Genomic DNA, 113620 nt, shown 5'->3' on the forward strand with positions numbered 1-113620 from the left:
GCGCGCCGCTGCGCTCGGCGAAATCATCGGCGTGCTCCTGCAGAAGCCGTGCCACCTGGGATCCGACGGAACCAGCGCCCAAGAGGGCGACTCGGAGGGTGCGTTGCTCGGTCATGCTTCTCCTTCTCCGGCGCGAGTGCCGGGTGCCGGGGCGATGCCCAGGTCGCGTGCGAGGACGTCTTCGAGCGTCTCGCCGCGGACGATGACGCGGGCCTCGCCGTCGCGCACGGCGACGACGGCGGGACGCGGCGCCTGGTTGTAGTTGCTTGAGAGCGAGTAGCAGTAGGCGCCAGTCGCCGGCACCGCAAGCAGGTCGCCCGGGGTGACATCACCGGGCAGGTACTCGTGGTCGACGACGATGTCACCGGATTCGCAGTGCGAGCCGACGACGCGCACCAGGGCGGGCACCTCGTCGCTCGTGCGCGAGGCGATGCGTGCGGAGTACTGGGCGCCGTAGAGCGCGGGGCGAGCGTTGTCGCTCATGCCGCCGTCGACGCTGACGTACAGACGATCGCCGCGCTCGCCGAGCGAGACGTTCTTGGTCGTGCCGACCTCGTAGAGTGTCACGCCCGCCTGGCCGATGACGGAGCGTCCGGGTTCGAAGGCGAGCTCCGGGAGCGGAAGTCCGCGGACCTCGCACTCGCGTGCGACCGCGTCGACGACTGCGGAGGCGAGCTCAGGGAACGGCGTCAGCTGGTCGACCCGGGTATAGGCGATGCCGAAACCGCCACCGAGATTCAGGGTGGACACGGGACCACCGGCGAGAAGGGTCGCGTAGAGCTCGACGACGCGCGAGGCTGATTCGACGAAGCCCGCGGCCCCGAAGATCTGAGAGCCGATGTGGCAGTGGATGCCACCGAACTCAAGGCTCGGGATCTCGCGGATCCGGGCGACCGACACCGGCGCCGCGTCCAGCGGGACGCCGAACTTCTGATCTTCGTGCGCGGTCGCGAGGAAGTCGTGCGTCTCGGCGTGCACGCCAGTGTTGACTCGGACGAACACGCGCTGCACCACGCCGCGTCGCGCAGCGATGGCCGCGATGCGCTCGATCTCGATCGCACTGTCGACGACGATCGCGCCGATGCCGACCTCGATCGCGCGCTCCAGCTCGGAGACGCGCTTGTTGTTGCCGTGATAGCCCATGCGGGCAGGGTCTGCTCCCCCGGCGAGAGCCGTCTCGAGCTCACCGCGGCTGCAGACGTCGACACAGAGTCCTTCTTCGGTGACCCAGCGGACGACCTCGGCACTCATGAAGGCCTTGCCTGCGTAGTAGACCCGGGCATCGGTGCCGTGGGCCTGAGCGGCACCACGCAGGGCATCGTGCATACCCCGGGCGTGCGCGCGCACCTCGGTCTCGTCGAGAACGTACAGCGGGGTGCCGTACTTCGTCCGCAGCTCGGCGACCCCGACGCCGCCGATCGCGAGCGCACCGTCGGCGTCGCGCTGAGCGGATGCCGGCCAGACCGTTGCCGGCAGATCGTTGGCGTCGTCAGGAACCTGGAGCCAGTGGGGGGCAAGAGCGTCGTCGGGCAAAGCGGAGAGCACAGAGCACCAATCGTGGGGGAAGTTCTCGGCGAGACGTTCGTGCCGAGTTCCCTGAATTCTAGAGCACCCCTCGCGCCCGCCCGACGCACATGAGCTTGTGTTGCAGGAGACAGCGTCGGCGAGTGCGGCTACGCTCGAATGGATGGCTGAATCGCGCGCGTGGTGGCTTCGCATCTCCGATGCGGCGGTGAAGACCGCCCTGCGGTTACGTCTGGTTCGTGCGGTGCTGCTGTACTTCGAACGCGGGGGCCCGCAGCTCGCAGACAGCATCACCTACCGCGCCTTGTTCAGCGTGTTCGCGGCCGTTCTGTTGGGTTTCTCCGTCGCGGGGCTCTGGCTTGCCGGTTCTCCCGAAGCACTGAACGCCCTGGTCGCGGCGGTGGATGCCTCGGTTCCGGGCCTCCTGGGAACCGGCGACGATGCGCTGATCGATCCGCGCAGCATCCGCCTTCCCGTGGAGAGCCTGTCGGTCGCCGGTGTCCTGTCGCTCGCGGCACTCGTCGGCGCAGCGCTCGGTGCGATCGGTGCGCTCCGCTCGGCCCTGCGCACCCTCTCCGGGCGGCTCGCGGATGACACCTTCTGGCTGTGGGCGCTTCTGCGCAACCTCGCTCTCGCCGTGGGAATCGCGATCGCGTTCGTCCTCGCCGCGGCATTGACGCTGGTCAGCACCCGGGCAGCATCGGTTGTGGCGGGCTGGTGGGGCGCATCCCCCGACGATCCTGCCGTCGCGATCGTGACGCGCCTCACCGGAATCGTGATCGTCTATGCGCTCGACACGGCGCTGATCGCCGGCATCTTCGTTCTCCTCGCTGGCGTACGGTCGCCCGCACGCTCGCTCTGGGCCGGGTCCCTGATGGGCGCGGCCGGTCTGCTCGTGCTCCAAGAGCTGTCGAACCTGTTCGTCGGCGGTGCCGCGAGCAATCCGCTGCTCGCATCCTTCGCGACCCTGATCGCGCTCCTGCTGTGGCTGAATCTGTCCGCGCAGGTCATCTTGATCGCCAACACGTACATCATCGTCGCCGCTGAGGATCATGAGCATCCTGGCGCCGCACCTGCGACCTCGATGGAAGAGAGGCGCCTGCGTCGTGCACACCGGATGGTGCAAGCAGCGACAGAAGAGCGGGACGCGGCGCGCGCTGCTCTTGCGAAGAAATAGGCGTGCTCAGCGGGCCGGGCAGGTGCCGTTCGCACGGAGCGCAGGATCGCTCGCGATCTCGCCGTCGGCGCTGAGGTAGGCGACGATGTCATCACCCTGCACATCCAGATCGGTGATCCGGATGCCCGCAGGCAACTGATCCGCGATGCAGATGCGGCGCGTCTCCGTGAGACCGTCAGCGATCGAGCCGAACTGATCACGAAGCTGGCGCATGTCGAACTCTGCCCCGGCCACGGTCGCGGAGACGGGTTCGACCGTGAGGTCCCCGTCGATGACGCCCGGAACGAGGGTAAGCGACAGTGGGATCTGCGCCCCGAAGAGCGAGAAGCTCCCGAGCGCTGTGACGTTCGGAGCATCCACATCGATCTTTTCGACCATCGGCAGATCCGCCTTCGCCACCAGGGTCGTGAACTGCGACTCATCAAGGCGCACACTTCCCGTGGCGCTCTGCAGAGGGCCACCACGCAGGGGCACACCCTTCACCTCGATGTCGACGGCGCCCGTCAGCCCGGCGAAGGAGACGCTGTCTGATGAGAGGCGCACATCGTCGAGGCTGCCCCCGATGAGCTGCGGCAGCATGATGCCGCGGGCATCGACCTCGAGCTGCTGATCGTCGGGCAGCGACATGGCTTTGAGGACTTCGGCGCGAATCGTGTCTGTGACGAGCCCGCGGGCGAGGAACTCCGCCCCGACGACGGCTCCGGCGAGGAGGACGATCGCCACGCCCAGCACCCATGGCCAACGCCGGCGCGTGCGTGTGGACGGTGCCGGCGTCGCATCCGAAGATTGCTCCGCGACCGGAGGCAGCGGCACCGTCGGGTGGTCCTGGCCGCTCAACTCCGGATAGCGCTCCGTATCGCCGACACCCACCGGTTACATCCGCTCCGGTGCGGACACGCCCAGCAGATCGAGGCCGTTGCGGAGCACCTGGCCGGTGGCGTCGTTGAGCCACAGTCGCGTGCGGTGCACGGTCTCGATGGGGTCGTCACCCTTGGGGATCACCCGGCAGTTGTCGTACCAGCGGTGGTACAGGCCTGCGAGCTCCTCGAGGTAGCGGGCGACGCGGTGCGGCTCGCGCACCTCGGCGGCGAAGGCCACGATGCGCGGGAACTCCTGCAGGGCGCCCAGCAGTGCCGCCTCGGTCTCGTGCGTGAGCAACTCCGGCGCGAACTCGGAGCGGTCGACGCCGGAATCGCTCGCGTTGCGGCCGACGTTGTGCGTACGCGCGTGGGCGTACTGCACGTAGAAGACGGGGTTGTCGTTCGTGCGCTTCTGCAGCAGCTCAGGGTCGAGCGACAGGGGCGAGTCGGCGGGCGAACGCTCGAGCGAATAGCGCAGCGCATCCGTTCCCAGCCAGTTGCGCAGGTCATCCATCTCGATGATGTTGCCGGCGCGCTTGCTGAGGCGCGCACCGCCGACCGAGACGAGCTGGCCGATGAGCACCTCGATGTCCTTCTCAGGGTCATCACCCGCGGCACCGGCGAGTGCCTTGAGGCGGTGCACATACCCGTGGTGGTCGGCGCCGAGCAGGTAGATCTTGTGCTCGAAGCCGCGATCGCCCTTGTTCAGGTAGTAGGCGGCGTCAGCGGCGAAGTAGGTGTACTCGCCGTTGGAACGACGGATGACACGGTCTTTGTCGTCTCCGAAATCGGTCGTGCGGACCCAGACGGCGCCCTCGTGGTCGAAGACATGCCCCTGGGCGCGCAGGCGGTCGACGGCCTCGTCGACCAGACTCGGCCCACCGTCGGCCTTCTTCGCGTGGAGGATGCGCTCGGAGAACCAGACGTCGAAGTCGACGTTGAACTTCGACAGCGACTGCTTCTGCTCGGCGAGCTGGTAGGCGTAGGCGAGCTCCAGCGCGACGCTGTGCTGTTCCTCATCCGGAAGACTCAGCAGGTCGGGGCGTTCAGCGACCACGTGCGCGGCGATGTCGGCGATGTAGCTGCCCGCATAGCCGCCTTCCGGGGTCGGCTCCCCCTTGGCTGCGGCGACGACGGATGCGGCGAAGCGATCCATCTGCGCACCCGCGTCGTTGATGTAGAACTCACGGGCGACCATGGCTCCGGATGCGGCGAGCAGGCGTGCGATGGCATCGCCGAGAGCCGCCCAGCGGGTGTGACCGATGTGCAGGGGTCCGGTCGGGTTGGCGCTGACGAACTCGATGTTGATCGAGCGCCCCTCCTGCGAGGAGTTCTGGCCATAGGCCTCTCCCGCGTCGACGATGACCTTGGCGAGCGCGCCGGCGGCGGCGGCATCCAGTCGCACGTTGATGAATCCTGGCCCTGCGACCTCGACGCTCGCGATGCCTTCGACCGCCGTGAGACCGTCGGCGATCTGCTGCGCCAGCTCACGCGGGTTCGTGCCGAGAGGCTTAGCGACACGCATGGCGATGTTCGTCGCCCAGTCACCGTGGTCGCGGTTGCGCGGGCGCTCGAGGACGATGTCGGCCGCGGTGATCTCGAGAGGCTCGCCCGGTCGTCGCTCGTCTGCGATCGGCGTCAGAACGGCGAGGATGGCTGTGGCGAGAGCTTCAGGATTCATAGGGCTCCAGTCTACGGCGCGGGCAGCGTGAGAATCGTTTACCCTCTATCCATGACTGCGCGCCCTGGCCTTCGCCGCGCGAGGACCATCGGGCTCGGACTCGGCGTTCTCGCGCTGCTCTGCGTCGGGGTCGTCGGTGTGTGGCGCCCCTGGGCGGTCTCCCCGCAGACGGTCCCCGTGGCGGCAGCGGCCGCTCCCCTCGCCCTCGCACCGCTGGCGCTGCCGGAACGTCCCCGCGTGCTGGTGTTCGGTGACTCGTGGACCTACGGCTCGGCCGCATCCGATCCCTCTCTGGGATATGCCTACGTGCTGGCGGATGCGCTCGGCGCCGAGACGATCGTCAACGGCGTTCGCGGGAGCGGATATCTCAAACCCGGCATCGACGGCCCGACCTTCGGCGAACGCGTGGCGTTGCTCGACCCGACGCTCCGCCCCGATCTCGTGATCGTGCAGGGATCGATCAACGATCGGCACATGGGCGCGAAAGGCTACGACGCCGCGGTGGGCGCGGCGTGGGACGCGCTCGCGGCGACATATCCGGACGCGACGATCGTCGTGCTCGGCCCCGCCCCACACAAGCTGCCCATTGGCAAGGCGACGGCCCGCATCGATCGCGACCTCGCACGCCTCGCGGCGAGCCGCGGATGGCATTACATCTCACCGATCGCAGAGACCTGGATCACGCCGGACAACTACGCGACGGTCATCGACGCGGGTCTCGGGCGCTTCCACCCCAGCACGGACGGTCACCGCTACCTGGCGGAGCGCCTCACCGAGGATCTGCGGAGACTGGCCAGCGAATCGCCCGTGCTCGCCGGCGAATCGGAGGAAGCGGTCCAGCGGTGATATCGTCGTTCGGTACGCCTCTGTAGCTCAGTGGATAGAGCGCCGGTTTCCGGTACCGTAGGTCGCAGGTTCGACTCCTGTCAGGGGCACACATATCCCCGTCCAGAAATGGGCGGGGATTTTCGCGTTTTCTGGATCATCTGCGCCCCCTCCCGGCGCGTCCTTTCGCTCCTCGCGAAATATCGCATGATCGCCTTCTGCGGCCGTGACCCATCCGGCTACTCTCCGTGCGGAGGATCCACACGATGACCACAGATGCTACGACCGCAGACCACCCGCGCACGGAAGAAGAGCAAGAACTCTCTTTCCGCCGCATCAGCGCCCTGAACGTCTGCGATATCTGTGAGCTGAGCGAGACGCTCGCGGACGCACAACGCGACTTCGTCGCTGACAACGGCACCTCGATCGCCGAGGCGACGCGCGCCGCGGGCTACGCCGAGCTGTTCACCAGCTTCGGTGAGGGCGAGGACGGGCCGGAGCGCTTCTATACCAAGCTCGGCTTCGTGCGCACGGGAGACTTCTTCGACGAGGAACCCGAGGCGGTTCTCGATCTCGATGCCTTCCTCGCCGCATCCCGCACCGCTGGCGCCTAGGCGAGAGAAGCCGCGGGCCCCGACACAACGGAGAGCCGCGCCTGAATGTCGGAGGCCAGGCGCACAATGCCTGCATGGACATCACACTGTTGCAACCATCAGGGCTCGTGATGAGTCCCGCATTCAGCCACGTCGCCATCGTTCCTCCCGGAGCGACGACGATCTATGTCGGCGGCCAGAACGGCGTCGACAGCTCGGGAGCGGTCGTCTCCGCGGATGTCGGGGAGCAGTCGGCCCGCGCGATCGACAATGCGGCGATCGCACTGTCGGCCGCAGGCGCCGGGCTCGAAGATGTGATCAGCTGGACCGTCCTGCTGCACGCCGAGGCCGATCTTCGTGCTGCGTACGGTGCCGTCGCCGCGAAGCTGTCGCGCGAGGGCGCCCCACCGCTTGTCACTGCGGCGCTGGTCGCTGGGCTGGGTGTGCCGGGGGCGCTCGTCGAAGTGAGCGCCGTGGCTGCCGTGGTGCGCGCCGACTGATCTGCGCACCTTCCCGCGACACACACCGCGGTTGCTGATATATCAAAAGCCGCCTCCGGTATATTTTCTCCGCAAGGGGGAGATCAAAGGAGAAAAGCGTGCCCGTGGATGAGGTCATCCAGGACTTTCGGCATCGTCGGTTCATGGAAGAGGGCGTGCGCACCGTCGGCGGCGACACAGGCATGCACGCCCGCGTCCGCCCCATCGGCACGACGCTCCTGATTCACGCGACGGGCTCGCGCTCGGAATTCACGCGCAAGCCACTCGACCCCGGCATCGACCAGATCGACATCACGATGGTCGATCGCGGCGAGTACTCGTACCTCGATGACGGCCGCTGGCACCACGTGACGTCAGCCCTCATGATCGCGCCCAGTGGACTGCCCCACCGCGTGCAGTTCGACCGCGAGTGGGAGATGACTCTCCTCCGCGTACCCCGGGCGATGCTCCTCCCCTATGCGCCGATCATCCGCGACGAGATCCAGCTGTATCCGGAGCTCACCCTTTTCGAAGGCTCGGTCGGAACCTTCGCCCGGCAGCTCATCGTCGATGACCGCGCCGCGTCCGGCAGCGAAGCCACGGCCGTGGAACGGGTGATTCGCGAGATGGTCGGAACACTCGTCCAGCAGCGTTACGGGCATGACAGCGGCGCCGGCGCGACCGTCTGGGATCGCGCGCTGTCCGCCATTCGCGCACGGGCCACCGATCCGAACCTCAGCCCCGAGCAGGTCGCGCGCGATGTCGGCTGCTCGCTGCGGCAGCTGCAGTCGATCCTCAGCCGCAACGATACCTCCGTCGCCGGAGAGATTCGCCGCGAGCGCACACGGTACGCACGGCAACTGCTCCGCGACAGCAACGCGGACAACCTCGGAATCGACGAGATCGCTCGTCGCTCGGGGTTCGGATCGAGTTCCACGCTGCGGCGTGCACTTGGCACGCTGTATGAGCGCACCCCGCGGGAGATTCGGCAGCAGCCCGCAGGCGCCGACTGAATACTCACAGCCGCCTCATACCCGTACCCCGTACCGGTTAGGTACGGTCGGGGTATGAGATCTGCAGCCCGTCGCTCGGCCCTTCCCGCCCTCATCGCCACCGCCGCACTTCTGCTCGCCGGCTGCGCGGCTCCGAGCATCCAGCCGAAGACGCCGGATGCCACCGCACCGTCAACCGCGGCCGTGGAGCAGGTCGATGCCGCCGAGCTTCTGGCGCCTCTCGGCCTCGACGGACAAGATGCGCGCAGCGTGATCGACGCGCTGGAAGCGCTGCCGGTGGATGAGCGCCCCAGCGATCTGATCGCCTCCATCCGCACGGAGGAACTGCTGCTGAAGAGCGCCGACGGTCGCGAAGCATCCCTTCCGATGCCCGCCGACGTGTTCTACACCTCCGTCGCCCCTTACGTCACGCAGACGCACGACTGCTTCTACCACAGCCTGACGACCTGTCGCGGAGAGCTCTCGAGCACTCCCCTCGCCGTGACGATCATCGCCGCTGACGGCACGGTCATCGTCGATGAGACCGTCACGACCAACGACAACGGCTTCGCCGGGTTCTGGCTGCCGCGTGACCTCGATGCGACCATCACGATCACTCAAGACGGACGCACGGTCACCGCGCCACTGTCGACGACCGACGAGGATGCGACCTGCGTGACGACCCTGCAGCTCACATGATCAGCGCGAGCACGAGCGCGCACACCGCGAGCAGCGGCAGCGTGCCCTGCACGGCGGCCGCACGCAGCATCCGCCCATCGGAGAGCACCAGCACGAGCGCTGCGGCGAGCATCATGCCCGTGCCCGCGAAGACCAGAGTGAGTCCCACCGTCGTCACGTTCGCGATCACGCAGACGATTCCCACGGCGACCGACACCGCGAGGAACAGGTTGTAGAAGCCCTGATTGAAGGCGAGCGCGCGCATCGTCTGCGCATCGGCCTCGCTGCGCACTCCGAAGGTTCTTCGCGTCGAGGGGGCCGTCCAGCGCAACGACTCCAGCACGAAGATGTACACGTGCACGAGCGCGGCGGCGCCCGCAAAGATCATTCCTGCCCATAGCATTCGACGATTCTCCTCCCCCACGCGCCCGGCGGGGAAGAGCTCAGACGAGGAAGAACGGCAGCAGGCCGGGATTGTGTGCGTGCACCAGCACCGCGAAGACGACCGCGTCGAACAGCAGATGCACCGTCACGACGTAGGCCAGGGAGCGCGTGCGCAGGAAGATGTAGCCCTGCAGGAGGGCGAACGGGATGGTCAGCACAGGTCCCCATGCCCGGTAGCCGAGCTCCCAGAGGAAGGAGACGAAGACGATCGCCTGCAGGATGTTCGCGGAGGCATGCGGCAGATGGCGTCGCAGCAGCGCGAACGCCGTGCAGATGAAGAACAGCTCGTCCCAGATGCCGACGGCCCCCACACCGACGAACAGCCGCGCGATGAGCTCGGGCGAATCGACGACCGGCCAGTTCAGGTACACGCCGCTCGTGATGAAGTAGAACGGCAGGATCAGCCATCCGAGCACGAGCACCGCGATGAGCCAGGTCCAGTGCAGACGCCCCCATCGTCCACCGCCGCGCCAGGGAAAGCTGATCGCGCGGTCACGGTAGACGAACCGCGACACGAGGTACGGCACCGCCACCGCGCCGCCGAGCGCAAGCGTGAAGCGCAGCATCGCGAGGTTGTCGAGTTCGGCCGCCAAGGGCACCGAGCTCACGATCAGGAGCCCCAGAGCGATGAGCGAGAGATCGCGGGTGAGGCTCGGCTCCCCCGGGTTCGCAGAGAAGGCGGATGCGGCGCCGCGGCGCTCACTCCACGCGGCAGTGCCGACGCCGATCGCCAGCAGCAGCCAGCCGAGCCACGGGGTCAGCAGCACGAAGAACGCAGGCGCTGCGAGGCATACGGCGAGCGCCGAGAGCAGCGCGGGCAGGCGCAGGGTCGTCACCTGCGGTGCGGCGATCATGCGCGCGGTGTACGCCGGTAGACGAGATCGCGGATCTCGCGCCCCTTGTTGATGCCTTTGCGCTCGAAGGCCGTCATGACGCGGCCGTCGAAGCGCTCTGCCCATTCGCCGTCGAAGGCGCGCTCGAACTCAGGAGCCCGGTCGAGGACATCCCGCATCTGCAGCGCATAGTCCTCCCAGTCGGTCGCGAGGCGCAGCAGTCCGCCGTCTTCGATCGCTGCGCCTGCGGTGGCGCCGAAACCGTCACGCACCATGCGGCGCTTGTTGTGACGCACCTTGTGCCAGGGGTCGGGGAAGAAGACCCAGACCTCGCGAGCAGACGCCTCCGGCAGGTAGGTGCCGAGCACCTCGGGTGCGTTGGCTTCGATGAGCCGCAGATTCTCGGCGCCGCCGCGCTCAGCGTCGAGCATCGTGCGAGCAAGCCCGGCACGGAAGACCTCCACCGCGAGGAAGTTCTCGGCGGGTCGCGCCGTGGCGGCCGCCACGATCGCGTGCCCCTGGCCTGTGCCCACCTCCACGATGAGCGGCGCCTCTCGCTGCCAGGCCGCCGCCACGTCGAGGCGCGCATCCGGGTGCACCGAGGTCGACGCGATCGAGCGTGGAACGTCGATCATCATCCGCGGGGCGATCTCTGCGAAGGCGCGCTCCTGCGCGTCTGACATGCGTCCGCTGCGGCGAACGAAGGAGACGGGCTCGTCACGGAAGATGGGTGCTTCTGGCATCCTTCCAGGCTACCGGCGTCGCGTCCCCTTCGCGTGCCGCGAAAGACGTGCCGCTAAGGAGCGGTGACGAAGTCGATGAGCTCTTCTACGCGGCCGAGCAGAGACGGTTCGAGGTCGCGGAAGGTGGTCACCCGGGAGAGAATGCGCTGCCACGCGTGGGCGATGTCGGCCTGCGTCTCGTGCGGCCAGCCGAATGCCTGGCAGATGCCGACCTTCCACTCCACGCTCCGCGGGATCTGCGGCCACTGCCGGATCCCCATCGCTGCGGGCGTCACGCACTGCCAGACGTCCACGTAAGGGTGTCCGACGATGCGCAGATGTGCGCCATGCGGGCCGCGCATGATGGCATCGACGATCCGCGACTCCTTCGACCCCGGAACCAGGTGGTCGACGAGCACGCCATAGCGGCGCGTCGCGCTCGGAGGCTCATCACGCAGCAGATCCTCCAGCAGGTCGATGCCCTGCAGATACTCCACGACCACACCCTCGACCCGCAGGTCATGTCCCCAGACCTTCTCGACCAGTTCGGCGTCGTGTCGACCTTCGACGAGGATTCGACTCGGCAGGGCGGTGCGGGCGCGCTGGTCGGTGACGGCGAACGATCCGGATGCTGTGCGGGTGCGGCCCTGTGGGGCCGCCTTCGGCGTCACGAGCTTCACGGGCTCACCGTCGATCATGAAACCGCCGCCGAGTGGAAACAGACGTCGCTTGCCGACGCGGTCTTCCAGTTCGACGTAGCCGCCCTCGGTCTTCGTCACCGCACCGCAGAATCCGTCGATCGCGACCTCGACGACCAGATCGCGGGCCGCTGCGACCTCTCTGGCCAGCTTCGCACCACGCTGGCGCCATCCTTCGGCCAGCACATCGGATCCGTACCTGTCGTCCATTCGATCCACCCTACGAGGGGGCGTTCCGCGCTCGGCGCAGCGACGCGGACGCACCCCTCGTTCGCTGTCAGCGACACGCAACAGCCTCCCCACGGCACGGGCGTATGAATAGACTCGTGCCAGGGGGCGCACGGCACCCATGAAGGGAGCAGGAATGCGAGCGCGCTGGGGTGCTGGGGTCACCGGGTTCTTGCTTCTTGCCGCGGCAGTGGTGTGGGGTGCGGCGCCGGCCGTCGCGACTCCCCCGGTCTCCCTCTCCGCGGGTTTCGTGACCGACGCGGCCGATGTGCTCACCCCCGCCGATGAGTCGACGATCAACACGCGCCTCGAGGCGCTCAGCACCGACGATCGCATCGATCTCTTCGTCGTGTTTGTCGACGAGTTCACCTCCCCCTCGGATCGCCAGCAGTGGGCGGATCAGGTCGCCGCCGACAACGGTCTCGGTGCGGCACAGTATCTCCTCGCCGTCGCCACCGAAGGCCGCCAGTACTACATCTCCGCCGATTCAAGCGGACCCGTGAGCGAGAGCCGACTGCTCGCGATCGAAGAGAGCATCAAGCCCGACCTGCGTGCCGAGAACTGGGCCGGTGCCGCCATGACCGCCGCCGAAGCGTTCTCCGCCGACGACGCCGGCTCCTCCGGCTGGGGCTTCATCCTCGTGATCGTCGTCATCGCCCTCGCCGTGATCCTCATCGTCTGGCTCGTATCGAGGTCGAAGAAAAAGCGGACGGCGGATGCGTCCGCGGCGGACGACCCTTATGCGGGGGTCACCGACGAGCAGCTGACCACGCAGGCCGGTGCCGCGCTCGTGCAGGCAGATGACGCCATCACTTCCAGTCGAGAAGAGCTCGGCTTCGCCACCGCCCAGTTCGGAGAGAAGGTCACCGCGACCTTCGCGCAGGTCATCACGGACGCGAAGGCGAAGGTCGATGAAGCGTTCTCTCTCAAGCAGCAGCTCGACGATGAGATTCCCGACACCGACGAGCAGCGGCGCGCCTGGCACATCCAGATCATCACGCTCTGCGAGGAGGCCGACACGCTGCTCGACAGCAACGTCGAAGCCTTCGACGAGCTGCGTCAGCTGGAGCAGAACGCCGAGCAGGCTCTGCAGCGGGCGACGCAGACGCGCGCGGAGACCGCAGCCGCCGTCGCCGCGGCACCAGACGCCCTCGCCCGACTCGCCCAGTCGTACGACGCCTCCGCGCTGAGCACGATCGCAGAGAACCCCGCACAGGCCGCCAGCAGGCTCGAACTCGCGGACGCGCATCTCGTCGAGGCATCCGCTCTTCTCACCGCAGGGAAGCGTGGCGAGGCCGCCTTCGCCATCCGCACGGCGGAAGAAGGTCTCGTACAGGCCCGACAACTGTGCGACGCAATCACGACGCTCGGCGCCGATCTCAGCGCAGCCGAGGAGCAGGCGCGGGTCCTCATGGCGGATCTCGAAGGAGACATCGCTGCGGCGGGCACCCTCCCAGACCCCTCCGGCCAGCTCGCGCAGACCGCCGCGGCCACCCGCGCGCAACTGGATGAGGCGCGGGCGAACCTCACCGGCTCGGCACGTCGCCCCGCCGTGATCCTCGAGGCGCTCACCGCCGCCAATACGCGCATCGACGCGCTCACCGCACAGGTCCGGGACGCGCAGCAGCGCGCCGCACGCGCCAGCCAGATGCTCGCCCAGACCCTGCTGCAGGCGCAGGCGCAGGTCTCCGCAGCCAACGAGTTCATCATGACCCGCCGTGGCGCTGTGGGAGCCACCGCCCGCACACGTCTCGCCGAGGCGTCCGCGCAGCTCTCGCAGGCGCACAACCTGCAGCCCACCGACCCCGAGACCGCACTCCAGCACGCCGCGCGCGCCGACTCCCTCGCACAGAACGCCATCGCGCTCGCCCAGCAGGACGTCAACGGCTACGGCGGCATGGGCGGCGGGTTCACCGGCGGTGGCGGCAGCGGCATCGGCGGTGACATCCTCGGCGGAATCATCGGCGGCATCCTCGCCAGCGGCGGTGGCCGCAGCTCGGGCTCCGGCTGGGGCGGTTCCTCGGGCGGCGGATGGCGCTCCAGCGGGGGCTCTCGTGGCTTCCGCCCGTCCAGCTTCGGCGGCTCCCGCGGCCGATCAGGCGGTGGTCGCTTCTAGCCGCCGCATCCGCCCTCCGCTTCAGACCACGAATCCTGTCCCAGTGAAAGGTAATGCAATGACCAAGCAGTCCATCTTCGGGCGCATCTCCACCCTCGTCCGCGCGAACATCAACTCGCTTCTCGACTCTGCAGAAGACCCGCAGAAGATGATCGACCAGCTCGTTCGCGACTACACCAACAACATCGCGGATGCCGAGTCGGCCATCGCCGAGACCATCGGCAACCTGCGTCTGCTCGAGCGCGACCACGAGGAAGACGTCCAGTCGGCGAATGAGTGGGGCAACAAGGCCCTGGCCGCGAGCCGCAAGGCCGACGAGCTCCGCAGCGGCGGCCACACGGCCGACGCCGACAAGTTCGACAGCCTCGCCAAGGTCGCTCTGCAGCGTCAGATCAGCTCCGAGCGCGAAGCCCGTGCCGCAGAGCCGCAGATCGCCGCTCAGACGGAGATCGTCGAGAAGCTCAAGTCCGGCCTGAACGGCATGAAGGACAAGCTCGGCGAGCTCAAGAACAAGCGCAGCGAGCTCCTCGCCCGCGCAAAGGTCGCAGAGGCGCAGACGAAGGTCCAGGACGCCGTCTCGTCGATCAACGTTCTCGACCCCACGAGCGAGCTGGGTCGTTTCGAGGACAAGATCCGTCGCCAGGAGGCCATCGCCCAGGGCAAGGCAGAGATCGCCGCGTCCTCGCTCGACGCACAGTTCGAGAGCCTCGAAGACCTCGGCGAGCTCACCGAGGTCGAGGCGCGTCTTGCCGAGCTCAAGTCGGGCGGCGCATCACGCCCGGCGCTCGAATCGCAGTAAGCCGAGCGGGCGGATGCCACGGCCCACATGCCGTGGCATCCGCCATCGACACGACTCCCCCCGCAGTACCCTCCCTACATCCTCAGGAGGTTCGGATGACCCGATTCCTCGTCGTCCCGCAGTGGCAGGGCTCTCCTTCCGCGCGGGCAATGCTGCTGGTCGATGGCGCTGACGCCATCGCAGAAGACCTTCCCAAGGCGCGGACGCGCGTGCTGGATGTTCCCCTCGAAGCCGGAGACGCCCAGGGAACCACAGTGCAGCGGCTCAGCAGCCTGCGCCGCACACACGACCTCATCGTCGAGGCTCTCGCCGACACCGACGAAATGACGATCCTCGTCGGCGGAGACTGCAGCGTGAGCGTCGGGGCGATCACGAGCATCCCCGGCGAACTCGACGACGTCGCCCTCGTCTGGTTCGACGCGCATCCTGACCTGCACACGCCGTCCACGTCGCCCTCTGGCGCCTATGCGGGCATGGCGCTGCGCGCAGCGCTCGGTGACCCGCACTCGCCACTCCCCGCTCGGCCGGGCCTCGCCCCGGATCGCGTCGTCCTCGTCGGCGCCCGTGCTGTCGATCCGGCCGAAGACACGCATCTGAGTGAGTCCGGCATCACGCGTCTCTCACCGGACGAACTGGCCACGGAGGGCGCTCTCACCCGCGCGGTCGCCGCGACCGGCGCATCCCGGGTCTACGTCCACGTCGACGTGGATGTGCTCGATCCGGCGCACCTCGCGGGTGTCTCGATGCCCGCGCCCTTCGGCGCCGAGGTCGCGCATCTGGTCACGGCGCTGCGTGATCTGCGATCCCAGACGACGCTCGTCGGCGCGACCGTCGCGGGCTTCGCGCCGCGCACGCGTGACGATGCTGTCGACGACCTGGGAGCGATTCTGCGGGTGATCGGCGCGCTCGCGTGACGGCCGCCCGCCACGACATCGCGCAGATCCATGCCGATGCGGCCGAGATCCTGGCGCAGGGACAACGAGCTGACCGGCGTCTCCCGGCCTTTCTCCTGCGCTCCCCGATCGCGCGTCTCGGCTATCTGTACGGCACCCTCGTCGGCTGGGTGTGGGGGTCTTTGTGGAGCACAGGACCGGTCGAGCGTCACCACGGCCTGTGGGTGTTCCGCGGCATGCCATCGTGGACCTTCGCGCGGGGCGGCGTCTGCGTCGGCGGATGCTTCCTCACCGGCGACGAAGAGCTCGATGATCGCGTGCTGAAGCACGAGGCGGTCCACAAGCAGCAATGGCTGCGCTACGGCATCCTGCTCCCGGTGCTGTACCTGTTCGCGGGCCGCAATCCGCTACGCAACCGCTTCGAGATCGAAGCAGGCCTCGAAGACGGGCGCTACCTCCCGCGACCGGCTCAGCGCGTGCGCAGCAGCCCGAAGCGCTCGGGCGCATAGATCGACGCCGGGTCGACGCCCAGCGTTTCCGTGAGGTGGTCGACGATGTCGGCTGTGCCGAGGAACCCGCCCAGTAGGGTGACGTGCGTCTCGACGCCGTCCTGCGAATCGGATGCTTCATCGTCGCGGCAGAGCATCTCACTTGCCCAGGCGTTCGCAGCACGCGCGACAGCCTGCCCCTGAGCGCAGGCGCGGCCTGTTCCGGGCGCGCCCGTGCGCATCGCGCGCGGCAGCCAGGTGACGGTCATGCGGGAAGGCACATCGATCGGCGCGATCGCGGTCGCATCCGGCACCTCGATGAAGATGCGACCCGAGGCGCACAGCGGAAGAGTAGCCAGCGTGGCCTGCAGCTCTGCGAGCGAACTCTCGTCAGCGGTGATCAGGTACTGAACCTTGGCGCGACGCGTGGCCCGGCGCTGAGCGCGGGCCGAGAGGCGGGAGGTTTCCGACGTGATCATGATGCGTTAACCATAACACCAAGCGAAGGCTTGCCTTACCTCATAGATCAGCCGATGAGAGTCTCCCCCAATGCCTCAAGCTCCGCGTCGCTCAGCCCCTGGGCACGCAGGTAGCCGATCGCAGACCCGAACTCGGTGTCGATGGCCGCGAGCAGCGCCCGCATGACAGGTGCGGGCGAGGCCGTCGCGAGCTCGATCGCATTCGGTGTGTCGAGATTGCGCGAGCGCATATAGGCGAGAACCTGCCGGTTCCGCTCTTCCGGAAGCAGCGACGCGGTGAGCGCATAGTCGTCGATGACCGCATCCCGATCCGCCCCCACGGCCGACAGTGCCAGCGCCACGGTCACACCCGTGCGGTCTTTCCCCACGGTGCAGTGCACGAGCGTGGACGGACTCGATCCGATGATGCGCATCGCGTCCACGAGCTTGGGCCCTGCCTGCTCGACCAGGTGACGATACATCTCCGTGAGACCCGCGTTCTCTGTGAAGAAGGAGGCCACCGACCCCACGAACAGCGGCAGGCGCGTCGTGGGAATGTCACGGATCGCACTGGGCTCACTGGACACCTCCATGTCGTCGCGGAGGTCGACGATGTGATGCACGCTGCCGTGCAGGAACTCACTGCCCGCGTCGGTCAGGCCCGCGAGCTGCCCGGAGCGGAACAGCACACCGTCACGAACGCGGGAGTTGCCGACCGCGATGCCACCGACGTCACGGAAGTTCGCGACCCCGGGAACGTCGAGGACGGTCATTTCGCCGCGCGCGGAGGCACCGGGTAGCGCCCTGCGATGACGATGCGGTTGAAGGAGTTGATCGAGACGCATGCCCAGCTGAGCGCCGCATACTCCTTCTCAGTGAAGACGCTGCCGACACGGTTGTACACGTCGTCGGGGATTCCGTCTTCACTGATGAAGGTGAAGGCCTCGGCGAGCTCGAGCGCCGCGCACTCGCGCTCGGAGAAGACGCCGGATTCGCGCCAGGCCGGCAGCTGCGTCAGCGTGTCCAGGTCGACGCCCGCCGCGACAGCACGGTCGACGTGGATCCGCACGCAGAAGGCGCAGCCGTTGAGCTGCGAGCAGTGGATCAGCACCAGCTCCTTGAGCCGGTCATCGATGCCGTTGGCCTTGCAGATGTCGTTGACGGTCTTGGAAAACGCATCCAGCGCCGCGTAGGCGGCGGGTTCGGTTCGAGACAGGTGCACGCGCTTCTCAGTCATATGCCCAGCCTACGACTCCGGATGCTGCGGAGCGGCGGTTGGGCGCGAACGCGCAACACCGCAACGCGCGCTCCCGGAAGACAGAAATGACCAGATGAACGGGCCAGGATTGAACAGAAAGCCAGGACGTTGCCGGGATTGCATTGGCATATTGCTCTCGCGTTTCACCGGCGCTGCGTTCTCGGAGCACAATGGTGACGTGTCCACTCTGACAGAGTTCTCCTTCCTCGACGCACAAGCGCAGGCCTTGGGCGTACCCGTCCCCCCGGTCGAGCGCCTCATGCTCACACTCGACGACGGCCGCACGCTCAGCGCGCTGCGATTCGGCGAGGGCACACCGCAGGTGACGCTTCTCCACGGCGCCGGCCTGAACGCACACACCTGGGACGCCACAGCGCTCGCGCTCGGCCTGCCGGCCCTTGCGATCGACCTGCCCGGACACGGCGACTCCTCGTGGCGTGACGATCTCGACTACTCCGCACCGGCGATCGCGCCCGACATCGCCGCGGCGCTGCGCACCTGGACCACCGTGCCGCAGGTGCTCGTGGGTCAGTCCTTGGGCGGTCTCACCGCCGCACGCGTCGCCGCGCAGCATCCCGACCTCGTTCGCGAGGTCATCGTCGTCGACATCACTCCCGGCATCGACACCAGCCACGGGCCGGCGATCCTGCGCGAGTTCTACGCCGGCCCCACCGACTTCGCTTCCCGCGACGACCTTGTCGAACGCGCACTCGCCTTCGGCATGGGCGGCTCGCGCGCCAACACCGAGCGCGGAGTCTTCCTCAACACGCGCGTCCGCGCCGACGGACGCGTGGAGTGGAAGCACCACCTCGCCCACCTCGCCGCGACGACGTTCGCTGCCGAGCCTGCGGCGAACGCCAACGCTCCCGTGCTCCGCGCCGAGGGCTGGGACGACCTCGCCGCCGTGCGCGCGCCGCTCACCCTCGTGCGGGCCGCGCAGGGATTCGTGACAGAGACCGACGCCGAGGAATACCAGCGCCGCCTTCCCGGTTCCCAGGTGGTGGTGTTCGACGCACCGCACAACGTCCAGGAGACAGCTCCCCGAGCACTCGCCGACCTGGCGCGGACGCGCCTCAGCGCCGCAGTCGACACGTCTCTATGACGCCGCATTCCGACGGCCCCACCGGCCGTCGGCCACGCCCCTAAGCTCGTCCCACACAGTCACACGCAGCACCGCACGACCCCCGCATCGAGAGGACGCACGTCATGCTCCGCCGCTCCACAGGCCTCACTCTGCTCGCCGGCATCGCCGCAGCCGCGGTCATCCTGACCGCCTGCACCAGCGCGCCCGCGCCATCCCCGACCGCGACGTCGACCGGAACACCCGACCCGGACGCGACGATCACGGTCGGTCTGGTCCTTGAGCCCACCAACCTCGACATCCGCCGCACCAGCGGCGCCGCCCTCGAGCAGATCCTCATCGACAACATCTACGAGGGCCTGGTCACACGTACGCAGGACAACGAGATCGAGCCGAGACTCGCCTCCGACTACACGGTCTCCCCCGACGGGCTCACCTACTCGTTCACGTTGAACGAGGGTGTGACGTTCCACAGTGGCACGGCACTCACCTCCGCCGACGTCGTGGCCTCGTTCCAGGCCGTGAAGGACGATCCCACGCTCCAGGGCAATGCCGACTTCGCACAGGTCGCGACGATCGCCGCGCCGGATGCGGCCACCGTCGAGATCACCCTGACCGAGCCGAACCAGAACTTCCTGTTCGCTCTGACCGGGCCCGGCGGCCTCGTCTTCCAGACGGGAGACACCACGGACCTGAAGACGGCAGAGAACGGCACCGGCCCCTTCACGCTCTCTCGCTGGAACAAGGGCAGCACGATCACGTTCGCAAGAAACGACACCTACTGGGGTGAGGCCGCCGGCGTCGCCGAGGTCGTCTTCGAGTACATTCCGGACTTCACCGCCGGCGTGAACGCAGCGATCGACGGCAGCCTCGACGTGCTCACCGCCGTCGACCCCAACCTCGCCCCGCAGCTGGAGCAGACGGGCGAGTTCGTTCTCACGACGGGCCGCACGACAGACAAGGGCACGCTCGCCTTCAACAACAAGAAGGCACCACTCGACGACATCCGCGTTCGCGAGGCACTGCGTCTGGCGATCGACCACGAGGCCCTGGTCGCCGCCGTCGGCGCCGGGCAGACGATGTTCGGCCCGATTCCCGAGTTGGACCCCGGCTACGAAGACCTCTCCGACGTGATCTCCTATGACGTCGAGAAGGCGAAGTCGCTGCTCAAGGAGGCCGGTCACGAAGATCTCGACCTCACCCTGACGATCCCGAGCTTCTACGGCACGACCGTGCCGAAGGTGCTCGTGTCGGACTTCGCGAAGGTCGGCGTGAATCTCGAGGTCAAGTCCGTCGAGTTCGCGACCTGGCTCGAAGACGTCTACACGAACCGCGACTACGACCTCAGCTTCGTGCTGCACGTCGAACCGCGCGACTTCGGCAACTTCGCGAACCCCGACTACTACTTCGGCTACGACAACCCGAAGGTGCAGTCGCTGTACGCCCAGGCGCTGGCCGAGACGGATGCGGATGCGTCCGCCGCCCTTCTCGCCGAGGCTGCCCGTCTCGTCTCCGAGGACCACGCCGCCGATTGGCTGTACAACGGTGCGACGATCACGGCTCTCGTGCCGGGAGTCGCCGGCTTCCCGCAGGACTCCATCAACTCCCGCATCAACCTGCAGGATGTGACGGTCGCCGCGAAGTGATCCGCTACGCGCTCACACGAGGAGCCCTGCTGATCGCAGGGCTCCTCGTGGCGAGCGTGGTCATCTTCCTCTCTCTGCGCGTCTTCCCCGGAGACGTCGCACAGCTGATCGCCGGAAGCGAGGCCACGCCCACGCAGGTTCAGGCGATCCGTGAGGCTCTCGGACTCGAGCGCCCGCTGTTCGCCCAGTACGGCGACTGGATCGGCGGACTCTTCCGCGGCGACCTCGGCGTCTCCATGCTCACCGGCGCCTCGGTGGGCGAAGAACTGCTGCAGAAGGCGCAGGTCACGGTTCCGCTGGGTCTCATGGCGATGATCATCGCCTTCGTGATCGCGGTGCCGCTGGGCATCCTCGCAGCGCTCCTGCGCGGGCGCGCGGGAGGAACGGCGATGAACGTCGGCGCGCAGGCCGTTGCTGCCGTGCCCGTGATCTGGGCAGGAATGATGCTCGTCGTCGTCTTCGCCGTGTGGCTGGGCTGGCTCCCCGCGCAGGGCTTTCCGCGCGCTGGCTGGGCGGAACCCTGGCAGGCCGTCCGCGCGCTCCTCCTGCCGGCTCTCACGATCGGGATCGTCGAGGGCGCGATGCTCATGCGCTTCGTCCGCAGCGCGACGCTGCAGGCAGCGAGCCAGGACTTCGTCCGCACCGCGGCCGCGAAGGGCCTCACCCGCACAGCGGCGCTCGTGCGCCACGGAATCCCCGCTGTCGGCCTCTCGATCATCACGGTCCTGGGGCTCCAGGTCGCCGGCATCGTCGTCGGCTCGGTCGTGATCGAACAGCTCTTCACTCTGCCGGGGATCGGGCGGATGCTGGTGACCGACGTCGGCACGCGCGATCTCGTGAAGGTGCAGAGCGAGCTTCTCGTGCTGACCGGATTCGTTCTCGTGATCGGTTTCCTCGTCGATCTCGTGCACCATGTGATCGACCCCCGACAGCGGGAGGCCGCATGAGCACGCGCCGTCGCCACGCCTGGTGGCACCGTCTGTGGGCCACGAGCACCGGACGCTTCGGGGTCATCGTCGTCGCGGTCATCGCCCTCACGGCGCTGGTGTCGCTGTTCTGGACGCCCTTCGATCCGAAGGAGGCGGATGTCGCGAACCGCTGGCAGACGCCGAACTGGCCGCATCTGCTCGGCACCGACGGCACGGGTCACGACATCCTGAGCCTCGTCATGGCCGGCGCCCAGACGACGGTCTTCGTCGCGATCGGCTCCGGCATCGTGGCGACACTCGTCGGCATCGCCCTCGGCGCCCTCGGCGCACTGACCGCCCGGTGGATGCGCGAGACCGTCGCAGTGCTCGTCGACATCCTCATCGCCTTCCCCGTTCTGATCATCGCGATGATGATCTCCTCCGTATGGGGAGGTTCGCTCTGGGTCGTGATCTGGTCGGTCGGGATCGGGTTCGGGGTGAACATCGCCCGCGTCACGCGTCCCGAGCTGCGCCGCGTGCAGCAGAGCGACTTCGTCGTCGCCGGACGCGCCTCCGGGCTCACGCCCGCGCAGAACCTCGCGCAGCACCTGCTCCCCAACGTCGCGCCAGTCTTCATCGTTCAGCTCTCCTGGTCGATGGCGGTGGCGGTCCTCGCCGAAGCGGGACTGTCGTATCTCGGCTTCGGGGCGTCCATCGTCGAGCCGTCCTGGGGAATCCTGTTGGCTGATCTGCAGCGCTACATCACGCTGCATCCGCTCTCCGTCGTCTGGCCCGGTCTTGCGATCACGCTCACGGTCCTCGCCCTCAACCTGCTGGGCGACGGGCTGCGCGAGGCCACGGATCCGACGCTGCGTCAGAGTTCCCGCGCACGCGCCGCGCGCGCCCACGTGCCGGAGGTCATCGCATGAGCCTCGAAGTGCGCGACCTGGTCATCGAGATCGAGGGTCGCCGTGTCGTCGACGGCGTCTCGTTCTCCGTTCCCGACGGCGCCCGGCTCGGCCTCATCGGAGAATCCGGCTCGGGCAAGTCGCTCACGGCACTCGCGATCCTGGGTCTCCTCCCGGAGGGTGCATCCGCATCCGGCAGCATCCGTTGGAACGACCGTGAACTCATTGGCGTCCCCGACCGCGAGCTCGCGACAATCCGGGGTGACGAGATCGGCATCGTGTTCCAGGAGCCGCGCACCGCTCTCAACCCGATCCGCACCGTGGGGCGGCAGGTCGCGGAGTCGATCCGCATCCACAACCGCATCCCGCGCGCCGAAGCGAAGGCGCGCGCGATCCAGGAGGCCGCACGCGTGCGCCTGCCTGATCCACCGTCGATCATCGACCGCTACCCGCACCAGCTCTCCGGCGGGCAGCGTCAGCGCGTCGCCCTCGCCATCGCACTGGCCGCGCGGCCTCGGCTGCTGATCGCGGACGAACCGACGACGGCACTCGACGTCACGATTCAGGCGGAGATCCTGGAGCTGCTGCTCTCACTCGTCTCCTCCGAGGGACTGTCGCTCGTGTTCATCACGCATGACCTCGCGGTGCTCGCGCAGGTCGCGACCCACGCCGTGGTGCTTGAGCACGGAAGAGTCGTCGAAGAAGGGCCGGTCGAGGTGCTGCTGACCGCCCCCTCCTCCCCCATCACCCAGGGCCTGCTGCGCGATGCGACCGCGACTCTCTGGCGTCCCACCGGCTCCGGGGAGGGCGAATGACGACCGAGCCCCTCATCCAGACACACGGACTGACCCGCACCTTCCGCGTGCCACGACGGTCGATCGGCGAACCGCGTCGCACGATGACCGCGCTCGCGCCCACCGACCTCGCCATCCGCTCGGGAGAGTCACTCGGCATTATCGGAGAATCCGGATCCGGGAAGTCCACACTGGTCCGCCTCCTGCTCGGCCTCGATGCGCCGACCGCCGGAAGCGTCACGGTCGACGGCACGGTCGTCGATACGACGAAGTCCGCGCGTGCGCTGCGCTGGCTGCGCCGCGAGACGGGGCTGGTGTTCCAGGATCCCTACGCATCGCTGGATCCCCGGATGACGGCGGGCCGTAGCATCTCCGAACCGTTGCGTGCGCTGGAGATCCCCGGCGATCACCGTGCCCGCGTCGCAGAGGTGCTCACCCAGGTGGGGCTCGACCCCGACATGGCCGATCGATTCCCGCACGAGTTCTCGGGCGGTCAGCGCCAGCGTGTCGCCCTGGCGCGGGCGATCGCGCATCGCCCGCGCATCCTCGTCGGCGATGAGCCGCTCTCGGCACTCGACGTGACGGTGCGCGCCCAGATCATCGATCTGCTGCGGGAGCTGCGCCGCACGGAGGACCTGACCCTCGTGCTCGTCTCGCACGATATCGGCGTCGTGCAGAACCTCTGCGACAGCGTCGCCGTGATGAAGGACGGCGCGATCGTCGAACACGGCGCGACCGCGGACGTGCTGCGCGCCCCGCAGCATCCGTACACCCGCGCTCTGCTCGCCGCGATCCCGGTCATCCCACAGCGCGCGGAGTAACCGGCCTCAGCGGGAGCGTCGGGGCAGGGACTTCTGGAGGTACACCGTGCCGAGACTGCGGCCGAACTTGTAGCCGACCCCGCCCATGCGCCCGACCTCGACGAAGCCGAACTTGCGATGCAGCGCGAGGGAGCCTTCTGCCCCCGAGTCGCTGACGACCGCGACGATCTCTCGAAGGCCCGCTTCGATGGACGCGTCGATCAGCGCCTGCAGCAGGGCTGTGCCGAGACCCTTGCCCCCTGCGCTCGGGCCCAGATAGATCGAGTTCTCGACCGTGTAGCGGTAGGCCGACTTGGAGGCCCACGGCTGAACGAGCGCGTAGCCGAGCACCTGCCCGGACGGCGAGACCGCCACGAGGAACGGGAGCTTCGCACGCGAGAGGGCGGCGAACTTGTCACGCCAGAACCGGAGGGTCGAGGGCTTCTCATCGAACGTGATCACGGTGTTGGTCACGTAGTGGTCGTAGATCGCCCGCACATGCGGAAGGTCAGCGGCGACGGCGGGGCGAATCGTGTACGCGAACGTGTCGGGAATGCGGGGCGGCACACGACGGCGGCGCGGGAAGAGCCACCCCAGGGGCGCGAGATCGGAGGGCACGGCGTCAGTCCTCCGCACGCAGAAGCGACAGCAGGTCTGTCGCCTCATCGGCGGTCTCGACCCGCCAGTCGATGGGTTCTGCGCCCTGCTCTCGCAGGAGCGCATTCACGCGCGAGAACGGGCGCGAGCCGAAGAAGCCGCGCCGGGCCGACAACGGCGACGGATGCGCTGAGGCGACGATCGCCGTGTCTCCGAGAAGGGGGCGCAAGGACTCGGCGTCCTTTCCCCACAGCACCGCGACGAGCGGCTCGTCCCGCGCGACAAGAGCACGGATCGCGCACGCGGTGACCTCCTCCCACCCCCAGCCGCGATGCGACCCCGCCGCCCCCGGGCGCACGGTGAGAACGCGATTCAGCAACAGCACCCCCTGGTCGCTCCAGGCGGAGAGATCACCGTGCGGGGCGGGCGCGATTCCGAGGTCGTCCTGGAGCTCGCGATAGATGTTGCCGAGACTGCGCGGCAGCGGACGCACGGCGCGGTCGACGGCGAACGAGAGCCCGACCGGATGGCCGGGCGTCGGGTAGGGGTCCTGACCGACGATCAGCACCCGTACCCGGTGAAACGGCTGTTCGAAGGCGCGGAGAACCCGCTGCGCGTCGGGAAGGTAGCCAGCGGGATCCTCCCGGAGGCGCGCACTGATCGTCGTGATCTCCCCCGCAACCGGAGCGAGTGCTTCCGCCCAGTCCGGGTGGATCAGGCTCTCCGCACCTGTGAGCGCGAACCCCTGTGGCATCCGCTCAGGCCTCGGGCTGCACCCGCAGCGGCCCACGGGCCAGCAGGTGCTGTGCAGACTGCGCGACCGGACGCATCGTGATCAGGTCGAGGTTCACATGCCCGGGGCTGCCGAGCGCATAGGCGATGACGTCCGCGACATCATCGGCGACGAGCGGCGCCTCGACGCCGGCATAGACGGATTCAGCGGCCTGCACATCGCCGCCGAGACGCTTGAGCGTGAACTCCTCGGTGTGCACCATGCCGGGCGCGATCTCGACGACGCGAATCGGCTCGCCGTTGAGCTCTTGGCGCAGCACCTTCACGAGCATGGACTCCGCGGCCTTGGCTGCGTTGTAGCCGGAGCCGCCGGGATAGGCCACCTGTGCGGCAGTCGACGTCACGAAGAGCGTGTCGGCGTGGCCATCGGAGGACGCGGCGCGACGCAGCAACGGCAGGAGGGAGGCGACCAGCATCTGCGCGGAGAGCACATTGGCCTCGTACATCCAGCGCCAGTCGTCGAGTCGCCCGTTCTCCACGCGATCGGTGCCGCGGGCCCCTCCGGCGACATGCACGAGCGCGTGCACCGCGCCCGTCGCCTCGAGTTCTTCGGCCAGCGCAGCCACGGCGTCGGGATCGGTGAGGTCGGCGGCGATCGTCGTCGCGCCGGTCTCGTCTGCGAGCGCCTGCAACCGGTCGGCACGGCGTGCGACGCCCACGACGTCCCACCCCTGTGCGCGGAGAGCGCGTACCGTCGCGGCGCCGATTCCTGAGCTTGCGCCCGTCACCACGGCGCGTCGAGTCACTGCCTGCGTGTTCACCATGGGATCCACCGTACGACGAACGACCGACGACGACGCGCAGCGCCGTCGGATCCGGCGTGATCGCGCCGGATCCGACGGCGTCGTCTCACGCGTCGATCAACGGCGGAAGGCCGTAGCGATCGATCACCGGCGTGAGGAGTTCGATCGCTCGCGCGCCGTCGATCACGTCGGCCTCATCCACGCGTTCGACAGTGCGCGACAGGCTGTCCTCGTAGACATGCTCGCCGATCATGCGTCCAGCCGCGTCGTACGGCCAGTTGAAGCAGAGCGTGCGGCGGACAAGGTACCAGGCATCCGCGTCGAAGACCTCGCTCTCTGTCAGGTCGCCACCGGCTGCCACGTTGCTGAAGACCTTGCCGCTCATCATCCGACCCGGGATGAACTGACTGAACAGCACCTCGCCCGCGAATCCCCAGTCGCCGACGGCAATCTTCGCATCCTTGATCCACATGACGAGCATGTCGATCTCCGCGAGGGACTGATAGAAGCCACGGACCTGGTCCATGCCGTCCAGCAGGATCGCCTCGCCATCTTCGAAAAGGCGGTAGACGGGGTGCTCGACCGTCATCTCTGGGGCGAGAAGCTCGTCGTAGCGTCCGGAGACTTCCAGGAGACCGTGGCGGCGGAAGTTGATGAGGATGCGTCGGTGCAACGGATCCTCGGTACGTTCGATCAAGCGGTCGACGTCGTCCATCTGAGCCACGAACTCGTCATCGAATCTTCCCATATCTGAATACCTTTCCTCGGTGTTGGGGTCATCGCCATGCTCGGCCAGCACCGCCGCGAAGGGAATGTGCGAATATCAAATGGAATTAACGCTCACGTGAACGGAGGTGCGGATGCGAACCCCGGATGCCACGCTGACGCAGCTGCGGGCCTTCCTCGCCGTCGTGCGTACCGGAAGGTTCGTGCGAGCGGCAGACGAGATGCACATCAGTCCGCCCGCGCTGACCCAGCAGATCGGACGACTCGAACGTGCCGTCGGTGCTTCACTCCTGGACCGCGGCTCTCATCCCATTCAGCCCACGGAAGCGGGCCGACGGCTGCTTCCCGCCGCTCAGGATGCTCTCCGCCTCATCGATGATGCCTTCGCGCAACTCTCCGGCGCGCCGGCGATCACTGTCCGCATCGGCGTCCTCAACACGCCGACATCACCTCGGGCGAACGCAATCCTCACCACACTGCGCGAGAGCGATCGCCCCGTCACGTTCACGATGCAGCAGCTTCCCTGGAACGCGCAGACCACCGCCGTGCAATCGGGTGCGGTGGACGCCAGCTTTGTCCGGCCCCCCGTGCACGCACATCGTGATCTGCGCTTCGACGTCATCGAAGAGGAAGAGCGGGTGGTCGTCGTCAGCGCCCGACACCGGCTAGCATCTCGACGCGTCGTCGATCTCGCGGAGCTCGACGAGGACATCGTCGTGCACGGCGGCGACGACCTCCTTGAGTGGAGTCACTGGTGGGCTGTCGACCCTCGCCCCTCTGGCGCGCCGGTTCGCTACGGCGACGTGGTGCACACCATGGAGGAGGCCTTGGAGACGGTACGTCGCAGCGACCATGTACTGATCACAGCACGCAGCGTGCCTCAGCTCTTCCGGGCGAATGGGCTCAAGGTGCTGCGCATCCGTGACGCCGCACGCTGTGCGCTCGTGCTGTGCACGCGCGCCTCGGATCGCTCCGAGGCCGTCCGTATGCTGCGCACACTCACCCGAGAGTGAGATCACCTCGTCGGCGCCCGGATCCGGGCCCAAGATCCGCATCTGATCTTGTTACGTCACATTTCCCCGGCGTTGTTGACAAACGCAGCCACTCTCTAGCCTGGTCACATCGACCCCGGTCGACCACGATCCTCGGAACCGTTCCGCGGAACGGATCCACCCACCCGTCTCCCCCTGCGGATCATCCGCACCTACCCAAGGAGAACATGATGTCCGCAGAGAACTGGCGCTTCGAAACCAAGCAGATCCACTCGGGCGCTGCGCCCGACCCGGTCACCAAGGCCCGCGCGACGCCGATCTACCAGACCACGTCCTACGTCTTCGACAACGCCGACCACGCCGCCAACCTCTTCGCGCTGGCGGAGTTCGGCAACATCTACACGCGCATCCAGAACCCGACCCAGGATGTGCTGGAGCAGCGCCTCGCCGCCCTCGAAGGCGGCACCGGCGCCCTCGTCCTCGCCAGCGGCCAGGCCGCAGCCACCTTCGCGGTGCTCAACATCGCGCAGGCCGGCGACCACATCGTCTCTTCGTCGTCGATCTACGGTGGCACCTACAACCTCTTCAAGTACACGCTCGCGAAGCTCGGCATCGAGGTCACGTTCGTCGAGAACCAGGACGACGCAGAAGAGTGGCGCGCCGCGGTGCGCCCGAACACCAAGCTGTTCTTCGCTGAGACGATCGGCAACCCGAAGATCAACGTGCTCGACATCCGCACGGTCGCCGACATCGCCCACGAGGGTGGCGTGCCGCTCATCGTCGACAACACGATCGCGACGCCGTTCCTGATCCGTCCGTTCGAGCACGGCGCAGACATCGTCGTGCACTCGGTCACCAAGTTCCTCGGCGGCCACGGCACCACGATCGGTGGCGCGATCATCGACGGCGGATCCTTCGCCTGGTCGCAGAACGTCGAGAAGTTCCCGGGCCTGACCGAGCCCGACCCCTCGTACCACGGCGCCTCGTACACGACGGCAGTGGGCGACGGCCTGGCCTACATCATCAAGGCGCGCGTGCAGCTGCTGCGTGACCTCGGCTCGGCGATCTCGCCGCAGAGCGCCTGGAACCTCATCCAGGGCATCGAGACGCTGTCGCTGCGCATCGAGCGTCACGTGCAGAACGCGCAGGAGATCGCGGAGTGGCTCGACAACCACGATGACATCGCCTCGGTGAACTACTCGGGTCTGCCGTCCTCCCCCTGGTACGCGGCCGCGAACACCTACTCCCCGAAGGGCGTCGGCGCGGTCCTGTCGTTCGAGCTCAAGGGCGGTGTCGAGGCGGGTCGCGAGTTCGTGAACAGCCTGTCGCTGTTCAGCCACCTCGCCAACATCGGCGACGTGCGCTCGCTCGTCATCCACCCGGCGTCCACGACGCACTCGCAGCTGACGCCGGAGCAGCAGCTGACCACGGGCGTCACCCCGGGCCTGGTGCGCCTGTCGGTCGGACTCGAGAACATCGAAGACCTCAAGGCCGACCTCGAGCAGGCACTCGCCGCAGCACGTCGCGTGTCGGAGGCGGCTCGCGCCTGAGTCCACAGTGAAGGGCGGATGCCTCGGAGACACGTTCTCCGAGGCATCCGCCGTCTGCGCTCCCCGACATCGTTCGTTGTAGAGCGCATTCGTCCGTAACGGTCCAAAGGGCTCTGCGGATCCGGGAGAGAATGGGCATATGGATTGGCAGTCGACCTCTGAAGACACGGTGCCCTCGGCGCCGGTGACCGAGGCGGATGCTCGGCTCCTCCGTGCGCGCCCGCCGGCAACCGGCGCGTGGCGTGACGGCGATCCCGACGGCGAACGTCAGTTCGCCTCCCTCGGCGCCTTCCGCACGGAGGGAGGCGAGCAGCTGCCCGCTATCCGCCTGGCCTACGAGACCTGGGGGACGCTCAACGAGGCCCGCGACAACGCGGTGCTAATCCTGCACGCGCTCACGGGAGACAGCCATGTTGTCGGTGAAGCCGGACCCGGGCACCCGACGAGCGGATGGTGGGGCGACATCGTCGCGCCCGATGGTGCGATCGACACGGATCGCTGGTTCGTGATCGCGCCGAACATCCTCGGCGGATGCCAGGGGTCGACGGGTCCTGCAAGCATCGCCCCCGACGGCTACGAGTGGGCGTCGCGCTTCCCCTATCTGACCGTGCGCGACCAGGTCTCCGCGCAGATCATGCTCGCCGACCAGCTCGGCATCGACCGGTGGGCCGCGGTGATCGGCGGTTCCATGGGCGGCATGCACGCCCTGGAGTGGGCGGTGACGGTCCCCGAGCGGGTCGAGCGCCTCGCGATCCTGTCGTCTCCCCCGGTCACGACCGCCGACCAGCTCGCCCTGAACTTCGTGCAGCTGGAGACCGTGCGGATGGACCCGCGCTTCGCCGGCGGCGAGTACTACGATGCGCCGATCGGCGAGGGCCCGCACCGCGGTCTCGCACTGGCGCGGCGCATGGCTCTGCTGAACTACCGCAGCCCGATCGAACTCAACCAGCGGTTCCAGCGCTCGTGGCAGTCGGAGGTGTCGCCGCTCGGACATGGCGGACGCTTCGCCGTCGAGTCCTACCTCGACTTCCACGGCAACAAGTTCACGCGCCGTTTCGATGCGAACAGCTACCTCACGCTCGTCGAGGCCATGAACTCCCACGATGTCGGCCGCGACCGCGGCGGCGTCGAGGACGCTCTGCGGCGGGTCACCGCGAAGACGCTCGTTCTCGGCATCGACAGCGACCGGCTGTTCCCCGTCGACGGGCAGCACCGTATCGCCCGAGGCATCCCGCACACCCTCGACGGCAACCAGGCTGTCGTTCTCAACAGCGACTTCGGCCACGACGGTTTCCTCATCGAGACCGACGAGGTCAGCACCCACCTGCGCCGCCTGCTCGACAGCTGATCCGGATCAGGCGTTCGCCGGCAGAGTCGTTCCCGCTCCGCGCTGGCGCGCCACCGCACGTCCGCGGGCACCTTCTGTCGTGTCTGCCTGGTCGGCGATGACGAATCCGTTGTCGCGAATGAGCTCGAGATCGGATGCCGCCGCCTGACCCTCTGCGGTCAGATAGTCGCCCAGGAAGATCGAGTTCGCCAGGTGAAGCGCGAGCCCCTGGAGCGTCCGCAGATGCAGCTCTCGCCCTCCCGCGAGTCGCACCGCGGCTGTCGGGCAGGCGAAGCGCGCGAGCGCCACGATGCGCAGGCAATGCGCGGGCGTGAGGTCCCACCTGCCCTCCATGGGCGTGCCGTCGAAAGGGACGAGGAAGTTGATCGGGATCGAGTCGGCGTCAAGCGTGCGCAGCGCGAAGATCGCCTCGATGATCTGCTCGTTCGACTCCCCCATGCCCACGATGAGACCGCTGCAGGGTGAGAGCCCTGCAGCGGCGGCACGGGTGATCGTGTCGACACGGTCGCCGTAGGTGTGGGTCTGCACGATCTCGTCGTGGAACGACTCCGCCGTGTTGATGTTGTGGTTGTAGGCGTCGACGCCGGCATCCGCGAGCTTCTCCGCCTGTCCTTCTTTCAGCAGCCCCAGGCAGGCGCAGACCTCGACCGACGGCTGCGCGGCTTTGATCGCGGTCGCCGTGGCGACGACCCGATCGACGTCGCGGTTCATCGGTCCGCGCCCGCTGGCGACGAGACACACACGTGATGCCCCTCCGCGAATACCTGCTTCGGCCTGCGCCACGGCTTCTGCGGGATCCAACCAGGAGTACTTCAGGATCTGCGCCTGCGAGCCGAGCGCCTGCGAGCAGTAGTGACAGTTCTCCGGGCACAGCCCCGACTTCAGGTTGACAAGGTAGTTGAGCGTGACGCGATCCCCGAAGTGCGCGCGGCGGATTCTGCTGCCCGCGGCGACGAGCGCGAGAAGCTCGTCATCCGGACAGTCCAGGATCATCCGCGCATCGGCGGCGCTGAGTTCACCGCCCTTGAGAACATCCGCGGCGAGCGCATCGAAGCGGCTCACCGGCGCCGGCCTTCGACGCGTGCCACGAGACGCCAGGCGGCAGGGAGCATCCCGCTGAGCGCGAGCACCTTGAGCGCGTCACCGATGAGGAACGGGACAACGCCGAGCAGGACGGCCTGACCGAGGTCGATCTGCAGCGAGAACGCAAGCCACGGCACCCCGCACAGGTAGAGCGAGAGCGTTCCGATCGCGCCGAGAGCGAGAGTCGTCAGCACACGGCGGTCTGCCCGGCGACGTGCGAGCTGGCCGACGATGAACGCCGCCACCACGTACCCGACGATGTATCCGAACGTGGGCAGCAGGACGCCGCTGGCACCGCCCGCGAACACAGGGGCCCCCAGCGCCCCGATCGCGAGGTAGAGGAGCGCGCTGGCTGCGCCCCGTGCGGGACCGAGCGCAGCACCCGTCGCCATGACTCCGAGGGTGGCGAGAGTGATGGGCACCGGTGTGAATGGCAGGGGCACGATCGCGAACGCCGACAGCGTGATGAGCGCCGTGCCCGCGAGGACGAGCGCGACATCCCGCGCCCAGGCACCGCCCCAGGCATCCGCGAGATAGTGCCGAGGGGATTCGAGAGAGACAGCGGTCATGACACACCTTCCTGAACACCGTTCACGTGAACGATGTTCAGGAGCCTACCGGATCAGGGCTCCGTGCGCGTGAACCGCCAGGGCAGCATCCCCGTCTCCAGACGATGCCTTCCCCCCGGCAGACCATCCGACGCATGCTCCTCGTCACCCTCCCAGAGGAAGGTCTGCCCCTCGGGTGCGTCGAGCAGCTGCGTCGTGAACAGGGTCGCGTGCTCCTCGCGCAACCGGGCCTGTGCGAGCACGTCAGCGACACTCCCCCTCCCCACCAGGGACTCGAGCGTCACCCACGTCGGCGGGAAGAGCACGATATCGCCTGCAGCATGCCGAGCCAGCGCCTCCTCCGGCGTCATCCACTGTGCCTCGACAACCTCGTCAGCCGCAGGCATCAGCTCGCCACCCGGATCCGGCGCGACGAAGAACCAGGTGCGGATCCGCACGGGCACGTGGACAGGCGGATGCCACCGCGACAGCGCGACGCACTCACTCAGGTCAAGTCCGACTTCCTCCTGCGTCTCCCGCACGGCCGCCCTGCGCGCCGACTCCCGCTCTCCGTGAAGGGCGCCTCCGGCCTCCACCCGGTCACCCGGCTCGACCTTCCCGCCGGGGAACACCCATCCGCTCGCGAACGAGCCGCGGTCCGGACGGCGCAGCATGAGCACCTCCGGGCCGCGCGCGGAGTCCCGCAGGATGACCGCCGTGCCGGCGATCGGCAGCTCGACTTCTGCATCCACGACGAGACGCTCCGCGCTCAGTCGCCCACGGCCTCGTCGATCGCGCGCTCCAGGCGTTCGATCTTGCCGTCGAGCTCTCCTGTATAGCCCGGACGGATATCCGCCTTCAGGACCAGCGAGACGCGCGAGCCGAAACGCCCGACCTCCTCGGTAGCGCGCTTGACGACATCCATGACCGCATCCCACTCCCCCTCGATCTCGGTGAACATGCTGGTCGTCCGGTGGGGCAGACCCGAGTCGCGGACGACCCGGACAGCAGCGGCAACCGCGTCATGCACGGAGCCGTCTTCACGGCCCGTGCCGGAGGGAGCGACAGAGAATGCGACGAGCATGATGTGGCCTTTCAGACGGCGGAGGCGGATGCTACGACTCTAACCACCGCTCTCCGCGATCCAGGCTCAACGGAAGACCCTGCTGATCGAGGAAGCCACCTGCGCGGCCTGCATCCAGAGCGCGAAGCGCATTGCCGGGCGCATGATCCATCCGGTCACCATGCGAAGAGGGCGACGCGGGCGCTGTCCGGTCAGCTCCCACGCAAAGGAGATCTTCAGCTGGGTGCCACCTGCGGCGGGTTCGAGTGCGAGCGCCACCAGACGGGTGTTGAGATCGGGGCGCTCCGGGTAGCGAAACCGCCACTCCACCCGGGAGCTGTCCTTCTGCGCCAGCAGTTCGACGCGCTGGTACTCAAGCCCCTGGCCGAGGCGGACCTCTTTTCCGTCGGGCGTTCGTGTCCTCGTGCGTGCAACCCAGGGTCCGCCCTCGGCGGGTTCGACCTCGGCGACATTGAGGTCCCATTCCGGAAGGCGCGCGGGATCAGCGACGAGGGTCCACACCTCCGCCACAGGGGCGGGGATGAATGCCTGCGATGTGCGCGTGATCGCACGATCCGTGCGAGTGAACCGCGCCTGATCCGGAACCACGCCCGCGGCATCCGCGAGACGATCCCCCACCTGCTCCGGGGTCACACCGAGTCGCGCGAGGACCTGTTCCACGCGACCGCTGGGCTCTTCCAGGAGCGCGAGGAGCACCGCCGAGGGTCCGCCATCGCCCACACTGACCTTGTCAAGGACACGCATCGCGCGATCGCTCCACTCATAGCCACCGGTCTCGTGGAACACGATGCGCTGCTGCGCCGCATTCATGATCTCGACGCCCAGCAGGCCGAGCTCAGCGTCGCGCTGGTGCGCCACGGCCTCGCGCAACGCTGTCAGCGAGACCCCGAGCCCGCGCAGCACCTGCCCCGCAGGCTGCTCGCTGAGACTCAGCGCCATCAGCAGATGTTCCAGGTCGGCGGTGCGCTCGCCGGTGCGAGATGCCTCTTCCATCGCGGCGAGGGAGAGCTGATGGCTGGTCGCGACCATACGGGCAGGCTTGCTCATGCGTTCCTCCGGGGAATGTCGATGTTCTGGTCGATGCGCTTCGCGTACTTCTTGTGCACCGCTTGTCGCGTCACGCCGAGCGCATCCGCGATGTGTTGCCAGCTCATCCCTGCGCGCAGCGCCGCTTCGACCTGGCGCAGTTCGAGGACATCGGCGAGTGTGCGCAGGGAGGCGACGGCGCGAAGCCCTGCGCGAGGGTCGCTCGTGTCGGCGGCGACGGCGGTGATCTGCGGCGAATCCATGCTGTCAACCTACGTTGCTTAAACGAGTTGTGTCAACCTTGGTTGCTAAGGAGGGGAGATCGCTCCTGCACCATCCGCCGCACGCTCACGACGAGCAATACGACCAACAGCACGTTGCGCGCCGAGAGCACCAGAATCGGCCCCCATTCCGCGCGCAGCAGGCTGTCGTAAGTGAGCGGATAGACCACGCACGTCAGCGCGCAGAGCACCAGAACAAGAATCGCGGGAGCGAGCGCCCGGCGCCGGTCCCACACGATCCAGAGCACCACAGGAGCGAGCAGCCACGTCTGAAACTGCGGAGAACCCACCTTGTTGCACACGATCAGCGCCGTCGCCAACGCCAGAACCAGCGGTGGCAGCAGCCGCAGCGCGGATGCTCCGCCTCGAACCCGCCACACGGCGAGCGCGAGCAGGCCGACAACCCCGAGCACGAGAAGGGGCGTCAGAAGGGACGCGACCTGGTCGACACCGCGTGCGGACACCTGGAAGGTGAGGATGTCGAAGTCATAGGCGATGACCGCCGACCCCGCCGCAGCCATCCAGAGGAACGGCGTCGCCGCAACGGCCTCGACCTGCAGTCCGCGGTCGCCCTGCTCTGTGAGGAACCCGAGCAGGTGCGCACCGCCGCCGGCGAACACGACGGCGAGCGCGACCAGCACGCTGACACCAGCACCCGCGATCAGGAGGGTGAGTCGCTGTCGCAGCAGCACCACTCCCGCAGCGATCAGCACGCCGGGCCAGATCTTGATCCAGGCGCCGACCGTGAGCAGCACTGCCGCCACGCGCGGACGCCCGACCAGCCAGAGCGCACCGAGCACCCCCAGCGGAACGGTCACCGCGTCGATGCGATACAGCGCGATCGGGCCGAGTGCGAGCAGCGCGACGACCCAGAAAGCAGCCGCCCACAGGCGGGATCGCGCACGCCCGCGCCCGAGCAGAAGGGCGAAGGCGATGAGATCGAGGATTGTGACCTGCACGATCCAGGCGACCAGGTACGAGGAGGCGGCCCCCGTGAGCGGTGCAATGACGGAGGCGATCCCCTGCGCGGCGAGCATCGGCAGCAGAGCAAGCTGCGGATAGACCCACGAGACATCAACACCTACGATCGCGCCCCCGGCGAGCGCATCGCGCGACCAGGGGTCGTAGACGAGCACCACATCGCCCATGGGCTGGCTCGGATACACCCAACCCATCCACGCCACGAGCACGTGGACCAGCAGGAAGGCGGCGAGGAAGATCGGGACGACCGGCGACACCGACCGCGTGCGACTCATGCGCGCAGCATCCGCGCGATGATCGACGGCAGCGCCTCGGCGACATCGAGCGCGACGATCGGATGCCCGGGAGCGGCGTCCTCCACCCCCGCAGCGAAGGCCGCGGCATGACCGTGCAGCCAAGCAGCCGCCGCTGCGGCATCCGCAAGCGGAGCCTCCGGGTTCGCCGCGATCAGGGTGCCGATCATGCCCGCGAGCACGTCCCCCGTACCGGCGACCGCCAGCCACGAGGTCGGGCTCTGCACGACACGGACACCCCCGGCAGGATCCGCGATCACGGTCTCTGCCCCTTTGAGCAGCACGGTGGCATCGAGCTCACGTGCGGCCGCTGCCGCGCGACGCCAGGAATCCTCTTCATCGGAGAGCCCCAGGAGCGTACCCAGTCTCGCGAACTCCCCCGCGTGCGGCGTGACCACCACCGGAGACGCGGCACCGATCGCGAGGTCCAGGGCGCCGGCGTCCACGACCACCGGGCTCGACTCCTGCAGCAGCGCACGCAGCTCCTGCTCCTCGTGCGGTGTTCGTGCGGCCGCATCCGTCCCCGACCCGATCACCCAGGCACCCACGCGCCCCTCGACGAGCACGGTCTCGGGCCGGCGTGCCAGAACCAGCGCCGACGGCAGGGAATCCCCGACGTATCGCACGAGTCCCGCTCCGGCGCGCCACGCGCCCTCCACGCCGAGAATCGCCGCTCCCGGATAGCGCGCAGAACCCGTGCGCAGCCCTACGACACCGCGCGAGTACTTGTCGTCCTCGGCGAGCGGAGCCCGCACGAATCGTGCCGTATCGGCTGCAGACCAGACGTGCGCAGTAACCATTCCCCCACGGTAGTCGTGACAGCCCGTGACGCACGATGCCCACCTGCTCACCACCCACCATTACGGTCGAAGCATGAGCGCGCTCTTCACCCCCTTGACCCTTCGTGCCGTGACCTTTCCCAATCGCGCCTGGGTCTCACCGATGTGCATGTACAGCGCCGTCGACGGGGTGCCGCAGATCTGGCACCTCACGCACCTCACGCAGTTCGCATCCGGCGGCGCGGGACTCATCGTCGCCGAGGCGACCGCGGTGACTCCGGAGGGCCGCATCTCGCCTCGTGACACCGGGCTGTGGAACGACACCCAACGCGACGCCTGGGCACCCATCGTGGCCGAGGTCCACGCCCGCGGCGCGAAGATCGGCGTGCAGCTCGCGCACGCCGGGCGCAAGGCGTCAACGTGGTGGCCGTTCGCGTCCCAGCACGGGTCCGTCCCGGTGTCGGAGGGAGGATGGACGACCGTCGCGCCGTCCGCCGTGGCGTTCGAGGGCTTTGCAGAACCTGCCGCGCTGGATACGGCAGGGATCGCAGGCGTGGTCGCAGCATTCCGCGCCGCAGCCCGCCGCGCGCTCGACGCCGGATTCGATGTTCTGGAGCTGCACGGTGCGCACGGGTACCTGCTGCATCAGTTCCTCTCGCCGCTCAGCAACCGGCGCACCGACGAATACGGCGGATCGCTCGAGAATCGCGCACGGCTGCTGCTGGAGGTTCTCGATGCGGTCCGCGCCGAGGCCGGTGAAGACGTGCCGATCCTCGTCCGCATCTCGGCAACCGATCACGCCGAGGGCGGCTTCACTCCCGACGAGGCCACGCTCGTCGCGGCATGGACACTCGCTCACGGCGCCGACTTCATCGACGTCTCCAGCGGCGGACTCGTCGCCCACCAGCAGATCACCCTCGGGCCGGGCTACCAGGTCCCCCTCGCCCGTCAGGTGCGCCGTCAAGGACGCACGCCCGTCTCCGCCGTGGGTCTCATCACGAGCGCCGCGCACGCCGAGCAGGTTCTCGTCAACGGAGATGCGGATGCTGTCTTCCTCGGCCGCGAGTGGCTCCGCGATCCGCATTTCGCGCTGCGCGCCGCGCATGAGCTCGGCGCAGAGGTCACCTGGCCCGATCAGTACCTGCGCGCACGCTGGCGCTGACCGCCGACACGAAGGCGCCCACCCGGATGATCCGGGCGGGCGCCTTCTCCGTTGCTCTCGGATCAGCGTCCGTGGCCGCGACGCGTCGCGTCCTGCACCTCTCCGACGAGCTCCTCGATGATGTCCTCAAGGAACAGCACGGCGGTCGTGCGACCTTCGCTGTTGCGCACGCGCGCAAGGTGGCGTCCCTTGCGGCGCATGAGCGCGAGGGCGTCCTCGAGATCCGTGTCCTCCTGCACCGGCACCATGTGGTGGATGCGCTTGGCCGGAATGGGCTGCGTCGAGGTGGTCGCGTCGTTCGACGGATCCATCGCGCGCAGCACATCCTTGAGGTGGACATAGCCGGTCGGCTCGCCGTCTTCGACGAGCACATAGCGCGAGAAGCCGTGCTTTGCGACCGCACGCTCGATGTCACCCGGCGTCGCGCCTTCCGGCAGCGTGACGAGGTCAGCGAGCGGCACCGCGATGTCGCGCGCCTTCTTGACCGTGAACTCCACGACGGCACTCACGGTCCCTGCGGAGTCGTCCAACACGCCTTCACGCTGGGACTGCGTCACGATCGTCGCGACCTCCCCAAGAGTGAAAGCCGAGGCGACCTCGTTCTTCGGCTCGACGCGGAACAGGCGCAGCACGCCGTTCGCGATCGAGTTGAGCGCCCAGATGATCGGGTGGAAGACCCGCGAGACCCAGACCAGTGGCGGCGCGAGCAGCAGCACAGCGCGGTCGGGCAGCGAGAACGCGAGGTTCTTCGGCACCATCTCGCCGAACACGACGTGCAGGAACGAGACGATGATGAGTGCGATCGCGAAGGCGATCACATCTACGGCTCCGGAGGGAAGCCCCGTCGCGTACAGCGGCACGGCCAGGAGGTGGTGGATCGCCGGCTCCGACACGTTCAGAATCAGCAGCGAGCACACCGTGATGCCCAGCTGCGAGGTCGCCAGCATGAGCGTGGCGTGTTCCATCGCGAACAGCGCGGTCTTCGCCGCACGCGATCCGCGCTCGGCGCGCGGCTCGATCTGCGAGCGCCGCGCTGAGATCACCGCGAACTCCGCGGCGACGAAGAAGGCGTTCGCCGCGAGCAGCACGAAGAGCCAGAGAAGGCCTGCCCAATCGTTCATCGGGACACCTCCTCTTCGCCGTCCGCGACCGGCGAGGGCGTGAACCTCAGGCGCTGGATGCGACGGCCGTCCATATGCACGACCGTGAGGGTTCCGCCGGGCGTCTCCACCACGTCACCGGTCACGGGCACACGTTCGAGGACGCTCATGACATAGCCACCCACGGTGTCGTAGACATCTCCTTCAGGGACCACGACGCCCGTGCGGCTAAGTAGCTCATCCGGACGCAGCTCCGCGGGGAAGCTCAGCGAATCCTGCGAGCGCACAATGCCCGCACGACTGCGGTCATGCTCGTCGAGAACCTCGCCGACGATCTCTTCCACGAGGTCTTCCAGAGTCACCACACCCGCAGTGCCCCCGTACTCGTCGATGACGATCGCCATCTGGTAGCCGCGGCTGCGAATCTCGGCGAGAAGCGCGTCGAGGTGCACCGTCTCCGGAACGCGCAGCGGCTCGGTTGCCAGCGCGGCGGCCGGAACATCTGCCCGGCGTTCCCGTGGCACGGAGACAGCGGCCTTCAGGTGCACCACGCCCGTGATGTCGTCGAGCGAATCGTCATAGACCGGAAAGCGACTGTGACCAGTGCGCATCGCGAGCTGAATCACATCGTCGGCGGAATCGCCCGCGGACACAGCGTGCATGCTCGGCCGAGCGGTCATCACGTCGCCTGCGGTCAGGCGAGAGAACGTGAGGCTGCGGTCAAGCAGGGTCGCGGTATCGGCTTCGAGCATTCCGGCGATCGCAGAGCGACGCACGAGAGAGGAGAGCTCCTCCGCCGTGCGCGCACCCGAGAGCTCTTCCTTGGGCTCGATGCCCATCGAGCGGATCACGGCGTTCGCGCTGCCGTTCAATCCCAGGATCGCCGGCTTGAAGACAGTCGTGAAGAGCGTCTGGAACGGGATCACAAGCTTGGCTGTCGCCAGCGGCAGGGCGAGCGCGAAGTTCTTCGGCACGAGTTCACCGAGAATCATCGACAGCACAGTCGCGGTCGTCATCGACACCACGACCGCGATCGGAGACACCGCGGCTTCCGCGATCCCCCAGTCCGTCAGCACCGGGCGCAGGAGATTCGAGAGCGCCGGCTCCATCGTGTAACCGGTGAGCAGCGTCGTCAGCGTGATTCCGAGTTGCGCAGAGGACAGGTGCGTGGAGGTGATCTTCAATGCGGCGATCGTCATCGCAAGCCGCGTCTCACCCCGAGCCTGTCGCGCTTCTAGGTCGGCCCGGTCCAGGTTCACCAGCGCGAATTCGCTGGCGACGAAGAGGCCGGTACCGACCGTGAGCAGAAGCCCCACGCCCAACATGATGTAGTCCATCAGTGCATCCCCTCCGAAGAGGAGGCCGGGCAGTGGGGCGATGTATTACAAGAGGGAGGGTCGTCCATAGTGACGACGATTCTACCCAGATCCCATGAGCATCTTCTGGTCTCGCGCGAGACCAATAATTACACAGGCCCTTCCCACCCGATTCGTGCGTTCTCCCGGCCTCAGACGCCACGGATACCCAGTAGGCTTGAAGGCCGAGCGTGACAGATCTCGGGAACCGCCCGAGACAGATCCGCAGACATCTTCAACGATGAAGCCAAGATGAAAGAGGGCGATCGAGCGTGTCGAGCCAGGCGTCAGGCGTCGGAACTTCTGGTGACGGAGAATTCGGAGCCAATTCTTGGCTCGTAGAGGAGCTCTACGAGCAGTTCAAGGTGGACCGGAACGCCGTCGACAAAGAGTGGTGGCCGATCCTCGAGAGCTACGCGTCGCAGACCAGCGGCTCCCCTGCGGCTCCCATCACCCACCCGGTGACCGCCCCCATCCCCGTGATCGGCACCCAGCCTGTCGCGCGCACCACCGCGAAGCCCGCAGCGCCCGCCCCCGTGCCGGCGCAGGCACCCAAGCCGCCGAAGGCCGAACAGGCCGACGCGCAGACCGACGATGACACGGTCACGCCGCTGCGCGGAATGAACAAGACCCTCGCCGCGAACATGGACCAGTCGCTCACGGTCCCCACCGCGACCAGCGTGCGCACGATCCCGGCGAAGCTGATGATCGACAACCGCATCGTCATCAACAACCACATGGCGCGCACGCGCGGCGGCAAGATCAGCTTCACGCACTTGATCGGCTGGGCGATCATCCAGTCACTCAAGGAGTTCCCGAGCCAGAACGTGTTCTACGCCGAGGTCGACGGCAAGCCCTCCGTCGTCGCCCCCGCGCACGTCAACCTCGGCATCGCGATCGACATCCCGAAGCCCGACGGCACCCGTGCCCTCATGGTTCCGAGCATCAAGCGCGCCGAGTCGATGACCTTCACCGACTACCTCGCCGCCTACGAAGACCTGGTCACGCGCGCCCGCAACAACAAGCTGGCCGCCGGCGACTTCCAGGGCACGACGATCTCGCTCACGAACCCGGGCGGCATCGGCACCGTGCACTCCGTGCCCCGCCTCATGAACGGCCAGGGCTGCATCGTCGGCGCCGGCGCGCTCGAGTACCCGGCCGAGTTCCAGGGATCCAGCGACAAGACGCTGAACGACCTCGGCATCGGCAAGACCATCACGCTCACCAGCACCTACGATCACCGCGTGATCCAGGGCGCCGGCTCCGGGGAGTTCCTCAAGAAGGTGCACGAGCGTCTGATCGGCCAGCGCGACTTCTACGAAGACATCTTCGCGGCGCTGCGCATCCCCTACGCTCCGATCCGCTGGGCCAACGACATCGCCGTCGACGTCGCCGAGCGCGTCGACAAGACCACGCGCGTGCAGGAGCTCATCAACTCCTTCCGCGTGCGCGGTCACCTCATGGCCGACATCGACCCGCTGGAGTACGTGCAGCGCTCGCACCCCGATCTCGAGATCGAGTCGCACGGCCTGACCTTCTGGGACCTCGACCGCGAGTTCGTCACGAACGGCTTCGGCGGCAAGCGCGTCATGAAGCTCCGCGACATCCTCGGTGTGCTGCGCGACTCCTACTGCCGCACGGTCGGCATCGAGTACATGCACATCCAGGACCCGGAGCAGCGTCGCTGGTTCCAGGAGAAGGTCGAGGTCAAGTACCAGAAGCCGGGCCACGACGACCAGCTCCGTGTGCTGCGCAAGCTCAACGAGGCCGAGGCGTTCGAGACCTTCCTGCAGACGAAGTTCGTCGGACAGAAGCGCTTCTCGCTCGAGGGCGGCGAGTCCCTCATCCCGCTGCTGGACGAGATCCTGCAGGGTGCCGCATCCGCCGGTCTCGACGGTGCCACGATCGGCATGGCGCACCGCGGCCGACTCAACGTGCTGACCAACATCGCAGGCAAGACCTACGGTCAGGTGTTCCGCGAGTTCGAGGGCACGACCGCACCGGGCAACCAGCGCGGTTCGGGCGACGTGAAGTACCACCTCGGCACCGAGGGCACCTTCGTGTCCGACGACAAGACCGAGCTTCCCGTGTACCTCGCCGCCAACCCCTCGCACCTGGAGACCGTCGATGGCGTGCTCGAGGGCATCACCCGCGCGAAGCAGGATCGCAAGCCGATCGGATCGTTCACGTGGCTGCCGATCCTCGTCCACGGCGACGCCGCGTTCGCCGGACAGGGTGTCGTCGTCGAGACTCTCCAGATGTCGCAGCTGCGCGCTTTCCGCACCGGCGGCACCGTGCACGTCGTCGTCAACAACCAGGTCGGCTTCACCACGACGCCCACCGATGCGCGCACCTCGGTGTACGCGACCGACGTCGCGAAGACCATCCAGGCGCCGATCTTCCACGTGAACGGCGACGACCCCGAAGCCGTCATCCACGTCGCGCAGCTCGCTTTCGAGTACCGCGAGCGCTTCCACGCAGACGTCGTGATCGACCTCGTCTGCTACCGCCGCCGCGGTCACAACGAGGGCGACGACCCGTCGATGACGCAGCCGCTCATGACCGACCTCATTCAGGCGAAGCGCTCCGTGCGCCGCCTGTACACCGAGGCGCTCGTCGGCCGTGGCGACATCACGGAAGAAGAGTACGAAGAGGCGAAGGCCGACTTCCAGAACCGCCTGGAGATCGCGTTCGCGGAGACGCACGCCGCCGAGACCGGCACTACCCCGGTCGTCAACGGCGCGGCCGCTGTCGAGCAGGTGGGCGTTCCCGAGACCACGGGCGTCTCGCTCGAGGTCGTGCACCTCATCGGTGACGCGCACGCGAACAAGCCCGAGGGCTTCACCGTGCACAGCAAGCTGCAGCAGCAGCTCGACAAGCGCTACGACATGAGCCGCAACGGCAACATCGACTGGGGCTTCGGCGAGCTTCTCGCCTTCGGTTCGCTCCTCGTCGAGGGCACGCCCGTGCGCATGTCGGGTCAGGACGCTCGTCGCGGCACGTTCGTGCAGCGCCACGCCGTCCTCCATGACCGCGCGAACGGCCAGGAGTGGCTGCCTCTCGCGAACCTCTCCGAGAAGCAGGGCCGGTTCTGGATCTACGACGCACTGCTCAGCGAGTACGCGACCATGGGCTTCGAGTACGGTTACTCGGTCGAGGCTCCTGAGGCGCTTGTGCTCTGGGAGGCGCAGTTCGGCGACTTCGTCAATGGCGCTCAGTCGGTCGTCGACGAGTACATCTCCTCTGCCGAGCAGAAGTGGGGCCAGCAGTCCAGCGTCGTGCTTCTGCTGCCGCACGGCTACGAGGGCCAGGGACCGGACCACTCCTCCGCACGGATCGAGCGTTTCCTGCAGCTGTGCGCACAGGACAACATGACGGTCGCGCGCCCGTCCACGCCGGCGTCGTACTTCCACCTGCTGCGCCGTCAGGCGTATGCCCGTCCGCGCAAGCCGCTCATCGTGTTCACACCGAAGGCGATGCTGCGCCTGCGCGGTGCGACGAGCGCGGTGGAGGAGTTCACGCAGGGCCGCTTCGAGCTGGTGATCGACGACGACCGCAACCTTGACCGCTCGGCGGTGAAGCGGGTCCTCTTCCACTCGGGCAAGGTCCACTGGGATCTGCGCGCTGAACTCGAGAAGAACCCCAACCCCGAGATCGCCCTCGTGCGCGTCGAGCAGCTGTACCCGACGCCGCTGGCTGAGCTCAAGGCGATCGCCGACACCTACCCGAACGCAGAGATCTTCTGGGTTCAGGAAGAGCCGGAGAACCAGGGCGCGTGGCCGTTCCTGGCGCTGGAGTTCCAGACGGTCGAAGGACCGCGCACGGTGCGTCCGATCGCCCGGGCCGCCTCGGCGTCGCCGTCGACGGGTTCGTCGAAGGTGCACGCGGTCGAGCAGGCCGACCTGCTCCGCCGTGCGCTGACGCTGGGCTAATCAGACAGATACGACGAAGGAGGGGACCGGATGCATCCGGTCCCCTCCTTCTCTGTCTCCGGCGGATTCGGTTCGCTGCGCGGGCTCAGAACCAGATTGCGAGATGAGGCATCCGCTCCGCACGCAATGCGCCGCTGAGTGCGTCGATATGCGATGCGTCCCCGTGCACGCGTCCGGCGTCGGCGAGCCGCGTCAGCGCCACACCTCCGAGAATGGCGGCAGAGAGCTCGGCGATGCCGAGGGTGATGTCGGCGGCCGCCTCCGGCGCAGCCTCCACGCTGGCGCGCTCGCCCGCGACGGCCTTCAGCCGCCATGTTCCCGCAGCCAGATCCAGCGGATCCGTGACCGTCACGACGACATCCACGTCGGTGGCGAAGGTGCGCGCCGAGAGCACGGCAGGCACATCGAGAATGCGCAGCCATCCGTGGTCGTGCACGGTCTGCTCCACACCGCGCTGGTCGGCGACCAGCAAGGGCAGCGGGTCGTCGACGGGCCGCAGTTCAGCGGTCACGATCGTCACAAGGTCGTGCTGCACCGCGAAGCGCCAGAGCGCACGAAGTGCATCTGGTGTCTCTGCGGTGAGATGCCGCACCGACAGCTCGATGCCCTCGCTCTGCCCTGCCTCGGCCAGAGTGTAGGCCAGGACGCCGCGCGTCGTGCCGTCTTCGTCGATGTAGCGGACGCCACGCACCGACGATGCTTTGGTGTCGTTCGGCGCGAGCCCCGCCATACGCTCCCAGCGCGCTGGCCAGCCCGCGATCTGCCCGCCGCGCTGCAGACGCGCACGCTCGTGTATCGCCCCCAGATCGGAGGCCAAGCGCGGGCGCTCGAGGTACTCGATGCGCCCCGCCGTCGCCGAGCCGCCCCATCCGGCGCGACGGGTCTTCACACGCACGCGCATGACCGGGACAGCAACCGCGAACCCGTAGCGCTCGTAGAGGGTCGCCTCTGAGGCAGTGAGCCCGGCGACCGGCACGCCCGCGGCGGCCGCCGCGCGCAACTCGCCCTCGAGCATGGCGCGGGCGATCCCCATGCGCCGGTGCGTACCCGAGACCGTCACGGCACTGATCGCCCACATGTCGATCTCTCCACCCGGGACCGTGAGCGGTGTCACCCAGGAGTTCACGGTCGCGACGGGGAGGTCCGTGCGTCCGGCACCCGCGGGGAACACCCCGGTGTTGCGACGTGCCGAGATCGTCGCGCGCTCGAACTCGAGCAGTTCGTCGTTCGGCTCCGGATCGAGGAATCCCCTCGTCTCGGCACGAAGAAATGCGTCCGCGGCCGTCGAGTCCTCGGTGTCGATCAGGCGGTACGCCAGCCCGATGGCCTCCAGGCGCTGCGCAGAAACAGGGTCAACGGGGATCTCACGTGCGTCGAGCGAGCTCATGCATTCAGACTACGACGCCGCGATCCGGCGCGGGGGCGTGTGACCTAGTGTGCGCCCTGCTGCGCGGCTCGCAGGCGTGCGAGAACCTGGTCGCGCAGTTCCTCCGGAGCCGTCTCTTTACAGGCACGCGACACGACCTCGGTCAGCGTGCGGGCGACGAGTGCCTCGCCCTGACAGGTGGCGCAGTTCTCCAGGTGCTCGCGGATCTCCGTGTGCTCGGTCTTGCAGACCTCATTCCGCAAGTACTCTTCGAGATCACGGCGCGCTTTCTCGCATCCGCAGTCGGTCATTTCTTGCTCCCTGTTCCGGCCGCGGCGATTCCTCGCTCTGCGGCATAATCTGCCAGCATCTCCCGCAGCATCCGCCTGCCCCGATGCAGTCGGCTCATCACGGTTCCGATGGGCGTCTTCATGATGTCGGCGATCTCCTGATAGGCGAAGCCCTCGACGTCGGCGAGGTACACCGCCAGTCGGAAATCCTCCGGCACAGCCTGCAGTGCGTCTTTCACGACGGATGCCGGCATGTGATCGATCGCTTCCGCCTCGGCCGAACGACTGTGCGACGCCGTGGTGGACTCCGCACCGCCCAGCTGCCAGTCCTCGAGCTCGTCGATCGTGCCCTGGTACGGCTCGCGCTGCTTCTTGCGATAGATGTTGATGTAGGTGTTGGTGAGGATGCGGTACAGCCACGCCTTGAGGTTCGTGCCCTGCGTGAAGCTCGCCCACGAGGCGAACGCCTTCACGAAGGTCTCCTGCACCAGATCGGCCGCATCGGCGGGATTGCGCGTCATGCGCATCGCCGCCGCGTACAGCTGATCCATGTACGGGATCGCCTGCTCTTCGAACTCTCGCTGCGGGTCGCCAGCGCCGTCGATCTCGGCGGGCGCGTCGGTGAAATCTGCCTGCTCGTCCATTGCGGCCCAGTCTAGGCCGTCGATCGTCTCGGCGACGGGGTCCAGCATGGCGATCATGTCGACTCTTTCGGCTCTGGCAATGGTCTTCAGTAGGGTAGGAACCGATGAGCGCTCAGAACTATTCCCCGACGTCCTCCCCGACCAGCACGGGGCGCTACCTCGCGCCGGTCGCCGAGGGTGCGATGTCGAGTCTGCTGAGCGTGCCGGGGTCGAAATCGCTCACTAATCGCGAGCTCGTCCTCGCGGCGATCGCCGACGGACCGGGACGCCTTCTCGCGCCGCTGCACTCCGATGATTCTGCACGCATGGTCGACGCGCTGCGCGCACTGGGCGTGGGGATCGAAGAGACGGATGCCACGGGCCCGTTCGGTCCTGATCTGCTCGTGACTCCCGCCCGACTGAAGGGCGGCGCGACGATCGACTGCGGGCAGGCGGGCACCGTCATGCGCTTCATCGCTCCTCTCGCCGGTCTGGCACAGGGCGACGTCGTGCTCACCGCTCATGAGACTGCTCTGCATCGCCCCATGGGCGCGATGATCCACGCTCTGCGTGATCTGGGTGTCGACGTCGACGATGAAGGCAGCTGGTCGCTGCCGTTCACGATTCGCGGCCGCGGCCACATCCGCGGCGGACGCGTCGAGATCGACGCCTCGCTGTCGAGCCAGTTCGTCTCGGGCCTGCTCCTCGCCGCTCCGCGCTTCGATGTCGGCCTGCACCTGGTCCACAAGGGCGAGCACCTTCCGAGCCTCCCCCACATCGACATGACGATCGAGTCGCTGAGCCGTCGCGGCATCCACATCGAACGCCCCGCCGCGGGCGAGTGGCTCGTCGAAGGCGGCACTCCGCGGTCCAAGGACCTGCCGATCGAACCCGACCTCTCGAATGCCGCCCCCTTCCTGGCTGCGGCCCTCGTCGCGGGAGGCGAGGTCTCGGTCTCGGGTTGGCCGGCGCACTCAACGCAGCCCGGTGCGCTGCTTCCGGATCTGCTGACGCTGCTCGGCGCTCGCGTCAGTCGGCGCAGCGGCGTGCTCACCGTCCGCGGTGGCGCCGCCATCCACGGTGTCGACCTCGATCTGTCCGCTGCCGGCGAGCTGGCGCCGACCTTCGTGGGGCTTGCCGCGTTCGCGGACGGCCCGACCACGATCCGCGGCATCGGCCACATCCGCCTGCACGAGACCGACCGCATCGCGGCCCTCATCGGCAACCTGCGCGCGCTGGGTGGCATCGTCGAAGAGCTGCCCGACGGTCTGCGGATCACCCCCGCTCCGCTGCACGGCGGTCCCTGGCCCGCACACCACGACCACCGGATGGCGACGACCGGCGCTCTCGTCGGACTGCGCGTTCCGGGTGTCGAGATCGACGACATCGGCACGACGGCCAAGACGCTGCCGGAGTTCGTGCAGCTGTGGGAGCGGATGCTCGCGGGTGGCCACGGAGGCGCCGACGCGTGAGCTGGCTCGACGGCGACGAAGACGACGACTTCGACGAGTTCGATGACGAAGCCCGCTTCAAGGTGCGCCCGAACCCCAAAGCCAATCGTCCACGTACGAAGCGGCGGCCTGCGCACGAGGACGCGGAGATCGGCCGCGTGCTGGGCGTCGACCGCGGACGCTACGCCGTCCTCGTCGGCGAGAACACTCCGGATGAGCACGCCATCACTGCTGCCCGCGCCCGCGAGTTGCGTCGTACGCCGATCGTGACCGGCGACCTTGCCCGCGTCGTCGGCGACACCTCGGGTGATGAGGGCACGCTCGGACGCATCGTGGGCATCGTGGAGCGCTCATCGCTGCTGCGGCGCAGCGCAGACGACACCGATCAGGTCGAGCGCGTCATCGTCGCCAACGCCGATCAGATGCTCATCGTGGTGGCGGCGGCCGACCCGGAACCCCGTGAGCGCCTGGTCGACCGCTATCTCGTGGCGGCGCTGGACGCCGGCATCCGTCCGCTGCTCGTCGTGACGAAGACCGATCTTGCCGACCCGTCGGCGTTCCTGTCGCATTTCGACGGGCTGGATCTGCAGGTGTTCACGAGCGCGCGCAATGTGATGCCGTTGGACGAGATCGGCGCGGCCCTCATCGGTCACTCCACGGTCTTCGTCGGCCACTCGGGCGTGGGCAAGTCGACGCTCGTCAACGCGCTCGTCCCCTCCGCACACCGAGCCACAGGACACGTGAACCAGGTGACTGGCCGCGGACGGCACACGTCCTCGTCGACCGTCTCTCTCCGCTATCGCTCGCCAGAGGGCTCCGGCTGGGTCATCGACACCCCCGGTGTGCGCTCGTTCGGGCTCGGACACGTGAACCCGGAGAACATCCTCGCCGCGTTCACGGAGCTCGCCGAGATCGCGGAGGACTGCCCGCGCGGCTGCACGCATCTGCCGGATGCCGCAGACTGCGCTCTCAACGATGCGCTGGCCAATGGCGAGCTGGGCGAGACGGGAGCGGCGCGTCTGGATTCGGTGCAGCGGCTGCTGCAGACCTTCGGAGATCGGCGCTGAGCAACCGCACGGCATAGGCTGGACGCGTGACCATCGAGCGCCTCTCCCCCGGTACCCCTGCCCCTGCTTTCACTCTCCTCGACCAGGACGGCACGCCCGTCTCGCTGTCGGATCTGCGCGGACAGAAGACGATCCTGTATTTCTACCCGGCGGCGATGACGCCGGGTTGCACCACGCAGGCGTGCGACTTCCGCGACAGCATCGGCTCGCTGCAGGGTGCCGGCTACACCGTCATCGGCATCTCGCGGGATGAGCCTGCGAAGCTTCGAGAGTTCCGCGAGAGGGACGGACTCACCTTCACGCTGCTGAGCGACCCCGACCACACCGTCCATGCGGCGTATGCCGCCTGGGGCGAGAAGATGAACTACGGCAAGGTCATCGAGGGCGTCATCCGCTCGACGTTCATCCTCGACGAAGAGGGAACGATCGTCGAGGCGCTCTACAACGTCAAGGCCACCGGCCACGTCGCGCGTCTGCGCAAGATGCTGCAGATCGACGCCTGAGCAGTGTCAGTGGGTCTCGTCGTCGCTGAGGCGACGGCGGGACTCCTGCGCACCTGCACGGCGTGCGACGCTGATCAGCAGGACCAGCCCCACCAGTCCGGATCCCCCGACGCCCAGGACGAACGCCCAGGGCAACGGCTGCACCGACAGCGCGCTGAAGGCCGTCGCGATCGCGAGGACCTGCACGGCGACGCCGCCGGATCGCGCCCAGCCCTTGCCCCGCAGCACACCCACGGCGAAGGCGACGAGGCCGACGCCGGCGATGAGCGTGAGCACGATCAGTGCGATAGCGGTCGGTATGGATGCGGCGTTGCCTGCGCCCAGTCCGAAGAGCTCCAGCAGGGCGATGATCACGAGTGCTGCGCCCTCGAGAGCGAGCAGGCCGGATGCCGCCCAGACCAACGTGGACGCGCGCATAATCCTCCTGATGCAGATGATTCTTGAGGAACTGTGGAAAAACCCTTGATCCTACGCGTTCCATGTACGAGAATAGACCACAGCCATGTGCTCCCACAGCGGCGTGGGGCGAGCGAGAGCTCGCATCACCACCGGGCACGACCCGAATCGTCGCCCGGCTTCGAGCGCGCGTTCGCGTGCTCACCGATTCCACACTGAGGAGCCCCCATGGATTGGCGCGACAAAGCCGCCTGCCTGACCGTCGACCCCGAGCTGTTCTTCCCGGTCGGTAACACCGGGCCAGCTGTCGACCAGATCGAGAAGGCCAAGGCCGTCTGCGCCCGGTGCACCGTCACCGAGATCTGCCTGCAGTACGCCCTCGAGTCCAGCCAGGACTCCGGGGTCTGGGGCGGACTGTCCGAGGATGAGCGCCGCGCACTGAAGCGCCGCGCCGCGCGCGCCCGCCGCGCATCCTGACACACCGCACTTCACGCGAGGGCGGGGAGCGGATGCTGTTGCATCCACTCCCCGCCCTCGCGTCGCATCCGCCTACTTGTTGAGCCAGCGCAGCGGGATGTTGATCGTCACCTCGGTGCCGACAGCAGCGCCGTCGACGTTCGCGGCGTGCCAGTCGATGGATCCGCCGAGCTCACCCTGAATGAGGGTGCGCACGATCTGCGTGCCCAGCCCCTGTCCGACGCGCCCCTCGGGCAGACCGTGGCCGGTGTCCGCGACGCTGACGCGCAGGTTCGACTCCGTGCGGACGGCATCGATCGTCACGAAGCCCTCCTGCCCTGCGAGACCATGTTCCACCGCGTTCGTGACGAGCTCGGTGAGCGCAAGCGCCAGTGGCGTCGCGTACTCGCTCGGCAGCACGCCGAAGCGGCCGGTGGACTGTGTGCGCGCTCGCGTGTTCGGAGCAGCTGCGACCTCGGCGACAAGCTTCAGCACCCGAGCGAAGACCTCATCGAAGTCGACCTGCTGCGCCAGCCCCTCCGAGAGCGTGTCGTGCACGACCGCGATCGACGCGACGCGACGCATGGCCTGTGTCAGCGCCTCGCGCGCCTCATCCGAATGCGTGCGACGTGCCTGGATGCGCAGCAGCGATGCCACCGTCTGAAGGTTGTTCTTCACGCGGTGGTGGATCTCGCGGATCGTCGCGTCCTTGGTGATGAGCTCCTGCTCCTGGTGACGCAGCTCGGAGACATCCCGGCACAGCACGATCGCGCCGATCCGCGTGCCGCGGTCGCGCAGCGGAATCGCACGCAGCGACACCGTCACCCCGCGCGCCTCCATGTCGGTGCGCCACGGCGCGCGGCCTGTGACGACGACGGGGAGCGACTCGTCGACCTGGTGCGTCGAGGGCAGAATACGCGTGGTGACCTCGACGAGCGACTCGCCCTCGAGCTCGTCATCGAAGCCCATGCGGTTGAACGCCGACAGCGCGTTCGGGCTCGCGAAGGTGACCATCCCGTCGACGTCGAGGCGGATCAGCCCGTCCGACGCCCGCGGAGCGCCGCGGCGCGGAGACGTGGGCGCGGAGAGGTCGGGGAACTCGCCCGTAGCGATCATCCGGCAGAGGTCGTCGGCACACTCGTTGAACGTGATCTGCTGACGCGACGGCGTACGAGCGTCATTGAGGTTCGTGTGGCGCGTGAGCACGCCGATCACCGCAGGCACCTCGCCGTCCTTCGTGCGCTCGCGCACGATCGGCACAGCACGCACGCGCGTTGGAGTCTCTTCGAACCAGTCCGGTGAGGATGAGTCGACGATCTGGGCGGAGTCGAAGGCCCCCTGCACCTGCGTGCGCCACTGCGGACGCACCTGATCTCCGACGATGTCGCGATAGAACAGCGTTGCCGCGCTGCTCGGTCGCGTATGTGCGACCGCGACGAAGGAGCCATCCGCTGTCGCCACCCAGATGACGATGTCGGCGAAGGCAAGATCGGCGATCAGCTGACCGTCACCGGAGAGGCGGTGGAGCCATTCGACGTCAGCGTCGTTCAGGCGTCCCTGGGCATGCACAAGGTCACTAAGTGTTGACACCCTCTCAGCCTACGGCGCGCGGTGCCCTTCCACCGCCGCACGCGTCGCACGCAGCATCACATCGGTGCCGGCGACATCGCCCTGAACCAGACGGACGTACAGGAAGTCGATGATCGCCATCTGCGCCAGGCGGCTCGACATCGCGCCCGCGCGGAAGACATCCTCCTCCGCGACGGTCGCGAGGAGCAGTTCAGCCGCACGGCCCAGCGGTGAGTGCGGAGCGTTCGTGATCGCGACGGTGCGCGCGCCCTGCCGCTCCGCGAGCGCCAGGAACTCGACCGCCTCGTGAGTCTGTCCCGTATGCGACACCGCGATCGCGACAGCACCGGGACGTGTGACGGCGACGGAGGTGAGCGCAAGGTGCGTATCCGTCCAGTGCACGCTCGGAATGCCCAGACGGTGGAGCTTGATGTGCAGATCGCTCGCGGCGAGTCCACTCGATCCGATGCCGAAGACATCGACGCGCGGCGCGTCGCGCAGGGCGCTGGCGACGATGTCGAGGGCATCCAGATCGACCGCGCGCGCAGTGTTCTCGATCGCGCGGACCTGCTGGGATGCCACCTTCGCGACGACATCGGCGAGGGAGTCGGATGCGGCGATCTCCGCGTCTGACACACGGAACACGCCCTCGGCCGGGTCGGCGTGCGCATGGGCCGTGCCCACGGCGATGCGGAAGTCCTTGTAGCCGGAGAATCCTGCCGCGCGGCACAGACGCGCAACCGTGCCCGGAGAGGTGTCACACAGAGAAGCGAGCTGCGAGATCGTCGATTCCACGACCACGAGCGGTCGCGCCAGCACCGCATCCGCGACACGCCGTTCAGAACTGCTGAGTCGTGGAAGAGCGCGTTGCAGCGCGAGGATTCCGCTGTTCATCCACGTTCCCTTCTCGAGTGACCACCGCTCTGATAAATATTGTCACAATTTCGAGAAACCTGCGATACTTTTAGTCACGTCGGCTTTCACTGCCAGAGGAGTACCCGCGATGACCACCCCCGCAGCAACCCCCGCCACCGCACTGCCCCCCACGGAGCAGCGCCTGGCAGACTCGCGCGACCTCGACCTGCTGCCCTCGCTCGACGTCCTGATGCTGCTCAACGACCAGGACCGTGTCGCCGTGGACGCCACCCGCGCCGCTCTCCCCCAGCTCGCCGCCCTCGTCGACGAGGCGGCCGCACGATTCCGCCGCGGCGGCACCGTGCACTACTTCGGAGCGGGCACCTCCGGCCGACTCGGTGTGCTCGACGCCGCCGAGCTCCTGCCGACGTTCAACCTGGAACCCGGACGGGTGACCGCACATATAGCCGGCGGCGACGCTGCCATCGTGCACGCGGTCGAGAACGCCGAGGACTCCGCCGAGGAGGGGGCGACGGCAGCCGTTTCACTCGGCCCCGACGATGTCGCCATCGGCCTCGCCGCCAGCGGCAACACCCCCTATGTCGGAGGCGCGCTCAGGGCCGCACGCGCCCAGGGCGCGTTCACCGCGCTCATCTCCAGCAACCCGCAGGCGCGCCTCATCCCGCTCGCCGACATCCATGTCCTCCTCGACACGGGCGCTGAGGTTCTCACCGGATCCACCCGCCTGAAAGCCGCCACGGCCGAGAAGCTCGTGCTCAACGGCTTCTCCACCGCGCTCATGGTCGCCGTCGGACGCACCTGGTCGAACCTCATGGTGTCGATGGTCGCGACGAACGAGAAGCTTCGAGAGCGCACGGTTCGCATCCTCCGCGAGGCGACCGGCCTCGACGACGAAGAGGCCCGCGCCCTGCTCACCCTGACGGACGGCGACCTGAAGACCGCGATCGTGTCAAACCTCGCCACGGCGGATGCTGCAGACTCCCGTGCCGCCCTCGCGTCCGCAAACGGCTCCGTGCGTGGCGCGCTCGCGCTGCTGACCACCGGAGCCTGAGCTGATGCGCGTCCTCGGCATCGACATCGGCGGCTCTGGCAGTCGCCTGGCGCTGCGCGAGAGCTCGACGGAACCCCGCGACGAGCGCGAAGGCCCCGCAACCCGCATCACGGCCGCGGGCGCAGCCGTCGACGCCGTCGCCCTGGCCGCACTGCGCACCGCCGCCGAAGCGTGGCCGACGCAGATCCGCGAGGTATCCGCGATCGGGATCGGTGCCAGCGGTCTCGGCACGCTGGTCGCGGACCACGCGAAGCTGCTCACCGGCCTGCGGGACGAAGCGCGGACGCTCGGATTCAGCGCATCCTTCGCAGCGGAGCCCACCGTGGTGATGGCGATCGATGCCGTGACCGCGCACCTTGGCGCCCTTGATGGCGCCTCCGGAGCGATCGTCGCACTCGGGACCGGCGCGATCGCGCTCGGCGGCGACGGACACGCGCTCTGGCATCGCGTGGACGGCTGGGGCCACCTGCTCGGTGACCGCGGCGGCGGAGCGGAGATCGGCATGCAGGGACTGCGCGCCGCGCTGCGCGCATTCGATGGGATCGATCCGGCGAACACGGCTCTTCTGACAGCGGCACGGGCGCGCTTCGGCGAGCCCGCCGCGTGGCCGGGACTGCTCTACACCCGGGACGATCGCGCCGGAGTGCTCGCCTCGTTCGCGGCGGATGTCGCGGCCCTCGGCGCGCACGACGCGGTGGCCCACGAGATCCTCGCGACCGCCGGGGCGGATGCGGCGCGCTCCGCGATCGCTGCGCTCGTCCCCGGTATCGCTCCGCGGATCGCCCTCACGGGCGGGATCGCGCGCTCGTCGATCGTGACCGGGTCTTTCGCGGACACCGTGACAGCACTGCGTCCAGACGTCGCACAGGTCTCCCCCGCCGGGGATCCGCTGCACGGTGCTCTGCTTCTCGCGGAGCGCGCGGCGACAGGCGCCCTTGAGGCACGCCCGGACTACGTCTGGATCTAGAGAATCGCGAGAGTCGTGACGCGCCAGCGCTGATCGAGACCTTCCAGGCGCATCGCGACAGCGCGCGTGCGCGCAGGCGTCGCCACGATGACCGTGGCCTCGACGATGCCATCGGCCGGCTCGCAGGTGCGCGTCGACAGGATCTGGAACACCGGACGGGCCGGTGCGACGCCCCGTGCGCTGCGCGCCCGGGCGGAGAGGTTCGCGCGGACCAGGAGGGAGCGGTAGGCGTCCTCGGTGAACCAGCGGATCAGCTGCTCCGCCTCGCGGACCCCGCCCAGCACCTCCAGCGCTCCTCGCGTCAGGCTCTCCAGGAGCGGCGCGGGGTCGGGCAGGTCTACGGACGACGTCGGCTGTACGGCGAACTGTTCGAGCGTTCTCATCAATGACTCTCTTCAGAAATCGTGTGCGAGCAGTAGAGCATGATGCGAAGTCACCGCGGGGGCCGCGATTCCAAGAATGTGGATAACCCGTAACGCCCCTCCGACGTCTGGGCCTACTCTCGAAGCCGTGGAATGGGATCGTCTCTTCGAAGACCTCGAAGATCAGCTCGCCTCCGGCTGGGAGGCGGAGCGCGCTGCGCTGAACGCCGAGTCAGAGCGGCTGCGCATCGCCCGGCTCGATCTGCGCACGAGGGCTCACACGCTCTCCGCCGAGGGCGCAGCCGTCGCCCTGACGCTCGCCGATGCCAGCACCGCTTCCGGGCGCCTGCGGGCGGTCGGCGCGGATTGGCTCGCCCTCGAGCCTTCTGCCGGTCACGCCCTGATCCTCATGCCCCTTGCCAGCATCACCCTCTGGGCCATGGACCACCCGACCCTTCTCGCGAGCAGCGCACCCAGCGACGGACTCTCGGTGGTGCGCGAACGCATGACCCTCGGATTCGTCCTGCGCGATCTCGCTCGACGACGCGTGCGGGTGACGATCCGCATCCGCGGCGGACAGGAGCTCAGCGGCACGATCGACCGGGCCGGTGCGGATCATCTGGACCTCGCGCTGCATGACCTCAACGAGCCGCGTCGCGCTCAGGCCGTGCGCGGCTTTCGGATCGTCCCGTTCGACGCACTGCTGAGCGTGCACGCCGAACGGGTCGCTCTGGGCGGCGTGCTCGACTGAGCACCGGCGCCGCTCTGCGGGATCAGTTGCCGAAGCGGCTGACCGAACCCCACACCTCCGGGAAGCTGGCGACCTCTGACTGCTGCCAGAGGGCCATTCGCCGGGAAAGCTCCGACTGCGCAGCGATGTACTCGCCGAGGCTGGACTCGTCGATCCGCCATCGAGCCGGAGAGCCCACCTGCATGCCCCGCAACTGGCCTTCCTTGACCAGTGCGATCACGTCGACCACCTCGAGACTCAGCAGCTCGGCCACCTGAGCGGGGGCCAGGAAGCGCTGGGAAGAGGCGGATGCTTCAGGCATGGCACTCATTGTCCTCTCGTTCCGTCCGCAGGGTTCCGGCACCGGTCGACTGTGGATAACTTCCACGGCGCTGAGGTGCGTTCTGTGACGATTGCCGCATGACGACGATACCGCGCAGCCGACGACGATTCTGGGGCGACTATCGATTTCTCGTAGGCATCGCGCTCATCGCGGTGTCGATCGCGGGCGTCTGGCTCGTGGTCTCCTCCGCACGGCAGACATCACCCGCGCTGCAGGCGACACGAACGATCGTCCCCGGCGACGTCCTGAGCTCTGACGACTTCCGCGTCGTCGATGTCGCGCTCGGCGCCATCGCCGGAGAGTACCTCACCCCCGCGACGCTGGAGCCCGGAGTCGTCGCGGCACGCACCATCCGCGAGGGCGAGCTCGTGCCCTCCTCCGCGACGAGCGATGCCGATGCGATGCGGACGACATCGATCGTCATCACCATCGGCGTCGGAGTTCCCGAGGCGGTCCGGACCGGCAGCCCGGTCGAGGTGTGGGCAGCACCCGCGAAAGCGGAAGGACGCGGATTCGAGGCTCCGCGCATCCTGCTCTCGCAGGCGACCGTCGCCGACGTCTCCACGCAGGACGCGATGCTCAGTCAGGAGCAGGCGTCCCTGGAGCTTGTCATCGAGCGCTCCGAGGTGGCCAGTGTGCTGGAGGCCATCTCCGACGGCAGCGCGCTGTCGATCGTTCCCCTCGGAGCCGGCAGCTGATGCGCATCGCACTGGCCCTCGACGAGCACCTCACGCGGACCCTGCTTGATGACCTCCCTCTCGCGGGCGCGGAGGTCATCGCCTCCCTCACGCCCGACACCCTCGCAGGCGCAGAACAGGACCTTCCCGATGCCGACGCGTTGATCGTCCCCGCGGACCCCGTCCTGCTCCGCCCCGCTCTGCTCGCGGCGTGCGATCGCGCCGGACTTCGCATTCTGCTGCTCGGCGACGGGGATGCTGCCGAGCGCCTCGCGCGGCGTCACGGCCTTCACCCCGCGCTCTCCGCCGAGAGCAGCGCCTGGCAGATCCTCGAGGCGCTGCAGAGCGAGCGTCGTTCCACACCCGTGGCTCCGCAGGAAGGCCGGCTGCTGGCAGTCTGGGGGCCGCACGGCGCTCCCGGTCGCACATCGCTGGCCATCGAGCTGAGTGCGGCCCTCGCGGCACGCGAGGGCCGCGTCGCCCTCATCGACGCGGACACCTACGCGCCCGCGATCGCCCTGCTTCTCGGACTCACCGACGACGCCCCCGGCATCGCGGCCGCGTGCCGACGCGCCGAACTCGGCTCTCTCGACGCACCCGAGCTCAGCCGCCTGGCCGTTCCCCTGGCGGCCAATGCCGGCACCGTGGAGGTGCTCGCGGGCTTGAACCGCCCGACCCGCTGGCCGGAGCTCTCTGCCGAACGCCTGCGCGCAACGCTCCTGGCCTGTCGCTCCTGGGCCGCGCACACCGTCATCGATGTCGCTCCCCCGCTGGACGCGGACGAAGAGCTGCTCAGCGATCTGCAGGTTCCTCGACGCAACGCCGCGACCCGCACGGTGCTCGAAGAGGCGGATCAGGTCTTCGCCGTCACCAGCGCCGATCCCCTGGGTATCGCCCGTTTCGTGCGCGCCCACGCAGAAGTGCGGGCCCACATCGGCTCGACGCCGATGACGGTGCTCGTCAATCGCGTGCGAACCGGACCGCTGGGCATCGATGCGCGAGGTCAGATCCGCCGCGCATTGGATCGCTTCTCCGGAATCACCGACGTGCAGTTCCTGCCCGATGACCCCCGCGCATTGGACGCCGCGCTGCTGCACTCACGCCCCGTGGCCGATGTCGTCCCTCGTGCGCCCTTCGCGAGTGCCGTGCGCCGACTCGCCAACGGAGTAGCCGCGCCCAGCACCGCAGATGCGGTGCCCCTGCGGCGCGAGCGACGTCGGTCATCCCGACGCCTGCTCGCCCTTCCGCGGTGAGCGTCCGCTACTGGCGGTAGCTGGCGAGGAAATTGCCGAGCCGCTCGATCGCCTCGCTGAGGACGCGCGGCTCCGGCAGCGTGACAACGCGAAGGTGATCGGGCGTCGGCCAGTTGAATCCCGTGCCCTGCACGAGCAGGATGTGCTCCGCGACGAGCAGGTCATAGACGAGCTTGGCGTCATCGCGGATCTCGTGCACATTGGGATCGAGGCGAGGGAAGGCGTAGAGCGCACCCTCCGGCTTGACGCAGGAGACGCCAGGAATGGATTCCAGGCCCTGCCAGGCGACGTCGCGCTGCACATGCAGCCGGCCGTTCTCCGCCACGAGCGCCTCGATCGACTGGACGCCTGAGAGCGCCGCCTGCACCGCGTGCTGCGACGGAACGTTGGGCGACAAGCGGGTCGAGGCGAGGAGCGTGACGCCCTCGATGAACCCACGCGCGTGATCCTTCGGTCCCGTCATCACGAGCCATCCCGACCGGAAACCTGCCACGCGGTACGTCTTGGACAGACCGTTGAAGGTGAGGCAGAGCAGGTCAGGAGCGAGTGTGGCTGTGGGGATGTGCACAGCGTCATCGAAGAGGATCCGGTCGTAGATCTCGTCAGAGAGCAGCAGCAGCTCGTTCTCGCGCGCGATCTGCACGAGCCCCTCCAGCACCTCGCGCGAGTACACCGCACCGGTGGGGTTGTTGGGGTTGATGATGACGATGGCCTTGGTGTGCGGCGTGATCTTCGCCCGCACGTCTTCGAGATCCGGCATCCAGCCGTTCTCCTCATCGCAGGTGTAGTGCACCGGAGTACCGCCCGCGAGGCTCGTCATGGCCGTCCAGAGCGGGTAGTCGGGCGACGGGATCAGGACCTCGTCGCCCTGGTCCAGGAGAGCCTGCATCACCATGGTGATGAGCTCGGAAACGCCGTTTCCGAGGTAGACGTCGTCGGGAGAGAACGGGGGGAACCCCTCGACCTCTTCGTAGCGGCTCACAACGGCACGCCGGGCGGAGATGATGCCGCGGCTGTCGCTGTAGCCGTGCGCGGTGGGCAGCGTCGCCAGCATGTCCTGGACGATCTGCTGCGGTGCCTCGAAGCCGAAGATCGCCGGGTTTCCGGTGTTGAGCTTCAGAACCGTGTGCCCTTCGGCCTCCAGCCGCGCCGCCTCGACGAGCGCGTTGCCGCGGATTTCGTAGAGAACGTTCTTCAGCTTGGACGACTGGTCGAAGTGGCGAGGTGTCATCGGTTCAGGATACCTCCGTCCCGGGCGTGTCTCTGACACGTTGCGCGTCGCCCCCTTCACACTGCATACCGCGCAGGGAATACGACGAAGGCGCCGCAGGAAGCCTCCCGCGGCGCCTTCGTCTGATTCTCAGTCGATCAGGACTTCTTCTTGCCCGATGCGCGGCGGTCCGCACGATTCTGCGGCGCTGCCGGCGCGGTCGTCGCCTGACCGAAAGCGCCACGGGTGGTCGGAGCGGCATCGGCCTGCTCAGGCTGCGCACCACGCGACGACTGGCGGAGGCGGTCTGTCGCCGCCTGCTGCACCTGACCACGCTCGTTGCGCACCTCGACATCGCCCGCGTCGTTCGGCGCCGAGTACTCGAGGCGCACGTCGTTCGCGCCCGTCTCCAGCCCCTTGGCCGCAACTTCGGTGCCGCCCTCGTCCGTGGCACGGCGCACTTCGACCTCAAGGTTGTAGAGGTAGCCGACGGACTCCTCCTTGATCTGCCCCATCATGGACTGGAACATCGCGTAGCCCTCGCGCTGGTACTCGACGAGCGGGTCACGCTGCGCCATCGCGCGCAGCCCGATTCCGTCCTTCAGGTAGTCCATCTCGTAGAGGTGGTCGCGCCAGCGGCGGTCGAGCACCTGCAGCACGACGCGACGCTCCAGCTCACGCGTTGCAGCGGAGCCCAGCGACGCCTCGCGACGCTCGTACGCGATCTGCGCATCCGAGAGCAGCTCGCGCTTGAGTCCCTCCGCCGAGATGGCGCCCTTGCGACCGCCCGCCTCGGCGACGACCTCGTCGATCGTCACGCCCACCGGGTAGAGGGTCTTGAGCTCGGTCCACAGGCTGTCGAAGTCCCAGCTCTCGGTGTGCCCCTGCGACGTGTGGTCGTCGACGACCGCTGTGATCGCATCCTCGATGAAGTGCTGCACGCGGTCCGCGATGTCATCGCCCTCGAGGATGTGACGGCGGTCGGTGTAGATCGCCTCGCGCTGCCGGTTGAGGACGTCGTCGTACTTGAGGACGTTCTTGCGCATCTCGGCGTTGCGGGCCTCGACCTGGCTCTGCGCGCTGCGGATCGCCCGAGACACGAGCGAGGACTCGATCGGCACGTCATCCGGGAAGTTCGTGCGCGCCAGGATCGCCTCGGCGGCGCCCGACTGGAACAGGCGCATGAGGTCATCGGTGAGGCTCAGATAGAAACGACTCTCACCGGGATCACCCTGACGGCCGGAACGACCGCGCAGCTGGTTGTCGATACGGCGCGACTCGTGGCGCTCGGTGCCGAGTACATACAGGCCACCGGCTTCGGCGACCTTCGAGCTTTCGGAGCCGACCGCGGCCTTCATGGCCTCGTAAGCCTCGTCCCAGGCTGCCTCGTACTCTTCGGGGGTCTCGACGGGGTCGAGACCCTTGGCCTTGAGCTCCTGCACCGCGAGGAACTCGGCATTGCCGCCGAGCATGATGTCGGTGCCTCGACCGGCCATGTTCGTGGCGACCGTGACCGCACCGAGGCGGCCGGCACGGGCGACGATCTCGGCTTCACGCGCGTGGTTCTTCGCGTTCAGGACCTCGTGCTTGATGCCCTTCTTCGCGAGCAGGCGCGAGAGGTACTCGCTCTTCTCGACACTGACCGTTCCGACGAGCACGGGCTGGCCGGCGGCGTGACGCTCGGCGATGTCCTCCACGACCTGGGCGAACTTCGCCGTCTCGTTCTTGTAGACGAGGTCCGGCTGGTCCTTGCGGATCATCGGACGGTTCGTGGGGATCTGCACCACGCCGAGCTTGTACGTCGACATGAACTCGCCGGCCTCGGTCTCGGCCGTACCTGTCATGCCGGAGAGCTTCTCGTAGAGACGGAAGTAGTTCTGCAGCGTCACCGTGGCAAGGGTCTGGTTCTCCGCCTTGACGGGGACGTTCTCCTTCGCCTCGATCGCCTGGTGGATGCCCTCGTTGTAGCGACGACCCACGAGGATGCGGCCGGTGTGCTCGTCGACGATCATGACCTCGTCGTTCATCACGACGTAGTCGGTGTCGCGCTTGAACAGGGCGAGCGCCTTGATCGAGTTGTTGAGGAACGAGATGAGCGGCGTGTTCGCCGACTCGTACAGGTTGTCGATGCCGAGGTAGTCCTCGACCTTCTCGATGCCGGGCTCGAGCACACCGATCGTGCGCTTCTTCTCGTCGACCTCGAAGTCGACGCCGGGCTCGAGCGTCCGCGCGATCTTCGCGAACTCCGCGAACCAGCGGTTGGCCTCGCCGGACGATGGACCGGAGATGATGAGCGGGGTACGCGCCTCGTCGATGAGGATCGAGTCGACCTCGTCGACGATCGCGAAGTAGTGAGCGCGCTGGACGAGGTCTTCCTGACGCCACGCCATGTTGTCGCGCAGGTAGTCGAAGCCGAACTCGTTGTTGGTGCCGTAGGTGATGTCGGCGGCGTACTGCTCGCGACGCACGGCCGGCGTCTGACCGGAGACGATGACGCCGGTCGTCATGCCGAGTGCCCGATAGACACGCCCCATCAGCTCGGACTGGTAGCTCGCAAGGAAGTCGTTGACGGTGATGACGTGCACGCCCTCGCCGGCGATCGCGTTGAGGTAGGCGGGGAACGTCGCCACGAGCGTCTTGCCCTCACCGGTCTTCATCTCGGCGATGTTGCCGAAGTGCAGGGCGGCGCCACCCATGAGCTGTACGTCGTAGGCGCGCATGCCGAGCGTGCGCTTGGCTGCTTCACGGACCGCGGCGAAGGCCTCGGGCATCAGCTGGTCGAGCGTCTCACCCTTCTCGAAGCGGGCGCGAAGCTCAGCGGTCTCGTTGCGCAGCTCCTCGTCCGTGAGCTTCTCGAAGTCCTCTTCCAGCGCGTTGACCGCCTTGACGACCTGGTTCAGCCGACGGAGGATTCGACCCTCGCCCGCGCGGAGCAGCTTCTCGAGAGGATTCGCCACGGATGCCTTCTCCCTGTTGGTGATTCGGGATCCGCCCACCCCGATGGGCACGACGGACATACTGTGCCATGTTACCGGGCTGTGACCTGCACGGTTGCCCTGTGTCCACACACTCGGGGTGAACTTTGGGTTTCCGCGTATCCATATACTCAGAGTTGTTCGTCCCGACAGCCCAGGAGCGCCCATGTCCGTCCGCCAGAGCCTGCTCGCGATCCTCGACCAGGGGCCGTGCTACGGATACCAGTTGCGCAGCGAGTTCGATCGCCGCACGGGATCGATCTGGCCCCTCAATGTCGGGCAGATCTACAACACGCTGGAGCGGCTCGAACGCGATGGTCTCGTGGCCCGTGGCGAGGCGGACGCGCAGGGGCACGTCTATTGGCGGATCACGGATGCCGGCTCTGACGAGGTGGCGCGGTGGATCCTCTCTCCCGTGCAGCGGACTCAGGCCGCACGCGATGAGCTGGCCATCAAGGTGACCGTCGCCGCCACACTTCCCGGAGTGGATGTGGAGGCGCTCCTGCGCGACCAGCACGTCGCATCCTCCGCGCACGCGGCGTCCCTCCGTGACCGCATGAGCCCCGCATTCGGCGCCGAGAGCGCGGAGGACCTCGCCGAGTCGCTTGTGCGCGATGCACTGCTCTTCCATGCCGAGGCCGAGCTGCGGTGGCTCGAGCACGTGGCAGAGCGGCTGCAGCATCAGCCGCGTCATGCCTTCGCCCTGGACATCGCCACGAATCGTCCGAAACGCGGTCGCCCCGCTGTCAGCTCCAGACCGTAGGATCGAACAATGGCAGGAATCTGGGGCAAACGGAAACGTGAAGCAGAGGCGCAGACGGCGCAGGACGCCGATCTGGCACGCCGCGCCGAGCAGGCGCTGGTCGCGGTCGACGAGCGCCTTCGCACAACCTCCGACGAGCTGGCCTTCGCGACAGCAGAACTCGGCGACTCGCTGACCGCTGATCTGCGCGCCGCCACCGACAGCGTACGCACGCACCTGCGCGAGGCCTTCTCGCTGCACCAGCTCAACCACGACGAGATCCCCGACACGGCGGAAGAGCTGCGCACGCGCAACGCGCGCATCGTGCAGCTCTGCGAGTGGGCGGAAGATCTACTCGACGAGAAGCTCTCTGTCCTGGCTGAATCGATCTCTCGCGTGCGCCGCGCCCCCGAGATCGTCGCCCAGGTTCGCAAGGACGCCGTCACGCTGGCCGAGCGTCTCCCCCAGACTCGCGACACGATCACGCGGCTCTCGGCGCGCTATGCCGAGAGCGCGATCCACCAGATCGCGGCGAGTGCCGACGAGGCTGAGCAGCTGCTGACATTCGCCTCTCACGGCGCCGATGTCTCCGAACGCCGCCGCGCGGCGCGACAGAACGAAGAGGCCAACCTCGCTCTGGAGACCGCGACCGAGGCCGTGCGCCGAGCGGTTGTGATCCTCGACGCCGTCGAAGACTTCGAGATCGAGGCACTGCGTGCCGAGTCCACGCTCGCCGAGGTCATCGCCGACTCGCGCGGAGACATCGTCGCCGCTCGGACGGCACCCCAGGTGCCCGCGGTGACATCCGCCGTCAGCGCTCTGGAGAAGGCTCTGGCATCGTTGTCACCCGCCGGCGCGAAGAACGACCCCTTCGCGGAGCTCAGCACGCTGCGCGCAGCGAACACCGCGCTCGACGAGGCGATCGCGACTGCCCGTCATCGCGAGCAGAACCCGCTGCCCTCCCTCGCACAGGTGCAGCACGCCACCGACGACGCCGACCGTCAGCTGGGCGTGGCCCGCGGCTTGATCGCCGGACACCGCGGATGGATCGGCGCCGACGCACGCACCCGGCTCGCAGAAGCCGAGCGTCTGCGCGTCGACCTTCCGTCTCTCCTGCCTGCGGAAGAGACCCGCGAGCAGGCGCTGTCGACGGCACGCCGGGTTGCACAGCTCGCCTCAGAAGCCCTGCAGCTGGCACAGCGCGACATCGACTCGTCGCGCCCCAACCAGGGCCCGGACCAATGGGGCGGCGGCGGCTGGGGCGGCGGACGCCGCGGTGGCGGCGGAGGCGACATCGTCTCGGGCGTGCTGGGCGGTCTGGTGATCGGCAGCATCCTCGACGGCATCTTCGACTGATTCCGGCGATGCACCGGCCCGCCTCACTCGGCGATGCGCACGGGTGCCGTCTGCGTTGTGACGACCGACAGTTCGCTGCGACGAACAGCGCTCGAGAAGCTCAGGCTGATCACGGCGGCGGCAGCGACGACGAGCAGTGAGGTCAGCACACCGACCTGATCGACCAGCAATCCGAGCAGCGGCGGTGCCGCCAGGGACGCGATGGTCGAGAACGAGGTGACCACGGCGACCCGTTGCCCTGCATGTTCCGGGTCATCCGACGCTGCGGCAATCGCGATCGGGACGCCCAGCGCAGCGCCCATGCCCCACAACACGACCCCCGACCATGCCAGCGGCAGCGTGCCTCCGAAGATGAAGAGGAGAACGCCCACCAGCACCACAGCACCGGAGATACGCAGCACCCACACCCGTCCGAAGCGGTCGATGAGGCGCACACCGGTGATGCGGAACACCGTCATCGCCCCGAGGAACGTCGCGTACACGGCGGCGCCGATCGCCTCCGGCTGGGCGTACCCGTCGACCACAGCCAACGACAACCAGGTCCCCGCGGTCCCCTCGCTGAGCGAGCCCGCCAACAGCACGACGCCCAGCATGATCGTGCGTGGTTCCGCCCATGCCGCGAGTGCGGAACGGAAGGCACCACGGGTGCGTTGCGGGGTCGCCGTCCGCGCCTTCTGCGCGGTCGGCTGACACGATGCGCGCAAGGTCAGCACCCTCAGAAGCGTGATCGCCCCCGTCATCACGATCACCTGCGCACCCGCGCTGATTCCCGCCGCCGAGAACAGAGACGCCGAGAACGCACCCGCTGCCGCGCCGATGGAGAAAGCCGCGTGGAACTGCGGCAGAACGGTGCGCCCGATCTGACGCTCATAGGCGGCCGCATTGATGTTGATGGGCACGTTGATGAAGGCCCCACAGGCGCCATTGAGCGCCATACCCAGGAGAAACAGCGGTTGCGAAGGCAGAAGCACGGATGCGGCGAGCAACCCGAACCCGAGGGTGTTGCCGACGATCCCCGCCAGCAGAATCACCCGGCTGCCGAATCGTGCCACGAATCCGCCGACGATGAAGGCGCCGAGAAGAGACCCGATACCTCCAGCGATGAGCATCGAGCCGAGTTGAAGAGCCGTCACGTCAAGCGCTTCCCGGATAGAAGGGATACGACTCATCCAGGACGACATGATCATGCCGAAGAGCCCGAACTGCGCGAAGAGCGCGAGACCGACGATGCGGACGGAGGTGTGAGACGCTCCCCGTACCGAAGAGCCAGAAGAACGCGCGGGCACTAGACGATCCTAGTGAGACGGCACTGCCGGGCGAACACCGATGGTGCTGCCCGGCAGTGCCGTTGCCGATCGCGTATCGCGACTACGAGGCCATCACCTCGACCGGCGGAGCCTGGGTCGTGAGCGAGATGACACCGTAGTCCCAGCCCTTGCGTCGATACACGACACTCGGGTGGTCGGTGCGCGCATCGACGAAGAGGAAGAAGTCGTGTCCGACGAGCTCCATCCGATCGACGGCCTCCTCGACCGACATCCACTCGGCATCGAAGTTCTTGGTGCGGATGACGACCGGCGTGTATTCCTCTTCAGTCTCTTCCACGACGGCGATCTCGCCCGTGGCGACCGCACGAAGCACATCCGCGGATGCCGGCTGCACGTCGAGCCCTGCGAGCTCACCCGTGCTCTTCTCGAACTGGGCGCCGCGCGGATGGTTGCGGCTGTCGACGCGCTTCTCCTTCGTGCGTCGCAGCTGTTCGGACAGCTTGTCGATCGCCAGGTCGAGTGCGACGAACTTGTCGCCATCACGCGCTTCTGCGCGGATCACGGGGCCCTTGCCGACGAGGGTCAGTTCGACCGTCTCATCATCGACGTGGCCATTGCGATAGGAACGGTGCGTGACCTTCACGTCGAGACGTTGTGCACGCGGAGCGAGCGTCGCGATACGCGTGCTCTTCTCATCGACAACTGTGCGGAAGCGGTCGCTGATACCCACTCCGACACCCACGATGTTCGTTTCCATCCTTGACCTCCTTGTCCCGGTCCACCCGGCCAAGGGCGGACCGTGGTCGCCTTGTCTCCCCCACCGTAGTCGCGAGTCGGCTGACTGTCATCACCTTTCTTTCCGCGTGTCGTGATGGCGCGGCGTGGCGGCCGCGACCACTGCGCCGGCGATCCGAAAGCCCCGTTCTCGAAGGGCACGGGCGGCGTCGTCGACCGTCGCTCCGGTTGTCGTCACGTCATCCAGGATCAGCACCGCGAGCCCTCCGCCGTCACGACGGGCACGCAGGCTTCCTGCCACATTGCGCAGGCGGGCAGCGCGACCGAGCTTCCGCTGATCGGCAGTCCGTCGTGCGGTCGTGAGGACACGCAGCATCGGCAGCGGGACTCGTGCGGCGAGCAGCTCGGGCACGCGATATCCGCGTCGACGAAACGCCGCGCGGGATGTCGGGATCGGCACGACCGCACGCGCGCGGATGCCGCGAGCAGAGGCATCGTGAACGGCTTCCGCACAGGCGGCACGCAAGGCTGGCGCCAGCGTACCCACCTGGGAGGTCTGCCCGTGCTCCTTCACCATGCGCAGGACGTGCGCCACAGGCCCCGTGTACGGCCGTCCGGCGAAAAGGGGAACGCCGCCCGGCGTCGCGCCTCGCACGATGTCGGGTCGCAACGCACCGAGGCAGGGCGCGCACAGGGCCGTCTCGGGCTGACCACACCCCGCACACTCCGCGCTCAGCAGGAAGGCGAGGATCTCGCGGCCCAGGCAGAGGAGCTTCTGAAACGGCGGCATCCCTCGATCGTGCAGCTGGCAGCGCTGCTCCCGGTCAAACAGGGCCAGATCAGTGGATGGCCGGTCTCCGGCACGGTGTGTGCGGAAAACGACCGGATCAGGAGCCGCTGATCTGCGTCGCGAGCACCCGCACGTTCGCCCGCTCGGACTGCCACGTCGGACCGCTCCGCGACCACAGGACACCGTCAGCGCCGAGCAGACGCACACTGGAAGCCGGAGTGCTGGGGGCGAGCGCGACGGCGTCATCGGGCACATCGATCGTGACGGAGGGTCCGCCGATCGGCATCTGCAGAAGCAGCGTGTCGTCGCCATCCTTGGTGAGAACGCCGATCGTCTCGGAATCCAGCCAGGCCATGCCGAGAACGGGGCCGGTCAGCCACCCCAGCGAGATAGGCTCGCCGATCCTCGTCGGGAGCCCGCGCTCATCGCGGACGACACCGGCGACCTCGACCTGCTGCTGACTGCCGACCGTCACGACAGCCGCAACGCGCGTGCCCTCACGACTGACGACGAGCTGCGAGATCGCCGAGGCATCCCCGAAACCGGCGACCGGGCGCTCCGCGACCTCCGAGGTCCATGCCAGCACGCCCGAAGGCGCTGTGGCCGGCACCGTCCAGGTGTAGCCGAAGCGATCCAGGCTGGGCGCGATCAGGCCCGGACGTGAGTCCAGTTCGTTGATCTGCCCGTCTCCGATCGAGTAGACCGTTCCTGCCTCGCTCTGCACGACCGTGAACGGCGCACCATCCGGCCCCGCGACGATCGCGCGGATCGGCTGGGGGAAGGTGAGGATCTCTTCCGCGACCCGCGGCAGATTCTCCACCTCGCCGCCGACGAGATAGCCAAAGCCCTCGTCTGTGAGCACGAGTGGACGGCTGTCGACCGTCGCCGGAGCCACCGGCACCGCGGGAGCGACGAGCTCGCGTCCACCGGACATGAGGCGCACGCCGGTCACGCCCGCCCCGATCAGACTGCGCTCGAGCTGGGTGCGCAGGCGTCCCAGTGTCGCGACGTCCGCGCCCTGCGCAGCCGCGGTCAGCTCGACCTCGGCGATCTGACCTTCGACAGGAACGGTGTCGCGGGCGAGCTCGATGTCGCCGGCGAACGCGGTGCGCACCGACTCCGCGAGCCACGGCGAGGGTCCGCCGTCAACGAGTGACTGCACGACGCGAGAGGCTGTGCTCTTGCGCTTCGGGAACCAGCGCACATCCGGAACCAGATACGACCAGGTTGGATCGAAGAACTGCAGCGCGTAGGGACGGAACACATCCGCGGCGGCGAATGCGGGAGCGTCCAGGACCACCCCGTCCGGCGCTACGGTGATGCGCCACTCGCCCTGCTCATTCTTCTTCAGCTGGAAGGTGAGCTCTGCCCCGCGAGCGGGGCCCGCAACGGCGCTGTAGACGCCTGCTTCGTCCACGCTTCCGGACTGCTTCATGCTCAGCTGGATGATCTGTGTGTCGCCCGCATCCTCGGGGTCTGCGGCCTCGAACCGGCGATCAGAGATCGATGTGTCGATCGTGACGCCCGCATGAGGCTTCCAGTTGTCGGCGAACTCGGCCGCCAGGAACTGCCGCGCGATCGCCCAGTTGTCCGCCGGGCTGCTCGCGGCGTCGATGAAGCCGCGCACGATCTGCTCCGAACTCGCCCCGACAGACGGGCCGTTGGGCACGTAGGTGACGTCCGTGTCAGCATCGTGATCGGTCGAGGACAGTCCGGGACGCACATCGCCGGATGTCGGCAGGCTGGCGCACGCGGTGAGCGACAGGGCGACGATGGCCACAAGCGCGGTGCGCAGCAGACGGTGGATGCTCATGGGCGGCGATCTCCTGTCTCTGCGACGTTCTCCGTCGATGCGCGATTGCGCGCGTAGAGCGCGATCGGCTCGGTGACCGCACCGATCTCGGCCAGCGACGGCGTCGGCTCCAAGGGAACCGGGGACGTGCCATCCCACGCCTGACTGCTCGATCGCGGAATCGCGAGGACGAAGTTGGTGCCGACGCCCAGCTCGGACCACACCATCAGAGTACCGCCGTGCAGACGCGCGTCTCCGAGCGCGATCGAGAGGCCGAGGCCGGATCCGCCGATCGTGCGCTGCCGCGAAGGGTCAGCGCGCCAGAAGCGGTCGAAGACGCGTTCCGCGTCCTCCGGCGACATTCCGAGTCCGGAGTCGCGCACACCGACCGCGACCGCCTCGGAGTTGCTGTCGACCGTGATGACGACGGGTTTGCCCTCACCGTGTTCGATCGCGTTGCCCACGAGATTGCGCAGCACCCGCCGTACGCGGCGCGGATCGAGGTCGACCGGCGTGTGCCCTCCCGGAGCGACGAAGCGCAGCTCGGTGTCCCGACTGGCGGCGAGCGGTCTCATCTCATCGACGATGTCTTCGGCGAGGTGCGCGAGACTCGTCGCCTCCATCTCCAGCTGCAGGGATCCGGCGTCATAGCGGCTGATCTCCAGCAGGTCGGCGAGCAGCACGTCGAACCGCTGCACCTGCGTGTGCAGCAGCTCCGTCGTGCGGGCGGTGAGAGCATCGAAGTCCTCACGCTGATCGTTGAGCATCTCAGCCGCCAGGCGAATGGTCGTCAGGGGCGTGCGCAGTTCGTGAGAGACATCCGAGACGAATCTCTGCTGCACCAGGGAGAGCTCGCCGAGTTCCTTGATCTGCGCTTCGATGCTGTCTGCCATCGCGTTGAAGGAGACCGCGAGCGTCGCGAGCTCGTCTTCGCCGCGAACCGGCAGACGCACCTCCAGGTCACCGGCCGCGAAGCGCGCGCTCGTCTCGGCGGCCTCCGTGATCGGAACCACCACCGAACGCAGCGCGAGCCACGCGATGCTGGCGATGAGTCCCACCAGCAGCACGCCCGCCAGCCACAGACTGCTCTGCACGAGGACCAGCGTCTGCTCGGTGTCCGAGAGGTCATAGGCGATGTATGCCTCGTAGGCGCCGGCGTCGGGGAAGTTCAGCTGCTGGCCCACGACGATCCCGGCATGCGTCAGACCATCGGCGCCGGCGATCTCCATCGGCTGCCACCACTGGGTCTCGGGATGATCTGCCACGCGCTGACGCAGCTGCGCCGAGAGCAGGTCCTCGGAGAGCCGCCCGATGAAGAATCCTGTGGGCGCGACCGGAGACGGCGAGTCATCGATGCGGAACACAGCGATCATGTCCGAGGACGACACGCTCGTCAGCTGCGCGCGCACGTCGCTCATGAGCGCTTGCAGAGCGGTGCGGTCGCCGCGGGACTCGGCCGAGGACAGCGTCGACTGGGCCACCGCCACCGCGCGCTGCGCATCGGCGAGAACGTCGTCCTTGCGCGACTCCCAGAGATTGTTCTGGATCGCCAGGGCCATCGCGACGAACGTCACGAGGATCGCGAAGGAGGTCAGTGCGAGCGTCGTCAGCAGGGTGCGGAACGGAAGCGAGCTCGTCCACAGACCCGAGAAGGTGTCCGGCCAGCTGCGCCAATCCCGCCATCGCGCTTTCCGGGCGATGGTGACCCCGTTGGTCGGCACGGTGTTCTCCTAGCTCGCACTCCCGGCGCGATACCCGACACCACGGACGGTCATCACGATCTTCGGGTTGTCCGGGTCGAGCTCGACCTTGGCGCGCAGACGCTGCACGTGCACGTTGACCAGTCGCGTGTCTGCCTTGTAGTGGTAGCCCCACACCTGCTCGAGCAGCATCTCGCGTGAGAAGACCTGCTGCGGCTTCGAGGCCAGCGCCACGAGCAGCTGGAACTCGAGAGGCGTCAACGCGATCGCCTCGGAGCCACGTCGCACCTCGTGCGCGTCGACATCGATCGTGAGATCGCCGATACGCAGCACCTCGGTCGTGGACTGCGGAGTCGGACGGAGTCGCGTGCGGATGCGGGCGACGAGCTCCTTCGGGTTGAACGGCTTGACGATGTAGTCGTCGGCCCCCACCTCCAGACCGCGAACGACATCGGAGGTGTCGCTGCGCGCCGTGAGCATGATGATCGGCACCCCGGACTCCGCACGGATGCGCGAGCAGATCTCGATGCCGTCCATGCCGGGAAGCATCACGTCGAGCAGCACGAGATCCGGACGCTGAGCACGCCATTCGTCGACGGCGAGGGCGCCATCCGCGCAGAACACGGGGTCGAAGCCCTCCGTGCGCAGCACGATGCCGATCATCTCGGCCAACGCCGTATCGTCGTCGACCACGAGGATGCGTGAGGTCATTGTGCGGAGCCCATCTTTCTCGCTTTGCGCGCGGGCGCACCAGTACCACGCCCCGCGGTATTCCCCAGCGTACTTCACACCCGCCGTCCCGTCGCGGAGAGACATTCCTGCGCCTGTCGGTTGGTACTTCCCTGCCAGCAGGGGCGATATGACACGATGGACGGACGCGACCCGCTAAGGAGCACTGTGAGCGGACAGACCTGGACACCGGCACCACGACCGGGGCTCATCCCCCTGCATCCGATGACCTTCGGCACAGTCATCGGACGCTCGTTCGCGGCACTCCGCCACAACCCCAAGGTGCTGTTCGGATTCGCGATCGTGATGCAGCTCGTGGTGCTGCTGGCGAGCACGGCGATCATGACGGTCGTCGTGTTTTCGAGCGTCGGCCGCCTCGAGACAGTCCGGCCCGGGTCTCCACAGTTCGAGAGCATCCTGGCAGGATCCGTCGGTCTCGGAGTCCTGGCCGGAATCGGGATCAGCCTCGGTTCGATCGCCTTCACCGCACTCGTGCAGGGCATTGTCGCCGCGGACATCGCCAGCGCGGCCGTCGGTGACAAGCCCACGATGAAGGAGCTCTGGCGGCGGGTGCGTCCCGTGTTCTGGCGTCTGATGGGCTTCGCCTTTCTCAGCATGGCGGCGATGCTCGTCATCATGATCGTGTTCGCGTTCGTCGCGTTCGGTGGTCTGCTCACCCTCGGCGGGCAGAACGCGGAGGCGGCGATCGGCCTGATGGTGCTCATCTTCTTCCTCGCCGTGATCGCGCTGGTGCCGCTGATCGTCTGGCTCAACACGAAGCTGCTGCTCGTGCCATCCGCGCTTGTCATGGAGGGCGCGACGCTGCGACAGGCGCTCGTGCGTTCGTGGCGCCTCACTCGCCGCCGTTTCTGGTTCACGTTCGGCGTCGCGTTCGTCATCGGCCTGATCATGGGCATCGCCGCGCAGGTGGTGAGTGTGCCGACGGGAATGATCTCCACGCTCTTCATCGGTGTCATCAGCCCGACCGGCGACCTGGATGCCAGCCAGATGACGGCGTTCGCACTGTCGATCCTGCTCCCGCAGGTCCTCATCCTCGTCATCCAGGCGATCTCCGCGGTCGTGCAGACCACCGGCGCCGCTCTCGTCTACATCGACGCGCGGATGCGGTACGAGGGCCTCGACCAGACGCTCCTCTCGTACGTCGAGCGTCGTCAGGCCGGCACCCCCGCAGATGCCCTTCCCGCCCCGTTCGCGCTCGACCCCGCGCGCGCTGTCGGCCGCATCGCTCCCGAGCCGCGACCGGCTGTCGTGCCGCCCGTCGGATACGGCGCGCCCGTCTATGCAGCACCAGCGCCCGGGGCGCAACCGCCGTACGGTGCTCCCCCGCAGTACGGGGCGCCGCAGCAGTACGCCACACCACAGGGCTACGGCACGCCACAGGGGTATGCGGCTCCGCCGGCGCCCGTGCCGTCGCACGCCGCACCGCCCCCGCCGCCTGCTGGCCCTGCCGTTCCTCCGCCTCCGGCGCCACAGCCTCCGGCGACCCCTGTGCCGCCGACCGACAGCCCGTGGGCAGCGCCCGGTGACAGTCCCTGGGCGGCGCCCGGTGGCGATCGAGGATGATGCAGCGACTCGACGCACCTCTCATTCCGGACGGCGACGAAGCGCGGGAGTGGGCAGAGAACGAACTCGCCAAGCCGCAGTACGCCGAGGCTCGTCCGACCTTCTTCGATGAGATGTCGCGAGCGATCGCACAGTTCTTCGCGGATCTCTTCTCCGGCGACGGAGGAAACGCGCTGGGTCCGCTCGCGGCGATCATGGTCGCTGCACTCGTCGTCATCGGCCTGATCGTGGCGCTGATCGTCTGGGGCCGCCCGCGTCGCAGCTTCGCGCGCGCCGGCGAGACCGCAGATCTCCTCGGCAGCACCGACACCCGCACCGCCGCCCAGCTGCGCACGGAGGCGGAACGCCAGGCACGCGGCGGTGACTGGGATGCGGCCATCGTGCTGCGCTACCGGGCGATCGCTCGCGGCCTCGTCGAACGTGACCTGCTCACCCCGGCGCCCGGGGCCACCGCGCAGACTCTCGCGCGCGAAGCATCCGCCGTCTTTCCGGTCGAGCACGCCGCCCTGCAGTCCGCTGCCGCGTCCTTCGACGATGTGCGTTACCTGCGTCACCCCGGAACGGCCGACCGCTACCGCGCGATCGCGGACACCGACGAGCGCCTGCGCGCCACACGGCCCGAGTTGGTGCACACGTGACCCTGACCGATCCTCCCGCGCTCGCGAGCACCGCGACGAGACAGCCAGGACGCCTGCGCCGCGCTGCAGGCTGGGTGGTCATCGCCGTGCTCGTCCTCGGGGTGTCCCTGGTCGGACTCCAGCTCGCGGTGCAAGCGCCGCAGCGAGACGGGTTCGACCCGGAGGGACGCGGGTACAACGGCACGCTCGCACTTGCGGAGCTCATGCGCCAGCAGGGCATCACGGTGACGATCGAACGGGATCGCTTCGCCGCCGCGCGCGCCCTCGACGATCAGAGCACTCTCGTCCTGGCGGATCCGCCCGCTCTGTCCGATGGTGCCGTCGAAGCACTGCTCGAGGAGGCGACCTCGGTCGTGGTGCTGACCGGCAGCTCGCGGATGCTGCGCCTGCTGGACCTCGGATCGGATGCGGATGCCTCCGGCACCCGGCCCCAGAGCCCCTCCTGCCGTCTGCCGGAACTGGACCGGGTCGGTGATGTCGCGCCGGGCCGGCTCTTCACCCCGAATCCGGGTGTCACCGCATGCTTCACCGAGGGCGAAGGCGCAGGCCTTCTCGTCTCGGAGGCCGACGACCGGCGTCGCGCGATCATCGACGGCTCACGCTTGTTCACGAACGAGCACCTCGCGACCGACGGCAACGCTGCTCTCGGCCTCGCGCTGCTCGGACAGCAACCGCATGTCGTCTGGTACGTCCCTTCCTACACCGATACCGATCTCGCCGACACCGCCGACGTCGACACGCTCGGCTCGCTCACCCCACAATGGGTGACCCCTGCGATCCTGCTTCTGCTGCTGGCAGGAGTCGCCGCAGGGATCTGGCGTGGGCGCCGATTCGGCCCGCTCGTCGTGGAATCGCTGCCGGTCATGGTGCGCGCCTCCGAGACGATGCTGGGCCGTGCGCGCCTCACGGCGAAGGCGGCCGATGCCCGGCATGCCGCCGAAGCCGTGCGCGACGGCACGCTGCGCCGCCTCGCCACACGGACGGGACTGTCCCCGCAGACGCCGGTCGACGCGATCGCGGATGCCGTCGCAGACCGCCTCGGTGTCGCACGAGGCAGCATCCGCGACATCCTCACCTCTCCCCTGCCCACGACAGACGCTGCTCTCGTCCCCTTTGCTCGTCACCTCTCCGCCCTTGAGGCTGCTGTCGATGACGCGGTCCGCACCGAAAGGAACACCCCGTGACCGAATCGCTCGATCCCGGAACCGCCGCTCCCGCGGAGTCGGCCCCGCTCCCCGACGCCGACCTCGCGCTGCGCGCCGCGATGCACCGCGTACGCACCGAGGTCGAGAAGGCCGTCGTGGGTCAGTCCGGCACCGTGACGGGTCTGCTCGTGTCGATGCTGGCGCGCGGCCACGTGCTGCTCGAGGGCGTGCCCGGCGTCGCGAAGACCCTCGTCGTGCGCTCCTTCGCACGTGCGCTGGGACTGGACACCAAGCGCGTGCAGTTCACGCCCGACCTGATGCCGGGCGATGTGACGGGCTCGCTCGTCTACGATGCGCGCTCCGGCGAGTTCGATTTCCGCCCTGGCCCGGTGTTCACACACATCCTGCTGGCCGATGAGATCAACCGCACACCCCCGAAGACCCAGGCCGCACTGCTGGAGGCGATGGAAGAGCGTCAGATCTCCTCTGACGGCGAGAGTCGTCCGCTGCCGGATCCGTTCCTCGTCGCCGCGACACAGAACCCGATCGAGCACGAGGGCACGTACTCGCTGCCGGAGGCGCAGCTCGACCGGTTCCTCATGAAGCTCGTCGTCGGCATGCCTGAACGCGACGCCGAAGTCGCCGTGCTGCGTCGACACGCCGACGGATTCTCCCCGCGACAGCTCACCGACCTCGAGTCCGTCGTCACGCTCGACGAGATCCGCGCCGCGCAGGAGGCCGCGGATCGCGTCGAGGTGACCGATGATGTGCTCGGCTACGTCGTCGATCTCGCCCGCGCCACGCGCCAGTCACCCTCGGTGCAGCTGGGCGCGAGCCCCCGTGCCTCGACCGGTCTTCTCGCTGCGGCGAAGGCATGGGCCTGGCTCAACGGCTCGAGCGCCGTCACCCCCGACCATGTGCAGACGATGCTGATGCCGGTGTGGCGCCACCGCCTGCAGCTGCGTCCGGATGCCGAGATGGAGGGCGTGTCCGCGGATGCGGTCCTCTCGTCCGTCGTGCAGCAGACCCGGGTGCCGATCTAAGTGTTCGTCACCGGCCGACTCTCCCTTGCGATCGCGGCGGGCGTGATCCCCGTGGTGCTCCTCAGCTCCGCGGGGGTTCCGGCATGGTGGAGCATGGGCGCCTGGCTCCTCCTGTGCCTGCTGCTGGTCGGCCTGGATGTGCTGTTGGCGGCCGACCCTCGCAGCGTGCACATCACGCGCAGCACACCTTCGCGCGTGCGTCTGGGAGAACCGACGGCCGCGGATGTCGTGGTGCAGAACCTCGGTCGGCGACACCTGCACGGTCATGTGCGGGACGCATGGCAGCCAACCGCCGGCGCTCAGACCGCCCGTGCCGTGCTTGACCTGCCCGCAGGAGAGCGCCGCCGTGTGCAGACCGGGCTCATCCCGCGCCGACGTGGCGAGTTGGAGAGCGCCTTCGTCGCGGTGCGTGCGCGGGGACCTCTGGGGCTGGCCGGCCGTCAGGCCGAGCACGCCGTGCGCGGCAGCATCCGTGTCCTTCCGCCTTTCACCTCACGGCGCCATCTGCCCTCGCGACTCGCGCGTCTACGGGAACTCGACGGCAACACGAGCGTGCAGGTGCGCGGGCAGGGCACGGAGTTCGACTCGCTGCGAGAGTACGTGCGCGGCGACGACGTGCGCTCGATTGACTGGCGCGCAACCGCACGGGCGGGCACGACGATGCTGCGCACCTGGCGCCCGGAGCGGGACCGCCACGTCGTGATCGTGATCGACACGGGGCGCACAGCTGCCGCACGCGTCGGAGACGGCACCCGACTCGATGCGGCGTTCGAAGCGGCTCTCCTTTTGGGAGCGCTGGCGACCCGCGCAGGAGATCACGTGCATCTGCTGCTCGTCGACCGGGTCGTGCGAGCCCGCGTCACCGGGGTCGATGGGGCGGGGCTTCTTCCCGCGATGTCGGATGCGATGGCGACCGTGCACGCGCGCCTGATCGACACCGACTGGGGCGCGGCCTTCGCCGCCGTGCGCACGGTCACGACGCGCCCCTCGCTGCTTGTCGTCCTCACCGCCCAGGATGCTCCGGAGAGCGCCCGCAGTTTCCTCGGGGCGCTGCCCGAGTCGTCGCGCGCTATGACGATGCTCGTCGGGTCCGTGACCGATCTCGACATCGCGGCGCTGGCCCGCAACAGGGACAGCCGCGATGAGATCTACCTCGCGGCCGCGGCGGAGCGTACGCTGCGGGACGCCGCAGACGTCGCCGATGCCATCCGGCGTGCCGGCGGGGAGCCGATCGCCGCGGACCCGGAGGATCTGCCCCCGCGCATCGCTGACCGCTATCTAGATCTGAAGGCGGCGGGCCGCCTGTAGCGATACCCCCACGTCACCGTCTATTCATGAATGATTCGCTTTTACTAATCATTCAGATTTAGCTAGACTGTAGGCATGACCGTTCACACCCCGCACGACGCCGCAGCGAGCCTGCGCCATGCGGGTCTGCGTGTCACAGCACAGCGAATCGCCGTCCTGAACATCCTCCACGAGAATCCGCACGCGTCCGCGGACGCTCTCTTCGAACACGCCAAGGCCGCTCTTCCCGGTATCGCGTTGCCCACGATCCATGGCATCGTCAATGACCTCACCGCCGCAGGAATCGTGCGCCGCGTCAGCCTTCCCGACGTCAGCAGCGCTCTCTACGAGATCCAGCACCACGACGACAACCACCATCACATGCAGTGCGTCGACTGCGGCCGCGTCGAAGACGTGGCCTGCGCGGTCGGCGCCGCCCCCTGCCTTGCACCTTCCCACGATCACGGCATGCGCCTGCTCGAAGCCGCCGTGACCTACCGAGCACTCTGCCCACAATGCGAAAGGAAACGCGAACTTGTCTGACAAGCCAGCAACCACGACACAGACCGGCACCCCGGTCGCCAGTGACGCACACTCCCTGACCGTCGGAAACGACGGCATCACCGCACTCCACGACCGCTACCTGGTCGAGAAGCTCGCCTCGTTCAACCGTGAGCGCGTTCCGGAGCGCAACCCGCACGCCAAGGGTGGCGGCGCGTTCGGTGAGTTCGTCGTCACAGAAGACGTCTCGAAGTACACCCGCGCGGCTGTGTTCCAGCCCGGCGCCAAGAGCGAGACCCTCCTGCGCTTCTCGTCCGTCGCCGGCGAGCAGGGCTCCCCCGACACCTGGCGTGACGTGCGCGGCTTCTCACTGCGCTTCTACACGACCGAGGGAAACCTCGACATCGTCGGCAACAACACTCCGACCTTCTTCATCCGCGACGGCATCAAGTTCCCGGACTTCATCCACTCCCAGAAGCGCCTCGGCGCCTCGGGCCTGCGCAACGCAGACATGCAGTGGGACTTCTGGACGCTCTCGCCCGAGTCCGCGCACCAGGTCACCTACCTCATGGGCGACCGCGGCATCTCGCGCAGCTGGCGCCACGTCAACGGCTACGGCTCGCACACCTACCAGTGGGTCAACGAGGCCGGTGAGCGCTTCTGGGTGAAGTACCACTTCCTGTCCCAGCAGGGTGTCGAGCCGATGTTCGCCGACGAAGCCGAGCGCATCGCCGGTGCCGACGCCGACTACTACCGTCGCGACCTCTTCGAATCGATCGCCGCAGGCGACTTCCCCTCGTGGGACGTCTACGTGCAGGTCATGCCGTACGAAGATGCCAAGACCTACCGTTACAACCCCTTCGACCTCACCAAGACGTGGCCGAAGGCGGACTACCCGCGCATCAAGGTCGGAACCTTCACGCTGAACCGCAACCCGGAGAACTTCTTCGCGCAGATCGAGCAGGCCGCGTTCTCCCCCGGCAACCAGGTTCCCGGCACGGGCATCTCGCCGGACAAGATGCTCATGGCTCGCGTGTTCTCGTACCCGGACGCACAGCGCTACCGCATCGGCGCGAACTACAACCAGCTGCCGGTCAACCAGCCGCACGCCGCCTCCGTGAGCAACTACATGCACGAAGGCCAGATGCAGTACCACTTCAACCCGGCGGATCACCGCGTCTACACCCCGAACTCCTACGGCGCTGCCGGCGGACCCGAGGCAGACCCGGCACGCGGTGTCGAGGCGAGCTGGGAGTCGGACGGCGAGCTCGTGCGCGCCGCCGCGACCCTGCGCGCCGATGACAGCGACTTCGGCCAGGCCGGAATCCTCTACCGCGAGGTCTTCACCGACGAGCAGCGTGCACGCTTCGTCGAGACCCTCGTCGGCCAGTACAACGGGCTGACTGTCCCCGCCATCCAGGAGCGCTTCTTCTGGTACTGGGGCCAGGTCGACGCGAACCTCGGCGCCACGCTGCGCGAGCTCGCGGGAGCGCCCCTCGGCCAGGCTGAGCCGGTCGGCGTCGGCGAGTAACACCCGCCGTGCGAAGGGGTCGGATGCTGCGGCATCCGACCCCTTCGTCGTGTTCCAAGGCCCCGCGCCGATCACGTTCGTCGACAGCTGCTCGATTTCTGTTTCGGCGCGCCTCCCTGGGAGTTCGCTGAGGAGCGGGATCATGTGGAACGCCGGGCCACCGGGCCCCGCCTTCTGAAAGGACCAGCCATGAGTGATTCACCGTCCGCTGTGCCCACTCTCGGGGCGAAGATCGCCGCCGAAGCATTCGGCACCTTCCTGCTCGTGTTCGGCGGCGTGGGTACAGCCCTCTTCGCCTCGAACCACTTCACCGATCCGGGTGCGAACTCGGCCGTGTATGTGGCCGTCGCACTCGCCTTCGGTCTCACCGTGGTCGTCGGTGCCTACGCGTTCGGCCCCATTTCCGGTGGGCACTTCAACCCCGCCGTCACGCTCGGCGCAGCCGCAGCCGGTCGCATCAGCTGGCGCGATGTCGGGCCGTACATCATCGCTCAGGTGATCGGTGGTGTCGTCGCCAGCACCGCGCTCGTGCTCATCGGCACCTTCGGCCCCGATGGCTGGCTGAGCGGCGCTCAGGACGCGGGCTTCGCGAGCAACGGCTGGGGCGAGCACTCCCCCGGCGGGTTCGGCATGTTCGCCGCGATCACGGTGGAGATCATCCTCACTGCGTTCTTCCTGTTCGTGATTCTCGGCACCACGCACGCCAAGCGCGGCACCCCGTTCGCGGGTCTGGCGATCGGTCTCACGCTGACCCTCATCCACCTCATCTCCATTCCGGTGGACAACACCTCGGTGAACCCTGCCCGCTCGATCGCGGCGGCCATCTACGGTGGCGTCGGGCCACTGTCGCAGCTGTGGGTGTTCCTCGTGTTCCCGGTCGTCGGCGCGATGATCGCCGGCTTCGCGTACAAGGCGCTGTTCGATGCGACGGCGAAGCAGCCGAAGCAGCTGTAAACACATCCGCCTGCGAAGAGGGGTCGGCGCTCAGGCGTCGGCCCCTCTTTTCGATGTTCAGCCTGCGACGAGAGTGGCGGTTCCGGCCTCGTACTCCGTCAGGTCGCCGCTTTCGCCGCGACGTGCGGCACGCCCTCCGACGACGAGCATGTAGATGAGGAAGATGCCGAGCGCTGCCACGCCGATGCCGATCTTGACCGGCCAGGGCAGCGACCATCCGGTGACGAACCCCTCGATGAGACCGGCCAGTGCCAGGGCGAAGATGAGCCCGATCGCGATCGTGCCGAGCGACCGGCCCGTGGCGGCCAGAGCGGCCGCGCGCGTGCGAGCGCCCGGTGCGACCCAGGCCCAGAAGACGTGCAACCCCGCTGCAGCAGCGACGAAGATGCAGGTCAGTTCGAGCAGGCCGTGCGGCAGCAGGTAGAGGATCATGATGTCGAGCCGCTCATGCGCAGCCATGATCGCCACGGCGGTCGCAAGATTCATCGCGTTCTGCACGATGGCGAAGATCGGCCAGATTCCGGTGACCCCGAAGATCACGCACTGAGCGGCGATCCAGGCGTTGTTCGTCCAGACCATCCCTGCGAAGACCGCGGCAGGGTTCTCGGTGTAGTAGCCGGTGAACGACTCGTCGGCGTACTGCTGCAGCAGGTCGGCGGGGCCGAGGCTGGCCACCAGCGCCGGGTCCGCGGATATCCACGCCCCGACGACCACGACGATCGCGACGAAGACGACCGCGACCGCGAGGGTCGTCCAGCGCACCCGGTAGAGCGCCGCCGGCAGCTGGTCGCTGAAGAAGCGCGCGATCTGGGTGAGGACGTTGTCGGTGGCTCCGGTCAGACGCAGCCGCGCCCGCGCGAGAATCGTCGACACGTAAGCGCTCTGGGGCGAGGTGCCGACGGAGGTCTTGAGATCGGCGAGGTCGGCGGATGCTGCGCGGTACCGCGTGATCAGCTCGTCGACCCCTTCCCCGTCGAGGCGCGCACGAGTGAGCTCATCAAGGCGTTCCCACTCTGCACGGCGAGAGTCGGCCAGGGCATCAGCATCCACCCGATTCACTGTACGCGGTCGCGTGATCGCGGGGCGCCTGCCCCGATCTCGGCTTCCTCGGATGAACCCGCACTTCGTCCTCCGCCCTGGCGGTCGAAACGCCGCTCAGACCGCGCGCTACTCGCGAATGAGGCCACCGTGATAGTCGAGTGTGTACACCTCGGTATCGTCCTTGACGATGCGCTCTCGTCCGGTGAACATGCGGTGGTCTCCTGTGGACGTGTCTTCGTAGAGGTGCTCGTCGCCGTCCTGCCAGCGGAAACCGCCCAGGAAGCGGCCCTCGCGATACAGCGCGGACAGAGCCTCCTGGATGACTCGGCCGCCCGTCGCGGCGTCGAAGAGGTCGTCGCGAAGGACCCTGCCGTAGTAGTTCATCGCCCATACCGGGGTTCGAATGTCTCCCACAACGTGCCAGACCACCTCCTGTCCGACGAAGTCGGTTCCACCGAAGTAGGAGTCGCGATACTCCCACCCCGGCTCGGCGTAGGTAACGTCATGAGACCCCGCTCGCGTCGATTCGGCTTTTGCGCCCCCGCCCACATAGGAGGCCGCCTTTGCCCGGACGATAAAGGCTTCGAGGGCGGCCAGGTGTTCCTTCTCCGTGTTCTGCACTCGCAGAACGGTACAGGCCACCTCCGACACCGGCGTCAGCCCGACCGACCGACGAGCACTCCGGCCTCCTCCGAGGAAGACAGTCCGAGGTCGCGACCTGATTTACTGGACACATGTCCGTGACGCAGCCTGCCGAAGACGAGGTTCTCTCCGGAGAAGCGGTCGCCATCGATATCCAGCCCGTCGGCTTCTTCCTCCGCGCGCTGGGCGCAGCAATCGACGTCGCACTGTCCGTCGTCGTGATGGTGCTGTTCGTCCTGATCCGGCTCTGGACGATGGGCTTCACGGGCGGCGACCCGGCGCTCGACCGGATCCTTGTGATCCTCGCGGCGGTGTTCTCCTTCGTCGTCCTCCCGTGCACGATCGAGGTGGCAACCCGCGGCCGGAGCCTCGGAAAGCTCGCCGTCGGTGGTCGCATCGTCCGTGTCGACGGCGGCGCGACAGGTTTCCGCCACGCATTCATCCGCGCTCTCGTCGGCGTCCTCGAGATCTACATGACGTTCGGTGCCGTCGCACTGCTCACGGGCGCCTTCTCGCCCCGTTCGCAGAGACTCGGCGATCTCGTCGCCGGCACCTACGCGCAACGCGTGCGCACGCCCGCGCTGCCCGTGAGCCACCCCGTCATGCCCGCAGAGCTTGCCGAGTGGGCTCAGATCGCGGACGTGGCGCGGATGCCGGATCGCCTCGCCCGTCGCGTTTCGCAGTTCCTGCAGACGGCCTCACGGCTGACTCCCGCGGCACGTGAGGGCGTCGCGCGCGAACTCGTCAGCGAAGCATCCGCGTACATCTCCCCGCTGCCCGCCGCGCACCCCGAGGCGATTCTGATCGCCGCGACGATCGTGCGTCGCGAACGCGAGTCTCGTTCCCTGGCGATCGCGGATGATCGTGTTGAGCACCTCACACGGCGTCGCGTACGCCTATAGCGGCACCCCAGGGCAGGAACGACGAACGGGCGCCGGGTGGCGTTTCCGCACACCCGACACCCGTTCGGTGTCACTCTGCCTTAGGCGTCTGTGCTGCCCAGTGCGCGTCGGCGCACGAACAGGAGCACCGCACCCGCGATGACGGCTGCGAGACCACCACCGACCACCCAGCCCGGAACGGGCGTGCCGCCGGTCGTGGCGAGGTCACCCGCACCCGGCGTGCCCCCCGCGCCCGTGCCACAGGTCGGCTTCGTCAGCGTGAACTGCTTCGTTGCCGTGCCGTCCGTGTGGAGCGTCCACCCGTCACCGGAGGTCAGCGCGTAGCCGGCCTCAGGAGTCGCCGTGATCGTGACCGTCTCGCCAGCTGCCGGTGAGGCGTTCGACGAGGTGTACACGATGCCCGGCGTCGTCGGCAGCGTCAGCGTGGCGCCCGCAGCGCAGGTCGCCTGCGTGATGCCCGGGTCGACCGTCACCGGAGCACACTCCAGCGCCGCGGGGATCTCCATCTGCATGGTCGCAGTGAAGTTGTCCGGCGCGACGGTCCAACCGGCAGCCGGGTCCAGCACGTAGCCGGGCACTGCCGTCGCGGTCACCGTCACTGTGGTGCCGGGAACAACCGACCCCGCGGTGATCTCGTAGGTGACTCCCGTGGAGATGTCGAACACGACCGTCGGGGTGCTGGTCCCGCCTGCGACGCAGACGTTCTCGATGGTCGGAGTGACCGGCGTCACCGCGACCGGCAGAATCACACAGCCCGGGTCCACCAGCGTGATCACACGCGTCGCCGTCTTACGATCACCCGAGATCGTCCACCCCGTCACCGACGCATCGAACTCATTCGTACCCTCAGCCGTCGCCACAACCGTGACCGTGCCACCAGCAACCTCCGCACCCGACTTCACATACGTGACATCAGCCGAATCCGCAGGCAACGTCACCGACGGCGTCGACGCGACACCCGCCGTGCACACCGACTCCACAACCGTCGGCAGAACCGGAACAACGGTGCTGCCGCCGGGCACGGGGGCGATCATCGGCGTGCCGCAGGTCGAGTCCGCGTCACCGAGGAAGGGGAACGAGTGGAACTCGCTGCCGTTGCCGTTGTCCTGGGTAAGGTGGCCCGCCACCCAGACGCGACCGTTCGTTCCGTTCGCCTTGTGGTACGTGTGCGAGTCGGAACGCGGAACGACGATGGATCCCGGCACCTGGGCTCCGGCGATCTCCACGCGGGTCGACTCCGGGAACGCCCAGAGCGTGCGCGACGCGATCTGACCGAAAGCGACATCGCCCATCGGGATCGCCGCCTCGCCGTTGTAGAGGCCCTGCACGTTGACGATCGCAGGCGTCGTGCCCGTGACCTCGATCACAACGATGTCCGTCGGGTCGATGTCGAAGAGGTGCAGCGTGAACGCACGCGCAGACAGGTCTGCGGCAGGGATGGAGAACAGGTGACGATCGGCGCCAGCGGTTCCGCGAAGCTCCAGTCGACCCCACGACTCGGTCTTGTACGTGCCGGGGGTGCCGGTGAGGTTGCGTGTCGTGAAGTCGCTCAGCACCGCGAAGTCATTGTTCGGCCAGTTCGCGAAGTTCGAGCCCAGCGCCGCGGCCCGGCCCAGTGACTCTTCGACCGTGCCGCCGCCGCCGAGGACGAGCTTCGCCTCGGTCTCGATCAGCCCGCCGACCTTCACGTTTCCGGGGAGGAGCGCGTCGTCAGCCGCCTTCGAGCTGATCTCCGCACGCGACGTGCCGTTGATCGTGAAATCGCCACCGACACGCACGAGGTCGGTGCCGGAGACGGGAAGCACACCCGATCCGACGCCAACCCAGCCCATGTTGAACAGCGCATTGCCGTCGAGCAGCGCATCGCCGTTGACGACAAGCTGGCCTTCAAGCTCTGCGCCGGCCGTGCGCGTGAAGTTTCCGCCCACGTATACCGCGACGTTCTCGTCGATGGGCTGGGGCTTGGACGTTCCCGCGGACGAGACGTTTCCGACACCGGAAACCGCCTCACAGGCTTTGAAGCTCGCGGGAGCGATGGGCGCGGCGGGCAGCGGCGCAGCGGCGGCAGCGGTCGCAGGCAGCACAAGGCTGCTTCCGACCAGCAAGACCCCTGCGAGAGCTGCGATGTGTTGACGCAGACGCATGTTGTCCTATCTTGTTCTAAGAATTCGGGCACACCACGAATCGATAGGGCAGATGTCCCCCACCTGCGGGCGCCCCTCAGAGCCCGCTTCCCCAACGCGATGCGATATCAGGATATCGGGAATTTGAGCTAGACGCTAAACAAAATACGCGAGCCGCGCTTTTTCGCTCAGTAGCGGTAGTGCTCCAGCTTGTAGGGACCGTCGACAGGCACACCGATGTATGCCGCCTGCTCGGTGCTGAGTCGAGTCAGCTGAACCCCGAGGGCATCAAGATGCAGGCGGGCGACCTTCTCGTCGAGCGCCTTCGGCAGCACGTAGACGCCGACCGGGTACTCGTCGATCTTGGTGTAGAGCTCAAGTTGCGCGAGCACCTGGTTGGTGAACGACGCGCTCATGACGAAGGAGGGGTGCCCCGTGGCGTTTCCGAGGTTCATGAGGCGTCCCTCGCTGAGGACGAGCACGCTGCGCCCCGTGGGCAGACGCCACTCATGCACCTGCGGTTTGATCTCGATCGCCGCGGCGCCCTTCAGCGACTCCAGCCCCGCCATGTCGATCTCGTTGTCGAAATGACCGACGTTCGCGACGATCGCGAGGTGCTTGAGACCGAGGATGTGCTGCGTCGTGACGACGTTCTTGTTGCCGGTGCCCGTGACGACGATGTCGACCTGGTCGATGACGTCTTCCAGGCGCGTCACCTGGAAGCCGTCCATCGCGGCCTGCAGGGCGCAGATCGGATCCACTTCGCTGACGATCACGCGTGCGCCCTGGCCGCGCAGCGCTTCGGCGGCCCCCTTGCCGACGTCGCCGTAGCCGCACACGAAAGCGACCTTTCCGCCTATGAGCACGTCAGTGGCACGGTTGAGACCGTCAGGCAGGGAGTGGCGGATGCCGTACTTGTTGTCGAACTTGCTCTTCGTGACAGAGTCGTTCACGTTGATCGCAGGGAACAGAAGAGTCTCGGCCGCGGCGAGTTCATAGAGCCGGTGCACACCCGTCGTGGTCTCCTCGGTCACGCCCAGGATGCCCGCCGCCACTCGGGTCCAGCGCTGCGCGTCGCTCGCCAGCGAGGCCCGCAGAGTCTCGAGGATGATGCGGTACTCATGCGCGTCGGCCTCCGCAGCCTCCGGAACAGCGCCCGCGGCTTCGAACTCGACGCCCTTGTGCACGAGAAGTGTCGCGTCGCCGCCATCATCGAGAATCAGGTTGGGTCCGTCGTGTCCGGTGGATGACCAGTCGAAGATGCGCTCGGTGCACTGCCAGTACTCAGCGAGCGTCTCGCCCTTCCAGGCGAACACGGGAACACCCGCGGGCGCATCGACGGTGCCGTTCGGACCAACCACGACAGCCGCGGCGGCTTCGTCCTGGGTCGAGAAGATGTTGCAGCTCGCCCAGCGCACCTCAGCGCCCAGCGCCACGAGGGTCTCGATGAGAACCGCCGTCTGCACCGTCATGTGCAGGGAGCCCGCGATGCGCGCGCCCTTGAGGGGCTGCTCGGCCGCGAACTCGGCGCGCAATGCCATCAGCCCAGGCATCTCGTTCTCTGCCAGCCGCAGCTGGTGGCGTCCGGCTTCTGCGAGGGAGAGATCGGCGACGGCGTAGTCGAAAGTCGTGGACATGGTCGTATTGTCCCAGGTCCGGTCGCGGCGGTTGGCCGCGTGACGACATCGAAGGACTCAGGTGCGGAGCGCTTCGTGGCGCACGATCAGCCACCCGGCGGGCACCGACAGCCGCTCCGAATGCGGTGAGCACAGATCGTGGGCGTGCGGATCGTTCGCCGCGCCCAGTGGGCCCAGCGCAGCCATCTGATCGCCGTAGTCATACGTCAGCGTGGCGACAGCCTCGCGGGCGCAGCCAACCTTGGAGCAGATTCGTCCGTGCATCGCCCACAGCTTAGACATCGTCGATGCCCGAGACCGGATGCCGCGCGGCAGAGCGCCTAGACTTCTGAACATGCCCCGTCGACGCTCTGCATCGGTTCCGCCCGCTCCGCGGCGCGCGACACGTCACGGCCGACACGGCCGCCTGGGGCGCAGCCCAGTGGTGCGCCCGCCTCTTCCGGCACTCGACGGTCGGATCGACACGTTCGATCTGACGGTCAGCACGGCAGTGGACTTCCTCTGCTCGGTGTGGCCGGAGCTTCGCGATGTGCGCGTCGAGGTCGCTGCCATGCCGAGCATCGACGACCCCGACGGCATGCCCCGGTGGTACGTCGATGCCGCGCACCACCGCATCGTGCTGTTCCGTGTGCCGATCGAGCGACTGCTCGTTCCCGGGCACGATGACCTCGCCCACCGACGGATCGCGATCGAGAGCGCGGTCTTCCGTGCCGCCGCAGAGTACACAGGCCGTGAGCCGTGGGACCTCGGTCCGCACGGATTCCACGACCACTGACCGATCCCCTCTTAGGGGTAGACCGTCACCGCGCTGGATGAGGCGGCTGACGGCCAGACCGGCCATCCCGCGATCGCACCGGGCGTCGCCATCGTGATGGCCGCGTGCACGGGCCCTGTCGTTGACAGACCGTAGGCGGCATCGCTGTCGACCTGGATCAGCGCCGCGCTCTGGGCTCCCACCACGACCTCGCGCTCGTCGCCGTTCGCGAAGTCCGTGAGCGTCACGACCGTATCCGCGTCGGTGTTGTTGCGCAGATGCAGCGTCGCGGCCGGGCCTCGCGGCACAGCGAACGTCGTCGGCTCGGTGATCGTCGGGGCGGGCGTCATCCAGGCATAATCGACGCCGGCGCCCACACCCGTCGACTGCCAGGCGGCCGCGACCACAGGCTCGTCGGCTTCGATCTCCACGCTGTACACGCCAACGGGAAGTCCCGGCAGATCCACTTCGACGGGCTCTCCGGCACGCAGATCGATGCTGATCTCGTCACCGACGACCCGGGCGCCATCCGCCGTGCGCGTCGTCAGACGCACGTTCGTGTCATTGCTCGGCGCCATGAGCCGCACGATGGTCATGGATGCTTCGTCGGTGGCCTCGACAAGCACCTGCACCCCGGCCAGCACCTGGCTGCGCTGCGGCTGGCCGGTGCCGTCCTGCAGGTCGATGCCGCTGGGGTCGAGGACGCGGATGAGGCTCGACTGCAGCATGGTTCGCAGCGGAGCGCCGGTTGCCGTGACGCGCACGATCGGCGTGCTCTCGCCCGCGGCTCCCGCCGCGAGGGGGACGGACACCTGCGTTCGCGGTGCGAGCACGATGTCGCTCGTCCGGGTCGGTCCTGTCGATCCGTACACGGTGAAGGATGCGGTCGCGGTGACGTCACTCGGGTTCGCGATCAGCACGATATCGCTCGTGCCAGTGCTCGCGGCGCCCCCGACGATCCAGGATTCCATGCTGGGCGCGCGGCAGGCGGATGCCGCAAAACCCGCGAGGTCCGGTCCCATGACCGACACGGACTCGGCGGCGGCGATCTCGACGGCCTCGCGCGCATCCGAACGTCCGATGTACATCGTCTGCTCGCTGGCCTCGGCCAGTTCGGGCATACGGAGCTGATGCTCTTCGACCCGCACTCCGTCGGCCGCCCCCACGGTGATCTCGGGCCATGCATCCGCGGTGATGAGCGCCGCATTGAGCGGATCACGGCCCAGCGCGCGCAGCGGACCGGCGCAGGTCAGGAAGATGTCACCCGAGATCGGGGTCACCTCGACGTTCGCAGGGGTATGGGTGACGGTCGGCCAGGTCAGCGGCACCGAGACGATCGCGCCGGCCACGACGGCTGTCGAGACCGCGAGCCCCGCGATGATGCGTGCGCTGGTCGCGGCGACGCGCACGGCGTTGGGCTTGCTCATCGCGATTCCTCCTTCGAATCGTCCCCGTCGGGCTGGTCGTCCGGCGTCACGTCAGCAGAATCCGGAGCGTCCGGCGCAGCCGTGTCGGAATCGACCCGGGGCTCAGCACTCTCGGCGTCGATGACCGCGGCGTCGCCGGGGACGTCGTCGCCCGGATCCGACGGTGTCGACGCCTCGGACGGGGTGTCCGCTTCGGGTGCGGCGGCATCGTGCTGCGGAGCATCCACCGGGGCTTCCGTCGCTTCGTCCGCAGCCGCAGGCGCCTCCTGCATCGTCGGCGTCGAGCGCACCACGCGGGGCGACGCCGGTGAGACCTCCGAGCCCAGCCCAACGATGCGCGAGCGCCCACGGGCGGCACGGCGCGACGCGCGCGTCGGCATCGCCAGCAGAAGTGCCGCGAGCAGCACGAGCAGCGTCACGCCGCTCACCACACGCGACGTCGCCTGCTGCGTCACCGTCAGGTCAGCGCGCGCCGACGGCTCCGCCTCCAGACGCCAGAGCACGCCCTTCGAGGTCTCGCCCACGCGGACGAACCCCGCGCGACGGTCAAGCGCAGTGATCGCGCCCAGTCGCTGTTCGCGCGCGGCATCCGTCTCGCCATCGTCTGCGCGCGCCAGCAGGACGAAACGCACGCCCAGGGCCGCCAGCTCTTCCGGAGCGTCGAACTCGCGCGCGGAGATGAGATCGACAGCGAGGACACTGATGTCAGTGCCCTGCGGGGAGGTCGCCGTCGAGAGCATCGTGCTCTGCCCCGAGAGCGTGTCGCTGGCACCCCAGACCACGTCGAGCGCGATACCGCCCGCAGGCTGCGGCGTGAGAACGAGCGTCCCGAGGTCGCGATCGCCTCGCGCCTGCGCCTGCACATACGCGGGAAGCGTGCTCGCGGGACCGTTGGTGAGTGCGGATGCATCGCGTGCGACGGCCGTCATCGCCGGGACGGCTCCGACGGCGATCGCAAGCGCCGCCACCACCGCGGCGGTCGCCCGCAGCGTCGGCAGCGTGATCGCCGAGTCCAGCGTGATGAGTGCCGCGCCCACCGCCCCGATCCAGGCAAGGCTGAGGGCTGAACCGGGCCAGATCGAGACGGGAATCGAGTGCGCGAAGCTGACGAGGATCCCCACTGCCGCAAAGGCTGTGGCGAGTCCGAGCCCGGCGACGACGAGCGCCAGGATGCCGGAGGTCCAGCGCGGCGCGACGGGCGCGACGAGCGCCAGCGCCGCAAGTGGAGCAGCGGTCCAGAGCGCCCACGCAGCCACCTCGGCCCCGAACATCCCACTCCACCCGGCGAGGTCCGGCGTCGGGAAGCCCGCGGCAAGCGCAAGTCTTCCGATCGCGTCGGGGGCCGCGTGCGGCAGATTGACGATCAGACCGGGGTCGGCGAAAATCGCCCAGACATTACCCTCAGCGAGTTGCCAGATCACCAGCGGGGCGAACACGACGACGGTGGGAATCAGCAGCCACAGCAACCGCACGGCGCCGCGGAACTGGCGGTGCACGAGCGCGACGATGATCGCGACGATCCAGAGGATGAACAGTGCCGGCGCGAGCGAGGGCGCGCATGCGATGACGGCGAGAGCGATGAGAGAGGCCGCACCGGAGGCACCCCACGAACGGTGTCCAACCAGGGCGGCGTGGAACAGCCACGGCAGGAGCAGGTGGACCAGCACAGCCGCGGGCCGTCCTTCGGTCAACGCTGTCAGGAAGGTGGGCGCGAGCGCCCAGACGATCGCGGCGAAGATGCGCAGTCCCGCACGATCCGTCAGACGAGTGGCCGCGAACCATCCGCCGAGAACGGCCAGAGGAAGGGCGAGGACCCAGAGCAGCACCAGCGCGTACGACGGTGCACCCGGCCATAGCGAGCCGAGCACCGCGAGCACTCCCGCGAAGGGGTCGGCCGGGCCCACGACTTCGACTCCGCCACCGCGCAGTCCCCATGCGGCATCGCGCCAGAGCGCTCCGACGGTCTGGCGCAGAGGCAGAAGCGCTCCGCCACCGATCGACGGCCAGGCGAGGAGGCTCGTGAAGGCGGCGACGCTCACGACAAGAGCACCGAGTACCGCCCAGGCACCACCGCCGGAGAAGAAGCCGAGCTCCTGCACGTGCGCGCCTTCGGCACCGTGCCCGTCATCCAGGCGCTGGCGCATCTCGGCACGGGAAACCCGCAGCGGGGCGATGCTCGCCCAGGAAGCCTTCCTGATTTCGCGGATGCCTCGGCGAGACTGCGCAACCGCTCCCCCGTTCACCATCGCCACGGCCGCGGCGCCCCATTCGGGAGCGACGGCCGCGGGGCGCTTGCCGATCAGGTGCAGGATCGATCGCCAGAGCGCGAGAGGAATCAGTGACAGCCAGTGCAAGGGGACGGCCGCCGCCGGCGCATAGGCGAGGCGCCGGTGCAGTTGGGCGCGGCGGCTCGCGAATGCGTGCGCGGCGGTGCCCGGTCGCAGTGCGGAGTCCGGCGACACCGCGACGCGCGCCTTCGCTGTCGGCGCGAGTCGTGCACCAGCCAGGCGTGCGCGGATGCCGAGGTCGAGCCCCTCGTCTTCTCCGCCCAGTCCAGGGTCCGGACGGAGTGCACGCCGCCACTCGGCGCGGATCAGCAGTCCGCGGATATCCGCGCCCAGCGCATCATCCTTGCCGTCGTGCTGTCCCTGGTCCAGTTCCCCCGCGACCGGATCCACGGCGCGTCCGAATCGCGTGACCGTCTGACCGAAGGAGACGAGCTCATCGGGATCCGTGCTGCTCACGAGCTTCGGCGCAGCGATGGCGGCAGAAGGGGAACGCTCCAACGCGCCGACGAGGCCCTCCAGCGCCGTCGGCTCAGGAATCGTGTCGTGCGTCAGCAGCCACACCGCTGATCCCTCAGGGACTCGCGGGAGCGCGAGAGCGACAGCGGCAGCGAAGGAGGTATTCGCGCGCGTCTCGACGATGCCCTCGGCGACCGCGGCGACGGACGCGGACTGCCGCACCGCATCAGAGGCGCCACACACGACGATTGTGAGGGCGTCGGGGGCGTACGTCTGGCGCGAGATCGCGTCGAGCGCCTTCAGCAGGCGGGCGAGGGACGTCGCGCTGGAACGTGTGACAAGAATGGCGTGAACTCGGGCAGGCATGACGTGGTCAGCCTAAGCGCCGATGTCGACCTTGCTCGCTTCCGACTCCGCGCGTCGAGGATTCATCGCATCAAGATGCGCACAGAAGCGTCAACTTGCGCGTCGCTTGAGCTTGCGACGCTCCCGCTCGGAGAGTCCACCCCAGATCCCGAATCGCTCATCATTGTTGAGCGCGTACTCCAGGCATTCGCCGCGCACATCGCAGGAGGTGCAGATGCGCTTGGCGTCGCGCGTGGAGCCACCCTTTTCGGGGAAGAAGGCTTCGGGGTCGGTCTGCGCGCACAGGGCGTCGGTCTGCCAGGCGAGAGCATTGTCGTCGTCCGCGGAGGGTCGACGTATGCCGGGAACCCCAAGGTTCACCGGATCGACAAACCAGTTCTCGGGAACTTCTGATCGATAGCCGGCCATGGTCTCCCCTCCTATCCGACTCCTGCACCTTCCGGCGCAAGCGCTTGACTAATTACACCCGTGTCATTCGCTCGGGTCAAGTCGCGGATAGTAAACCCTCAAGCAGGGCTTTAAGCTTTACGGCGTGTCGGCGGCGTGTCGCCTCTCGGCGTCGCCTCGTCAGTGAGAACCCGGCTCTGCGACGAAGACCTCGCCGACGCCGGAGAGCACGAGCGTCGACTCTGCAGGATCCGCGAACACCGCCGTTCCCACCGGAACCGGCAGAGCCAGAGCATCCGCGCCGATGACACGAACATCTCCGCTCGTCGCGAGCACCATCGCCGGTGCCTGCACGTCGACCACGACATCCTCACCCGACAGCACCACGCGCGACAGCGCGAAGTCGTCGACCGGGACCGGGAAGCGCTGCACCGTCAGTCCGGGATCGGGACGGATGATCTCGACATCACCGGGAGTCGTATCGACGATCGTCAGGAGTTCGGCGACGTCGATGTGCTTCGGTGTGAGTCCGCCGCGCAGCACGTTGTCACTCGCTGCCATGATCTCCACTCCGAGCCCGGAGACGTAGGCGTGCAGAAGCCCGGCCCGCAGGAAGACGGCCTCGCCGCGTCGCAGCACCACGAAGTTCATGAGCAGCGCCACGATCACGCCCGGATCCCCGGGGTTGCGGGCTGCGATCTCACGGATCGCGACCAGCGTCTGGGCGAACTCCGCAGCCACTCCGCCGTGCACGGCGTCGATGACGTCGGCGACCTCCGCTGGCGTCGCCTCGGCGAGCGCCCACTGCAGCGCCGCCCGCAGCGGGTCTTTCTCCCCGTCGAGCAGAGCACTGAGACGGGAAAGCCCCGCAGATTCCTCGGTCGATGAACGCAGCTCTGCGAGCAGGCGACGCGAAGCGGCAAGCTCACGCAATCCGCACAGCGCCTCGAATCGCTCGCTCAACGGCACGATCAGCTCGGGCTTGTGGTTGTCGTCGCGGTAGTTTCGCCCGGGGGCGTCCGCCGCGAGGTCCGCTTCTCTCGCGAATCCCTCGACGGCCTGGGCCTTCGTGGGGTGCACCTGAATCGACAGCGGGTCCTCCGCCGCGAGGAGCTTGAGCAGGAACGGCAGCTCTCCCCCGGTGACGGCATCCAGTGTGCGCCCGTCGGGAAGATCGGCGGGATCGCCGGCGTGGTCACCGAACCACACCTCGGCCTCGGGAAGCTCCGCCGGAACTCGACCTTCCAGAGCGGCGAGCAGAGTCTTCGATCCCCATGCGTAGTCGCGCGGAGCATTCGTGAGGGAAAGCAGCATGCCCCCACATTAGGTCGGAAACGATGTGTCACAGCGCCCCGCCACGCACCAGGTGCAATTCACCCGCGCGCGATAGCCTGAACCACGATGGCGCAGATCTCTCGACTCTCGGTCTCTCCCGCACCGACCGCCCCTCCCCGTGAGGCGACCGGTCACCTCTTCCTGCGCGGATACGTCATCCTCGTACTGTTCGTCACGTTCGCGCACACCGCCGTCTTCAATCTCGTAGGCCCGATCGGATCCACGATCACGCTTGGCGTCCTCACGGCATCGACCCTCGCCATCTGGATCCCCGCTCTCGCGAGGCAGCGCCCGCAGCGGTATCCCTGGCGGCGCCTGCCCTGGGCCGCACTCGCCTACGTCGCATTCGCACTGGTGTCGGTGGCATGGTCGCAGTGGCCGGCGGCCACCCTGCTGACCGGTGCTCTCCTGCTGTCGATCACCGTCAACGCGCTCTTCATCGCGGCGTCGCTCAGCTGGCACGAGATCATCCGAGCGCTCGGATCCGCGTTCAAGTGGATCCTCGGCCTGTCTCTGCTCCTCGAGCTCTGGGTCTCGCTCGTCCTGCGGGCGCCGCTGCTGCCCAACTTCTTCGACGCCCCGAGTGAGAAGATCAACCCGCACTGGTACTGGGTGCGCAACAACCTCCTCGACGGCGGCCGCATCCAGGGCATTGTTGGAAACTCGAATGTTCTCGCGATTCTGTGCATCATCGCGCTTGTCGTCTTCGGCGTGCTGATGGCGGCGGGCGCACGCCGCCGCGGCACCCTGATCGCGTGGATGGTCCTCGCCGCGTTCTTCCTCGTCCGCGCGGGATCCGCCACAGCCGCCGCCTGCGCCGTCGCTGTGACCGTCGTTCTCATCACGGTGCTGCTCATGCGGCGAGCGCGTGTCCCCGAGCAGCGCACGCGCATCTATATCGCCTACGCCGCTGTGGCCGTGGCGCTCCTCGCCACGGTCTGGTTCGGGCGAGACGTGCTGTTCAGCGCACTGGGGCGCAGCTCGGATCTGACCGGCCGTCTGGACATCTGGCAGACGGTGCTTACGCGTGCTGCGCAGCATCCTGTTATCGGCAACGGGTTCTCGTCTCCCTGGGTGCCGTGGGACCCAGGCTTCGCCGGATGGATCGATGACCATGGCATCACGGTGTTCCACGCCCACAACATGTGGGTGGACGTGTATTTCCAGCTCGGCGCGGTGGGAGTGATCCTCATGATCGCGACCTACCTCTCTCTGGTCTGGCGCTCGTGGTTCTTCGCCGTCGATCGCCCCCGCTGGGACCTGAATGCGCACCGCCGATACTCCGCGCTCGCGGTCCTGCCGACTCTTCTCGTCGCCCTCCTGCTCACGCAGGGGCTCGCAGAATCCGGCCCGATCATGCTCTGGGGCTGGATGCTCGTGGTGCTCTTCAGCGCGAAGATCAAGGCGGTCCCGCTCGTCGGGGTCGGACTGAGCGAGCGTGCGAATCTGGTCGAGGGCGGACCACGCCGGAAGCAGGCTCCGTGACGAGGGATCCGCACGGTCTGACGCGCATCCTCGCCTCCGCCGAGATGGCGCGCGCCTTTACTCTCACCGTGCTGCTTGCGGTGTTCTCCTCCTTCGCGATCGTGCGGATCAGCGGGCTGATGACGTTCACGACGATCGTCGTCACTCTGTGCGCGATCGGTTTGGCCATCCTTGTCGTCCGCCGCGACGAGCTCTCTCTGCTTCGGCTCGCACCCACGTCGCTGATCGCCTTCCTCCTGTGGGCTCTGGCGAGCGCATTCTGGTCGACGGAGGCGGCGGATACCCTGCGCGGCTGGGCGGCACTGTTCGGCTTCGCCTTCCTTGCGGTGACCGTCGGTCACATCCGCGACACGCTGCAGACCGTCCGCGCGATCGGCGACACCCTGCGGATCCTGCTCGGTGTATCGCTCGTGCTCGAGATCTTCTCCGGCATCCTCATCGACACCCCGATCCGACTCCTGGGCATCCAGGGCAATCTCGCCATGGGCGGCCCTGTCCAGGGCATCTTCGGCAGCCGCAACATGCTCGGCTTCATCGCCGTGATCGCCCTCGTGACTTTTGCGGTCGAGCGCCGTTCGCAGTCCGTCCCGAACGCCGTCGCGATCCCCTCACTCGCCCTGGCGGGACTTCTCGCCCTCTTCTCGGCCTCGCCGACCGTTCTGGTCCTGGCCGTCGCCGTCGGCATCGCCACCGCGGGCCTCGCCGTCGTGCGGCACGCCCGCCCCGAGCGCCGATCCGCGCTCCAATGGACACTGGGAGCAGGTGTCGTCGTCGCTCTCGCCGTCGCCTTCCTCCTGCGGCATCGCATCATCGCCTGGCTCGACGCAGGAAGCGACTTCAGCACGCGCGCCGATCTATGGAACGCGCTCCTCGACCAGTGGGCCCGCCGACCCCTCCACGGCTGGGGCTGGTATGGCCCCTGGCAGGCCGACGAGTTCCCCTTCAACGCGATCAACTTCTTCACGAAGGACCAGCACCGCACCGCACTGAACGCCTACTTCGATGCGCTCCTGCAGGTGGGCGCCGTCGGCTTCGCGCTCATCGTGCTCTTCGGCGGCATCGCCCTCGTGCGCTCCTGGCTGGTCGCGAGCGTCCGACGCTCCGTCGTCTATGCCTGGACACCCCTGCTGCTGGTGACACTCGGCGTGGAGTCGATGTTCGAGAGCTTCACGCTCTCCGGTCCGGGATGGTTCCTTCTGGTGCTCTGCGCTCTCAGAGCCGGACAGTCACGGTCGTGGCGCGAGAACATCGATGCCGCTCAGACGGGGACGATCCCGACACTCCCGCCGACGGATCACCGCTGAAGGGCACGACGCTCAGGGTTCAGCGCTGACCACCAAGGTAGGCTGATCTCTGCTCATCGAATCTGGTGGGCTGTTCCCTCTCGGAGATTCTTTCGTGCCTCACGTCTTGCAGAACGTCGTCTTTCCGCTCGATCGCGACCCGGATCTACTTCCGCTCTACGCCGACCCGGAGACCTGGTCCCTCGTCGACGACAAGACCGTGCGCATGTCCTCGCGCGCGCACCTGGGAAACATCCTCGGTCGACGCAGCGCCCGTGTGCTCTCCGGTCGCCGCGTCTCCCTTGGCACCTACTTCAACGCCTTTCCCGCGTCGTACTGGCAGCACTGGACGAGCGTTCGCAACGTTCGTCTGACCGTCCGCACGACGGGTCCCGCGACGATCCTGGTCTATCGCTCCAGCGGAGAAGGCGCCCGTCAGCGCGTGGCAACACGCGAGGTGTCCGGCGAGGCCACGACGAGCTTCGATCTCGTGCTTGAGCACTACAGCGACGGCGGATGGATCTGGTTCGACGTCGTCGCCGACGAGAAGAACGCGGTGCTCTCGAGCGCCGAATGGACCACCGAGCAGGACCCGGTTCGACACGGTAAGGCCTCGCTCGGCATCACGACGTACAACAAGCCGGACTACTGCATCGAGACTCTCCGCGCGCTCGCGGACGCGCCCGAGGCACTGGAGCTGATCGATCGCATCTTCATCGTCGATCAGGGCGACCAGCTGGTGCAGGATCAGCCCGACTACGCGGCCCTCGCGGAGCGCCTCGGCGAGACGCTGCAGATCATCCGGCAGCCGAATCTCGGAGGATCGGGTGGCTTCTCGCGGTCGATGCTCGAGACTCTGCAGCGTCCTGAGAGCGACTTCGTGCAGTTGCTCGATGACGACGTGCGCATCGAACCCGAGTCTCTGCGGCGCTCGATCCTGTTCGGCCGCTACGCGACGAAGCCCGTTCTCGTCGGCGGGCACATGTTCGACCTGCTCGACCGGCCCAAGCTCCACGCCTGGGCAGAGGTCGTCGATGAGACGCCCTTCATGTGGCGCTCGCTCTACCAGGAGACCCTGCCGCACGACTTCGGTGCGTCGAATCTGCGTCAGTCGCCGTTGCTGCACATGCGCATGGACGCCGACTACAACGGCTGGTGGATGTGCCTGATCCCCCTCGATGCAATCCGCAAGGTCGGCCTCGCCATGCCCGCTTTCATCAAGTGGGACGATGCCGAGTTCTGCCTGCGCGCCCGCGAGGCCGGCTACCCCACGGTATCGATGCCCGGCGTCGCGCTCTGGCATGTCTCCTGGGTCGGCAAGGACGACACGATCGACTGGCAGGCGTACTTCCACGCACGCAACCGCATCGTCGCCGGACTGCTGCACTCCGAGGCACCCCACGGCGGCACCCTCATCCGTCACAGCCGTCGGGTCGACCTCAAGCATCTGATGATGATGCAGTACTACCCCACAGCACTGCGTGCTCTCGCGCTGCGCGATGTGCTCTCGGGCCCCGAGCACATGCGCAAGACGCTCGGAACCGCGATGCCTCGCGCCCGGGCGATCGCCAAGGACTTCCCCGAGACCGTCGTGTATCGCGACCCCGAACTGGTGCTGCGCTCGCGGCGCGGGCGTCAGGTGTTCATGAAGCAGAAGCAGAACGACGGTCCGAGCGGTTGGGCACTGCGATGGTTCACTGCGACGACCCTCATCCGACACTGGTTCCACCAGCCCGACCCGGCCAACGTCGAGATGCCCGAGGCGGAGTTCAGCAAGAGCGACGCGTACTGGTGGCGCGTTCCCGTGTTCGACAGTGCTCTCGTGAGCTCGGCCGATGGCTCCGGCAAGACGATCTACACGCGCGATCGTGCGAACTATCGTCGGATGCTGCGTGATTCCGTGCGCCTGCACCGTCAGCTCCGTCGGCAGTGGCCCGACCTTCAGCGCCGCTACCGCGCCGCGCTTCCCGAGCTCGTATCCCCCCAGTCCTGGCAGCAGATCTTCGAGGAGAAGGCATGACCGAGGCTGTACCCGCCTCCCCGAGCACCGGTGCGTTCGACCCGGCATCCGCGACGATCGCCATCGTCACATTCAATCGCTCTCACCTGCTGACGGGCCTGCTGGAGAGCATCAGCGCGATGGAACCCAAGCCGGGTCACGTCGTGATCGTCGACAACGCCTCGCAGGATGACACGACCGAGGTCGTCGAGTCGTTCCGCGATCGCATCGGCACCGAGCTCGTCTACCGCCGGCTCGACACCAACACGGGTGGATCGGGCGGCTTCAGCGAGGGAATGCGGGTCGCCTACGAGCTGGGATCCGAGTGGATCTGGCTCATGGACGACGATGTCGAGGTCCTCCCCCAGGGTCTTGCCCAGATGGGCAAGTGGGCTCCGCGCTTCAAGAGCATCCAGGGGCGACGCTACGACTATGACGGGAGCGCGTTCTACTGGCAGTACCGCATCGCAGAGCGGATGGGCATCCCGATCCCCTTCGCCCCGGCGGGCTTCGACGCCACCGGCTTCAAGGAGATGAACAGCGGATGCTTCGAGGGGATGTTCATCCACCGCTCGATCGTGCAGCAGATCGGCCTGCCTGACCCGCGTTTCTTCATCTACTGGGATGACCAGATGTACGGATGGCTGGCGTCGCGGAAGACGACGGCCGTCATCGTGGACGAGTTCGTGCTGCGCCGCACGCGCGAGATCAAGCAGTGGGACATGGGCATCCGCCACATGAACGCCTCCAGCAACGCCTACCGCTACTACATCATGCGCAACCGGGCATACATCAAGCACTACTACCGCGCGCTCGGGGTCTACAACCCGGTGCTCTTCGGCCTCGGGACGACCATGACGTTCGCCAAGGAGCTCATTCGCCTGCTGTTCGTCGAGCGCACAGTGCGCGGCACCAGCAATCTCTTCCGAGGGATTCGCGACGGTGGCCGCATTGCGCGCGACCGTTCCTGGCAGCCCATGGCACCCTTGGAAGCATGAGCATGAACGAGCAGCAACCGGACGTCCAGTGGGTCTTCCCTCCGGAGAAAAACCGCGCCGGACGCGTGTGGCTGATCGTCGGTCTTGTCGCCGCGGTTCTTCTGATCGCGGGGGCCCTCGCCTTCTTCCTGATTCCGCGGGATGGGGCTCCGACTCCCGGGTCGTCGAGTTCTCCTTCGCCTTCCGCGAGTGCCACGCGCACGCCCACACCGACTCCTACGCGTACGCCGACGCCGGTTCCGACCGTGTCGCCGGCGCCACTGCCTTCCGCTCCCGTGACGGAGCCGCCCGCTCCAGTCGAGCCGGGCACAGGCGAGTTCGGCGCCGCGGTCGCCGGACGCCTCGCCGATGCCAGCGTCGGGCTTGATCTGATCGCCAACGGCGCGGATGCACTGCCCATCATCGATCAGCTGGAACTCGATGCGCAGCAGTTGGCGGACACGGTCGCGCCCGCCGCACTCGATGCGCAGTGGCGAGAGTCAGTGAATGCCTACGCGAGCAGCCTGCGTGCGCTCCGCGACGTCGTCAACGCATCCGAGGATGTCTCCTCCGCGGTGTCCACCGCGGCCGCGAACGTGCAGCAGCTGAAGGCGATCGCGGGCGTCTGACCGCCTCCCTTCAGCCCACGTCACGCGTGACGAGAATTGGTACGCGTTGCGCGGGGATGCGGGATAGGTCGATGACTGTACGCTCGCCGAGCGCCGCTGCGAGTTCCACCCGGTAGCGTGTCGGAGCCACCCCCTGACATGTGGCGGCGGCTGGCTGATCGCTTGGTGGCGCTACCGCCACGGCAAGTTCGATTCGATCGTCGAACTCGCGGAGCCGCACGATTTCTATGCGACCCTCGGCGCTCAGTCCGCTCCGACAGGTCATGTCTGACACCCAGATGTCAATGAAGGAGTCTTCCGGACTGTTGTCCGCGGCGAGCGCGATCACGGGGTTGTCTGCATCTTCGCGCAGAGGCAGTTCGAACGCGCACGTGTTCTCGAACGTCGGATACCACTGCGAAGCATCGACCGGCTTCACGGGATCGATGAGGAACAGTCGCATCTCGTAGTCGGCGGGCAGCGTGATGTACTGGACGGTCTCTGAACTCTGCGGCCGCAACAGCACCACACGATCCGCGCGTTCCTCTCCGATGATCCAGTCCTCTGGGAGCGTCTCGAAGGCCACCCCTTTCGCGTTCGGGCCGAGATCTTGGCGCGTCACGGCGGCCGCGGCGGCAGGGCCGAGCTCGGTTGCAGGACGCGGATCGAGAAGTGCGTCGACTTCGAAGGTCACGTCGAGGAAGCCATGACCGTTGCACACGACCGTCGTGGGCAGCGGCAGTTCCTGCGTCAACGATGTCCTCTCCGCGGTATCCGCAGAAGCAGACCGGGGCGAGGCGCTCTTCGAGCCGCTTTCGCGGTCCACCGGGGTGCATGCGGCGAGCAGCAGAACGGCAAGTGACATCACACCGATCTGGCGCACAGCGCGGGCTCTCGCGCTCATTCTGCCTCCTCGGAGCGCGTCGGGGCAGCAGCAAGCGGCTCAAGACCGAACCGCGCGCAGCTGATACCTCCCGGCAGCACGATGAGCGCGCCGTCGCTGACACACACGCCCGCATCCGTGCCGCGGGAAGAGGCCTGGAACTCCACGCCGATCTCACCGACATCGGCGAGATCGGGTGCCGCGGAGGACTGCGGTCCGGCCTCCGACAACGCACCGTCCTCGGCACTCTCTTCCGCCGTCGCGCACGCCGCCCTCAGGTCGGATTCGGTGACGACGAGACCGGATGCCTCGACGTGCACGATCGGCGCGGAGCTCAGGATCCGGGTGATGTGCGCAGGCGAGCCCGTCGCGCTCTGAGGCACGACATCAGACAGCACCGCCCCCGACACGCAGTGCACCTCCACGGTGGCCGTCGCCGGCGGAGTCGGTAACGCCACAGGGGCCCTCTGCTCCGGTAATCCCGCGATCCCTGTCCCGACCGCAATGGCCCCCGCAACGGCCGCAGTTGCCAGGCCCATCGCGGCCAATCGCGACCGCCCGTTCGTGCGCCGCGCTGGCATCGCTGCTGTGTCGTCACGGGCGTGTGCGACCAGCATCCGCCGAAGGCTCGCACGGAACTGCGGATCCATCGCCGTCTCGCGCATGCCTTCGCTCCCGTCTCGCGTGTCGTTCATCCCTGGACTCCCCGCCACTGCGACACCACGTCCGGGTGCCCCGCCTCCAACGCCTCGCGGAGCCGCTTCTTCGCGCGAGAAAGCCGCGTCCTCACGGTCCCTGCCGGCACGCGCATCAGCACGGCGACCTCGCGCGGCGGCAGCTCCTCGATGACGCAGAGCATCAGGATCTCCTGGTCTCTACGACTCAACTGACCGAAAGACGACTGCACGGGTGCGCGACGACTCGTCACGCCCTGTTCCTCTGCCACGTGCTCGGCATGATCCGGCGCATCCTCGATCCGCAGCTGTCGCAGTGCGCGCTCATGACGGATGCGGCCGCGCTCCAGATTGCGCGACAGATTCGTCGCCGTCACCAGCAGCCAGGCAAGCGGCGAGCCGTCCACGACACGCACACGGGTGCGTGACCGCCAGGCCTCCAGGAAAACCATCGCGGTGACGTCCTCGGCGTCCGCTTGCTGTGCAACCAGACGACGCGCATGACGGTACACGCGGTCACCGTGACGATCGAAGATCTCGGCGAACGCGGCGTCATCTGCCTGCGCCGCACGCGCCCACAGCGCGGCATCCGCCTGCATCCCCGTCACCGCATCCCTCCTCCACATACACCTGAGACCCCCTGCGGCGGGGTCTAAGAAGGAGTGTCCGCGGAAGGCGAAACGTTACACACGTCAGCGCGAGTAGTCGGCGTTGTACCTGTCGAGGACGTCACCGATCGGGGCGTCGAGCACGAGGGCGCCCTTGTCGAGATAGAGCCCTCGCGTGCAGAACCGGCGCAGGTCACGTTCGTTGTGACTGACGAAGAAGAGCGTTCGTCCCTCGCTGAGCAATTCGTCGATGCGCTTGTAGCACTTGTCCCGGAAGGCCTTGTCGCCGACGGCGAGAACTTCATCGACCAGGAGAATCGGTTCGTCCAGCTGCGAGACCACGGCGAAGGCGAGTCGCACCTTCATCCCGTTGGACAGGTGCTTGTAGGGAGTGTCTTCGAACCCATCGAGCTCCGCGAACGCGATGATGTCGTCGTAGCGACGGCTCACCTCCGCGCGCGACATCCCATGCAGACCCGCTGTCAGGCGAACATTCTCACGCACCGTGAGGTCACCGACGAAACCGCCGGTGATCTCGATGAGCGGAGCGACGCCGCCGCGCACCGTGACCGTGCCCTCATCCGCCAGCAGCACGCCGGCGACGAGACGCAGCAGGGTCGACTTCCCCTGACCGTTGCGTCCGACCACCCCGATCGCTTCACCGGGAGCCACGGCGAACGACACGTTGCGCAGCGCCCAGAACTCACCAGGGCGGGAGCGTCGGGATGCGCCGGCGAAGAGGTCCTTGAAACTCCGTCGTCCTCGCCGATTGCGGCGGAACCGCACGCCGAGGTCCGTGACATCGATCGCATTCACCATGGTCACAGTCCCTTCGCACTCACCAGTGCAAACGCCGCCAGCGAGAGTGCGTCAGCCACGACGCCGTCGACGATGAGCTGCTCGGCCTCAGTCATCGTCACCCACCGTTGATCGATGATCTCGCCATCGCCTGCAGCGGGGGTCTCCTCCGCGACATCGCAGACGATGACGGCCACCTGCTGCGGGAAGATCGCCGAGTCGGTGACGAACTGCCCGGCAGCCCGCGGGTTCACCGCACGCAGCCCGACCTCTTCGCGGAGCTCACGCACCCCCGTCTGCACGGGACTCTCACCGTCATCGCCGCCTCCTCGCGGCAGCTCCCACATGCGACGGCCCGCAGCGAGCCGTTCACTGAGCACCAGCAGAACCTGCCCGGCACGCCGTGCCATCACCACGGCGCCAGGGCGTCCGTCCCCGACGACGAGCCGATGATGCTCATAGGAATGGTCACCCACCTGGATCGGGCCGGCCACCTCGAGCCGGACAGGAAGAGCGTCCCTGTTCTCGTACACGACGCGAAACGGCTTATCCATCAGAACTCCTGCCGTAGAGCACGAACCGGGCACGGGGCGCTCTGGTCAGCAGCGACCGCAAGGCGAGCAGGGAGTCGAACGGCACCGTCGTCAGCAGCGCACCGGCGAAGGCAACCCACGTCCACGGATTGTCCAGCGCACCGATGTCCCACTGCGGCAGAGCCAGCACGATCACGACGATCGCGATGAGCACTTTCGCCGTGGAACCGGTGAGCACTGCACGGCGGGTCCGAACCGACCCCGCCTGCGTGGCGACGAAAGCGAGATCGCGCATCCTCCCCCAGGTCGGCCGCTCCCTCAGGCGCAGCCTCTGCGAACGTGACGCATCCCACGCCAACGAGATCGTCGCGGGCGTGCTCCGCCGCGCCCAGTCGACGAAATCCGCCGAGATCGGGAGTTCGACATCCTGCTCACGCACGACGATCGGACGCCGAACATCGGTCTCGAAGCTCACCCAGTCTGCGCGGACATTCTCCGCGATCATTCGAAGGTATGCCGTGTTCCACCACGCCCGAACCGGCGCGGAGTCCTCCTCAGAGAGCCCAAGCCCATCGATGCGCGCGAAAGCCACGCTGCGGCTCCGGGTCTCCGAGAGCTCTGCAGCGGCGATGGCGGCGGCGAGATCGGCATCGTCACGATGCTCGATCGGCATCCCACCCAGTCGGAGCGAAGACCCCGCACCGCTCTGCTGCTCATAGCTGATGAGCCCGGCCTCGACCGCTCGCAGCCACTCCTCCCACGCCGCCTCGATGTTCGCCGGGACCCCGCTCGCCGAGCGGATCTCCGGCACCGACCAGAGGAAGCTGCTGTCGTCCCGTCGCGCACGCAGACCTTCACGCAGTGTGGCGTATGTGCCGGTGATGGTGAGCGGATAGTGCGCGTACGCGGCGCCCAGCTCACGAAGGAGGCCCTCTGGTCCGAGCGAGAGAAAGTACGCTCCGTCCAGCAGCATCGCGTCGGTGATCAGAATGTCTCCCGAGACCAGCATGCCGAGGCGCAGCATCCCGGTCAGCTCGACCGTGGCCGCCCGGGCCCCGCGATCTGCGAAGCGCGTCGCCTGTGCCAGCGAATCGAGCTCGGCGATGAGGATGCGCGTGGCAACCATCAGAGCTCCTTCAGGACGACACGCTCGAGGCGACGGAACACGAAGACTCCGAGTGCGAGGATCGCGAAGCTCAGGACGGCAGAGACGACGATCGGAGTCGTCTCCCACTGCTCGGGGAAGAATCCGACGCGATAGAGCGTGAAGATGCCCGCCAGCGGATTGAAGATTCCGAGCACATCGAACGGGGCGGGCAGGTCGGACAGGCCGTAGATCACCGGGGAGGCGTAGAAGAGCGCCCGCAGGATCAGAGCAGTCGTGCGTTCGAGGTCCGAATAGAGCACGCACAGCGGCGCGATCAGCAGCCCCAGCCCCACGAGCAGTACGGTCTGGAGCAGGATCGCGACGGGGAACCACAGCAGCCCCCAGCCGACCTGGGCACCCGCGAAGACGGCGAAGAGCACGAGCACGGGCATCGAGAAGAGGAACTCGATGCCCTTGCTCAGCACGATCCGGTTGACCCAGATCGACCGCGGGATGGAAGTCGAGCGCACCAGCCGGGAGTCCTTGCGGAACGCGCGAGTGAAATCGGAGACCGACGTGTTGAACCACACCCAGGGCAGGAGCGCCACGATGAGGAAGACGATGTACGGCTCTTCACCGATGCGGCCACCGCGGTTGAACACCTGCGTGAACACGAACCAGTAGATCGCGCTCATCACCAGCGGATCGAGCACCGACCACAGATATCCGAGGAAGCTCGTGGCGTACCGCACCCGCAGATCGCGGGCGGACAGCAGCCAGAGCGAATGCAGGTATCGCCGGGGCGTCCCCGGCGCCCCGACCGTCGCGTGACTCACGATGTTGAGTCTAGGAGAGAGTGTTGTTCCACATCGACAGCGCCGAGCCGATGGCCATGTGCATGTCGAGGTACTGGTAGGTTCCGAGGCGCCCACCGAAGTGCACGCCGTCCTCGCCCTTGGCCAGTTCGCGGTACGCCAGCAGGCCCTCACGGTCTGCGGTCGTGTTCACCGGGTAGTACGGTTCGTCGGCGCGAGTCGCGAACCGCGAGTACTCGCGATGGATGACCGTCTTCTCCTGATTGAAGATCTCGGTGCGCTCCGGGTGGAAGTGCTTGAACTCGTGGATGCGCGTGAACGGGACATCCGCGTCGGGGTAGTTCATCACCGATGTTCCCTGGAAGTCGGCGATATCGAGAACCTCTTCCTTCAGGTCGATCGTGCGCCAGCTCAGCTCGCCCTCGGCGTAGTCGAAGTAGCGGTCGACCGGACCGGTGTAGACGACCGGCACCTGTCCGACGGTGGCCTTCTTGTTCAGCGGCTGGCTCTCGTCGAAGTAGTCGACGTTGAGCTGCACCTCGATGTTCGGGTGATCGGCCATCCGCTCCAACCATGCCGTGTAGCCGTCGGTCGGCAGGCCTTCGTGCGCGTCATTGAAGTAGCGGTTGTCGTACGTGTAGCGCACAGGAAGGCGGCTGATGATCGACGCGGGAAGCTCCTTCGCGTCGGTCTGCCACTGCTTCGCCGTGTAGTCGCGGATGAACGCCTCGAACAGCGGGCGTCCGATGAGGCCGATGCCTCGCTCTTCGAGATTCTGCGCCTTCTGGGGGTCGTGCTCCCCCGCCTGCTCTGCGACGAGGGCGCGCGCCTCAGCGGGTGTGTAGGCGGCGTTGAAGAACTGATTGATCGTGCCGAGGTTGATCGGCAGCGGGTACACGATGCCCTTGTGGGTCGAGTACACGCGGTGCTGATAGTTCGTGAAGGTCGTGAATCGGTTCACGTACTCCCACACGGTCTCGTTCGACGTGTGGAACAGGTGCGCGCCGTAGCGGTGCACCTCGATGCCGGTTGTCGCCTCCGCCTCGCTGTACGCGTTGCCCCCGATGTGGTGACGACGGTCGATGACGGTGACCTTGCGGCCTGCGGCAGCAGCGCGCTCCGCAATGGTGAGGCCGAAGAATCCCGACCCGACGACAAGAAGATCCATAGGTCAATCGTATCGGCGCGGCGCATCCAGCCTGAGCGGATGCTGTGCCCGGGGTCAGACCACCGCGTGATCGATGAGGGTCTGAATCACGCGCTGCGCGGCATGTCCGTCTCCGTACGGCGCCTCCGCCGTCTCGGCGGGGCGCGGTCGAGAGGCGGCCGCGGCGATATCTGCCGTCTCGGTCGCGAGCACGTTCCAGCCCAGCTGGACGGTCTCCACCCACTCGGTCTCTGTGCGCACGGTGGTGCACGGCACGCGCAGCAGGAAGGCTTCCTTCTGGAGACCGCCCGAGTCGGTGACCACGCCGGCACTGCCGAGGACGGCAGCGATGAGCTCCGGGTACGCCAGCGGACGGTGCACCCGGATCGCGCCCCGCTCTAGAGCGATGTCGGCCGCTGCGGCCTTCGCGACCAGGCGAGGGTGGGCGAGCAGGACGACCGGCTTGTCGAGGTCGGCAAGCGCCTCGAGGACGGAGGCGAGCTGCGCGGGATCGTCGGTGTTGTCGGCGCGGTGGATCGTGGCCACGTAGTACTCTCCGACGGCGAGTCCGAGCTCCTCCCGCAGGGATGACGGGACTCCCGCGACCTCATCGCGCACCTCGTAGAGGACGTCGGTCATGACATCGCCGACGAGCACCGTGCGGGCGGAGAGACCCTCGTTGCCCAGGTGCGTGACCGCGACCTCGGTCGGCGCGAGGAGGAGATCGGCGGCGTGGTCGGTCATCACCCGGTTGTGCTCCTCGGGCATGCGACGGTTGAAGCTCCGAAGACCCGCTTCGAGATGCGCCACGGGAATGTGCATCTTCACCGCGCTGAGGGTCGCCGCCACGGTGGAGTTCGTGTCGCCGTAGACGAGCACCCAATCCGGACGATGTTGATCGAACACGGCGTCCAGCGCTGCCAGCATCGCCCCGGTCTGCACTCCGTGCGAACCGCTGCCCACCCCGAGATGCACGTCCGGTGCGCCGATGCCGAGATCTTCGAAGAACACGTCCGACAGCATCGGGTCATAATGCTGCCCCGTGTGCACGATGATGTGCTCGACCCCCGCGGCGAGCGCCGCCTTGTGGATCGGGGCGAGCTTGACGAACTGCGGGCGGGCGCCGACGACGCTCAGAATCTTCACAAGGGACGAGCCTACCGGGGTCGCGATCCGCCACCCACAAGGGCGTCGATGATCTCGGTCCACTGCTGCGGCTGCTGATCCCCCGAGAGTTCCTCGGCGACGCGGTGGGACGCTGCCTTGCCTTCGACGACGACCTCGGGCGTCAGCGCGTCGAGCGCCGCCACCAGGCTGTCCTCGCTGAAATCTTCGGTGACGATGCCCAGCCCGTGTCGCCGGGTCAGCGCCACCATCTCGGCGGACGGCCCGATGATCACAGCCAGTCGGGCCTGCACGAAGTCGAAGAACTTGTTGGGCAGCGCGAGCTCGCTGTTGACCGTGGTCGGCGGAAGCACGAACACGCCCACGTCGCTCTTGTTCAGTGTCGGCACGAGGTCGGCGCGCGGCACGGGCGGATGCAGCGTCACGCGCTCGCCAGCGTCGGCGGCCAACTGCACGAGCTCGGCGTGGAAGACCTCGTCGTTGGGCACGAGGTAGAGGTCGAGGTGCACCGGCGTCTGCGTGCGCGTCACGGCACGGATGAGCTGACGCAGTCCACGTCCGGTCTGCGCGTTGCCGCTGTGCACGAGCCGGATCGGGTCGCTCACGGGTGTCGGGGCGAGCGGGAGCGACGGCGCCGAGTTGGTGATCACCGTCGGCGCGAGCCCCCAGGAGCTGTAGCGCTCGGCGATCAGCGGCGACACCGTCGAAGACGAGGTCGCCTGCCGCGCCGCCGAACGCAGCAGCCAGTCCAGATAGCGCTGCTGACGCTGCGCCTCCACGCTTCCGTCATCGAAGACGACGCCGGGGAAGAACTCGTGGAGGTCGATGTGCAGAGGCGCGGGACCGACAGCCTTCATCGCCGCGTACGCGGCGTCCGCGTTGCTTGCGATGACCGCATCGAAGCGACGCCCCTTGAGCGCCCCACGGAGCTGACGCACGAACGGGATGCGATCGAAGGTCCAGCCGAAGAACTCACGCTCTCGAGCAATCGCGTCGATCTGCTGCATGATTCGCCCCGTGCGGTACGAACCGTTCGGATCAAGTTCGATGTGCGTGACCGCCGGATGGGGCGCTGGCCCGAAAGAGCAGGTGGTCACGTCGTACCGCCCGGCGGCCGCCTCGACCTGCTTGATGGCGCGAGGATCCTTCGAGATGTCTGTGAACGAGACGATGAGAAGACTCGCTGTCATGCGCGCACCCCTTGCCTCTCGATGATCTGATCGACCGCGCGCTTCCACACGCCGACCTGCGATTCGGAGGAGAGCGCTGGGGCGGCAGCATCCGCCGCTCGCTTGGCGCGATCGATGTCGGCGATCGTCAGCGTGTCGAGTGCCGCACGGATGCTGGCCTCAGAGAAGTCCGCCGTCACCACGCCCAGTTCGTACTCGGAGACGATGCGCGCCATCTCGAGCGAGGGGCCCACGATCACCGCAAGACGCGCCTGAATGAAGTCGAAGAACTTGTTCGGCAGCGCCAGAGAGTTGTTCTCGCTGGTGGGCGGGAGGACATGAATCCCGACGTCATAGCCGTTGAGCGTCTCCACGAGCTCGGACTGGGCGACCGGGTCGAGCACACGGATCCGCTCCCCCAGCTTCTCCGCGAGCTCTACGACGGCCGCCAGCTCCACCTCGTTGTGCTTCATGAGATAGAGATCGAGTGTGACATCGGTGGTCGTCTGCGCGACCGCCGTCATGATCTCTCCGAGCCCGCGGTCGCGGAAGGGATTCCCACTGTGCACGATCCGGATCGGAGACCCCGTCTCGCGCACCGGCAGATCGCGCAGGTGCGTCGCGTTGGTCACCACCCCGGGGGTGAGTCCGTACTCGCCGTAGCGGCGGGCGATCTCTGCTCCGACGGTCGTGGAGGATGCAGCCTTCGCACAGTGCTCTCGCACGAGCCACGTCCAGTACCGACGCTGCCGCTCGCCGAGGAGATTGTCCGGCTGCGGCAGACCGGGGAAGAACTCGTGCAGATCAGCGTGCACCCGTGCAGCGCCGACCAGGTCGTTGGCGATGCCGACGGCATCGGCATCGTTCGCGATCGCCGCGTCGAACGGCCGCCCGTGCAGCTTTTCGCGCACCTGCTGGACGATCGGAGTCTGCCGATAGGACCAGCCGAACCATTCCCGCGCGCGCGCCAGGTCATCGATCGCGTTGCCCATGCGTCCGCGTGGACGCGCCCAGTGCACGTCCAGCTCCACATGCTCGACATCCGGATGCGGACGGGGCCCCGGCGAACAGGTGGTGACCGCGTACTCCTCCGCGAAGAGACGTACCTGCTTCATCACGCGCGGGTCGATGCTGATGTCGAAGAACGACAGGATCAGAAGTCTCGGGCGTTGTCTGGGGTGTGGCATGCAGCGCTCTCCTTCGCGTCGCCCCATCTTCGCACGAGCGCCTGTCGGGGCTGAGAGCGCGTCAGTCGGCGAATCGACGTGCGGCATCCTCGAACACGCGGGCGGGCACCCCGCGCAGGACGCTGTACGGGGGCGCGACGGTGTGCTCTGTCACAACCGCGCCGGCCGCGATGACACTGTGATCGCCGATGTCGGCGCCCATCAGGACGACGGCGTTGGCGCCGATGTGCACGTTGCGTCCGATGCGCGTCGACGTGCGCTGGATGTCGCGCGCTCGGTCGCTCACGCAGCGCTCGACGGTGGAGTGCGTGTAGATCTGGGCGCCGGCGGAGATATCGCAGCCGTGTCCGATCACCAGCCCCCCGCTGCCGTCGATGACGGTGAAGGCGCCGATCCACACGTCATCGCCGATCTCGGGCGTCCCGACGATCCACGCGTGCGGATTGAAACGGTTTGCGGGGAGCCCGTGCCATTCGGGCGAGCGTGTTTCATCCTGCGCAGTCGTGTCGCTCATCCGGCCTCCCTGTATGAACTCCTATGCTACGTTGTGCCTCGCCCGACCGATCGTCAGCGGCCATTTCCCTGGGAGTCTTCGTCCATGTCTGTGCGTTCCAAATCCATTCTCATCACCGGCGGCGCCGGCTTCATCGGCAGCCACCTCGTGGATCGCCTGATCAAGGACGAGCCACGCAGGATCACCGTCGTGGATAACTTCTTCCTCGGCAACGACGACAACCTCGCCCAGGCGCGTGCAGCCCGACCCGACATCGAGGTTGTCCGCCTCGACGCCGCGGATCTCGCCGCCATGCAGGATGTCGTGATCGCGAACGAGGTCGACACCGTCTTCGACATGGCCGTGATCCCTCTGCCGACCTCGCTCACATTTCCGGCGTGGACGGTGCAGACCAACGTCGGCATCGCCACGACGTTCTGCGAGATCACCCGCCGCGGACTGATCGAGCGCCTCGTGCACGTCTCGAGCTCGGAGGCCTACGGCTCCGCCCGCTACATCCCCATGGACGAGGGCCACCCGCACGACGCGATCACGCCGTACGCCGCAAGCAAGTCGGCGGCTGACCACATCATCGAGTCTTACGTGCAGACGTTCGGCATCGATGCGACGGTCATCCGTCCCTTCAACAACATCGGCCCGCGTCAGAACCCCGGCTCCTACGCAGGCATCGTGCCGATCATCGTGCGCCGCGTGCTGGCCGGCGAACCCATCGAGATCTACGGCGACGGCGAGCAGACTCGCGACCTCATCTTCGTCAAGGACAGCGCGGACCTCATCGCGCAGGTCCACGACTCAGAGGCATGTCGCGGCAAGGTCCTGAACGTCGCGACCGGCGTCGAGACCTCCGTCAACGACCTCGTCGCGCGTGTCCTGCATCTCATGGACCGCCCCGACCACCCGGTGTTCCACAGCGAAGGCCGCCCGGGTGACGTGCGCCGCCACCTCGCCGACGTCTCGCAGCTCGAATCGCTGCTGGGACACAAGTCGCCGCGGCTCACCGACGCGGCGCTCAGCGAGACCATCGACTGGTACCTGTCGGTCCTCTCGTGAGACTCAACATCCCCCTCACCGGCGACCTTGAGGTCGAAGCCGTCCGGGAGGTCATCGAATCGGGGTACCTGACGCAGGGACCGAAGACCGCGGCGTTCGAAGCGGCGATCCGCGAGTACACCGAAGCTCGTCATGCAGCCGCCGTCAGCTCTGCGACGACCGGCCTGCACCTGGCTCTCGTCGCGCTGGGTGTGCAGCCCGGCGACGAGGTCATCATCCCGGGGTTCAGCTTTCCCGCGACGGCGAACGCCGTCATTCAGCAGGGCGCGATCCCCGTCTTCGTCGACATCGACATCGAGACCTTCAACCTCGATCCCTCCCTCCTGGAGCAGGCGATCACGGAGCGCACCCGGGTGATCATGCCGGTGCACGCCTTCGGGCTCTGCGCCGACATGGATGCGATCAACGACATCGCCGACCGTCATGGTCTGCCCGTGCTCGAAGACGCCGCCTGCGCGCTCGGGGGCACCTATCACGGACGTCACGCAGGAACCCTGGGCACGGCAGGTGTCTACTCGTTCCACCCCCGCAAGATCATCACGACCGCCGAGGGCGGAATGATCACGACCGACAACGACGAACTCGCCGCGCGTATCGGCGTGCTGCGCGCGCACGGGGCAGTCCGTGGCGAGCTGTTCATGGAGTTCGTCGACGCCGGCTTCAACTACCGCCTCAGCGACGTGCACTCCGCGATCGGGCTCGCGCAGATGCAGCGCATCACCGAGATCGTCGACGGTCGCCGCGCCGCCGCGCAGAAGCTCCGCGCCGCGCTGGAGGGCATCGACGGCGTGCGGCTGCCGATCGAGCCGAAGACGATCGCGCACACGTACCAGTCGTTCGTCATCCTCCTCGACGACGACATCGATCGCGACGAGGTGATCCGCCGCATGCGGACCCGCGACATCGAGACGACGCTCGGCACCTACGGCATGCACCTCCAGCCGTACTTCCGCGATCGCTTCGGCATCTCCGACGCACAGCTTCCGCAGACCACGCGGGCGCACCACCAGGCGCTGACGTTGCCGCTGTACCCCCAGCTCGAGGCTTCTGACATGGTCACGATCGCCGATGCGCTCCGCGCGAGCGTGGCAGAGAGTCGCCGCGGATGACCGCGGACGTCACGATCGTCGACTACGGCGTCGGCAACCTGGGATCGCTGCGCAATGCGCTCGCAAAGGTGGGGCGCTCGGCGGAGGTCACGAGCGACCCTGACGCGGTGCGCACCGCACGTCGCCTCATCCTGCCGGGCGTCGGCTCCTTCGATCACGCCGTCGAGCGCCTGTCCGCCAGCGGACTGGGCGCCGCAGTCACCGACGCCGCGCGCGTGCAGGGCACGCCCGTCGCCGGCGTCTGCCTGGGCATGCAGCTCATCATGGACGGCAGCGACGAGGGGCAGCTTCCCGGCCTCGGACTGATCCCCGGGCGCGCGGTTCGCTTCCCCGCCGAGGTCGGTGACTCACGTCTGCTCGTGCCCCACATGGGCTGGACCACCACAGTGGCCGCCAAGCCCTCGCGATTCGCGCCGTCACTCGCCGAAGGCGGACGCTTCTACTTCGTGCATTCCTATGCCGTCGCCCCCGCCCACGATGACGACGTCCTCACATGGAGCGACTACGGCATCCGCTTCGCCTCGTCCGTCGAACGCGACAACGTCATCGGCATCCAGTTCCACCCCGAGAAGAGCCATCGCTACGGCCTCACACTTCTCGGCGAGTTCGCGTCGGCGGAGGTCTGATGCACGTCTATCCCCGCGTCATCCCCGTGCTCCTGCTGGAGGGCGAGCGACTCGTCAAGACCCGTCGCTTCGAGGACGCCCGCTATGTCGGCGATCCGGTCAACGTCATCAGCATCTTCAACGATCTCGAGGTCGATGAGCTGATGATCCTGGACATCGGCGCGGCCCGCAGCCGGACCCCCGCTCCCCTCGCCCTGCTCAACCGCATCGTGACCGAGGCGTTCATCCCGCTGGCGTACGGCGGCGGCGTCGAGACCGTCGCGCAGGCGCAGGAGATCATCGCGGTCGGCGTGGAGAAGATCGTCGTCAACACCGCTGTGCTCACGGCACCCGACGCCGTCCGTGAGATGGTCAGAGCCCTCGGATCGCA

General features: G+C 67.7%; 113 protein-coding genes and 1 tRNA gene (2 of these 114 cut by a window edge). 52 read left to right on the forward strand and 62 right to left on the reverse strand.

Going from position 1 to position 113620, the window contains the following annotated elements; genetic code table 11:
• Both JOD62_RS01960 and lysA read right to left on the reverse strand, forming a co-directional pair.
• On the reverse strand, nt 1-115 hold the 5' portion of the coding sequence (locus JOD62_RS01960; protein ID WP_204937656.1) for a homoserine dehydrogenase. 1190 nt of this gene lie to the left of the window's left edge; the window shows 115 of its 1305 coding nt (coding positions 1-115); it begins with the start codon at nt 113-115; its stop codon lies off the left edge, out of view.
• Complete coding sequence (lysA, locus tag JOD62_RS01965; RefSeq protein WP_271171589.1) at nt 112-1545, reverse strand: diaminopimelate decarboxylase; 1434 nt, start codon at nt 1543-1545, stop codon at nt 112-114. The genes JOD62_RS01960 and lysA overlap by 4 nt, the downstream gene beginning before the upstream one ends.
• A gap of 142 nt (nt 1546-1687) precedes the next feature.
• Between lysA and JOD62_RS01970 the strand changes: the two genes are divergently transcribed.
• A complete protein-coding gene (locus tag JOD62_RS01970) occupies nt 1688-2701 on the forward strand; it encodes a YihY/virulence factor BrkB family protein (protein ID WP_204937658.1) in 1014 nt (337 codons plus the stop codon).
• Between the two features lie 6 nt (nt 2702-2707).
• On the opposite strand, the gene JOD62_RS01975 is transcribed toward JOD62_RS01970, so the two are convergent.
• Nucleotides 2708-3571, reverse strand: a complete 864-nt coding sequence (locus JOD62_RS01975; RefSeq protein ID WP_204937659.1) for an LmeA family phospholipid-binding protein — start codon at nt 3569-3571, stop codon at nt 2708-2710.
• Between the two features lie 3 nt (nt 3572-3574).
• Nucleotides 3575-5242 (reverse strand): arginine--tRNA ligase, encoded by a 1668-nt coding sequence (gene argS / locus JOD62_RS01980; protein WP_204937660.1) that lies wholly within the window; start codon nt 5240-5242, stop codon nt 3575-3577.
• A gap of 51 nt (nt 5243-5293) precedes the next feature.
• Between argS and JOD62_RS01985 the strand changes: the two genes are divergently transcribed.
• The 6 genes from JOD62_RS01985 to JOD62_RS02010 all read left to right on the forward strand — a co-directional run bounded on the left by JOD62_RS01985 (nt 5294) and on the right by JOD62_RS02010 (nt 8830).
• Nucleotides 5294-6088, forward strand: a complete 795-nt coding sequence (locus JOD62_RS01985; RefSeq protein ID WP_204937661.1) for an SGNH/GDSL hydrolase family protein — start codon at nt 5294-5296, stop codon at nt 6086-6088.
• Nucleotides 6089-6104: 16 nt separating this feature from the next.
• Nucleotides 6105-6177: transfer RNA gene (locus JOD62_RS01990), tRNA-Arg, on the forward strand.
• 156 nt (nt 6178-6333) lie between these two features.
• The gene (locus JOD62_RS01995) at nt 6334-6681 is read left to right on the forward strand and encodes a hypothetical protein (RefSeq protein WP_204937662.1); all 348 of its coding nucleotides are present in this window, start codon (nt 6334-6336) and stop codon (nt 6679-6681) included.
• 74 nt (nt 6682-6755) lie between these two features.
• Entirely contained in the window at nt 6756-7160 is a 405-nt protein-coding gene (locus JOD62_RS02000; RefSeq protein WP_204937663.1) for a RidA family protein, read from the forward strand.
• A 98-nt stretch (nt 7161-7258) separates the two neighbouring features.
• Nucleotides 7259-8152, forward strand: a complete 894-nt coding sequence (locus tag JOD62_RS15050; protein ID WP_204937664.1) for a helix-turn-helix domain-containing protein — start codon at nt 7259-7261, stop codon at nt 8150-8152.
• Between the two features lie 54 nt (nt 8153-8206).
• On the forward strand, nt 8207-8830 hold the full coding sequence (locus tag JOD62_RS02010) for a CueP family metal-binding protein (protein ID WP_204937665.1): 624 nt from the start codon (nt 8207-8209) through the stop codon (nt 8828-8830).
• On the opposite strand, the gene JOD62_RS02015 is transcribed toward JOD62_RS02010, so the two are convergent.
• The 4 genes from JOD62_RS02015 to JOD62_RS02030 are packed head-to-tail and all read right to left on the reverse strand — an operon-like array spanning nt 8823 to nt 11716.
• Nucleotides 8823-9212: a DUF1304 domain-containing protein gene (locus tag JOD62_RS02015; RefSeq protein WP_204937666.1), complete on the reverse strand. Its 390-nt coding sequence runs from the start codon at nt 9210-9212 to the stop codon at nt 8823-8825. The two genes, JOD62_RS02010 and JOD62_RS02015, sit on opposite strands and share 8 nt — an antisense overlap.
• Before the next feature lie 40 nt (nt 9213-9252).
• Nucleotides 9253-10107 (reverse strand): CPBP family intramembrane glutamic endopeptidase, encoded by an 855-nt coding sequence (locus tag JOD62_RS02020; protein WP_204937667.1) that lies wholly within the window; start codon nt 10105-10107, stop codon nt 9253-9255.
• Nucleotides 10104-10829 (reverse strand): tRNA (guanosine(46)-N7)-methyltransferase TrmB, encoded by a 726-nt coding sequence (trmB, locus tag JOD62_RS02025; protein WP_204937668.1) that lies wholly within the window; start codon nt 10827-10829, stop codon nt 10104-10106. The genes JOD62_RS02020 and trmB overlap by 4 nt, the downstream gene beginning before the upstream one ends.
• A gap of 53 nt (nt 10830-10882) precedes the next feature.
• On the reverse strand, nt 10883-11716 hold the full coding sequence (locus JOD62_RS02030; RefSeq protein WP_204937669.1) for a DUF3097 domain-containing protein: 834 nt from the start codon (nt 11714-11716) through the stop codon (nt 10883-10885).
• Nucleotides 11717-11870: 154 nt separating this feature from the next.
• Here JOD62_RS02030 and JOD62_RS02035 point away from each other — a divergent pair, with 154 nt between their 5' ends.
• The 4 genes from JOD62_RS02035 to JOD62_RS02050 all read left to right on the forward strand — a co-directional run bounded on the left by JOD62_RS02035 (nt 11871) and on the right by JOD62_RS02050 (nt 16051).
• Nucleotides 11871-13850 (forward strand): TPM domain-containing protein, encoded by a 1980-nt coding sequence (locus JOD62_RS02035; protein ID WP_204937670.1) that lies wholly within the window; start codon nt 11871-11873, stop codon nt 13848-13850.
• A 58-nt stretch (nt 13851-13908) separates the two neighbouring features.
• Nucleotides 13909-14649 (forward strand): PspA/IM30 family protein, encoded by a 741-nt coding sequence (locus JOD62_RS02040; protein WP_204937671.1) that lies wholly within the window; start codon nt 13909-13911, stop codon nt 14647-14649.
• A 95-nt stretch (nt 14650-14744) separates the two neighbouring features.
• Complete coding sequence (locus tag JOD62_RS02045; RefSeq protein WP_204937672.1) at nt 14745-15563, forward strand: arginase family protein; 819 nt, start codon at nt 14745-14747, stop codon at nt 15561-15563.
• A 26-nt stretch (nt 15564-15589) separates the two neighbouring features.
• A complete protein-coding gene (locus JOD62_RS02050) occupies nt 15590-16051 on the forward strand; it encodes a Fe-S oxidoreductase (protein ID WP_378789172.1) in 462 nt (153 codons plus the stop codon).
• Here JOD62_RS02050 and JOD62_RS02055 read toward each other — a convergent pair.
• Genes JOD62_RS02055 through JOD62_RS02065 form a run of 3 tightly spaced genes read right to left on the reverse strand, consistent with a single transcriptional unit; the run spans nt 16012 to nt 17725 of the window.
• Nucleotides 16012-16509 (reverse strand): SIP domain-containing protein, encoded by a 498-nt coding sequence (locus JOD62_RS02055; protein WP_204937673.1) that lies wholly within the window; start codon nt 16507-16509, stop codon nt 16012-16014. The two genes, JOD62_RS02050 and JOD62_RS02055, sit on opposite strands and share 40 nt — an antisense overlap.
• A gap of 47 nt (nt 16510-16556) precedes the next feature.
• Nucleotides 16557-17261, reverse strand: a complete 705-nt coding sequence (locus JOD62_RS02060; RefSeq protein WP_204937674.1) for a tyrosine-protein phosphatase — start codon at nt 17259-17261, stop codon at nt 16557-16559.
• On the reverse strand, nt 17258-17725 hold the full coding sequence (locus JOD62_RS02065; protein ID WP_204937675.1) for a carboxymuconolactone decarboxylase family protein: 468 nt from the start codon (nt 17723-17725) through the stop codon (nt 17258-17260). The genes JOD62_RS02060 and JOD62_RS02065 overlap by 4 nt, the downstream gene beginning before the upstream one ends.
• 208 nt (nt 17726-17933) lie before the next feature.
• Here JOD62_RS02065 and JOD62_RS02070 point away from each other — a divergent pair, with 208 nt between their 5' ends.
• The 6 genes from JOD62_RS02070 (at nt 17934) to JOD62_RS02095 (ending at nt 23904) form a co-directional block, all read left to right on the forward strand.
• Complete coding sequence (locus JOD62_RS02070) at nt 17934-18848, forward strand: alpha/beta fold hydrolase (protein WP_239526878.1); 915 nt, start codon at nt 17934-17936, stop codon at nt 18846-18848.
• A 104-nt stretch (nt 18849-18952) separates the two neighbouring features.
• A complete protein-coding gene (locus JOD62_RS02075) occupies nt 18953-20473 on the forward strand; it encodes an ABC transporter substrate-binding protein (protein ID WP_204937677.1) in 1521 nt (506 codons plus the stop codon).
• Nucleotides 20470-21420 (forward strand): ABC transporter permease, encoded by a 951-nt coding sequence (locus JOD62_RS02080; protein ID WP_204937678.1) that lies wholly within the window; start codon nt 20470-20472, stop codon nt 21418-21420. The genes JOD62_RS02075 and JOD62_RS02080 overlap by 4 nt, the downstream gene beginning before the upstream one ends.
• Complete coding sequence (locus JOD62_RS02085) at nt 21417-22310, forward strand: ABC transporter permease (RefSeq protein WP_204937679.1); 894 nt, start codon at nt 21417-21419, stop codon at nt 22308-22310. Before JOD62_RS02080 ends, JOD62_RS02085 begins: the two co-directional genes overlap by 4 nt.
• Complete coding sequence (locus JOD62_RS02090) at nt 22307-23104, forward strand: ABC transporter ATP-binding protein (protein WP_204937680.1); 798 nt, start codon at nt 22307-22309, stop codon at nt 23102-23104. The genes JOD62_RS02085 and JOD62_RS02090 overlap by 4 nt, the downstream gene beginning before the upstream one ends.
• A complete protein-coding gene (locus JOD62_RS02095; protein ID WP_204937681.1) occupies nt 23101-23904 on the forward strand; it encodes an ATP-binding cassette domain-containing protein in 804 nt (267 codons plus the stop codon). The genes JOD62_RS02090 and JOD62_RS02095 overlap by 4 nt, the downstream gene beginning before the upstream one ends.
• Nucleotides 23905-23910: 6 nt before the next feature.
• Here JOD62_RS02095 and JOD62_RS02100 read toward each other — a convergent pair whose 3' ends face one another.
• From JOD62_RS02100 to JOD62_RS02115, 4 genes are all read right to left on the reverse strand, one after another.
• Nucleotides 23911-24501, reverse strand: a complete 591-nt coding sequence (locus JOD62_RS02100; protein WP_407666020.1) for a GNAT family N-acetyltransferase — start codon at nt 24499-24501, stop codon at nt 23911-23913.
• A 4-nt stretch (nt 24502-24505) separates the two neighbouring features.
• Complete coding sequence (locus JOD62_RS02105) at nt 24506-25234, reverse strand: uracil-DNA glycosylase (RefSeq protein WP_204937683.1); 729 nt, start codon at nt 25232-25234, stop codon at nt 24506-24508.
• 4 nt (nt 25235-25238) lie between these two features.
• Nucleotides 25239-26036 carry an SDR family oxidoreductase gene (locus tag JOD62_RS02110; RefSeq protein ID WP_204937684.1) on the reverse strand — a complete coding sequence of 266 codons (798 nt, stop codon included), beginning with the start codon at nt 26034-26036 and terminating at the stop codon, nt 25239-25241.
• An 85-nt stretch (nt 26037-26121) separates the two neighbouring features.
• Entirely contained in the window at nt 26122-26763 is a 642-nt protein-coding gene (locus JOD62_RS02115; RefSeq protein WP_204937685.1) for a hypothetical protein, read from the reverse strand.
• Between the two features lie 112 nt (nt 26764-26875).
• Here JOD62_RS02115 and JOD62_RS02120 point away from each other — a divergent pair, with 112 nt between their 5' ends.
• The 3 genes from JOD62_RS02120 (at nt 26876) to metX (ending at nt 30631) form a co-directional block, all read left to right on the forward strand.
• The gene (locus tag JOD62_RS02120; RefSeq protein ID WP_204937686.1) at nt 26876-27754 is read left to right on the forward strand and encodes a LysR family transcriptional regulator; all 879 of its coding nucleotides are present in this window, start codon (nt 26876-26878) and stop codon (nt 27752-27754) included.
• A 206-nt stretch (nt 27755-27960) separates the two neighbouring features.
• A complete protein-coding gene (locus JOD62_RS02125) occupies nt 27961-29283 on the forward strand; it encodes a bifunctional o-acetylhomoserine/o-acetylserine sulfhydrylase (protein WP_204937687.1) in 1323 nt (440 codons plus the stop codon).
• 139 nt (nt 29284-29422) lie between these two features.
• Complete coding sequence (gene metX / locus JOD62_RS02130) at nt 29423-30631, forward strand: homoserine O-acetyltransferase MetX (RefSeq protein WP_204937688.1); 1209 nt, start codon at nt 29423-29425, stop codon at nt 30629-30631.
• Nucleotides 30632-30637: 6 nt separating this feature from the next.
• Here the strand turns inward: metX and bioB are convergent, their stop codons facing one another.
• The 8 genes from bioB to JOD62_RS02170 all read right to left on the reverse strand — a co-directional run bounded on the left by bioB (nt 30638) and on the right by JOD62_RS02170 (nt 36727).
• Nucleotides 30638-31693, reverse strand: coding sequence for a biotin synthase BioB (bioB, locus tag JOD62_RS02135; RefSeq protein WP_204937689.1), 1056 nt, complete (start codon nt 31691-31693; stop codon nt 30638-30640).
• The gene (locus JOD62_RS02140) at nt 31690-32283 is read right to left on the reverse strand and encodes a biotin transporter BioY (protein WP_204937690.1); all 594 of its coding nucleotides are present in this window, start codon (nt 32281-32283) and stop codon (nt 31690-31692) included. Before JOD62_RS02140 ends, bioB begins: the two co-directional genes overlap by 4 nt.
• A gap of 53 nt (nt 32284-32336) precedes the next feature.
• A complete protein-coding gene (locus JOD62_RS02145; RefSeq protein ID WP_271171591.1) occupies nt 32337-33014 on the reverse strand; it encodes an NUDIX hydrolase in 678 nt (225 codons plus the stop codon).
• Between the two features lie 17 nt (nt 33015-33031).
• Nucleotides 33032-33346 (reverse strand): thiamine-binding protein, encoded by a 315-nt coding sequence (locus JOD62_RS02150; RefSeq protein WP_204937691.1) that lies wholly within the window; start codon nt 33344-33346, stop codon nt 33032-33034.
• Nucleotides 33347-33412: 66 nt separating this feature from the next.
• Nucleotides 33413-34393 (reverse strand): SRPBCC family protein, encoded by a 981-nt coding sequence (locus JOD62_RS02155; protein WP_204937692.1) that lies wholly within the window; start codon nt 34391-34393, stop codon nt 33413-33415.
• Complete coding sequence (locus JOD62_RS02160) at nt 34390-34635, reverse strand: hypothetical protein (protein ID WP_204937693.1); 246 nt, start codon at nt 34633-34635, stop codon at nt 34390-34392. The genes JOD62_RS02155 and JOD62_RS02160 overlap by 4 nt, the downstream gene beginning before the upstream one ends.
• 32 nt (nt 34636-34667) lie before the next feature.
• The gene (locus JOD62_RS02165; RefSeq protein ID WP_204937694.1) at nt 34668-35909 is read right to left on the reverse strand and encodes a glycosyltransferase 87 family protein; all 1242 of its coding nucleotides are present in this window, start codon (nt 35907-35909) and stop codon (nt 34668-34670) included.
• Nucleotides 35906-36727, reverse strand: coding sequence for an NAD(P)H-hydrate dehydratase (locus tag JOD62_RS02170; protein WP_204937695.1), 822 nt, complete (start codon nt 36725-36727; stop codon nt 35906-35908). The genes JOD62_RS02165 and JOD62_RS02170 overlap by 4 nt, the downstream gene beginning before the upstream one ends.
• 73 nt (nt 36728-36800) lie before the next feature.
• On the opposite strand from JOD62_RS02170, the gene JOD62_RS02175 reads away from it, so the two are divergent.
• Nucleotides 36801-37868 carry an NADH:flavin oxidoreductase/NADH oxidase gene (locus JOD62_RS02175; RefSeq protein WP_204937696.1) on the forward strand — a complete coding sequence of 356 codons (1068 nt, stop codon included), beginning with the start codon at nt 36801-36803 and terminating at the stop codon, nt 37866-37868.
• 62 nt (nt 37869-37930) lie between these two features.
• On the opposite strand, the gene JOD62_RS02180 is transcribed toward JOD62_RS02175, so the two are convergent.
• Both JOD62_RS02180 and JOD62_RS02185 read right to left on the reverse strand, forming a co-directional pair.
• The gene (locus JOD62_RS02180) at nt 37931-38989 is read right to left on the reverse strand and encodes a hemolysin family protein (protein WP_204937697.1); all 1059 of its coding nucleotides are present in this window, start codon (nt 38987-38989) and stop codon (nt 37931-37933) included.
• Nucleotides 38986-40305 carry a hemolysin family protein gene (locus JOD62_RS02185; protein WP_204937698.1) on the reverse strand — a complete coding sequence of 440 codons (1320 nt, stop codon included), beginning with the start codon at nt 40303-40305 and terminating at the stop codon, nt 38986-38988. The genes JOD62_RS02180 and JOD62_RS02185 overlap by 4 nt, the downstream gene beginning before the upstream one ends.
• A 290-nt stretch (nt 40306-40595) precedes the next feature.
• On the opposite strand from JOD62_RS02185, the gene JOD62_RS02190 reads away from it, so the two are divergent.
• Entirely contained in the window at nt 40596-44255 is a 3660-nt protein-coding gene (locus tag JOD62_RS02190; RefSeq protein WP_204937699.1) for a multifunctional oxoglutarate decarboxylase/oxoglutarate dehydrogenase thiamine pyrophosphate-binding subunit/dihydrolipoyllysine-residue succinyltransferase subunit, read from the forward strand.
• Between the two features lie 85 nt (nt 44256-44340).
• Here JOD62_RS02190 and JOD62_RS02195 read toward each other — a convergent pair whose 3' ends face one another.
• Genes JOD62_RS02195 through JOD62_RS02205 form a run of 3 tightly spaced genes read right to left on the reverse strand, consistent with a single transcriptional unit; the run spans nt 44341 to nt 46612 of the window.
• Nucleotides 44341-45642 carry a GNAT family N-acetyltransferase gene (locus JOD62_RS02195; RefSeq protein WP_204937700.1) on the reverse strand — a complete coding sequence of 434 codons (1302 nt, stop codon included), beginning with the start codon at nt 45640-45642 and terminating at the stop codon, nt 44341-44343.
• Nucleotides 45643-45686: 44 nt separating this feature from the next.
• Nucleotides 45687-45932: a zf-HC2 domain-containing protein gene (locus JOD62_RS02200; protein ID WP_204937701.1), complete on the reverse strand. Its 246-nt coding sequence runs from the start codon at nt 45930-45932 to the stop codon at nt 45687-45689.
• A complete protein-coding gene (locus JOD62_RS02205) occupies nt 45929-46612 on the reverse strand; it encodes a sigma-70 family RNA polymerase sigma factor (protein ID WP_204937702.1) in 684 nt (227 codons plus the stop codon). Before JOD62_RS02205 ends, JOD62_RS02200 begins: the two co-directional genes overlap by 4 nt.
• 47 nt (nt 46613-46659) lie before the next feature.
• Here JOD62_RS02205 and aroA point away from each other — a divergent pair, with 47 nt between their 5' ends.
• The 3 genes from aroA to bcp are packed head-to-tail and all read left to right on the forward strand — an operon-like array spanning nt 46660 to nt 49555.
• Complete coding sequence (gene aroA, locus JOD62_RS02210) at nt 46660-48006, forward strand: 3-phosphoshikimate 1-carboxyvinyltransferase (protein ID WP_204937703.1); 1347 nt, start codon at nt 46660-46662, stop codon at nt 48004-48006.
• Nucleotides 48003-49052: a ribosome small subunit-dependent GTPase A gene (gene rsgA, locus JOD62_RS02215; protein ID WP_204937704.1), complete on the forward strand. Its 1050-nt coding sequence runs from the start codon at nt 48003-48005 to the stop codon at nt 49050-49052. Before aroA ends, rsgA begins: the two co-directional genes overlap by 4 nt.
• 26 nt (nt 49053-49078) lie before the next feature.
• Complete coding sequence (bcp, locus tag JOD62_RS02220; protein ID WP_378788113.1) at nt 49079-49555, forward strand: thioredoxin-dependent thiol peroxidase; 477 nt, start codon at nt 49079-49081, stop codon at nt 49553-49555.
• A 6-nt stretch (nt 49556-49561) separates the two neighbouring features.
• Here bcp and JOD62_RS02225 read toward each other — a convergent pair whose 3' ends face one another.
• The gene (locus JOD62_RS02225; RefSeq protein ID WP_204937705.1) at nt 49562-49972 is read right to left on the reverse strand and encodes a hypothetical protein; all 411 of its coding nucleotides are present in this window, start codon (nt 49970-49972) and stop codon (nt 49562-49564) included.
• 207 nt (nt 49973-50179) lie between these two features.
• Between JOD62_RS02225 and JOD62_RS02230 the strand changes: the two genes are divergently transcribed.
• Nucleotides 50180-50428 carry a WhiB family transcriptional regulator gene (locus JOD62_RS02230; protein WP_067248175.1) on the forward strand — a complete coding sequence of 83 codons (249 nt, stop codon included), beginning with the start codon at nt 50180-50182 and terminating at the stop codon, nt 50426-50428.
• Nucleotides 50429-50500: 72 nt separating this feature from the next.
• Here the strand turns inward: JOD62_RS02230 and JOD62_RS02235 are convergent, their stop codons facing one another.
• Both JOD62_RS02235 and JOD62_RS02240 read right to left on the reverse strand, forming a co-directional pair.
• On the reverse strand, nt 50501-51997 hold the full coding sequence (locus JOD62_RS02235) for a sensor histidine kinase (protein ID WP_204937706.1): 1497 nt from the start codon (nt 51995-51997) through the stop codon (nt 50501-50503).
• A gap of 9 nt (nt 51998-52006) precedes the next feature.
• Nucleotides 52007-52870, reverse strand: a complete 864-nt coding sequence (locus JOD62_RS02240) for a MurR/RpiR family transcriptional regulator (protein ID WP_204937707.1) — start codon at nt 52868-52870, stop codon at nt 52007-52009.
• A gap of 109 nt (nt 52871-52979) precedes the next feature.
• On the opposite strand from JOD62_RS02240, the gene JOD62_RS02245 reads away from it, so the two are divergent.
• Together JOD62_RS02245 and JOD62_RS02250 are read left to right on the forward strand one after the other, a co-directional pair.
• Complete coding sequence (locus JOD62_RS02245) at nt 52980-53903, forward strand: N-acetylmuramic acid 6-phosphate etherase (RefSeq protein ID WP_204937708.1); 924 nt, start codon at nt 52980-52982, stop codon at nt 53901-53903.
• Between the two features lie 4 nt (nt 53904-53907).
• A complete protein-coding gene (locus JOD62_RS02250; RefSeq protein WP_204937709.1) occupies nt 53908-54870 on the forward strand; it encodes an N-acetylglucosamine kinase in 963 nt (320 codons plus the stop codon).
• Here JOD62_RS02250 and JOD62_RS02255 read toward each other — a convergent pair.
• The gene (locus JOD62_RS02255) at nt 54867-55253 is read right to left on the reverse strand and encodes an Rv3235 family protein (protein WP_204937710.1); all 387 of its coding nucleotides are present in this window, start codon (nt 55251-55253) and stop codon (nt 54867-54869) included. The genes JOD62_RS02250 and JOD62_RS02255 overlap by 4 nt on opposite strands.
• Before the next feature lie 127 nt (nt 55254-55380).
• Here JOD62_RS02255 and JOD62_RS02260 point away from each other — a divergent pair, with 127 nt between their 5' ends.
• On the forward strand, nt 55381-55983 hold the full coding sequence (locus tag JOD62_RS02260; RefSeq protein ID WP_204937711.1) for a hypothetical protein: 603 nt from the start codon (nt 55381-55383) through the stop codon (nt 55981-55983).
• Between the two features lie 22 nt (nt 55984-56005).
• Here the strand turns inward: JOD62_RS02260 and JOD62_RS02265 are convergent, their stop codons facing one another.
• Nucleotides 56006-56284, reverse strand: coding sequence for a helix-turn-helix domain-containing protein (locus JOD62_RS02265; protein WP_204937712.1), 279 nt, complete (start codon nt 56282-56284; stop codon nt 56006-56008).
• Between the two features lie 98 nt (nt 56285-56382).
• On the opposite strand from JOD62_RS02265, the gene JOD62_RS02270 reads away from it, so the two are divergent.
• Nucleotides 56383-57003 (forward strand): SAF domain-containing protein, encoded by a 621-nt coding sequence (locus JOD62_RS02270; RefSeq protein WP_204937713.1) that lies wholly within the window; start codon nt 56383-56385, stop codon nt 57001-57003.
• A complete protein-coding gene (locus JOD62_RS02275) occupies nt 57003-58235 on the forward strand; it encodes an AAA family ATPase (protein WP_204937714.1) in 1233 nt (410 codons plus the stop codon). Before JOD62_RS02270 ends, JOD62_RS02275 begins: the two co-directional genes overlap by 1 nt.
• Before the next feature lie 7 nt (nt 58236-58242).
• On the opposite strand, the gene JOD62_RS02280 is transcribed toward JOD62_RS02275, so the two are convergent.
• Both JOD62_RS02280 and secA read right to left on the reverse strand, forming a co-directional pair.
• On the reverse strand, nt 58243-59466 hold the full coding sequence (locus tag JOD62_RS02280; protein WP_204937715.1) for a pyridoxal phosphate-dependent aminotransferase: 1224 nt from the start codon (nt 59464-59466) through the stop codon (nt 58243-58245).
• A 137-nt stretch (nt 59467-59603) separates the two neighbouring features.
• Nucleotides 59604-62402, reverse strand: coding sequence for a preprotein translocase subunit SecA (secA, locus tag JOD62_RS02285; protein ID WP_204940018.1), 2799 nt, complete (start codon nt 62400-62402; stop codon nt 59604-59606).
• 184 nt (nt 62403-62586) lie between these two features.
• Between secA and JOD62_RS02290 the strand changes: the two genes are divergently transcribed.
• Together JOD62_RS02290 and JOD62_RS02295 are read left to right on the forward strand one after the other, a co-directional pair.
• Nucleotides 62587-63183: a PadR family transcriptional regulator gene (locus JOD62_RS02290; protein ID WP_204937716.1), complete on the forward strand. Its 597-nt coding sequence runs from the start codon at nt 62587-62589 to the stop codon at nt 63181-63183.
• Between the two features lie 9 nt (nt 63184-63192).
• Complete coding sequence (locus tag JOD62_RS02295) at nt 63193-64518, forward strand: hypothetical protein (RefSeq protein ID WP_204937717.1); 1326 nt, start codon at nt 63193-63195, stop codon at nt 64516-64518.
• A 23-nt stretch (nt 64519-64541) separates the two neighbouring features.
• Here JOD62_RS02295 and JOD62_RS15055 read toward each other — a convergent pair whose 3' ends face one another.
• The 6 genes from JOD62_RS15055 to mtrA all read right to left on the reverse strand — a co-directional run bounded on the left by JOD62_RS15055 (nt 64542) and on the right by mtrA (nt 71514).
• Entirely contained in the window at nt 64542-65804 is a 1263-nt protein-coding gene (locus JOD62_RS15055) for an MFS transporter (protein ID WP_204937718.1), read from the reverse strand.
• An 82-nt stretch (nt 65805-65886) separates the two neighbouring features.
• Nucleotides 65887-66543 carry a ribosome hibernation-promoting factor, HPF/YfiA family gene (gene hpf, locus JOD62_RS02305; RefSeq protein ID WP_204937719.1) on the reverse strand — a complete coding sequence of 219 codons (657 nt, stop codon included), beginning with the start codon at nt 66541-66543 and terminating at the stop codon, nt 65887-65889.
• A 90-nt stretch (nt 66544-66633) separates the two neighbouring features.
• A complete protein-coding gene (locus JOD62_RS02310) occupies nt 66634-67311 on the reverse strand; it encodes a ComF family protein (protein ID WP_204937720.1) in 678 nt (225 codons plus the stop codon).
• A 97-nt stretch (nt 67312-67408) separates the two neighbouring features.
• Nucleotides 67409-69124, reverse strand: coding sequence for an LpqB family beta-propeller domain-containing protein (locus JOD62_RS02315; protein ID WP_204937721.1), 1716 nt, complete (start codon nt 69122-69124; stop codon nt 67409-67411).
• Nucleotides 69121-70824: an MtrAB system histidine kinase MtrB gene (gene mtrB / locus JOD62_RS02320; protein WP_204937722.1), complete on the reverse strand. Its 1704-nt coding sequence runs from the start codon at nt 70822-70824 to the stop codon at nt 69121-69123. Before mtrB ends, JOD62_RS02315 begins: the two co-directional genes overlap by 4 nt.
• A 9-nt stretch (nt 70825-70833) precedes the next feature.
• Entirely contained in the window at nt 70834-71514 is a 681-nt protein-coding gene (mtrA, locus tag JOD62_RS02325) for an MtrAB system response regulator MtrA (protein ID WP_204937723.1), read from the reverse strand.
• Between the two features lie 186 nt (nt 71515-71700).
• Here mtrA and JOD62_RS02330 point away from each other — a divergent pair, with 186 nt between their 5' ends.
• The 8 genes from JOD62_RS02330 (at nt 71701) to aqpZ (ending at nt 80215) form a co-directional block, all read left to right on the forward strand.
• Entirely contained in the window at nt 71701-73116 is a 1416-nt protein-coding gene (locus JOD62_RS02330) for a hypothetical protein (protein ID WP_204937724.1), read from the forward strand.
• Nucleotides 73116-73754: a DUF4129 domain-containing protein gene (locus JOD62_RS02335; protein WP_204937725.1), complete on the forward strand. Its 639-nt coding sequence runs from the start codon at nt 73116-73118 to the stop codon at nt 73752-73754. The genes JOD62_RS02330 and JOD62_RS02335 overlap by 1 nt, the downstream gene beginning before the upstream one ends.
• Entirely contained in the window at nt 73751-74938 is a 1188-nt protein-coding gene (locus JOD62_RS02340; protein ID WP_271171592.1) for a DUF4350 domain-containing protein, read from the forward strand. The genes JOD62_RS02335 and JOD62_RS02340 overlap by 4 nt, the downstream gene beginning before the upstream one ends.
• Nucleotides 74939-75018: 80 nt before the next feature.
• Nucleotides 75019-75942: an AAA family ATPase gene (locus tag JOD62_RS02345; RefSeq protein WP_204940020.1), complete on the forward strand. Its 924-nt coding sequence runs from the start codon at nt 75019-75021 to the stop codon at nt 75940-75942.
• Nucleotides 75943-77250, forward strand: a complete 1308-nt coding sequence (locus JOD62_RS02350; RefSeq protein ID WP_204937726.1) for a DUF58 domain-containing protein — start codon at nt 75943-75945, stop codon at nt 77248-77250.
• Nucleotides 77251-77325: 75 nt separating this feature from the next.
• A complete protein-coding gene (locus tag JOD62_RS02355; RefSeq protein ID WP_204937727.1) occupies nt 77326-77772 on the forward strand; it encodes a Fur family transcriptional regulator in 447 nt (148 codons plus the stop codon).
• Nucleotides 77765-79261: a catalase gene (locus JOD62_RS02360; RefSeq protein ID WP_204937728.1), complete on the forward strand. Its 1497-nt coding sequence runs from the start codon at nt 77765-77767 to the stop codon at nt 79259-79261. Before JOD62_RS02355 ends, JOD62_RS02360 begins: the two co-directional genes overlap by 8 nt.
• Nucleotides 79262-79450: 189 nt before the next feature.
• Nucleotides 79451-80215: an aquaporin Z gene (aqpZ, locus tag JOD62_RS02365; protein WP_204937729.1), complete on the forward strand. Its 765-nt coding sequence runs from the start codon at nt 79451-79453 to the stop codon at nt 80213-80215.
• A gap of 57 nt (nt 80216-80272) precedes the next feature.
• On the opposite strand, the gene JOD62_RS02370 is transcribed toward aqpZ, so the two are convergent.
• Complete coding sequence (locus JOD62_RS02370) at nt 80273-81265, reverse strand: stage II sporulation protein M (protein WP_204937730.1); 993 nt, start codon at nt 81263-81265, stop codon at nt 80273-80275.
• A gap of 117 nt (nt 81266-81382) precedes the next feature.
• Nucleotides 81383-81877, reverse strand: a complete 495-nt coding sequence (locus tag JOD62_RS02375) for a DUF5680 domain-containing protein (RefSeq protein ID WP_204937731.1) — start codon at nt 81875-81877, stop codon at nt 81383-81385.
• 113 nt (nt 81878-81990) lie between these two features.
• On the opposite strand from JOD62_RS02375, the gene JOD62_RS02380 reads away from it, so the two are divergent.
• Complete coding sequence (locus JOD62_RS02380; RefSeq protein ID WP_204937732.1) at nt 81991-82800, forward strand: RDD family protein; 810 nt, start codon at nt 81991-81993, stop codon at nt 82798-82800.
• A gap of 80 nt (nt 82801-82880) precedes the next feature.
• Here JOD62_RS02380 and JOD62_RS02385 read toward each other — a convergent pair whose 3' ends face one another.
• The 3 genes from JOD62_RS02385 to JOD62_RS02395 form a co-directional block, all read right to left on the reverse strand.
• The gene (locus tag JOD62_RS02385; RefSeq protein ID WP_204937733.1) at nt 82881-84944 is read right to left on the reverse strand and encodes a choice-of-anchor A family protein; all 2064 of its coding nucleotides are present in this window, start codon (nt 84942-84944) and stop codon (nt 82881-82883) included.
• 167 nt (nt 84945-85111) lie between these two features.
• A complete protein-coding gene (ahcY, locus tag JOD62_RS02390) occupies nt 85112-86560 on the reverse strand; it encodes an adenosylhomocysteinase (protein WP_204937734.1) in 1449 nt (482 codons plus the stop codon).
• A 57-nt stretch (nt 86561-86617) separates the two neighbouring features.
• Nucleotides 86618-86824, reverse strand: coding sequence for a DUF3499 family protein (locus JOD62_RS02395; RefSeq protein WP_204937735.1), 207 nt, complete (start codon nt 86822-86824; stop codon nt 86618-86620).
• Between the two features lie 70 nt (nt 86825-86894).
• Between JOD62_RS02395 and JOD62_RS02400 the strand changes: the two genes are divergently transcribed.
• Entirely contained in the window at nt 86895-87335 is a 441-nt protein-coding gene (locus JOD62_RS02400; protein WP_239526518.1) for a hypothetical protein, read from the forward strand.
• 11 nt (nt 87336-87346) lie between these two features.
• Here the strand turns inward: JOD62_RS02400 and JOD62_RS02405 are convergent, their stop codons facing one another.
• From JOD62_RS02405 to manA, 4 genes are all read right to left on the reverse strand, one after another.
• On the reverse strand, nt 87347-88741 hold the full coding sequence (locus tag JOD62_RS02405; protein ID WP_204937736.1) for a DUF5719 family protein: 1395 nt from the start codon (nt 88739-88741) through the stop codon (nt 87347-87349).
• Nucleotides 88738-91851 carry a glycosyltransferase gene (locus JOD62_RS02410; RefSeq protein WP_204937737.1) on the reverse strand — a complete coding sequence of 1038 codons (3114 nt, stop codon included), beginning with the start codon at nt 91849-91851 and terminating at the stop codon, nt 88738-88740. The genes JOD62_RS02405 and JOD62_RS02410 overlap by 4 nt, the downstream gene beginning before the upstream one ends.
• Before the next feature lie 90 nt (nt 91852-91941).
• Nucleotides 91942-92259 carry a WhiB family transcriptional regulator gene (locus JOD62_RS14975; RefSeq protein WP_271171593.1) on the reverse strand — a complete coding sequence of 106 codons (318 nt, stop codon included), beginning with the start codon at nt 92257-92259 and terminating at the stop codon, nt 91942-91944.
• A gap of 159 nt (nt 92260-92418) precedes the next feature.
• The gene (gene manA / locus JOD62_RS02420) at nt 92419-93552 is read right to left on the reverse strand and encodes a mannose-6-phosphate isomerase, class I (RefSeq protein ID WP_204937738.1); all 1134 of its coding nucleotides are present in this window, start codon (nt 93550-93552) and stop codon (nt 92419-92421) included.
• An 87-nt stretch (nt 93553-93639) separates the two neighbouring features.
• Here manA and JOD62_RS02425 point away from each other — a divergent pair, with 87 nt between their 5' ends.
• From JOD62_RS02425 to JOD62_RS02445, 5 genes are all read left to right on the forward strand, one after another.
• Nucleotides 93640-95058: an O-antigen ligase family protein gene (locus JOD62_RS02425; protein WP_204937739.1), complete on the forward strand. Its 1419-nt coding sequence runs from the start codon at nt 93640-93642 to the stop codon at nt 95056-95058.
• A complete protein-coding gene (locus tag JOD62_RS02430) occupies nt 95055-96362 on the forward strand; it encodes an O-antigen ligase family protein (protein WP_271171594.1) in 1308 nt (435 codons plus the stop codon). Before JOD62_RS02425 ends, JOD62_RS02430 begins: the two co-directional genes overlap by 4 nt.
• Nucleotides 96363-96456: 94 nt before the next feature.
• Complete coding sequence (locus JOD62_RS02435) at nt 96457-98361, forward strand: glycosyltransferase (RefSeq protein ID WP_204937740.1); 1905 nt, start codon at nt 96457-96459, stop codon at nt 98359-98361.
• Nucleotides 98358-99338: a glycosyltransferase gene (locus tag JOD62_RS02440; protein WP_204937741.1), complete on the forward strand. Its 981-nt coding sequence runs from the start codon at nt 98358-98360 to the stop codon at nt 99336-99338. The genes JOD62_RS02435 and JOD62_RS02440 overlap by 4 nt, the downstream gene beginning before the upstream one ends.
• Nucleotides 99339-99340: 2 nt before the next feature.
• On the forward strand, nt 99341-99946 hold the full coding sequence (locus JOD62_RS02445; RefSeq protein ID WP_204937742.1) for a hypothetical protein: 606 nt from the start codon (nt 99341-99343) through the stop codon (nt 99944-99946).
• 10 nt (nt 99947-99956) lie between these two features.
• On the opposite strand, the gene JOD62_RS02450 is transcribed toward JOD62_RS02445, so the two are convergent.
• From JOD62_RS02450 to JOD62_RS02505, 12 genes are all read right to left on the reverse strand, one after another.
• A complete protein-coding gene (locus JOD62_RS02450; protein WP_204937743.1) occupies nt 99957-100829 on the reverse strand; it encodes a hypothetical protein in 873 nt (290 codons plus the stop codon).
• Nucleotides 100826-101503, reverse strand: a complete 678-nt coding sequence (locus tag JOD62_RS02455) for a hypothetical protein (protein WP_204937744.1) — start codon at nt 101501-101503, stop codon at nt 100826-100828. The genes JOD62_RS02450 and JOD62_RS02455 overlap by 4 nt, the downstream gene beginning before the upstream one ends.
• Nucleotides 101500-102081 carry an RNA polymerase sigma factor gene (locus tag JOD62_RS02460; protein ID WP_204940024.1) on the reverse strand — a complete coding sequence of 194 codons (582 nt, stop codon included), beginning with the start codon at nt 102079-102081 and terminating at the stop codon, nt 101500-101502. Before JOD62_RS02460 ends, JOD62_RS02455 begins: the two co-directional genes overlap by 4 nt.
• A 93-nt stretch (nt 102082-102174) precedes the next feature.
• On the reverse strand, nt 102175-102909 hold the full coding sequence (locus tag JOD62_RS02465) for an ABC transporter ATP-binding protein (protein ID WP_204937745.1): 735 nt from the start codon (nt 102907-102909) through the stop codon (nt 102175-102177).
• Nucleotides 102910-102911: 2 nt separating this feature from the next.
• On the reverse strand, nt 102912-103442 hold the full coding sequence (locus tag JOD62_RS02470) for an NUDIX hydrolase (RefSeq protein ID WP_239526520.1): 531 nt from the start codon (nt 103440-103442) through the stop codon (nt 102912-102914).
• Nucleotides 103435-104547, reverse strand: a complete 1113-nt coding sequence (locus tag JOD62_RS02475) for a hypothetical protein (protein WP_204937746.1) — start codon at nt 104545-104547, stop codon at nt 103435-103437. The genes JOD62_RS02470 and JOD62_RS02475 overlap by 8 nt, the downstream gene beginning before the upstream one ends.
• Nucleotides 104547-105344 (reverse strand): ABC transporter permease, encoded by a 798-nt coding sequence (locus tag JOD62_RS02480; protein ID WP_204937747.1) that lies wholly within the window; start codon nt 105342-105344, stop codon nt 104547-104549. The genes JOD62_RS02475 and JOD62_RS02480 overlap by 1 nt, the downstream gene beginning before the upstream one ends.
• Before the next feature lie 10 nt (nt 105345-105354).
• Nucleotides 105355-106491 carry a UDP-galactopyranose mutase gene (gene glf, locus JOD62_RS02485; protein WP_204937748.1) on the reverse strand — a complete coding sequence of 379 codons (1137 nt, stop codon included), beginning with the start codon at nt 106489-106491 and terminating at the stop codon, nt 105355-105357.
• 54 nt (nt 106492-106545) lie between these two features.
• Nucleotides 106546-107616: a non-hydrolyzing UDP-N-acetylglucosamine 2-epimerase gene (gene wecB, locus JOD62_RS02490; protein WP_204937749.1), complete on the reverse strand. Its 1071-nt coding sequence runs from the start codon at nt 107614-107616 to the stop codon at nt 106546-106548.
• A gap of 11 nt (nt 107617-107627) precedes the next feature.
• Complete coding sequence (locus JOD62_RS02495; protein WP_204937750.1) at nt 107628-108785, reverse strand: glycosyltransferase; 1158 nt, start codon at nt 108783-108785, stop codon at nt 107628-107630.
• Nucleotides 108782-109951: a glycosyltransferase family protein gene (locus JOD62_RS02500; RefSeq protein WP_204937751.1), complete on the reverse strand. Its 1170-nt coding sequence runs from the start codon at nt 109949-109951 to the stop codon at nt 108782-108784. The genes JOD62_RS02495 and JOD62_RS02500 overlap by 4 nt, the downstream gene beginning before the upstream one ends.
• Nucleotides 109952-110012: 61 nt before the next feature.
• Complete coding sequence (locus JOD62_RS02505; protein ID WP_204937752.1) at nt 110013-110465, reverse strand: acyltransferase; 453 nt, start codon at nt 110463-110465, stop codon at nt 110013-110015.
• Between the two features lie 84 nt (nt 110466-110549).
• Between JOD62_RS02505 and JOD62_RS02510 the strand changes: the two genes are divergently transcribed.
• The 4 genes in view from JOD62_RS02510 to JOD62_RS02525 are tightly spaced (each overlapping or abutting the next) and all read left to right on the forward strand, a layout consistent with a single transcriptional unit that may run on beyond the window.
• Complete coding sequence (locus JOD62_RS02510) at nt 110550-111515, forward strand: dTDP-glucose 4,6-dehydratase (RefSeq protein WP_204937753.1); 966 nt, start codon at nt 110550-110552, stop codon at nt 111513-111515.
• A complete protein-coding gene (locus tag JOD62_RS02515) occupies nt 111512-112624 on the forward strand; it encodes a DegT/DnrJ/EryC1/StrS family aminotransferase (RefSeq protein WP_204937754.1) in 1113 nt (370 codons plus the stop codon). The genes JOD62_RS02510 and JOD62_RS02515 overlap by 4 nt, the downstream gene beginning before the upstream one ends.
• Complete coding sequence (gene hisH / locus JOD62_RS02520; RefSeq protein WP_204937755.1) at nt 112621-113250, forward strand: imidazole glycerol phosphate synthase subunit HisH; 630 nt, start codon at nt 112621-112623, stop codon at nt 113248-113250. The genes JOD62_RS02515 and hisH overlap by 4 nt, the downstream gene beginning before the upstream one ends.
• Nucleotides 113250-113620: the 5' end (the start) of an N-acetyl sugar amidotransferase gene (locus JOD62_RS02525; RefSeq protein ID WP_204937756.1), read on the forward strand. It continues 1612 nt past the right edge of the window; the window shows 371 of its 1983 coding nt (coding positions 1-371); its start codon is at nt 113250-113252; the stop codon falls past the right edge of the window. Before hisH ends, JOD62_RS02525 begins: the two co-directional genes overlap by 1 nt.

Origin of the sequence: Microbacterium keratanolyticum (assembly GCF_016907255.1) — a bacterium.
Classification (GTDB): domain Bacteria; phylum Actinomycetota; class Actinomycetes; order Actinomycetales; family Microbacteriaceae; genus Microbacterium; species Microbacterium keratanolyticum.

Coding starts and splice junctions, on each gene's coding strand:
- JOD62_RS01970 (WP_204937658.1), top strand. CDS start 1,688: ATGGCTGAATCGCGCGCGTGGTGGCTTCGCATCTCCGATGCGGCGGTG.
- argS (WP_204937660.1), bottom strand. CDS start 5,242: ATGAATCCTGAAGCTCTCGCCACAGCCATCCTCGCCGTTCTGACGCCG.
- JOD62_RS01985 (WP_204937661.1), top strand. CDS start 5,294: ATGACTGCGCGCCCTGGCCTTCGCCGCGCGAGGACCATCGGGCTCGGA.
- JOD62_RS01995 (WP_204937662.1), top strand. CDS start 6,334: ATGACCACAGATGCTACGACCGCAGACCACCCGCGCACGGAAGAAGAG.
- JOD62_RS02000 (WP_204937663.1), top strand. CDS start 6,756: ATGGACATCACACTGTTGCAACCATCAGGGCTCGTGATGAGTCCCGCA.
- JOD62_RS02010 (WP_204937665.1), top strand. CDS start 8,207: ATGAGATCTGCAGCCCGTCGCTCGGCCCTTCCCGCCCTCATCGCCACC.
- JOD62_RS02015 (WP_204937666.1), bottom strand. CDS start 9,212: ATGCTATGGGCAGGAATGATCTTTGCGGGCGCCGCCGCGCTCGTGCAC.
- JOD62_RS02020 (WP_204937667.1), bottom strand. CDS start 10,107: ATGATCGCCGCACCGCAGGTGACGACCCTGCGCCTGCCCGCGCTGCTC.
- trmB (WP_204937668.1), bottom strand. CDS start 10,829: ATGCCAGAAGCACCCATCTTCCGTGACGAGCCCGTCTCCTTCGTTCGC.
- JOD62_RS02030 (WP_204937669.1), bottom strand. CDS start 11,716: ATGGACGACAGGTACGGATCCGATGTGCTGGCCGAAGGATGGCGCCAG.
- JOD62_RS02035 (WP_204937670.1), top strand. CDS start 11,871: ATGCGAGCGCGCTGGGGTGCTGGGGTCACCGGGTTCTTGCTTCTTGCC.
- JOD62_RS02040 (WP_204937671.1), top strand. CDS start 13,909: ATGACCAAGCAGTCCATCTTCGGGCGCATCTCCACCCTCGTCCGCGCG.
- JOD62_RS02045 (WP_204937672.1), top strand. CDS start 14,745: ATGACCCGATTCCTCGTCGTCCCGCAGTGGCAGGGCTCTCCTTCCGCG.
- JOD62_RS02055 (WP_204937673.1), bottom strand. CDS start 16,509: ATGATCACGTCGGAAACCTCCCGCCTCTCGGCCCGCGCTCAGCGCCGG.
- JOD62_RS02060 (WP_204937674.1), bottom strand. CDS start 17,261: ATGACCGTCCTCGACGTTCCCGGGGTCGCGAACTTCCGTGACGTCGGT.
- JOD62_RS02065 (WP_204937675.1), bottom strand. CDS start 17,725: ATGACTGAGAAGCGCGTGCACCTGTCTCGAACCGAACCCGCCGCCTAC.
- JOD62_RS02075 (WP_204937677.1), top strand. CDS start 18,953: ATGCTCCGCCGCTCCACAGGCCTCACTCTGCTCGCCGGCATCGCCGCA.
- JOD62_RS02085 (WP_204937679.1), top strand. CDS start 21,417: ATGAGCACGCGCCGTCGCCACGCCTGGTGGCACCGTCTGTGGGCCACG.
- JOD62_RS02090 (WP_204937680.1), top strand. CDS start 22,307: ATGAGCCTCGAAGTGCGCGACCTGGTCATCGAGATCGAGGGTCGCCGT.
- JOD62_RS02095 (WP_204937681.1), top strand. CDS start 23,101: ATGACGACCGAGCCCCTCATCCAGACACACGGACTGACCCGCACCTTC.
- JOD62_RS02105 (WP_204937683.1), bottom strand. CDS start 25,234: ATGCCACAGGGGTTCGCGCTCACAGGTGCGGAGAGCCTGATCCACCCG.
- JOD62_RS02110 (WP_204937684.1), bottom strand. CDS start 26,036: ATGGTGAACACGCAGGCAGTGACTCGACGCGCCGTGGTGACGGGCGCA.
- JOD62_RS02115 (WP_204937685.1), bottom strand. CDS start 26,763: ATGGGAAGATTCGATGACGAGTTCGTGGCTCAGATGGACGACGTCGAC.
- JOD62_RS02120 (WP_204937686.1), top strand. CDS start 26,876: ATGCGAACCCCGGATGCCACGCTGACGCAGCTGCGGGCCTTCCTCGCC.
- JOD62_RS02125 (WP_204937687.1), top strand. CDS start 27,961: ATGATGTCCGCAGAGAACTGGCGCTTCGAAACCAAGCAGATCCACTCG.
- metX (WP_204937688.1), top strand. CDS start 29,423: ATGGATTGGCAGTCGACCTCTGAAGACACGGTGCCCTCGGCGCCGGTG.
- JOD62_RS02140 (WP_204937690.1), bottom strand. CDS start 32,283: ATGACCGCTGTCTCTCTCGAATCCCCTCGGCACTATCTCGCGGATGCC.
- JOD62_RS02150 (WP_204937691.1), bottom strand. CDS start 33,346: ATGCTCGTCGCATTCTCTGTCGCTCCCTCCGGCACGGGCCGTGAAGAC.
- JOD62_RS02155 (WP_204937692.1), bottom strand. CDS start 34,393: ATGAGCAAGCCTGCCCGTATGGTCGCGACCAGCCATCAGCTCTCCCTC.
- JOD62_RS02160 (WP_204937693.1), bottom strand. CDS start 34,635: ATGGATTCGCCGCAGATCACCGCCGTCGCCGCCGACACGAGCGACCCT.
- JOD62_RS02165 (WP_204937694.1), bottom strand. CDS start 35,909: ATGAGTCGCACGCGGTCGGTGTCGCCGGTCGTCCCGATCTTCCTCGCC.
- JOD62_RS02170 (WP_204937695.1), bottom strand. CDS start 36,727: ATGGTTACTGCGCACGTCTGGTCTGCAGCCGATACGGCACGATTCGTG.
- JOD62_RS02175 (WP_204937696.1), top strand. CDS start 36,801: ATGAGCGCGCTCTTCACCCCCTTGACCCTTCGTGCCGTGACCTTTCCC.
- JOD62_RS02180 (WP_204937697.1), bottom strand. CDS start 38,989: ATGAACGATTGGGCAGGCCTTCTCTGGCTCTTCGTGCTGCTCGCGGCG.
- JOD62_RS02185 (WP_204937698.1), bottom strand. CDS start 40,305: ATGGACTACATCATGTTGGGCGTGGGGCTTCTGCTCACGGTCGGTACC.
- JOD62_RS02195 (WP_204937700.1), bottom strand. CDS start 45,642: ATGAGCTCGCTCGACGCACGTGAGATCCCCGTTGACCCTGTTTCTGCG.
- JOD62_RS02200 (WP_204937701.1), bottom strand. CDS start 45,932: ATGACCGACTGCGGATGCGAGAAAGCGCGCCGTGATCTCGAAGAGTAC.
- JOD62_RS02205 (WP_204937702.1), bottom strand. CDS start 46,612: ATGATCGCCATGCTGGACCCCGTCGCCGAGACGATCGACGGCCTAGAC.
- aroA (WP_204937703.1), top strand. CDS start 46,660: ATGAGCGCTCAGAACTATTCCCCGACGTCCTCCCCGACCAGCACGGGG.
- JOD62_RS02225 (WP_204937705.1), bottom strand. CDS start 49,972: ATGCGCGCGTCCACGTTGGTCTGGGCGGCATCCGGCCTGCTCGCTCTC.
- JOD62_RS02230 (WP_067248175.1), top strand. CDS start 50,180: ATGGATTGGCGCGACAAAGCCGCCTGCCTGACCGTCGACCCCGAGCTG.
- JOD62_RS02240 (WP_204937707.1), bottom strand. CDS start 52,870: ATGAACAGCGGAATCCTCGCGCTGCAACGCGCTCTTCCACGACTCAGC.
- JOD62_RS02245 (WP_204937708.1), top strand. CDS start 52,980: ATGACCACCCCCGCAGCAACCCCCGCCACCGCACTGCCCCCCACGGAG.
- JOD62_RS02250 (WP_204937709.1), top strand. CDS start 53,908: ATGCGCGTCCTCGGCATCGACATCGGCGGCTCTGGCAGTCGCCTGGCG.
- JOD62_RS02255 (WP_204937710.1), bottom strand. CDS start 55,253: ATGAGAACGCTCGAACAGTTCGCCGTACAGCCGACGTCGTCCGTAGAC.
- JOD62_RS02265 (WP_204937712.1), bottom strand. CDS start 56,284: ATGCCTGAAGCATCCGCCTCTTCCCAGCGCTTCCTGGCCCCCGCTCAG.
- JOD62_RS02270 (WP_204937713.1), top strand. CDS start 56,383: ATGACGACGATACCGCGCAGCCGACGACGATTCTGGGGCGACTATCGA.
- JOD62_RS02275 (WP_204937714.1), top strand. CDS start 57,003: ATGCGCATCGCACTGGCCCTCGACGAGCACCTCACGCGGACCCTGCTT.
- JOD62_RS02280 (WP_204937715.1), bottom strand. CDS start 59,466: ATGACACCTCGCCACTTCGACCAGTCGTCCAAGCTGAAGAACGTTCTC.
- JOD62_RS02290 (WP_204937716.1), top strand. CDS start 62,587: ATGTCCGTCCGCCAGAGCCTGCTCGCGATCCTCGACCAGGGGCCGTGC.
- JOD62_RS02295 (WP_204937717.1), top strand. CDS start 63,193: ATGGCAGGAATCTGGGGCAAACGGAAACGTGAAGCAGAGGCGCAGACG.
- hpf (WP_204937719.1), bottom strand. CDS start 66,543: ATGGAAACGAACATCGTGGGTGTCGGAGTGGGTATCAGCGACCGCTTC.
- JOD62_RS02310 (WP_204937720.1), bottom strand. CDS start 67,311: ATGCCGCCGTTTCAGAAGCTCCTCTGCCTGGGCCGCGAGATCCTCGCC.
- JOD62_RS02315 (WP_204937721.1), bottom strand. CDS start 69,124: ATGAGCATCCACCGTCTGCTGCGCACCGCGCTTGTGGCCATCGTCGCC.
- mtrA (WP_204937723.1), bottom strand. CDS start 71,514: ATGACCTCACGCATCCTCGTGGTCGACGACGATACGGCGTTGGCCGAG.
- JOD62_RS02335 (WP_204937725.1), top strand. CDS start 73,116: ATGCAGCGACTCGACGCACCTCTCATTCCGGACGGCGACGAAGCGCGG.
- JOD62_RS02345 (WP_204940020.1), top strand. CDS start 75,019: ATGCACCGCGTACGCACCGAGGTCGAGAAGGCCGTCGTGGGTCAGTCC.
- JOD62_RS02355 (WP_204937727.1), top strand. CDS start 77,326: ATGACCGTTCACACCCCGCACGACGCCGCAGCGAGCCTGCGCCATGCG.
- aqpZ (WP_204937729.1), top strand. CDS start 79,451: ATGAGTGATTCACCGTCCGCTGTGCCCACTCTCGGGGCGAAGATCGCC.
- JOD62_RS02380 (WP_204937732.1), top strand. CDS start 81,991: ATGTCCGTGACGCAGCCTGCCGAAGACGAGGTTCTCTCCGGAGAAGCG.
- JOD62_RS02385 (WP_204937733.1), bottom strand. CDS start 84,944: ATGCGTCTGCGTCAACACATCGCAGCTCTCGCAGGGGTCTTGCTGGTC.
- ahcY (WP_204937734.1), bottom strand. CDS start 86,560: ATGTCCACGACTTTCGACTACGCCGTCGCCGATCTCTCCCTCGCAGAA.
- JOD62_RS02395 (WP_204937735.1), bottom strand. CDS start 86,824: ATGCACGGACGAATCTGCTCCAAGGTTGGCTGCGCCCGCGAGGCTGTC.
- JOD62_RS02400 (WP_239526518.1), top strand. CDS start 86,895: ATGCCCCGTCGACGCTCTGCATCGGTTCCGCCCGCTCCGCGGCGCGCG.
- JOD62_RS02405 (WP_204937736.1), bottom strand. CDS start 88,741: ATGAGCAAGCCCAACGCCGTGCGCGTCGCCGCGACCAGCGCACGCATC.
- JOD62_RS02410 (WP_204937737.1), bottom strand. CDS start 91,851: ATGCCTGCCCGAGTTCACGCCATTCTTGTCACACGTTCCAGCGCGACG.
- JOD62_RS14975 (WP_271171593.1), bottom strand. CDS start 92,259: ATGGCCGGCTATCGATCAGAAGTTCCCGAGAACTGGTTTGTCGATCCG.
- manA (WP_204937738.1), bottom strand. CDS start 93,552: ATGCTGCTTTCCCTCACGAATGCTCCGCGCGACTACGCATGGGGATCG.
- JOD62_RS02425 (WP_204937739.1), top strand. CDS start 93,640: ATGGCGCAGATCTCTCGACTCTCGGTCTCTCCCGCACCGACCGCCCCT.
- JOD62_RS02440 (WP_204937741.1), top strand. CDS start 98,358: ATGACCGAGGCTGTACCCGCCTCCCCGAGCACCGGTGCGTTCGACCCG.
- JOD62_RS02445 (WP_204937742.1), top strand. CDS start 99,341: ATGAACGAGCAGCAACCGGACGTCCAGTGGGTCTTCCCTCCGGAGAAA.
- JOD62_RS02450 (WP_204937743.1), bottom strand. CDS start 100,829: ATGAGCGCGAGAGCCCGCGCTGTGCGCCAGATCGGTGTGATGTCACTT.
- JOD62_RS02455 (WP_204937744.1), bottom strand. CDS start 101,503: ATGAACGACACGCGAGACGGGAGCGAAGGCATGCGCGAGACGGCGATG.
- JOD62_RS02460 (WP_204940024.1), bottom strand. CDS start 102,081: ATGCAGGCGGATGCCGCGCTGTGGGCGCGTGCGGCGCAGGCAGATGAC.
- JOD62_RS02465 (WP_204937745.1), bottom strand. CDS start 102,909: ATGGTGAATGCGATCGATGTCACGGACCTCGGCGTGCGGTTCCGCCGC.
- JOD62_RS02470 (WP_239526520.1), bottom strand. CDS start 103,442: ATGGATAAGCCGTTTCGCGTCGTGTACGAGAACAGGGACGCTCTTCCT.
- JOD62_RS02475 (WP_204937746.1), bottom strand. CDS start 104,547: ATGGTTGCCACGCGCATCCTCATCGCCGAGCTCGATTCGCTGGCACAG.
- glf (WP_204937748.1), bottom strand. CDS start 106,491: ATGGATCTTCTTGTCGTCGGGTCGGGATTCTTCGGCCTCACCATTGCG.
- JOD62_RS02495 (WP_204937750.1), bottom strand. CDS start 108,785: ATGACAGCGAGTCTTCTCATCGTCTCGTTCACAGACATCTCGAAGGAT.
- JOD62_RS02500 (WP_204937751.1), bottom strand. CDS start 109,951: ATGCCACACCCCAGACAACGCCCGAGACTTCTGATCCTGTCGTTCTTC.
- JOD62_RS02505 (WP_204937752.1), bottom strand. CDS start 110,465: ATGAGCGACACGACTGCGCAGGATGAAACACGCTCGCCCGAATGGCAC.
- JOD62_RS02510 (WP_204937753.1), top strand. CDS start 110,550: ATGTCTGTGCGTTCCAAATCCATTCTCATCACCGGCGGCGCCGGCTTC.
- hisH (WP_204937755.1), top strand. CDS start 112,621: ATGACCGCGGACGTCACGATCGTCGACTACGGCGTCGGCAACCTGGGA.